General features: G+C 44.3%; 94 protein-coding genes. 32 read left to right on the top strand and 62 right to left on the bottom strand.

The window, feature by feature from the left end:
* A partial coding sequence (locus tag ACQEXR_RS06630; RefSeq protein WP_427019989.1) for a cadherin domain-containing protein occupies positions 1–1373 on the bottom strand: 1373 nt, incomplete at its 3' end.
* A 288-nt stretch (positions 1374–1661) separates the two neighbouring features.
* On the opposite strand from ACQEXR_RS06630, the gene ACQEXR_RS06625 reads away from it, so the two are divergent.
* Together ACQEXR_RS06625 and ACQEXR_RS06620 are read left to right on the top strand one after the other, a co-directional pair.
* Positions 1662–2975 (top strand): TolC family outer membrane protein, encoded by a 1314-nt coding sequence (locus ACQEXR_RS06625; RefSeq protein ID WP_426953226.1) that lies wholly within the window; start codon positions 1662–1664, stop codon positions 2973–2975.
* Positions 2976–2977: 2 nt separating this feature from the next.
* Positions 2978–3592, top strand: a complete 615-nt coding sequence (locus ACQEXR_RS06620) for an OmpA family protein (RefSeq protein ID WP_138971993.1) — start codon at positions 2978–2980, stop codon at positions 3590–3592.
* Between the two features lie 77 nt (positions 3593–3669).
* On the opposite strand, the gene nhaA is transcribed toward ACQEXR_RS06620, so the two are convergent.
* The 5 genes from nhaA to ACQEXR_RS06595 all read right to left on the bottom strand — a co-directional run bounded on the left by nhaA (position 3670) and on the right by ACQEXR_RS06595 (position 10846).
* Positions 3670–4854 (bottom strand): Na+/H+ antiporter NhaA, encoded by a 1185-nt coding sequence (nhaA, locus tag ACQEXR_RS06615; protein WP_426953225.1) that lies wholly within the window; start codon positions 4852–4854, stop codon positions 3670–3672.
* A 273-nt stretch (positions 4855–5127) separates the two neighbouring features.
* Entirely contained in the window at positions 5128–6246 is a 1119-nt protein-coding gene (locus ACQEXR_RS06610) for a lipocalin-like domain-containing protein (RefSeq protein WP_427019988.1), read from the bottom strand.
* Positions 6247–8700: an ABC transporter permease gene (locus ACQEXR_RS06605; RefSeq protein WP_427019987.1), complete on the bottom strand. Its 2454-nt coding sequence runs from the start codon at positions 8698–8700 to the stop codon at positions 6247–6249.
* Entirely contained in the window at positions 8681–9352 is a 672-nt protein-coding gene (locus ACQEXR_RS06600; protein WP_331417169.1) for an ABC transporter ATP-binding protein, read from the bottom strand. The genes ACQEXR_RS06605 and ACQEXR_RS06600 overlap by 20 nt, the downstream gene beginning before the upstream one ends.
* Before the next feature lie 123 nt (positions 9353–9475).
* Positions 9476–10846, bottom strand: a complete 1371-nt coding sequence (locus ACQEXR_RS06595; protein ID WP_138971998.1) for an MATE family efflux transporter — start codon at positions 10844–10846, stop codon at positions 9476–9478.
* Between the two features lie 108 nt (positions 10847–10954).
* Here ACQEXR_RS06595 and ACQEXR_RS06590 point away from each other — a divergent pair, with 108 nt between their 5' ends.
* A complete protein-coding gene (locus ACQEXR_RS06590; protein WP_427019986.1) occupies positions 10955–12394 on the top strand; it encodes a DUF2867 domain-containing protein in 1440 nt (479 codons plus the stop codon).
* Positions 12395–12421: 27 nt separating this feature from the next.
* Here the strand turns inward: ACQEXR_RS06590 and ACQEXR_RS06585 are convergent, their stop codons facing one another.
* The 3 genes from ACQEXR_RS06585 to rsuA form a co-directional block, all read right to left on the bottom strand.
* Positions 12422–13081: a DUF2913 family protein gene (locus ACQEXR_RS06585; RefSeq protein ID WP_138972000.1), complete on the bottom strand. Its 660-nt coding sequence runs from the start codon at positions 13079–13081 to the stop codon at positions 12422–12424.
* On the bottom strand, positions 13081–14286 hold the full coding sequence (locus tag ACQEXR_RS06580) for a Bcr/CflA family multidrug efflux MFS transporter (RefSeq protein WP_331427956.1): 1206 nt from the start codon (positions 14284–14286) through the stop codon (positions 13081–13083). Before ACQEXR_RS06580 ends, ACQEXR_RS06585 begins: the two co-directional genes overlap by 1 nt.
* Positions 14287–14443: 157 nt before the next feature.
* Positions 14444–15145 (bottom strand): 16S rRNA pseudouridine(516) synthase RsuA, encoded by a 702-nt coding sequence (rsuA, locus tag ACQEXR_RS06575; RefSeq protein ID WP_331417165.1) that lies wholly within the window; start codon positions 15143–15145, stop codon positions 14444–14446.
* Between the two features lie 73 nt (positions 15146–15218).
* Here rsuA and ACQEXR_RS06570 point away from each other — a divergent pair, with 73 nt between their 5' ends.
* The 4 genes from ACQEXR_RS06570 to ACQEXR_RS06555 all read left to right on the top strand — a co-directional run bounded on the left by ACQEXR_RS06570 (position 15219) and on the right by ACQEXR_RS06555 (position 19425).
* On the top strand, positions 15219–16958 hold the full coding sequence (locus ACQEXR_RS06570; protein ID WP_426970510.1) for a DEAD/DEAH box helicase: 1740 nt from the start codon (positions 15219–15221) through the stop codon (positions 16956–16958).
* A 69-nt stretch (positions 16959–17027) separates the two neighbouring features.
* Positions 17028–17426 carry a PepSY domain-containing protein gene (locus ACQEXR_RS06565; RefSeq protein WP_426953217.1) on the top strand — a complete coding sequence of 133 codons (399 nt, stop codon included), beginning with the start codon at positions 17028–17030 and terminating at the stop codon, positions 17424–17426.
* 12 nt (positions 17427–17438) lie between these two features.
* The gene (locus ACQEXR_RS06560) at positions 17439–18098 is read left to right on the top strand and encodes a response regulator transcription factor (RefSeq protein WP_138972005.1); all 660 of its coding nucleotides are present in this window, start codon (positions 17439–17441) and stop codon (positions 18096–18098) included.
* Positions 18088–19425, top strand: a complete 1338-nt coding sequence (locus ACQEXR_RS06555) for an ATP-binding protein (protein WP_427019985.1) — start codon at positions 18088–18090, stop codon at positions 19423–19425. Before ACQEXR_RS06560 ends, ACQEXR_RS06555 begins: the two co-directional genes overlap by 11 nt.
* A 7-nt stretch (positions 19426–19432) precedes the next feature.
* Here the strand turns inward: ACQEXR_RS06555 and ACQEXR_RS06550 are convergent, their stop codons facing one another.
* The 7 genes from ACQEXR_RS06550 to ACQEXR_RS06520 form a co-directional block, all read right to left on the bottom strand.
* On the bottom strand, positions 19433–20179 hold the full coding sequence (locus ACQEXR_RS06550) for a DUF2931 family protein (RefSeq protein WP_427019984.1): 747 nt from the start codon (positions 20177–20179) through the stop codon (positions 19433–19435).
* A gap of 42 nt (positions 20180–20221) precedes the next feature.
* Positions 20222–20971 (bottom strand): DUF2931 family protein, encoded by a 750-nt coding sequence (locus tag ACQEXR_RS06545; RefSeq protein WP_426953214.1) that lies wholly within the window; start codon positions 20969–20971, stop codon positions 20222–20224.
* 42 nt (positions 20972–21013) lie between these two features.
* Entirely contained in the window at positions 21014–21748 is a 735-nt protein-coding gene (locus ACQEXR_RS06540; RefSeq protein ID WP_426953213.1) for a DUF2931 family protein, read from the bottom strand.
* A 149-nt stretch (positions 21749–21897) separates the two neighbouring features.
* Entirely contained in the window at positions 21898–22632 is a 735-nt protein-coding gene (locus ACQEXR_RS06535) for a DUF2931 family protein (RefSeq protein WP_427019983.1), read from the bottom strand.
* A gap of 37 nt (positions 22633–22669) precedes the next feature.
* Positions 22670–23404, bottom strand: coding sequence for a DUF2931 family protein (locus ACQEXR_RS06530; RefSeq protein WP_427019982.1), 735 nt, complete (start codon positions 23402–23404; stop codon positions 22670–22672).
* A 1-nt stretch (position 23405) separates the two neighbouring features.
* The gene (locus ACQEXR_RS06525) at positions 23406–25487 is read right to left on the bottom strand and encodes a phospholipase effector Tle1 domain-containing protein (RefSeq protein WP_427019981.1); all 2082 of its coding nucleotides are present in this window, start codon (positions 25485–25487) and stop codon (positions 23406–23408) included.
* Positions 25484–26263: a DUF4123 domain-containing protein gene (locus ACQEXR_RS06520; RefSeq protein ID WP_427019980.1), complete on the bottom strand. Its 780-nt coding sequence runs from the start codon at positions 26261–26263 to the stop codon at positions 25484–25486. The genes ACQEXR_RS06525 and ACQEXR_RS06520 overlap by 4 nt, the downstream gene beginning before the upstream one ends.
* A gap of 612 nt (positions 26264–26875) precedes the next feature.
* Here ACQEXR_RS06520 and rplY point away from each other — a divergent pair.
* From rplY to ACQEXR_RS06505, 3 genes are all read left to right on the top strand, one after another.
* Positions 26876–27154, top strand: coding sequence for a 50S ribosomal protein L25 (rplY, locus tag ACQEXR_RS06515; RefSeq protein WP_138973354.1), 279 nt, complete (start codon positions 26876–26878; stop codon positions 27152–27154).
* A gap of 314 nt (positions 27155–27468) precedes the next feature.
* Entirely contained in the window at positions 27469–29355 is a 1887-nt protein-coding gene (locus ACQEXR_RS06510) for a HAMP domain-containing methyl-accepting chemotaxis protein (RefSeq protein ID WP_331428229.1), read from the top strand.
* Between the two features lie 285 nt (positions 29356–29640).
* On the top strand, positions 29641–30066 hold the full coding sequence (locus ACQEXR_RS06505; protein WP_331417156.1) for a VF530 family DNA-binding protein: 426 nt from the start codon (positions 29641–29643) through the stop codon (positions 30064–30066).
* Positions 30067–30163: 97 nt separating this feature from the next.
* Here ACQEXR_RS06505 and ACQEXR_RS06500 read toward each other — a convergent pair whose 3' ends face one another.
* Complete coding sequence (locus tag ACQEXR_RS06500) at positions 30164–31414, bottom strand: DEAD/DEAH box helicase (protein WP_331428228.1); 1251 nt, start codon at positions 31412–31414, stop codon at positions 30164–30166.
* Positions 31415–31824: 410 nt separating this feature from the next.
* On the opposite strand from ACQEXR_RS06500, the gene ACQEXR_RS06495 reads away from it, so the two are divergent.
* Positions 31825–32415, top strand: a complete 591-nt coding sequence (locus ACQEXR_RS06495; protein WP_331417154.1) for a response regulator transcription factor — start codon at positions 31825–31827, stop codon at positions 32413–32415.
* 141 nt (positions 32416–32556) lie between these two features.
* Here the strand turns inward: ACQEXR_RS06495 and ACQEXR_RS06490 are convergent, their stop codons facing one another.
* The 5 genes from ACQEXR_RS06490 to ACQEXR_RS06470 all read right to left on the bottom strand — a co-directional run bounded on the left by ACQEXR_RS06490 (position 32557) and on the right by ACQEXR_RS06470 (position 39836).
* Positions 32557–33708 (bottom strand): EAL domain-containing response regulator, encoded by a 1152-nt coding sequence (locus ACQEXR_RS06490; protein WP_138971349.1) that lies wholly within the window; start codon positions 33706–33708, stop codon positions 32557–32559.
* Positions 33705–37436: an ATP-binding protein gene (locus ACQEXR_RS06485; RefSeq protein WP_427019979.1), complete on the bottom strand. Its 3732-nt coding sequence runs from the start codon at positions 37434–37436 to the stop codon at positions 33705–33707. Before ACQEXR_RS06485 ends, ACQEXR_RS06490 begins: the two co-directional genes overlap by 4 nt.
* A 264-nt stretch (positions 37437–37700) precedes the next feature.
* Positions 37701–38069, bottom strand: coding sequence for a response regulator (locus tag ACQEXR_RS06480; protein WP_426952680.1), 369 nt, complete (start codon positions 38067–38069; stop codon positions 37701–37703).
* Between the two features lie 394 nt (positions 38070–38463).
* Positions 38464–39153, bottom strand: a complete 690-nt coding sequence (locus tag ACQEXR_RS06475) for a response regulator transcription factor (RefSeq protein WP_427019978.1) — start codon at positions 39151–39153, stop codon at positions 38464–38466.
* Positions 39154–39662: 509 nt separating this feature from the next.
* On the bottom strand, positions 39663–39836 hold the full coding sequence (locus tag ACQEXR_RS06470; RefSeq protein ID WP_427019977.1) for a hypothetical protein: 174 nt from the start codon (positions 39834–39836) through the stop codon (positions 39663–39665).
* A gap of 742 nt (positions 39837–40578) precedes the next feature.
* On the opposite strand from ACQEXR_RS06470, the gene ACQEXR_RS06465 reads away from it, so the two are divergent.
* The gene (locus tag ACQEXR_RS06465) at positions 40579–40785 is read left to right on the top strand and encodes a helix-turn-helix domain-containing protein (protein ID WP_138971344.1); all 207 of its coding nucleotides are present in this window, start codon (positions 40579–40581) and stop codon (positions 40783–40785) included.
* Positions 40786–40921: 136 nt separating this feature from the next.
* Here ACQEXR_RS06465 and ACQEXR_RS06460 read toward each other — a convergent pair whose 3' ends face one another.
* Positions 40922–41278 carry a PilZ domain-containing protein gene (locus ACQEXR_RS06460; RefSeq protein ID WP_331417148.1) on the bottom strand — a complete coding sequence of 119 codons (357 nt, stop codon included), beginning with the start codon at positions 41276–41278 and terminating at the stop codon, positions 40922–40924.
* A gap of 333 nt (positions 41279–41611) precedes the next feature.
* On the opposite strand from ACQEXR_RS06460, the gene rarD reads away from it, so the two are divergent.
* Positions 41612–42502, top strand: a complete 891-nt coding sequence (rarD, locus tag ACQEXR_RS06455) for an EamA family transporter RarD (RefSeq protein ID WP_427019976.1) — start codon at positions 41612–41614, stop codon at positions 42500–42502.
* A gap of 32 nt (positions 42503–42534) precedes the next feature.
* Here rarD and ACQEXR_RS06450 read toward each other — a convergent pair whose 3' ends face one another.
* The 10 genes from ACQEXR_RS06450 to ACQEXR_RS06405 form a co-directional block, all read right to left on the bottom strand.
* Positions 42535–43953 (bottom strand): basic amino acid/polyamine antiporter, encoded by a 1419-nt coding sequence (locus tag ACQEXR_RS06450; RefSeq protein ID WP_427019975.1) that lies wholly within the window; start codon positions 43951–43953, stop codon positions 42535–42537.
* Between the two features lie 471 nt (positions 43954–44424).
* Positions 44425–44649, bottom strand: a complete 225-nt coding sequence (locus tag ACQEXR_RS06445; RefSeq protein ID WP_331417146.1) for a hypothetical protein — start codon at positions 44647–44649, stop codon at positions 44425–44427.
* A 353-nt stretch (positions 44650–45002) separates the two neighbouring features.
* Complete coding sequence (locus ACQEXR_RS06440) at positions 45003–45605, bottom strand: 2OG-Fe(II) oxygenase (RefSeq protein ID WP_331428220.1); 603 nt, start codon at positions 45603–45605, stop codon at positions 45003–45005.
* A gap of 91 nt (positions 45606–45696) precedes the next feature.
* On the bottom strand, positions 45697–45891 hold the full coding sequence (locus ACQEXR_RS06435; RefSeq protein WP_331428219.1) for a DOPA 4,5-dioxygenase family protein: 195 nt from the start codon (positions 45889–45891) through the stop codon (positions 45697–45699).
* 53 nt (positions 45892–45944) lie between these two features.
* A complete protein-coding gene (locus tag ACQEXR_RS06430; RefSeq protein WP_138971338.1) occupies positions 45945–46583 on the bottom strand; it encodes a response regulator in 639 nt (212 codons plus the stop codon).
* Positions 46576–47937 (bottom strand): cache domain-containing protein, encoded by a 1362-nt coding sequence (locus ACQEXR_RS06425; protein ID WP_427019974.1) that lies wholly within the window; start codon positions 47935–47937, stop codon positions 46576–46578. The genes ACQEXR_RS06430 and ACQEXR_RS06425 overlap by 8 nt, the downstream gene beginning before the upstream one ends.
* Before the next feature lie 93 nt (positions 47938–48030).
* On the bottom strand, positions 48031–49314 hold the full coding sequence (locus ACQEXR_RS06420; protein WP_427019973.1) for a TRAP transporter large permease: 1284 nt from the start codon (positions 49312–49314) through the stop codon (positions 48031–48033).
* A 12-nt stretch (positions 49315–49326) separates the two neighbouring features.
* Complete coding sequence (locus ACQEXR_RS06415; protein ID WP_138971335.1) at positions 49327–49860, bottom strand: TRAP transporter small permease subunit; 534 nt, start codon at positions 49858–49860, stop codon at positions 49327–49329.
* Between the two features lie 115 nt (positions 49861–49975).
* Positions 49976–51064: a TRAP transporter substrate-binding protein gene (locus ACQEXR_RS06410; protein ID WP_138971334.1), complete on the bottom strand. Its 1089-nt coding sequence runs from the start codon at positions 51062–51064 to the stop codon at positions 49976–49978.
* Between the two features lie 396 nt (positions 51065–51460).
* Positions 51461–51838 carry a MarR family transcriptional regulator gene (locus tag ACQEXR_RS06405; protein ID WP_138971333.1) on the bottom strand — a complete coding sequence of 126 codons (378 nt, stop codon included), beginning with the start codon at positions 51836–51838 and terminating at the stop codon, positions 51461–51463.
* A 219-nt stretch (positions 51839–52057) separates the two neighbouring features.
* On the opposite strand from ACQEXR_RS06405, the gene ACQEXR_RS06400 reads away from it, so the two are divergent.
* Positions 52058–52726 (top strand): DUF2982 domain-containing protein, encoded by a 669-nt coding sequence (locus ACQEXR_RS06400; RefSeq protein ID WP_427019972.1) that lies wholly within the window; start codon positions 52058–52060, stop codon positions 52724–52726.
* 70 nt (positions 52727–52796) lie between these two features.
* Here ACQEXR_RS06400 and ACQEXR_RS06395 read toward each other — a convergent pair whose 3' ends face one another.
* From ACQEXR_RS06395 to ACQEXR_RS06315, 17 genes are all read right to left on the bottom strand, one after another.
* Entirely contained in the window at positions 52797–53453 is a 657-nt protein-coding gene (locus ACQEXR_RS06395; protein ID WP_426952698.1) for an MBL fold metallo-hydrolase, read from the bottom strand.
* Positions 53454–53542: 89 nt separating this feature from the next.
* Positions 53543–54085 (bottom strand): DUF882 domain-containing protein, encoded by a 543-nt coding sequence (locus tag ACQEXR_RS06390; RefSeq protein WP_138971330.1) that lies wholly within the window; start codon positions 54083–54085, stop codon positions 53543–53545.
* A gap of 184 nt (positions 54086–54269) precedes the next feature.
* Positions 54270–55823: a L,D-transpeptidase family protein gene (locus ACQEXR_RS06385; RefSeq protein WP_426952700.1), complete on the bottom strand. Its 1554-nt coding sequence runs from the start codon at positions 55821–55823 to the stop codon at positions 54270–54272.
* A gap of 102 nt (positions 55824–55925) precedes the next feature.
* Positions 55926–57005: a DUF1513 domain-containing protein gene (locus ACQEXR_RS06380; RefSeq protein ID WP_426952702.1), complete on the bottom strand. Its 1080-nt coding sequence runs from the start codon at positions 57003–57005 to the stop codon at positions 55926–55928.
* Positions 56995–58026, bottom strand: coding sequence for an imelysin family protein (locus tag ACQEXR_RS06375; RefSeq protein ID WP_426952704.1), 1032 nt, complete (start codon positions 58024–58026; stop codon positions 56995–56997). The genes ACQEXR_RS06380 and ACQEXR_RS06375 overlap by 11 nt, the downstream gene beginning before the upstream one ends.
* Before the next feature lie 9 nt (positions 58027–58035).
* Positions 58036–59430: a di-heme oxidoredictase family protein gene (locus ACQEXR_RS06370; RefSeq protein WP_426952706.1), complete on the bottom strand. Its 1395-nt coding sequence runs from the start codon at positions 59428–59430 to the stop codon at positions 58036–58038.
* Positions 59431–59553: 123 nt separating this feature from the next.
* The gene (locus ACQEXR_RS06365; protein ID WP_426952708.1) at positions 59554–60816 is read right to left on the bottom strand and encodes an imelysin family protein; all 1263 of its coding nucleotides are present in this window, start codon (positions 60814–60816) and stop codon (positions 59554–59556) included.
* Positions 60817–60984: 168 nt separating this feature from the next.
* Positions 60985–61632 carry a GTP cyclohydrolase II gene (locus ACQEXR_RS06360; protein ID WP_171052261.1) on the bottom strand — a complete coding sequence of 216 codons (648 nt, stop codon included), beginning with the start codon at positions 61630–61632 and terminating at the stop codon, positions 60985–60987.
* A gap of 170 nt (positions 61633–61802) precedes the next feature.
* Complete coding sequence (locus tag ACQEXR_RS06355; RefSeq protein ID WP_171052144.1) at positions 61803–61970, bottom strand: hypothetical protein; 168 nt, start codon at positions 61968–61970, stop codon at positions 61803–61805.
* A 278-nt stretch (positions 61971–62248) separates the two neighbouring features.
* Positions 62249–62722 carry a DUF2947 domain-containing protein gene (locus tag ACQEXR_RS06350; RefSeq protein WP_138971192.1) on the bottom strand — a complete coding sequence of 158 codons (474 nt, stop codon included), beginning with the start codon at positions 62720–62722 and terminating at the stop codon, positions 62249–62251.
* 19 nt (positions 62723–62741) lie between these two features.
* On the bottom strand, positions 62742–63335 hold the full coding sequence (locus ACQEXR_RS06345; protein WP_138971191.1) for an HD domain-containing protein: 594 nt from the start codon (positions 63333–63335) through the stop codon (positions 62742–62744).
* Entirely contained in the window at positions 63332–63910 is a 579-nt protein-coding gene (gene rimJ, locus ACQEXR_RS06340; protein WP_138971190.1) for a ribosomal protein S5-alanine N-acetyltransferase, read from the bottom strand. The genes ACQEXR_RS06345 and rimJ overlap by 4 nt, the downstream gene beginning before the upstream one ends.
* The gene (gene tyrR, locus ACQEXR_RS06335) at positions 63911–65455 is read right to left on the bottom strand and encodes a transcriptional regulator TyrR (RefSeq protein ID WP_331417828.1); all 1545 of its coding nucleotides are present in this window, start codon (positions 65453–65455) and stop codon (positions 63911–63913) included.
* Between the two features lie 100 nt (positions 65456–65555).
* The gene (locus ACQEXR_RS06330) at positions 65556–66605 is read right to left on the bottom strand and encodes a YcjF family protein (protein WP_427019971.1); all 1050 of its coding nucleotides are present in this window, start codon (positions 66603–66605) and stop codon (positions 65556–65558) included.
* Positions 66602–67978, bottom strand: a complete 1377-nt coding sequence (locus ACQEXR_RS06325; protein ID WP_427019970.1) for a YcjX family protein — start codon at positions 67976–67978, stop codon at positions 66602–66604. Before ACQEXR_RS06325 ends, ACQEXR_RS06330 begins: the two co-directional genes overlap by 4 nt.
* 119 nt (positions 67979–68097) lie before the next feature.
* A complete protein-coding gene (locus ACQEXR_RS06320) occupies positions 68098–68283 on the bottom strand; it encodes a hypothetical protein (RefSeq protein WP_138971186.1) in 186 nt (61 codons plus the stop codon).
* Between the two features lie 126 nt (positions 68284–68409).
* Positions 68410–69933 carry a fumarate hydratase gene (locus ACQEXR_RS06315; RefSeq protein ID WP_138971185.1) on the bottom strand — a complete coding sequence of 508 codons (1524 nt, stop codon included), beginning with the start codon at positions 69931–69933 and terminating at the stop codon, positions 68410–68412.
* Positions 69934–70101: 168 nt separating this feature from the next.
* On the opposite strand from ACQEXR_RS06315, the gene pabB reads away from it, so the two are divergent.
* Complete coding sequence (gene pabB, locus ACQEXR_RS06310) at positions 70102–71469, top strand: aminodeoxychorismate synthase component 1 (protein ID WP_427019969.1); 1368 nt, start codon at positions 70102–70104, stop codon at positions 71467–71469.
* Between the two features lie 11 nt (positions 71470–71480).
* Here the strand turns inward: pabB and ACQEXR_RS06305 are convergent, their stop codons facing one another.
* Both ACQEXR_RS06305 and ACQEXR_RS06300 read right to left on the bottom strand, forming a co-directional pair.
* On the bottom strand, positions 71481–73190 hold the full coding sequence (locus tag ACQEXR_RS06305; protein ID WP_427019968.1) for an ATP-binding protein: 1710 nt from the start codon (positions 73188–73190) through the stop codon (positions 71481–71483).
* On the bottom strand, positions 73177–73725 hold the full coding sequence (locus ACQEXR_RS06300; RefSeq protein ID WP_426952721.1) for a heme NO-binding domain-containing protein: 549 nt from the start codon (positions 73723–73725) through the stop codon (positions 73177–73179). The genes ACQEXR_RS06305 and ACQEXR_RS06300 overlap by 14 nt, the downstream gene beginning before the upstream one ends.
* 84 nt (positions 73726–73809) lie before the next feature.
* Between ACQEXR_RS06300 and ACQEXR_RS06295 the strand changes: the two genes are divergently transcribed.
* From ACQEXR_RS06295 to ACQEXR_RS06285, 3 genes are all read left to right on the top strand, one after another.
* Positions 73810–74418, top strand: coding sequence for a CoA pyrophosphatase (locus ACQEXR_RS06295; RefSeq protein ID WP_426952722.1), 609 nt, complete (start codon positions 73810–73812; stop codon positions 74416–74418).
* A gap of 289 nt (positions 74419–74707) precedes the next feature.
* Positions 74708–75961 carry an aromatic amino acid transport family protein gene (locus ACQEXR_RS06290; protein ID WP_426952724.1) on the top strand — a complete coding sequence of 418 codons (1254 nt, stop codon included), beginning with the start codon at positions 74708–74710 and terminating at the stop codon, positions 75959–75961.
* 95 nt (positions 75962–76056) lie between these two features.
* Positions 76057–77418 carry an L-serine ammonia-lyase gene (locus ACQEXR_RS06285; RefSeq protein WP_138971179.1) on the top strand — a complete coding sequence of 454 codons (1362 nt, stop codon included), beginning with the start codon at positions 76057–76059 and terminating at the stop codon, positions 77416–77418.
* A gap of 62 nt (positions 77419–77480) precedes the next feature.
* Here the strand turns inward: ACQEXR_RS06285 and queD are convergent, their stop codons facing one another.
* Positions 77481–77843 carry a 6-carboxytetrahydropterin synthase QueD gene (gene queD / locus ACQEXR_RS06280; RefSeq protein ID WP_171052143.1) on the bottom strand — a complete coding sequence of 121 codons (363 nt, stop codon included), beginning with the start codon at positions 77841–77843 and terminating at the stop codon, positions 77481–77483.
* Positions 77844–78132: 289 nt separating this feature from the next.
* Between queD and ACQEXR_RS06275 the strand changes: the two genes are divergently transcribed.
* The 3 genes from ACQEXR_RS06275 (at position 78133) to ACQEXR_RS06265 (ending at position 81737) form a co-directional block, all read left to right on the top strand.
* Positions 78133–79746, top strand: a complete 1614-nt coding sequence (locus ACQEXR_RS06275) for a methyl-accepting chemotaxis protein (protein WP_427019967.1) — start codon at positions 78133–78135, stop codon at positions 79744–79746.
* 180 nt (positions 79747–79926) lie between these two features.
* Positions 79927–81327: an asparagine--tRNA ligase gene (gene asnS / locus ACQEXR_RS06270; RefSeq protein WP_138971177.1), complete on the top strand. Its 1401-nt coding sequence runs from the start codon at positions 79927–79929 to the stop codon at positions 81325–81327.
* A gap of 170 nt (positions 81328–81497) precedes the next feature.
* Complete coding sequence (locus tag ACQEXR_RS06265) at positions 81498–81737, top strand: hypothetical protein (RefSeq protein ID WP_426952730.1); 240 nt, start codon at positions 81498–81500, stop codon at positions 81735–81737.
* Between the two features lie 56 nt (positions 81738–81793).
* On the opposite strand, the gene ACQEXR_RS06260 is transcribed toward ACQEXR_RS06265, so the two are convergent.
* Together ACQEXR_RS06260 and ACQEXR_RS06255 are read right to left on the bottom strand one after the other, a co-directional pair.
* On the bottom strand, positions 81794–81997 hold the full coding sequence (locus ACQEXR_RS06260) for a hypothetical protein (RefSeq protein WP_426952732.1): 204 nt from the start codon (positions 81995–81997) through the stop codon (positions 81794–81796).
* 85 nt (positions 81998–82082) lie between these two features.
* The gene (locus tag ACQEXR_RS06255; protein WP_426952734.1) at positions 82083–83483 is read right to left on the bottom strand and encodes a PLP-dependent aminotransferase family protein; all 1401 of its coding nucleotides are present in this window, start codon (positions 83481–83483) and stop codon (positions 82083–82085) included.
* 185 nt (positions 83484–83668) lie between these two features.
* Between ACQEXR_RS06255 and ACQEXR_RS06250 the strand changes: the two genes are divergently transcribed.
* The 3 genes from ACQEXR_RS06250 to ACQEXR_RS06240 all read left to right on the top strand — a co-directional run bounded on the left by ACQEXR_RS06250 (position 83669) and on the right by ACQEXR_RS06240 (position 87083).
* Positions 83669–83968 carry a hypothetical protein gene (locus ACQEXR_RS06250; protein WP_426952735.1) on the top strand — a complete coding sequence of 100 codons (300 nt, stop codon included), beginning with the start codon at positions 83669–83671 and terminating at the stop codon, positions 83966–83968.
* Between the two features lie 216 nt (positions 83969–84184).
* Positions 84185–85675: an HD-GYP domain-containing protein gene (locus ACQEXR_RS06245; RefSeq protein ID WP_426952737.1), complete on the top strand. Its 1491-nt coding sequence runs from the start codon at positions 84185–84187 to the stop codon at positions 85673–85675.
* 217 nt (positions 85676–85892) lie between these two features.
* On the top strand, positions 85893–87083 hold the full coding sequence (locus ACQEXR_RS06240) for an amino acid aminotransferase (RefSeq protein ID WP_427019966.1): 1191 nt from the start codon (positions 85893–85895) through the stop codon (positions 87081–87083).
* Positions 87084–87144: 61 nt separating this feature from the next.
* On the opposite strand, the gene ACQEXR_RS06235 is transcribed toward ACQEXR_RS06240, so the two are convergent.
* The 3 genes from ACQEXR_RS06235 to ACQEXR_RS06225 all read right to left on the bottom strand — a co-directional run bounded on the left by ACQEXR_RS06235 (position 87145) and on the right by ACQEXR_RS06225 (position 90991).
* Complete coding sequence (locus ACQEXR_RS06235) at positions 87145–87798, bottom strand: outer membrane beta-barrel protein (RefSeq protein WP_427019965.1); 654 nt, start codon at positions 87796–87798, stop codon at positions 87145–87147.
* Positions 87799–88052: 254 nt separating this feature from the next.
* Positions 88053–88430: a transporter gene (locus tag ACQEXR_RS06230; protein ID WP_426952743.1), complete on the bottom strand. Its 378-nt coding sequence runs from the start codon at positions 88428–88430 to the stop codon at positions 88053–88055.
* Positions 88431–88645: 215 nt separating this feature from the next.
* On the bottom strand, positions 88646–90991 hold the full coding sequence (locus ACQEXR_RS06225) for a helicase-related protein (protein ID WP_427019990.1): 2346 nt from the start codon (positions 90989–90991) through the stop codon (positions 88646–88648).
* A 158-nt stretch (positions 90992–91149) separates the two neighbouring features.
* On the opposite strand from ACQEXR_RS06225, the gene ACQEXR_RS06220 reads away from it, so the two are divergent.
* From ACQEXR_RS06220 to ACQEXR_RS06210, 3 genes are all read left to right on the top strand, one after another.
* Positions 91150–92838, top strand: a complete 1689-nt coding sequence (locus tag ACQEXR_RS06220) for an NAD-dependent malic enzyme (RefSeq protein ID WP_269376259.1) — start codon at positions 91150–91152, stop codon at positions 92836–92838.
* A gap of 134 nt (positions 92839–92972) precedes the next feature.
* Positions 92973–93293 carry a DUF3392 domain-containing protein gene (locus ACQEXR_RS06215; protein WP_331417842.1) on the top strand — a complete coding sequence of 107 codons (321 nt, stop codon included), beginning with the start codon at positions 92973–92975 and terminating at the stop codon, positions 93291–93293.
* Positions 93293–94048: a SanA/YdcF family protein gene (locus ACQEXR_RS06210; protein WP_138971171.1), complete on the top strand. Its 756-nt coding sequence runs from the start codon at positions 93293–93295 to the stop codon at positions 94046–94048. The genes ACQEXR_RS06215 and ACQEXR_RS06210 overlap by 1 nt, the downstream gene beginning before the upstream one ends.
* On the opposite strand, the gene ACQEXR_RS06205 is transcribed toward ACQEXR_RS06210, so the two are convergent.
* A complete protein-coding gene (locus ACQEXR_RS06205; protein ID WP_171052141.1) occupies positions 94038–95339 on the bottom strand; it encodes a GGDEF domain-containing protein in 1302 nt (433 codons plus the stop codon). The genes ACQEXR_RS06210 and ACQEXR_RS06205 overlap by 11 nt on opposite strands.
* Positions 95340–95601: 262 nt before the next feature.
* Here ACQEXR_RS06205 and ACQEXR_RS06200 point away from each other — a divergent pair, with 262 nt between their 5' ends.
* Positions 95602–96426 carry a DUF2797 domain-containing protein gene (locus ACQEXR_RS06200; protein WP_138971170.1) on the top strand — a complete coding sequence of 275 codons (825 nt, stop codon included), beginning with the start codon at positions 95602–95604 and terminating at the stop codon, positions 96424–96426.
* A gap of 43 nt (positions 96427–96469) precedes the next feature.
* Here ACQEXR_RS06200 and ACQEXR_RS06195 read toward each other — a convergent pair whose 3' ends face one another.
* Both ACQEXR_RS06195 and ACQEXR_RS06190 read right to left on the bottom strand, forming a co-directional pair.
* A complete protein-coding gene (locus ACQEXR_RS06195; protein WP_427019964.1) occupies positions 96470–97705 on the bottom strand; it encodes a cysteine desulfurase-like protein in 1236 nt (411 codons plus the stop codon).
* On the bottom strand, positions 97689–98348 hold the full coding sequence (locus ACQEXR_RS06190; protein ID WP_171052145.1) for a 2OG-Fe dioxygenase family protein: 660 nt from the start codon (positions 98346–98348) through the stop codon (positions 97689–97691). Before ACQEXR_RS06190 ends, ACQEXR_RS06195 begins: the two co-directional genes overlap by 17 nt.
* Positions 98349–98747: 399 nt before the next feature.
* Between ACQEXR_RS06190 and trxB the strand changes: the two genes are divergently transcribed.
* From trxB to ACQEXR_RS06170, 4 genes are all read left to right on the top strand, one after another.
* Complete coding sequence (gene trxB, locus ACQEXR_RS06185) at positions 98748–99710, top strand: thioredoxin-disulfide reductase (RefSeq protein ID WP_138971168.1); 963 nt, start codon at positions 98748–98750, stop codon at positions 99708–99710.
* A 112-nt stretch (positions 99711–99822) separates the two neighbouring features.
* Positions 99823–101610, top strand: coding sequence for a heme ABC transporter permease/ATP-binding protein CydD (gene cydD, locus ACQEXR_RS06180; RefSeq protein WP_427019963.1), 1788 nt, complete (start codon positions 99823–99825; stop codon positions 101608–101610).
* Positions 101603–103324: a heme ABC transporter ATP-binding protein/permease CydC gene (gene cydC, locus ACQEXR_RS06175; RefSeq protein WP_427019962.1), complete on the top strand. Its 1722-nt coding sequence runs from the start codon at positions 101603–101605 to the stop codon at positions 103322–103324. Before cydD ends, cydC begins: the two co-directional genes overlap by 8 nt.
* 251 nt (positions 103325–103575) lie before the next feature.
* Positions 103576–104610 carry a formylglycine-generating enzyme family protein gene (locus ACQEXR_RS06170; protein ID WP_427019961.1) on the top strand — a complete coding sequence of 345 codons (1035 nt, stop codon included), beginning with the start codon at positions 103576–103578 and terminating at the stop codon, positions 104608–104610.
* A gap of 417 nt (positions 104611–105027) precedes the next feature.
* On the opposite strand, the gene ACQEXR_RS06165 is transcribed toward ACQEXR_RS06170, so the two are convergent.
* Positions 105028–106353, bottom strand: coding sequence for a DUF3644 domain-containing protein (locus tag ACQEXR_RS06165; protein ID WP_301581346.1), 1326 nt, complete (start codon positions 106351–106353; stop codon positions 105028–105030).
* Between the last annotated feature and the right edge of the window lie 545 nt (positions 106354–106898).

Below are 106898 nucleotides of genomic sequence, written 5' to 3'. Positions count from 1 at the left end.
GGCAATTCATAATCGTTGGTGAAGGCGTCTACCCCTGCTGCGGTGAGAGAGATTTCGCCGGTAGCACTGTCGATTTCGAACAAGTCTTGACCATCAACCTGAACATTCGAACTGATGCTGTAGCTCACCACATCACCCGCATCTTCATCGGTGGCGGTCACGGTACCTATCACATAGGCGTCAGAGGAATTTTCGTTGTAGCTGAACGAATAACCACCTTCAGGTTGATCAAACTCAGGGGCTTCGTTGAGATCCAACTCGGACAAATCAACGTCCACTGATGTTTCAAGCTCACCATCCGATGCCACTACCGTGATGGTGTGCTGATTGTCTGGCAATTCATAATCGTTGGTGAAGGCGTCTACCCCTGCTGCGGTGAGAGAGATTTCGCCGGTAGCACTGTCGATTTCAAACAAGTCTTGACCATCAACCTGAACATTCGAACTGATGCTGTAGCTCACCACATCACCCGCATCTTTATCTGTGGCGGTCACGGTACCTATCACATAGGCGTCAGAGGAGTTTTCGTTGTAGCTGAATGCATAACCACCTTCAGGTTGATCAAACTCAGGGGCTTCATTGACATCCAACTCATTTAAAGTAACTAAAACTTGGGAGATGTTAGTACCATCGCTGGCCTGTACGACAATGTCGTGGCTATTTAAGCTACCTTCATCTTCAAAATCATTGCTGAAGGCGGCAGCCCCTGCTTCCGTCAGTGATATTTCCCCTGTATCCGAATCAATGGCAAAGTAATCGGCTAGTGGGTCACCATCTTCAAACACCAAAGAATATGTGACACTGTCACCCTCAAGATCCGTCGCAGAAACGGTTCCGATTACCGTACCTGGTTCTGAGTTTTCATCATAAGAGAAATCGTAACTCTCTGCGTCAAACACTGGCGCTTCAAGTTCAATAACAAGCTGTGCCGCAACAATATCCAACAAGGCAAGACTTTGCGTTTCAGACAAACCTTGAGACTCCAATCCTGAAGTATCAAATTGAGTCTCTGCTAATGTTTCGGTACCAGTACGGTCGATATCTCCCGAACCAGTGAGGCTTGAGCCATCCTGTCCTCCGGCGGCGGTCGCGAAATCGTCGTTCTGAGTTGGATCGACACCTTGCTCAATCTGCTCAATAATCGAAGCGATTTCATTATCTAGGTTGAGTTCGAGGTTTCCCCCTTCTCCGATTAACTGTGCCTCAATCCCAGTCGGTGAATCAGCATTGGCTGTAGCGTCTTGTCCCAAGACTACTATCACTTCACCGGGTGCCGGAACTTCGCCTGGCAACAACTCTCGGATATCACCATTTACGTCAATCACAACAGTTGTGCTGGCAAGTATAAACGGCGCTAAGCTCTTCGCATTCATAAGCAGGTTCCCCATACAAACGGTATGCGATCCCCCCCTCTCCACCATTGTGAAGATACAAATTACGCATACCTCTACACCTTAAAAACTAGCTCCGAAGCTACTGACATTCTAGTTAATAGCAACAAAGTACTAACGAAAGTTACTAAGTCATTAATATTAGGTCTCATTTTTATAACGCAAAAATTCTCAAATAAGAGATATATCAACTAAGCTTTTGATACTCGCCACAGGCTAAACACACGCTTAAAAAGTGCCGCAAACATAGCACTGATTAAGGAGGCTACCTTGAACTGGAAAAAGTCACTCATTGCAAGTGGTGTACTGCTAGCTTGCCTATCGGTACAAGCACAGACACTTGAGCAAGCGGTTGCAATTACTCTTGCAACCAACCCTGAAATAAAAAGCACCTTCAACGAGTTCCAAAGTGCAGTCAAGCAAGCAGATGCATCAACAGGTGCCTATCTGCCAAGCTTAGATTTGGACGCTGGCATTGGTTATGAAGGCATTAATCCCGCTGAGTCGACCGGACGATCGGACACCGATCTGACAAGAAAAGAAGCAAGTATTAGTCTGACCCAATTGCTATGGGACGGCAATGCAACTTTAAATGATATGGATAGAACCGCAGCAGACGCTGAATCTATCCGCTATCAACTTATTGCTGATGCTTCCGATATAGCACTTCGGGTGACACAAGTTTATCTGGATGCAGTAAAGGCAACAGAGGTGCTTGCCCTATCCGAAAGTAACCTTGCGGTCCATAAAGAGATTTATCGTGACATATCACGCCGCGCGAGTTCAGGGATCGGCTCAACAGCCGATGTTTCACAAGTAGAAGCTCGGCTCGCCAAAGCACACGGTAATCTATTGGCAGCACAAAACAACCTCATCGACACACACACTCAATTCCGTCGCATAGTTGGACAAGAGCCATTAGGTCTGATTTACCCGCGAGCTGACGAATCCAAGCTGCCATTGTCGTTAACGGACGCTCTTGTCGAAGCCTTTGATAAACATCCAGTTATCAAAGTGTCTCAAGTTGACGTCGATTCTGCTCGTTTCCAATACAAGCAGTCTAAAGGTAACTACTTCCCCACACTTTCGATTGAAGCAAGCCAAACATGGCGAGACGATGCCGGCGGTGATCGAGGCAGCAGTGATGAAACACTTGCGATGCTCCGCATGCGTTACAACCTTTATAACGGCGGATCTGACCGTGATTTGTCGGAACGAGCAGCATTCCAACTCAACCAAGCTAAAGATTTGCGCGATAATGCATATCGCCAAGTTGAGGAAAGCCTTCGCCTATCTTGGAGTGCACTAGATTTAACACTGCAACAGAAAAACTTCTTAGCCGACCACGTTGATTCTGCATCAGAGACTGTTATTGCCTATAAAAAGCAGTATCAGATTGGCCAACGAACCTTACTTGACCTACTCAACACAGAAAATGAACTGTTTGAAGCGCGTAAGGACTACCTTGATGCACACTATGCAGAACAATACGCCAAGTACCGCGTTATGAATGCAACTGGCAATCTGTTAGATGCGTTATTGGTCGATACCCCTGAGGCTTGGACTAAGCGAGTGGAGTACTAAGTATGATGAACAAACACCTAATCCCTCTCACTTTACTGTTTATCGTTCCATTCAGTGCAGCCAATGCAGAGGACGAATACGACTACATAGAAACGCCTATCGCCAATCAAATATCAGATCTGACTGACGATGATAAAGATGGTGTGGTGAATGCACGTGATATATGCCCTGGCACACCCGTTGGCGCCATGGTAGATAATGATGGCTGTGGCGCAGCGATTGTAGAACAAGAACAGCGACAACTCAGAATTTTGTTCGCCAACGACTCTTATGAAATCAACCCAATCTTCTCCGATCAGATCCAGACTATGGCGGAATTTCTTGATAGCTACCAATCTGCGTCAATTCAGATTCAAGGTTATGCCAGTAAAGTGGGTGATCCCAACTATAACCTTGAGCTATCAAAAAAACGGGCTCACGCCGTTGAAGACGAACTACTTTCGTATGAAGTGGATCCAAAGCGCGTCACCATCGTCGGTTACGGTGAGTCGCGTCTAGAAGCAGAAGGCGATGACGAAACCTCTCATGCTTTAAATCGTCGCGTAACCGCAACGGTGGTAGGCCTGAAAGAAGAAGTTGTTGAGGAGTGGACTATTTTCACCATCATTGAAAAGTAGCCCAAACAAAAATCCATAGGTAAAAAAACGCCCCGTCTCTACGGGGCGTTTCTAATACTAATGCTGTCTGTTTTGAATTAGTGCTGAGAGTTCACTTGCTCACTACCCTCAACACTAGCGGCCTTCTTTGGCAACGACACGTGTAGTAGGAAGTAACCCAATACAGCTGCTGTCGTTGAGCCCATTAGGATACCCAAGCGAGCGTAGGTATCAAACTCAGCGTTAACAGAGCCAAATGCCAGTGAAGAGATGAAGATCGACATGGTGAAACCGATACCACACAACACAGACACAGCGAAGATATGCACAAAGTTAATACCTTCAGGCAGTTTCGCAATACCTGATTTCACTGCTAACCAGCTGAACGAGAAGATACCTAGAGGTTTACCAATCAATAGACCAAGCGCGATACCCAGAGGAAGCATGGATGTCAGACCGTCTAACGACACACCTTCCAACGAGATGCCTGCGTTTGCAAAAGCAAACAGTGGCAGGATACCAAACGCAACGTATGGGTGAAGCGCATGTTCCATATGTATCAGTGGCGAGTGCTCTCCTTTCTTACCTTGTAGAGGGATCGCAAAACCGAGCACAACACCTGCAAGCGTAGCGTGGACACCTGACTTCAACACCGCAAACCACAAGATAGCACCCACAATCATATAAGGTGTTAGCTTAGTCACTTTCTTAGAGTTCAAGATAAACAGTGCCGCTGTCATTGCGAAGCCAACCGCCAGCGCTGAAGTAGAGAGATCACCCGTATAAAATAGCGCGATGATCACAACAACACCGAGGTCATCAATAATAGCCAGCGCAAGCAAGAAAACTTTCAGACTCACTGGTACACGCTTGCCGAGCAGCGCCATGATACCTAAAGCAAACGCAATATCCGTCGCGGCTGGAATCGCCCAGCCTTGAACAGCTTGTGCATCACCATAGTTAAACAGAATGTAAACCAAAGCTGGAGCCAGCATGCCGCCAACGGCTGCGATTGCTGGGAAGATAGCTGTTTCTTTTGATTTAAGAGCACCTTCAAGTAGCTCTCGTTTTACTTCCAAACCGATTAGCAAGAAAAAGACAGCCATCAAGCCATCGTTGATCCAATGCGACACAGACATACCAAATACGTAGGTATGAAGAAAACCTTGGTATGCATCATTCAACGATGTATTTGCGATTGTCATAGCAACTGCAGCCGCAATTACCAGCAGAATGCCCCCGGCAGACTCCATTTTGAAGAAATCGCGAATCATGTCATTCATTATATTGCCCTTATATTTATTATGTTAATAAGCGATTAACAAAGAATACAGTTGAGTTTATAGAGTTCGCCAACACAGTAAAAATCGCTTCTTTAGAGTAAATGATTCGGTTTTTCCGATGAAAACCGTTCGAATGCCATTTATTTTCCTTAGTTAATTATAGGCAAAATCAACGCTTTTCCATATAAAAACGCAAAAGCCACTTCATATTACAAGAGAAGTGGCTCTGGTATGATTGAAACACAACAGTTTGTACACCCATCAAAATCGAGGTTAGTAACCGGTAAGTTGCATAAACCCCTTGGCTTTGTGACTTCCCGTTGTGGTAATTGGCCCTTCCCAATATGGCAAAACAAAAGGAAGCCACAAGTTGGAGTTCAATACTTGGGTATTTAATCGGATTCCATAATCAGGGACATTGATTGCCCATTGCATAGGAATCGATCTTCCATTGTTGAAATCGGCGGACAGCACGGGCGTGATATCGATTTGATCATTGGTGAGCGTAACGACTTTGCCATCATTGCTTGATAGCGTGCCGAACAAATAAGGCAGCTGCTGATCATGACGATAGCGACTAACCGACAAGGTTGTCTCATCATCAAGCTGGAACACAAACCAATCCCAGCCTTGTTGCCCTTCGGCTAGCAAACCACTTCCCCACTCTTTGCTCATCCAGCCTTTGCCTTCGACTGGCACAACCTTGTTTCCGCCAAGATCCAACAGGCCTTTAACGTTCAAAAATGGGGCTGTTATATTGTGAGAAGCGATGGGCAACAAATCGTGTTTAACAACGTAACCACGTTCTCCGGGAATGACAAACGGCCCGCGCGTCGACGTGGTGAGGCGAAGACCAAAAGTATCCGTCTGAGCGTCCAATAGCCCAGGGAAAGGTGTCTGTCCCAAAGAGCGCCAGAACCAGTTATCAATCCATAGTTTGAATGGTTTGACCGTCATGCCGGCTTGTCCGATCCCACCCCGTGCGACTCGCTGCTCACGCCAGACACGGTGCTTATCAGAAATAACAACATGAGAAATATAGAGTTGAGGGCTTTGCCAACCTGATAAGTTACTGTCGCTGTTCGCGATACGGAAGTAACTCCATTGGACACCGTATTGGTTGCCTCTTTTATCAACGACATTGGCAAAGAAGTGCCACCATCCATGCTGATATTGGTTGTGAAACGCGAAGTCTTCAGGCAACACCACAGGAGTGTCAGGCAGCACTGGTTCAAACACTTTATCCGCTTGAGAGCGGAACATCGCGTTCATTCCATTGTGGTTGTCGACGCTATCGAGTTGGTTCGAGTGATGAAAATAAAGTGCTGAAAATATACCTGCCGCAATAGCGATAATTGCTATGATCACGAGCGTGAATTTCGAGCTCTTCATTTACAACGCATCCCTTAATGACTTCATCGGCGTATTTCTCACCATCCGTAGAACAGGCAACGCCCCAGCCAACATCAAAGAGAGCATAGCTAGCGACGCAGTCTGAAGATATTCGGTTGGTATGAATTGTAGTTCCAGAGTCCAACCAAATGACTGTTTAATGATGATATCTACCACAAGGCGTGCCAAAGCAAGCCCCAACGGCATAGCAATCAACATCGAGATAGCACCGAAAACAAACAGCTGCAAACTGCCCATTAAGATCAGCTCTCGTCCCGACATACCGACACAGCGAAGCAAAGCTATGTGTTTCTGACGAGAAACCTCCCCCGCGACTGTCGCGAAGAAAATACCAAACACCGCTATGACCAACGTAATATTGCCCAACGTATCCGCAATGGAGAAAGTACGGTCAAACACGCGCAGTGCATGTTTGTGAATATCACTATTGTCAAACACTCGCTCAGAATCAAGCCTAAACACCGCCTCGAGACGGCGTTTCAAACCAATCGGATTGACATCCTCCTTGAGCACAGTGCCCAAAGCAACCATGCCGCTTCCAGCAAAAGCGTAAAGCCAATTTCGATGGGACAAGAGCACTTGGTTATACGGGTTGCCATAGTCATAATAGACCCCAACAACTTGCCAACCTTGCCCTAGTTTCCCATCAAGATCGATGTAATCTCCGGGACGAATCCCGAGCTTAAGTGCCATCGATTCACTCACCATGACACCCTTAGAGTGGTGGAGATGATACCAATAGTCAGGAATACCAAGCTTGACCGTCAGAGCGCCTAACTCACCTTCAGACGGTCCGGTACTCACCACTTGCAGTGCACCATAGGAGGTAGAGACCTCTTTTTCCCATCGCCACCAAACCGACTCAACCTCTGGCTGTTTAGCTAACCAACCACTCATTCGAGCCGCGGTACTGGTATTCGGATAGATGTAGAGATCTGCCGCTAAACGCTGACTTAACCATTTATCCGTGGTATCCCTAAAACTGCCGACCATCGTTTCAATACCGATATTGGCCGCCATCGCGAGCATAAAGGCCATTGTAGCGACACCTCGATAGCTCATACTTGCAGCCGCATCGGCGAAGAACCAGCGCACTTTTACCCAGCGAAGTGAATATGAAAGGCTTTCGAACACTCGCCAAATAATATAAGGCGTGAACAGTGCGACACTTAACAGCATCAAAGCAATAATGGCAAAACCCGACTCTTGTGTCTGCGGAGCCTGATAAATCGCAATCGCGGCCATACAGAATGCACATGCCAGCAATGCTTGAATAGTGAACTCTGCACCAGTAAAGCGAGCCAGTGACAATCGCGTGGTAAGACGAACAGGCTGAGAACGCAGTAAGCGCACCAAAGGCCACGCACAGGCGACAATGGCACCTGCGGCCGAAAGATACAAACTGTAAAGACTCGCTTGCCAGTTCCAGCTAATCGCCAAACCAACGTTAGCATCGTAAAGATCGCTTAAACTTGCTGACACTGTTGGAATCAGTTGGTTTGCTAACAGCATGCCCAGCAAGTTGCCGCACAACCAACTCACCAAGACCAATGCAAGCAGCTCCAGCAACAAGGCCTGCGCAAGTTGCCAGCCTGATACGCCAGTCTGGCGCAAGATACCCACTAGCCGTTGACGCTGAGTGAGAGACAGCGACATCGCCTGATAGAAGATAAACAGACCGACTAAAAAAGCCAACATCCCCATCGCACTCAAATTCATGTGGAACGCTTGAGTCAGCGATTCTAGTTCTGCACGCGAACTGCGGTTCAACTCCATACCATTAGGTAGAATAGATTTTAGCTTCGCCAGTTTTTCAAGTGGCATATCACCACACGCTATCACGGAGATACCAGAGCTGCGCGCTAATGTTCTCAGTAGCGAGATATCGGCTAGAATACGAGTCCCATTTAGCTTCCCTTCTTGGTCGACCATAATCGGACCAAGCGTACTACCGTTATCTAACTGAATTACATCGTTGTCTTGCCACTTCATTCGAGCAGCCAGATCCGAACTGACAAGGATTGGATAAGGGGGATGCATCAAAGCGAGTGTTGACTGATCTTCGAGCAATACGCCAGGTTGAAAACGCAGCATTGCCACAGGGTCGATACCAATCAGCATCAAATCGACACCGCTCGCGGTATCAACTCTTAAACTTTCAAACGGTGCACATTGATGGAATCCATCACGACGCAGCTGGATGTAAAATCCTTGAGGGATCTTGCTTGTGGCATGCTTAGGACGAACACGATATGGAAGAGGGTTGGAAAATAGCTTTTCACCATGCTCATAACTTTGACGAGCATGGCTATTAATCGCGGTCACGCCAACTAAGAGTGATACACCAAGAGTAAGACCGAGCCAGACGAGAAGGATTTGAAAAGGATAGCGCCTGTAGTGGCCAAGTAGTGCTTTAACTACGGGCCATAACATGCAACTGCCCTCCTTGGAGCCTTATCCTGCCTTCCATATGTTCCGCAACGCGTTCACTGTGCGTAACCAACAATAAAGTACAGTCAAGCTGCCTGGTTAAGCTCGTTAACAAACGCATCACCGCTTCTGCATTTCGCTCATCAAGACTTCCCGTAGGTTCATCAGCAAGAAGAATCTTGGGTTCCATATATAACGCACGAGCAATCGCAACACGCTGTTGCTGACCACCTGATACCTCTTCAGGATAGCGACCTAATAGCGGCATTAAATCCAAAGCAGAGAGAATTTGACGCCATAGTCCCTGATCTTCAGGCAAGCCTTTTAGCTGGCGACAGAAACGGATGTTATCCGCGACATTCAGAGTCGGAAGAAGGTTAAATTGCTGAAAGATAAGGCCAATGTTATTACGACGATAAGCGGTGCGCTTGGTCTCTGCGACAGAGTTCATCGCAAAATTGGGGAAAAGAACTTCACCAGAATCAACGGTATCAAGGCCTGCTATCAGGTTGAGTAAAGTGCTCTTTCCAGAACCACTTTCGCCCATCAGAGCAACCTGCTCCCCTTGTTTCAATGACAACTCAGCACCTTGTAAAACAGGGTGAAATTCACCACCGTCTAAGTAGCCCTTACATAGGTCTGTCAGTTGTAACATCGATTCTCTCGTTAACCTTACAAATAGGAATGTGAATCTACACTAAATCGACCCATCTAGGAAGTAATTTGGATACTAGATCACAAGATATGCATCTATACACATCAAATAGACGCTCAATATCTAATTTTCGATCAAATTACGTATCCATTTGCGTGTACTCATCCTAAACAGCGAACCAAACCATTTAATCAGTTCTTCGGTCAAAAACAGCAAATAGATCCACTCTGGCGGCCAGCCTAAGACAATCGCCGCAAACGCAGCAAGAGGAATACCAATAAGCCATTGAGCAACCAGATCTTGGTAGAGACAGAACTTAACGTCACCCCCTGCACGCAACACGCCTACAATGGTCATCATCGGCACAGAGCGAAGTACGATACCAACACTCAATACAAGCATAAACTTTTCCGCCAAAGCGCGGGTTTCGGCAGACAACGCGCTAAAACCATCAAGCACAGAGCTTTGGACAAAGAACAGCAAAATCGCAACCACAACACCAACAAGTAAGCTGAGTAGCGTAACACCAATAGCTTGATAATAAACCGCATCATAATTCTTAGCGCCAATCTGATTACCCACCAACACCGCTGCGGCATTCGACATTCCTATTAGCAATGCTAAGGCGATAGATTCAACAGGCGTCATCACTGATAACGCAGCCAAACCTTGAACACCGGATTGTCCCATAATGGCGTGATAAGCAAACAAACCACCAGCCCATGCCAAGAAGTTAAAAGTGGTTGGCAGAGACAGTTTCAAGAACTTGATGACTCTATTCCACTCAATGACTCGTCGAATATCATCAACTCCAAACGCCAGCAAATGCTGCTTAACATGCAGGTAGCAAAATAGCGTGAGCACCTCTATCGCGCCGCTCATCACCGTTGCTATCGCCGCCCCTTTGATCCCCATTGCAGGCATACCAAATTTACCAAAAATCAGTACCCAGTTGAGAAAGATGTTGGACACAATACCAATGCCACTAAAAAAGGTGCTGATACCGGGCTTATGCATCGCTCGCAAGCCCACCGACATACTGGCAACACAAGCGACTGCGAACATGGTGACTGACGTGATGACCAGATAGTCGCTACCGAGTTGATTGACCTCTGGATCATTGGTTGCTAGCCCCATGATCTGGCTTGGGAAAAGAACAAATAGCAGAGCAGTCAGCGCAGCAAATAGGGTACAAACCAACCAAGTTAAAGCGGTGCTTTCACGCACCCCTTGTCGATCACCTGCCCCCCAATATTGTGCTGTCAGCAAGGCCCCACCTGTGGTCACACCGACTAACATAATGGTGGTAACAAACGTTGCCCTAGCAGCGACACCGACCGCCGCAATTTCTGCTTCGCCTAATTGGCCTAACATCAGAACATCGACCAAACTACGGCTTGAGAACATGATACTTTGCAGCGTGATAGGTAGAGCGATAGCAATCAGACGGCGGATAAAGTCACCACGGGTATGGTGCATGATTTGAGAAAGCATAGACAAACGCCCACCTTGAGCTGCAACAGCATGAAAATAGAGAAAAAAATACTTGGTTATTATATGATCGGCTTAAATATGAAACCATAAAAATATCAGGGAAAATAAATGAAGAAAGTGCTGGTATTGGGGGCGTCAGGATACGTGGGTTCTCAACTCCTAGAACAGCTCTGCCAACGTGGTTATCTCGTTACAGCTGCGGCTCGACAAATCGAGTATCTTCGTGCGCGCGTGGCACCTCATCCCAATCTAACCCTGCGCTATCTTGATCTTGTCGACCAAGCGGCGACCATGGAGCTTGTGCCTCACTTTGATCTTATCTATTTTCTAGTCCATGGTATGGCTCACGGCCATGATTTCCTTGATTACGAAATCTCGCTGGCGGAGAACTTTAAAGCCGCCCTAGCCCACAGTAAGGTTCAACACGTCATCTATCTGAGTGCGATTCAACCTCAGACTGGCAATTCAAAACATCTGCAAGCGCGGCGAATGACGGGGGACATCATCCGTTCCTCTGGCGTTCCTATCACTGAGTTACGCGCTGGAGTGATTATTGGCCCAGGTTCTGCTGCTTTTGAAATCATGCGCGATTTTGTCTACAACATGCCGTTGTTGATCACCCCTAAGTGGGTCGATTCACGCGCGAACCCAATTGCACTAGAAAATCTCAATCACTATCTGCTAGCCGTCGCGTTAGAGCCACCAACAGAACACCAGTTGTTCGAAGTAGGCGGGCCCGACACTCTCAGTTATCGCGAACAGTTTAAAGTCATTGCGCAGGCAATCCACAAACCAATATCGATATGGTCGACCTCTTTGTTGACCCCAAAGATGGCATCACATTGGCTTGGCATAATCACGTCTGTCCCTTCAAGTATCGGTGCAGCACTGCTATCTGGGTTAGAACATGATTTTATCGCTGACTCGACAGCCATTAGGCAGCGCTACCCTCAGCAACTAGTGCGTTTTTCTGACATGGTCAAAAACAGCATAGAGCGTGAAGGGACTTTCGTTCGTAGTAATGTTTGGGGATTTGACCCAGCAGCTCTCTCGCGCTGGCAACCCGGATTTGGTTATTACCCTAAACAGACCGGAGCCAGTATTGAGACCGAGTTAAGTTCCGAGCAACTGTGGCAACTGGTCAAACAGATTGGCAGCAGACAACAAGGATATTTCTTCGCCAACAGTTTGTGGCGCACGCGAGAATGGCTCGATATTTTTTTCGGTGGCGGTCGCCCTATCAGACGCTCCCCGTCGGGGCCACAGTTGCAAGTAGGCGATTTTATTGACTCATGGAAGGTCATCCGCTGTGAAGAACAGCAGTTCATCTCTTTACTGTTTGGTATGAAAGGGCCAGGGCTTGGTCGATTAGAATTTTCGATAGAGGATGTAGGCCAGTTTAGGCGCTTAACCGTAACGGCATGGTGGCACCCCCAAGGTTTCAAAGGGCTTCTTTACTGGTTTGCGATGATGCCAGCGCACATGTTTATTTTTAAAGGAATGGTCAAAGCCATTGTTCGAAAAGCAAAAGAGCTTCCACACTCGTAGAAGCTCTTTTCGATTACAGCTCGATGACTATACCGTCAAACTCAGAGGTATTTCTGCAAGCTGATTACCTCTATTGGCTGGGAAAATCAAATATTCACCGTGATATTTCACATTTGATTTATAGTCGGTGACTTTATGTACCATAAAGCCTGCTGCGGATGCTTTCTCAACAAAGTCCGCATGATGACCACGTACAAACCAACTCATTGGTTTCACTAGCTCTTCGCCATCAAAACAGTTATCACACTGATCTGCACAGAGCGCCAGTGAGTTTGGACCTTCAGTAAAAATCTGAACTTTACCGCAATTGACTAGTGGTTCTGAGGTTGAGATCTCCCACCCTTGCTGCTCCATTGCATCAAGAAAAGCATCAATCTCTTTGTCTTTAATCACACGTTCAGCTTCACCTTGTGGGAAAAACTGCGCATAGAACTTAGAGATTCGCTGGAAAGTCTGCATCAAACTAGCTTGATTACCTTTAGAACGACCGCTTTTTTGCCAACGAGTCAGGTCATCGACCACAATACGTGGATACTGCTGCGATTTTAGCGCTTTGGTCACCCAACGAACCAAATAAAGATTGTTTGCCACTGGCCCATTCACCAGCTTACCCGCTTTGTGCTCTCGAGCAATGTCATCCAATGCCGCATTCACTAGTTTTTGTATTTCTACCGTATATTCAGACATTACGCCTTTCTTCCAAATACCCAATAACAGGTAGCCGAGATCACCGAGCACAAGCTCATAACCGTTATCATCGGCCAGGTTACGCCGCCGGGCAAAAATGCCACAACAGCACCAATAATAGACCCAGTTCCAAAACGTAGAGTCCCTGCCAACGAAGAAGCAGTACCTGCCATCGTTGGATAACCACTCAATAATAGTCCCATGGTGTTACTGCCGATGGTCGACAATGTACCAATAAACATCACCACAAACACCACCGTGCCCCATAGACCTGCGTCGAGCAACCATGTAACAAATAGACCAATACCCGCGATAAGTTGAACCAGTAAACCAAAGCGCAACATGTTATGCGAGCCGACCTTTTTAACTAATCTGCCGTTAATGCTGGTCATAATAATCATTGCAACGATATTAAGCGCAAACAAATAACCAAACTGATCCGGCCTCACACCATAAATATCAATATAGACAAACGAACCTGCGGTCAAAAATGCAAACATGCCTGCAAAAGAAAACGCTCCCGAGAAGATAAGACCCATCGCCACAGGATTTTGAAACAAGCGTAAATAGTTGCGAAGTGTATTTCTGATCCGTAGCGGTTGCTTATTTTCTGCACTTAAAGTTTCAGGAATCTTCCACAATACTAGGGCGATAACAACCAAGGAAAATGCAGCAAGAATCCAGAAAATCGCTCTCCAACCGAACCAAACCGCTACATATCCGCCAATCATAGGCGCAATCAGCGGAGCAACCGTCATAACCAATGTGACAAATGACATCGCTCGGGTGAAATCCTCTCGGTCAAACATATCGCGAACAACCGCTTGGATAATCACGGCGGCCGCTGCACCAGCAAAACCTTGAGCGGTGCGAACCCAAGTCAACGCATCGATGCCATGGGTTGTTGCACTGACTACCGATGCTAAACCAAAAAACAGCACGCCCAGCAGCAAGACCGGTCTGCGTCCATAGCTGTCTGCTAATGGCCCATGAATTAACTGACCAATGGCGAAGCCTGCGGTATAGGCGGTCAAGGTAACTTGTACCGAACCCTCACTAACACCAAGATCGCGGGCGATGGCTGGCATTGCTGGCAAGTACATATCAATGGCTAAAGGGGTCAGAGCACCAATCGCACCCAGCACTAAAAATAGTAGAAAACTGATATGTGGAGTATTGGATTTCGCTAAGGATTTTTCAGACATAAGTCTCCTACTCGGCGGCGTATAAGATGCAGCCTCCATGCTGCAACCAAACAGTATGTATAAATATCAACGATGTCGTGATCCGATCTATCCTCAATCAAATCCGGATAAAAAACTAGTTCCCATTCGGAAACAAAGCATTTCCCCAAACTATCTATTAATTCCAGACAGATTCAATTTCTTCTTCAGTCAGATAACGATATTCGCCCGGTTCCAAGGTGTCACACAACTCGATTTCACCAATGCGTTCGCGGTGCAGATGTTCAACTTTATTTCCCAGAGCGGCAAACATACGCTTAACTTGGTGATACTTGCCTTCCGTGATCGTCAGTAATACTTCATTTTCTTCCGCATTCACCACTTCTAGGCTGGCAGGAAGCGTCAGCTCTTTCTCATTGCGCAACTGAATACCGGCCGCAAACTTGTCTGCGTAGTCCTCTTGCACAGGATCCGCCAACCATACACGATAGGTTTTCGCACACTTATGCTTGGGAGACGTAATTCGGTGCGACCACTGACCATCATCAGTAATCAACACTAGACCTGTAGTATCCACGTCGAGGCGACCAGCAAAGTGAAGATCTTCAATTTTCACTTCGTCCAGCAACACAAATGCTGTTTGATTGAATCCATCTTCATGCGAGCAAACAAAACCATCAGGCTTGAACAGCATGATATAACGTGGACCGGGTTTATGTATTTCTCTACCCTGCCACTCAACCGTACAATCTTCAGTGATCTTAACTGCACCACTTTTCTGCACGACGTCGTTAACTGTTACATCGCCACTTTTAATGATTTTTGTTGCTTCTTTACGTGTTGCACCTAATGCATCACATAGATATTTATCTAAACGCATGAATACCTCATCTCAGTCAGGTGGGGTATTATAGTGCGACTAAACTAAATAGTTGAGCTATTTCACACATTTTATGTATACACTCCGCCCTTACCAGTCTGATTCGGTAAAAGCCGTAATCCATCACTTTCGTCAACACTCAACACCGGCTGTTTTGGTACTGCCTACCGGTGCTGGAAAAAGCTTAGTTATCGCTGAATTAGCGAGGCTGGCAAAAGGCAGGGTTTTGGTCCTTGCCCATGTGAAAGAGTTGGTCGAACAAAACCACGAGAAGTACGAAGGATACGGACTCAAAGGCTCAATCTATTCAGCAGGTTTAGGGCGTAAAGAGACAGACCAACAAGTGGTCTTCGCATCGGTTCAATCTGTGGTGCGTAATCTCGATCAGTTTGAAAATCAATTTTCACTCTTGGTCATTGACGAGTGCCACCGAGTACCCGACGATAAGAACACCAGCTATCAAAAAGTCATTACCCATCTGCGAGACCTCAACCCAGGCATTAAGGTTCTGGGGTTAACCGCAACACCCTACCGACTTGGAATGGGCTGGATCTATCAGTATCACTCTCGTGGTTTGGTGCGAAGTGAAGAGCCACGTTTCTTCCGCGACTGCATTTTCGAACTGCCCATTCGTTACTTGCTTGATGAAAAGTTCCTCACTCCGGCGAGAATGATGGACGCACCAGTGCTGAGTTACGATTTCTCGCAGCTTAAACCTGCCAGTACAGGTCGTTACAAAGAGTCGGAAATGGATATGGTCATCGACAAAGCCAAGCGAGCCACCCCGCAAATTGTCGACCAAATCATTCACATGTCTAGCCAGAAACAAGGCATCATGATATTTGCCGCTACGGTTCGCCATGCTCAAGAAATATTTGGCTTACTTCCTCAAGGGGAAGCCGCCATCGTCATTGGCGATACCCCGACACCTGAACGTGACGCCATTATCAGCGCCTTCAAGCAGCGAAAAATTAAGTACTTGGTCAACGTATCAGTATTGACGACGGGCTTTGACGCACCGCATGTTGACCTTATTGCTATCTTACGCCCCACAGAATCGATCAGCCTCTATCAGCAAATCGTTGGTCGCGGATTACGCTTATCTGCGGGGAAAGATGAATGTCTGGTACTGGATTACGCCGGCAATAGTTACGACCTTTATCAGCCAGAAGTTGGCGATCCCAAGCCCGACTCAGACAGTGAAATCATTACCATACCTTGCCCTGCCTGTGGTTTTAATAATAACTTTTGGGGCAAACTCGACAACAATGGATTTTTGATCGAACACTTTGGCCGTAAGTGCCAAGGCTATTTTGAAGATGATGACACAGGCGAGCGTGAACACTGCAACTATCGTTTTCGCGCCAAATACTGTGGTGAATGCGGCGCAGACAATGATATCGCAGCCCGAATTTGCCATGAATGTGACGCCACTCTGGTTGACCCAGACAAGAAGCTAAAAGAAGCGTTAAACCTAAAAGATGCCTTGGTCTTCGAATGCCGTGAAATGACCCTCTCTGTCCACAAAGACGATAAAGGCAAAAACAGTCTCAAGGTCGCTTATATCGGGGACAACCAAGCGCAAGTTAGCGAGTTCTGGTCACTCTCTACCAAACCGCAAAAGCAGCGTTTTCTCGATCAATTTGTTCGCCCACATTTGGCAGATAAACATCGCCCCTTTGATGAGTCTTCACCGACCAAAGTAGTCAACAATCAACATAGATTCCGCCCTCCTCAGTTTGTTATTGCCAGAAAATCCGGACGCTTCTGGAAGATGCGCGATAAGATTTTTGCTGACGAGTTAACTAACTAAATGCCATTCACTTGGTGTTCATAAACAAGTCCGTATACTGAGCGATAGAAAATGCGAGAAGGTATGATTATGTTTAAAAGTCCGATAGTTACGACGTCTGCCATCGTTGCCTGTGTGCTATTCTCATTACCAACAATGGCTAAAAAACATGACCAGCAAGATGGTCATGCTTTAGTTCAGGACGTACACAAGCCCGGAACTCGAATTGAGTTCGATGAGGATCAGGATGAAGTCTATGAAGCGGTCAAAAATGGCAACATTCGCCCTTTTTCAGAACTCTACGCGGCCGTTGAACGTGACTTAAACGGACGAATCATTCACGTTGAACTCGAAGAAGACGACGATATCTGGGTCTACGAACTCAAATTAAACCACGACAACAATATAATTAAAGTCGAGTACAACGCCAAAACTTTGGAAATGCTGCAAATCAAAGGCAGAAACATTAAACAAGCACTAAAAAACTAAGAAGAACTGAATATGAAAATTCTTGTTGTTGAAGATGAACCACGCCTTGGTGAACAAATTGTAGAGTCATTAGAAAAAACCGGCTGGGTGCCAGAACTTTCACAAGATGGTATTGATGCCCTCTATCGCGCGACCTCCGAAGAGTGGGACGTCATCGTACTTGATCTTGGCTTACCTAAATTAGATGGGCTAACCGTTTTGAAAGGCATTCGAGACGAGAACATCAACACGCCTGTGGTAATCCTTAGTGCGCGAGACACCCTGACCCAACGCGTAGAAGGACTCAATGCCGGAGCCGACGACTACCTGACTAAACCCTTTGAAATGGTCGAACTGACCGCTCGCATACGTGCGCAGTTGCGCCGCGCTTCAGGCAACGCATCTCCTGTGATGCAAATCGGTAACCTCAGCCTCGATACGCGTACATCCAAAGTCATGTGGCAAGGTCAAGCGATTAGCCTCACTGCGCTGGAATATAAAGTCGTCGCCTACTTTATGCATAATCCCGAAAAGGTTATTTCGCGCACCGAACTGGTTGAACATATCTACAAACAAGACTTTGACCGTGATTCAAACACCATTGAAGTTTTCATTGGCCGTATCCGCAAAAAAATCGCACCAAAAGTGATTAAAACCGTTCGTGGCCTAGGGTATCAACTGAATGCCGAGTAACAAACGAACGCTGCTTAAACGACTGAGCCTTAAAAGCCGCCTCGTCCTTGCGGCCATAGTCTGGCTAACAGCGATGATTATTGCAGTTGGTGTCAGCGTACCCAATCAAGTATTCAACTACATGGTTGATGACACCAAATCACAGCTCACCATCTATATGGATGAGATCTCAGCATCGCTTGAAGCCGATAAAACCGGCAACCTTACCCTCACGAGCGCACTCTCAGATCCACGTTTCAATCGTCCCTATAGTGGACTTTACTGGTCAGCCAAAACAGACAAGGAACTGCTTCGTTCACGCTCTCTGTGGGATAAAAAAATCACATCGGAGAAGAAAGAAAAAGAGTATTTTGGCGCACGAAACGAGAAGCTCATTTACATAAAAACCACCCTTTACTACCCAGACTATGACGGCCCAATCGAAGTGATTATCGGCATCGATGAACAACCTATCGAAGATACCGTCGGCAGCCTTATGAGCCAATTGTGGATTATTCTTGCCCTGCTCTATTTTGGCGTTCTGGCGGTCATTTTCTTGCAGGTTCAATGGTCACTCAGTCCGTTGACGAAAATGCACAACGAACTCTCTCAGTTACGTTCTGGTGAAAAGACTCAGCTAGATCAAGACTACCCCAAAGAAGTCGCTCCGGTTGTGTCTGATCTCAATGCGCTGGTGTTCCACTACCAAGAGCTACTTGAACGCGCTCGACACCATGCTGGAAATCTATCTCATGCGTTAAAAACGCCTTTGTCGGTGTTAAAAAACGAAATCGCGGCGCTTGATCAAGAAACCCAGCGCTACCTACACCCCCCCGTCGAGCAGATTCAAAGCCAAATTGACTACCACCTTGGCCGTGCTCGTATGGCTGGCTCAAAGAATATTCTTTCGGTTCGAGCGAATCCTTCCCAAAGAGTTGATGCGATTTCGATGGCGTTCGATAAAGTCTATGCAGAGCGTGGCGTGACGCTTATCAACGAACTTGATTCCGATATTCAAGTGGCGGTTGATAAAACAGACTTAGATGAAATGGTCGGTAACTTGCTCGAAAATGCGTACAAATGGTCAGAAAGCATCATCCGTGTGCATTCCGAGACCTTAGCAGCTGATGACATCGCCATTATCATTGAAGACGATGGCCCTGGGATACCCGATGAAAAACTCAAACAGGCAATTGAACGTGGAGTACGCCTTGATGAGACAACGCCAGGTACCGGTTTAGGCTTAAATATCGTCAGTGAAATGGCACACAGCTACCGAGGGAAACTAACCCTGTCACGCAGTTCCATGGGGGGATTGAGAGCGGTGTTAACATTAAAGCTTTCATAATCAGTCATCATTCCAGTTGAGTAATCTCATCGTTGCAATAGACCTTGTTCACCTTATCCCACGGAATTGGATCGAGCGTCGCACCAAGCTGTTTGGCTCTTTCTGCCATCCGCTTGCCATAATTGATTCGATAGATTTCAGCATCGTTGCCAAAGGTGTCAGCGTCTAGCTCTTCAGCAGGCGCAAGTTCAGTAATGAAATTGTACTCACCACAACCATAGAGCCACACTTTTGTATTCCCGTTGGGTAGAAAACCAAAAACAATAGTTACCTTGTAGCAATCCAGTTCGACATTATCCCAAGTAATATATTTGCGCTTCGTAGACATTTGTTTTTTTAGATTATTTGGCAACTCCAGTAGAGTTACATATGATTTGGCATTACTTATTGATGCCCAATAAATAGTAATACTATCGGGTAAGTTATTAGTTCCACTGACTTGCCTTGAATAGCCGATAGGAGCTCCCAGTACCATGCCGTACCCATCATAATTTGGGTAAGACTTTTTTATATATTCGAATTTGCTTCTATATAAATACTGCTGATCATTATGTAAAAATGACGTCCAGCCAAGTTGCTCATTATTTCCATATGCTCGAAGCACTTTTGCAGGATATAAAGTCGACATAGCATAGCCAACACGCCATTTAGGCATATCTTCCGGTACATCAGGAACACGACTAAATGCATTAGCATTTGTAAAAACGATAAGCCCTAGCAGAGCAATAAACCACTTTATATCAAGACAACTCACAGCATCATGCCCTCTACTTATCTTGCAAAAGGTCAAAACACGTCATAGTTCGAGCTTAGTAATTTCTTCTTTGGAATAGACCTTGTTAACCTTTTCCCACGGAATTGGATCGAGCGTCGCACCAAGTTGTTTGGCTCTTTCTGCCATATCCTCGCTATAATTGTCTCGAATAATTTCCGCATCATTGCCAAAGGTATCCATCTCGAACTCCTCTACGGGTTCAAGCTCGGTAACAAACTTGTACTCGCCACAGCCATCTAGCCACACTTTTGTATTTCCGTTGGGTAGAAAGCCAAAAACAATATCACTTCGGTAACAGTGAGTTTTAAAGCCGTCAAAGCGGGTGAATGGCTCTTTGGTGCTCATCACCGTTTTCATCTTAGGCGTTAGATCAAATTTGGTCGCAAAAAACCTTTGATTGGTGATTGAAGACCAGTAAATATAAACACTATCAGGAAGTGTCTGAGTTCCGCCAATTTGACTACTGAATCCAACCGGAACTCCCAAAGCTATACCATATCCACTGTAATCTTTATGTGACCGCTTAGCATATTCATATTTAGTTCTATATAGATACTGTTGATCATTATGTATAAATGATGTCCAATCATGCTCCTCATTTACTCCATAAGCTTTGGTTACTTTAGCTGGGTATAACGTTGACATTGCATAACCAATACGCCATTTAGGCATATCTTTCGGTACACTAGGCACCCGACTAAATGCATTAGCATTTGTAAAAACGATAAGCCCTAGCAGGGCAATAAACCACTTTATATCAAGACAACTCACAGCATCATGCCCTCTACTTATCTTGGAAAAGGTCAAAACACGTCATAGTTCGAGCTTAGTAATTTCTTCTTTGGAATAGACCTTGTTAACCTTTTCCCACGGAATTGGATCGAGCGTCGCACCAAGTTGTTTGGCTCTTTCTGCCATATCCTCGCTATAATTGTCTCGAATAATTTCCGCATCATTGCCAAAGGTATCCATCTCGAACTCCTCTACGGGTTCAAGCTCGGTAACAAACTTGTACTCGCCACAGCCATCTAGCCACACTTTTGTATTTCCGTTGGGTAGAAAGCCAAAAACAATATCACTTCGGTAACAGTGAGTTTTAAAACCATCAAAACGAGTGAATGGCTCTTTAGTGCTCATCACCGTTTTCATCTTAGGCGTTAGATCAAATTTGGTCGCAAAGAACCTTTGATTAGTGATTGAAGCCCAGTAAAGATAAACACTATCAGGAAGAACATTCGTCGCCGCTACCTGGCTTTTTACCTCAACTGGTATACCTAATGCGATGCTGTAGCCATTGTAATTCGGGGCATACTTTCTCATCTCTTTAAGCTCAGTTCTGCCAAAAAACAGCACATCATTATGAATAAAGGAGGTCCAATTATAATCCTCATTGACACCGTAAGCTTTGGTTACTTTAGCAGGGTACAAGGTCGACATAGCATAACCTATACGCCATTTAGGCATATCTTCCGGTACGCTCGGCACTCGACTAAATGCACTGGCATTGGTAAAAGCTATAAGCCCCATTACTGCCATAAACCACTTCATATCAAGACTCCTTCAGGCACGGATAGATTTCACGCTGATAGCTCTCACCCACTTGGTTAGGCTCAATATGTGGTGAGCAGGCTTACCCGCAATATCAAGATAATTAACAACATCTTCCCCTTCACTTGTCTCAGAAAGATCAAAATACGTCATAGTTCGAGCTTAGTAATTTCTTTTTTGAAATAGACCTTGTTAACCTTATCCCACGGAATCGGGTCAAGCGTTGCGCCAAGTTGCTTGGCTCTTTCTGCCATATCCTCACTATAATCCGTTCGATAAGCTTCCGCGTCATTGCCAAAGGTATCCATCTCGAACTCCTTAACAGGTTCAAGCTCTGTAACAAACTTGTACTCGCCGCAGCCATCTAGCCACACTTTTGTATTTCCGTTGGGTAGAAAGCCAAAAACAATATCACTTCGGTAACAGTAAGTTTTAAAATCATCAAAGCGAGTGAATGGCTCTTTAGTGCTCATCACCTTCTTCATCTCAGGAGTGAGATCAAATTTGGTCGCAAAGAACCTTTGATTAGTGATTGAAGCCCAGTAAAGATAAACACTATCGGGAAGAACATTCGTCGCCGCTACTTGGCTTTTTACCTCAACTGGTATACCTAATGCGATGCTGTAGCCATCATAATTCGGGGCATACTTTCTCATCTCTTTAAGCTCAGTTCTGCCAAAAAAAAGCACATCATTATGAATAAAAGAGGTCCAATCTCGGCTGTCATTAACACCATAGGCTTTGGTCACTTCTGCAGGGTACAAGGTCGACATAGCATAACCTATACGCCATTTAGGCATATCTTCCGGTACGCTGGAACCACGGTTAAATGAACAGTATGTGGTTAACACTCCTGCCAGTAATATCAAGACAACTCGCAGCATCTTGCCCTCCACTTATCTTGGCAAAGGTCAAAACACGTCATAGTTCGAGCTTAGTAATTTTTTCAGTGGAATAGACCTTGTTAACCTTATCCCACGGAATCGGGTCGAGCGTCGCACCAAGTTGTTTGGCTCGTTCTATAACTCGTTCAACGTAAACATTCTTGAAACTACCATCTGTATTTTTAGGTATATCTAATTTTTGTTGTGCAATTGGCGCAAGCTCAGAGATGTAAATGTATTCGCCACACCCGCGCAACCAAACTTTGCTGTTTCCATTTGGTAAAAAGCCAAAAATAGTTTCGACTCGATAGCATTTTTTATTGAAACCATCTCGACGAGTGTACTGATCTTTTGTGCTCATTATCTTTTTAACTTTCTGGGTTAAGTCCCATTTTGTAGTATAAAAAGTCTGCGTAGAGATTGATGTCCAGAAAATATAAATACTATCGGGCAAGGTATTGGTACCGGATATTTGAGTGGAGTAGCCAATTGGGGCTCCTAATGGAACTCCAAACCCATCGTAATCTGGATACGATTGCTTAATATATGCGTAGTCAGTTCTAAACATATACTGTTGATCATTATGGACAAATGAGGTCCAGTTTTGCTGTTCATTAACGCCATACGCTTGCTTCACTTTTACTGGATATAGCGTCGGCATAGCATACCCCACACGCCATTTAGGCATATCTTCCGGTACGCTCGGTACTCGACTAAATGCATGAGTATTTGTAAAAGCGATAAGCCCTAGCAGTGCAATAAACCACTTCATTTCACGACTCCTTTAGGCACGGATAGATTTCACGCTGATAGCCCTCGCCCACTCTGTTAGGTTTATTGGCAATGGTGTTATCGGAAGAATGATGGATTAAATTCGCATCAAATAACTTGTTTATAATTGAGCTATCTTCAATCTCTGCGACGTTGCTTACATTTAGTTCTTCCAATAACTCACCGTTCTTCGCCGCCGCTAGTGCCTTGTCGCAAAAATCAGCAAAGCGATATTTTCCAATATTCGTTGGCACGGAGTAATAGCTGTCTCCTGATTCATACCAAACTTGACCGTCAGTATCATTCAATGGCACACCGTAATGTTGTGCTAGGCCAAACATAACTCGGAGGTAAAGCCTAGATAAATCACCACTTACCACTCTTTTTTGGTAGAGCGTCCCTTGTACGCGTGTTCGCTCTTTATTGCCGGTTCTAAGTATCTGATAGTCAATATGGTAGTCGTCCCTATTCCAACCTAACGCCACCTCTTGCTCAATAATTGGCTGAAGTTTGTCCGCTATTCTCCGTTTAACTTCATCACCGTTCCAATATCCGACTGGCTTAATAACCCGCTTGATTGGCTTGTTCTCTAATAAAGGTAACAAATAAGGTATGGTTAACCTGCGTTGACGCGATAATGTTGTGTAGGCGTTAAGGGAGTGGTAGCCACCACCGATATCCGAATGGGCACCAGGTACCACATACTCATGAAAGTGATCAGCTGCATTGATACGGTTTAGACTAAAGTTGCGGCGGTATTCAGTTTTTCGGTGGGCAGTAAGATGGACAACCCGTTTGACTCTATCTGGGTCAAGCCACAATCTTACACCTCCATTGTGATTGTTGTGCGGTGATATATCTCCCTTTGTAAGGTCAACCATCGCCGCGACCGTATCAAATAGGCCAACAAAATTGATTGATATTGCTTTGTCACTATTCCAATCAAAGTTCGCTTTTAATTCGATTTCATTTTTTTTACATGCGTTAATGATCTTCTGCGCAACTGCTCCCTGTTCTCCATCAATAACCAGGTTAGCAAAATGCCTCGCCACAGCAGCTCCTCTGCTGAAGCCAAATATGTCTAATTTGAAATTCAAAATCCCATCAATATTATATTCATCATATTTTCTATTTAATCGTAACTCTTTAAATATTGTACAGATTTGATCGATGCCTGTATCAGCTTTAGCTTCAACGCCATACTTACCCAACCCCATAGCTTGCCCAATTAGTACTGACTCTTCAGCTGGTTTTGTATAATCAGTACTATTACCAGTGCCTACACCTGTTACATATTGAGCCGTTAAGAAGACATTTCTATTTTCATCTAGTTTGTTAATGGGGTACAAACCATATAGTTTTTGAATATTGGTTAATTCATTCGCTGCACTGCTCTTAACCGCATGATCCTCTTGCCAGAAAAAGCGAAACTTATCCTGTTCGGGAAACTTAAACACTTCCTCTGGCCACTCAATCGGCGGCCTATCTTTGTATAGGTTATGCAATGGATGCCATTTGTGGTAGTAGCTATCAAGCTTACTCTTGCCCCACTGGGCGCTATAGGTGTTGTTGGCTGTTCCATCAAAGAACATCCCAACGCGTAACGTAATAAAGTTAAAACCTCTTACTTTCAGTACATAGCTTTTATCGGTGATTAACTTAAGCTTATCTGCCTGCCCTTTTTGGTGCCTAGATGGTAGAGATAGCCCTTCGCTCAATTCGGTAAGGTCACCGGCGGTTACTTCAAAATAGCGTGTTGCACTGCCTTTATGACCTAGATGACTGTCGGCAAACTCTTTCGTTGGATCACTGTCTTTTGCGCGGTTAGGAATACGCTCGTCACCTTGTGCCGCGGATATCCAAGCATCGCACTCTAACAGAATCGTTGCGGGGCCAGGCGCCATCCGATCAACAAAAATTGGACCATCATCAAGATAGATTGGAAATGCATTCCCTCCGTAGTCAAGGAGAGTTCCTCGCACTCCAGAGAAGGGACGGTTAAACTCATCGCGAATATAGATTTCTATCCAGTGAGTCATCCTGTCACAGGGTAAGCAATATGGGCTTGCGCCAGTAATACTCATACCCAACCCTCCTGAATCACTTTAAGTAGACTTAGTTCCTGCTCAGTGAGTCGCAATGGCTCTGACAACTGTAATAGATGAGAATTGCTTCGTTGCGCTAACTCAACAATCGCGCATGCCTCGAGCTCCGAAACGGGATATCCCAACTCAATTCCTCGCTCTAGTGCGCTTGATATCACTTGTAGTGGTTCATCAAGTTGTTCGAGAATGTCAGGGATCAGCTCCCAACAACGTTTTTCTATTGCAATGGCGTGATGCTTAGTGTTGTAGATCGGTGCAAGGTGGTGAGGTTGGAGTTTCCACCACGTCTCCTTCTTTAGCTCAAAGTGACTGTGAGAGTTGCGTGTGAAGCTAATTAACTTGTCATCAACTAACGCCAAGCTATCAATATTGCCGAGAAATTGTTGTATTTCTGATGGCATCATCGCCTTTAGCATCGGCCCTATCACAACCTTGTCATAGAAACGGAATAGTACTTCTTCACCATCAAGCGCAGACATCAGCATGCTGCGTAAATGTTGTATCGTGGTTACTGAGCAAGTTGTGGCAATGCCTAAACCCTGATTAAGCAGGCTTTCATCCAACGCCAGTACCTCATCAGATACTGGGATAAGCCATGGTGACAACGCCATGACATCTTTAAATGTATTCCCCCAAAACAGCGGTACTGCATCCTTAAACCCAAATCCATTCGACGTTAATGCTTGATTATGAGTCCGTGCACAAACCAGCCAGAAGCTGTTAGGTTGTTGTTCTTTGAGCCACGCCTTGAGCATTATTCACCTTCCGTTACAGAATTCGCACCTGACTGAATGGTAAAACGAGGTGCTTGAGTAAATGGTGGCTTCAACCCAAAAGAAAACGCACTTAACTGCCCAATGTCATTTGTCTACTATTGAGCAATAGACCAGCAAGCGGGAATACGCCACAGCCATTGAACTTAACAAAACGATCCTCCCGTTTAGTATCAATTGTGATTCAATTTGCCCGATATCCCGGGTAGATGACGTTAATGTGATTTCACTTCCACCAGCGAATATGACTACGTTTAAGTAAGCTGCCCCACACCAAGCAGTAGCCCGATGGCTGAGAAAAAAGTAAAGGGGCGCCATGTTTTACTCGCTCGCTGTTACATAGTCACAGTCTTCACACAAGACGATGTTTAAGTGAAGAGAACGTACCTAATGAATCAAACTTAACCAGTTGATTATCATTGACGCTTGAAATGGCCCAATTCAGTGATTATCAGTTGCTAGAAATCAGATAGAGTGATAGTATCCGCGCTCGCTTACAGAGTTACTACCAATTTCTCTTGAGCGGTTAGCACACATAACAAGGTCGCATTGTTAGTGTGATTATGAATATCTTAAATTTTTGAGAGTTATACTATGAAATTTGAAGCAGTAGTACGTACTGAACTAGGTAAAGGTGCGAGCCGCCGCCTACGTCACGCTGGTAAATTCCCTGCAGTTGTATACGGCGGTGAAGAAGCAGCTGTATCTATCGTTCTTAACCACGATGACATCGTTAACCAAATGGACAAGCCTGAGTTCTACGAAGGTATCGTTCTAGTAATCGACGGTGCTGAAGTTAAAGTTAAGCCACAAGACGTTCAACGTCACGCTTTCAAGCCAAAAGTTGAGCACATGGACTTCATCCGTATCTAATTCCCGACCAAGGAATTAGTTGGATTAAATCCAGCCTTTTGCATATAAGATAATCGGCCTTACCATCCGAGAAATCTAAAAATTCGAAACCCCGATGCTACCAACATCGGGGTTTCACCGTTTTTGAAGCCTCAAAAACGCTCTCAATTCTCTTCAAGTTAAACGGGCATAGATTCATGTGACTAATTAGCTTAAATGGTTAATTTAAGGAATAATCCTACACCCCCCATCTTGCAACCTTACATGTATTTTATTTAATATTATTTGATTATCTAAGACTTGGGTTACTACCAAGTGAGAGCATAGGGTATTTTATGATTGTTTTTTTAAGTAAGAGAAATATTATTCACTCACTGAGTATAAAAAATAAGTTACTTCTTATTAACTTTATTATTTATATTGGAGTTGGTGGATATTACCTATACAATGAATACAATCAAGATAAAATCGAATACCTCGAGTTTGTAGGAAGAGAGAATACAAATAGTGTCATTGATTTACTCACTCTCAGACGTAACGAAAAAGATTTTATTGAACGCAGAGACGAACAGTATATAACTCGCTTTGACCAGACCTTTGAGCAGTTAACCACTCGTATTGACAATCTTCAACAAGTGGCTAAATCACATAAAATAAACCTTGCAAATGATAGCAACCAGGTCCTAGTAAAGCTCGAACAGTATCAAAAGCAATTTCACAAGTTAGCTAATGCCATAATACAGTTAGATGGTGAAACTGAGGCCAGTAGCGTGCGTGTTCAACTTACTGCACAAAGAGAACAATTGAAGCAGGTTATTGCTAAGCAAAATGATATGTTGCTTGAGTTATCTGGGTTAGAATTAGGCGAGGCTGACTTAGGCTATCTAGCCAACCCAAACCAGGACACCATAAAGCGATTTCAACAGAGCCTCGATCGTTTTACTCAGCAAGCATTAACCGATGATGTACAGACTGCTTTCGACCAATATAGTCAAATAGCGAATAATCATATAGAGCTCGTACAGTCACTTGGTTTAACTGCTAATCATGGTATGAGAAAGGAGCTAAGAGCAAATGTTCATAATGTAGAGCGTTCGATCACGAGTTTACAAAATGATATTCATGAAATTATCGAAGAGGATAAGGTTGCTCTTAATAGGGATCTAAATACCTTTGGTATCATATTGGTATTATCAGTCTCGGGGCTACTTTTTTTGATTGGCAGTACTATTTTAAAACGCATCAATGTCATTAATCTTCGTATGCAGCAAATCGCCACAGGAAATGGTGACCTAACGATTAGAATGAATTCTCAAGGTAATGATGAGCTAACAGCTTTAGCAAACTCGTTTGATTTATTTATTAGTTCTCTACATGAACATATTAAGGAGCTAGCTTCGGTGATTACTATACTCAGTGATAATTCGGATAAATCTGAGCAGTCAGCACTGAAAAGCATTGATAATGTTGAACAACAAAAATTGGAATCTGAGTTAGTGGCAACCTCAGCCAATGAACTGGTTGTGAGTAATAAAGAAATTTCCTCCAACATTGAGTTTGCAGCCAATAATGCTCAACTGGTGACGGAAGAAACTAAAAGCGCACTGGATATGATTTACATTACTGGTAGTAATATTGAGTCATTAGCAGAAAATATTGAGCAATCACAAGCCACCATTGTGGATCTGGAAGAGCAAAGTAAAAATATTAATCAAGTGGTATATTCCATACAGCGTATTTCTGAACAGACCAACCTGCTCGCGTTGAATGCAGCGATCGAAGCTGCTCGGGCAGGTGAAAGCGGGCGTGGATTCTCAGTCGTTGCCGATGAGGTGCGCCAACTCTCCTATCAAACCAACGAATCGACCAAACAGATTGAGTCAACCATTAAAGAGCTGTCACAAAACATTGTTCAGGTTGCGAACAAAATGTATATGAATGCTGAGCAAGCGAGAGAATCTAACTGCCATACACAACAAGTGGTCAAAGCGATTGAAAAAATCAACGACCGCGTCAATGAAATGTCTGATATTAACAGTCAAATCGCGACTGCGTCAGAAGAACAAGCAAAAGTGTCGAGCGAAATCGATCATAATATTACTCAAATATCACATTTGGCTAGTGACACTTTTGAAGTTGTCACTACTTCAGTGAAATACAGTGATGAAATTGCAGGAGTCAGTGACAAACTAAAAAATATTGTCGCAAATTTTAAGTATTAAACCACTTTATATAAATCTTATCTCTGTTTGATTTTTGGTCATGACTCCAACATGGAGAACTTGTGTTAAAATGGTAACCTTTTCACCCTCAAACAAGAAATCATGGCCACCATTCACGCGGTAAAGGGTAAAGAGGACAGTCACCCCAAAGAATGAAATTACGGTGAGTGATTTACTGGTGCCTGTCCTTCTATTAGCTTCTATTGAAAATATTTTTCTATAGATATCTCTGCGGTAGATACTTTGTTAAACTCAGCCCTTTAAAGAATGAGACCCAAAAATTAAATGATGACTGACGAAGAAAGAATCGAACTGCAACAAAACAACCCACTGCACGGGCTAAAGCTAGAAACTATGTTGCAGGAGTTGGTGGATTTTTATGGATGGGACATTCTGGATGCAGCAATGCGCTTTAACTGCTTCAATACCAAACCTTCGATTGCAAGTAGCGTAAAGTATTTAAAGAAGACTGAATGGGCGAGAGAAAAGTTAGAGAACTTTTACTTATATCGTTTTAAGCGTATGCCAAGAGCGAGTGCAGAGGAATATGACCTACCACCAAGAGCTCGTACTTTTCCTCATGGGCTTGAGCCTAAAGAGCCAATGCAGCTAACGGTTGATTCTATTCTTAAATCACAGGCCAAAGCAGCCTCTGCATTTAAACAGCGCTCCCCTAGAGGACGTCCTTCACGCCGATCATACAACGCGTGAATTGGCAATAGAGTCCCATTTGACCTTTCAAATGAGGCTCTAAAAAATCGCAAGTGGATAGGTGAGCTGATTGCGCTCTTATCCACTTAGCTACTAGTTACTGCTTGCGCTTTTTGCTCTTTTTTCCTGTTCCGGCTGGCTTTGCACGCGGTTTCATCGGTTGAAAATACGCTTCACTCTGGTCGTCTTCCACCTCAAAACCTTCTACCTGTTCACGTTCAAGCTGGAACTTATTCTTCTTTTCGATCACTTTAAATTGGTGATAATCATCGTAATCAATCAGAGATAAGCCTAAACCGACTTCACCTGCACGACCACTACGTCCAATTCGATGCATATAGTCGGCAGGACTACGCGGAAGATCGAAGTTGATAACCACTGGTAGCTTTTCTATATCCAGACCACGCGCGGCAATATCGGTAGCGATAAGTACTTGAATCTCGCCTGACTTAAAGCCGTCAAGAACACGCGTGCGCGCTCCTTGTCCTTTGTCACCATGGAAAACCTCGGCGGTGATGCCACGTTTCGATAGTTTTTGAGCCAGATGGTTGCAAGCATTTTTAGCATTAACAAAAATCAATGTCTGTCGCCACTGATGCTGTTTAATGAGATGTGCAAGTACTGCTGTCTTTTGACCCTTGTTCACGCTAAATACACGCTGGACCAAAGTACTCGCTTCAGCGCTTTGAAGTTGAATTTCAATTGGGTCACTGAGCAAGTGCTGAGCCAAAGTCGTTACTTTTTCAGGAAAAGTCGCAGAGAAGAGCAAGGTCTGTTTGTTCTTTGGTAGTAGATCAAGAATCTTATTTAGCTCGTCGGTAAATCCAAGGCTCAGCATACGATCGGCTTCGTCGAGAACGAGCGTTTTTACTTGGTCTAGCTTGATAGCGTTACTCGAGATCAGATCAAGTAGTCGACCAGGAGTCGCAACGATAATGTCACTACCACCACGAAGTGCGAGCATTTGTGGGTTTACTGATACACCACCAAATACAGCGACTGTTTTGATCTTATCTCTAAGATGATATGAGTATGATTTTACATTATAGGCCACCTGAGACGCCAACTCACGGGTTGGAACTAGAATCAGGTGAGAAACAAAATTACCGCGACGAGTATTTGAGAAATCTTGCTCAAGAATCTTTTGCAGAATTGGCAACGAAAACGCGGCAGTTTTTCCAGATCCCGTGTTGGCACCACCAATGATATCTCTTCCATTAAGCACATGAGGAATGGCATGCGATTGGATTGGAGTTGGCTGGTGATATTCTAATTCATCTAGTCGCTCGACTAGGGTTGAAGTCAGGCCAAGGTCGGCAAAAGTCGTTTGCTGTGTTTTATCTATCATTACAATGAGTGGCTCAATACTGGCTAAAGGCCGTGTATCTTATGCTATTTGGCGCGAGGGTGTTAGCTATATTGATTCAACCACAATATTAGCGGCGCATAAACGAGCTTCCGAGCTCACTATTTTTATAAGGACAGTCACCTCAAAGAGTGCTTTTTATACAAAACACAAAAATGAAATGTAGCGAAATTGACAAAACGATATTAACGCTTATTCATATAAATCTTAATAAAAACACTATTGATTCACTATTGTTACAAAAGCCTATCACGTTCTTACTAGTATCTAAAAAGATATTCAGTTTGTGAAAGTACCCAATAGCTTTCACGTTTTAAGCTCGCTAAACGGCCTCCCTGCTAGGCGAGCTATTTTTTTAATAGCAATAATAGTGAATAAGGATTTTTTGCAAAATGAATTTCCTATTAATAGATGCTCAACCATTATTTCAAAAAGCGTTAGAAAGTTTAATTAGAACCATCTACCCAAACTGTATTGTATACAAAGAGAGCTGCGCAGCGAAATCGAGCCAGGTCATACGCAACAAACGTATCGAAACTGTGATTTTGGATACTGAAATCAGCAACGGTAGCGGCATCGACTATGCCAAAAGATTGCGCTCACTGGGATTTGAAGGTGCAATATTGTTCATATCTTCATGTAATTCAAAAATGTACTCGCAGATCGCTCGCACTAACCGAGCCAATGGATTGGTGTACAAAACGCAAGATATAGAGACAATTCGAGCTGCGATATTACTCGTCAGTCAGGGCAAGGACGCGTTCGAATCCAGTGTAGCAATACCTGCCCAAAAAACTTCGAACCTATCTGCCCGAGAGGCGTTGGTGTTGTCCTATTTGGCGAAAGGATACTCTAATAAAAAAATATCTGAACTTCTATCTTTGAGCAATAAAACGGTAAGTACTTACAAATCTAGAATATTAAATAAATACAATGCCAATTCCATTATCGAAATAATCTCCTTCCAAGGTTCCATCTCTTAATTACGCCCCTCCCCCTAATTAGCTCAGCCATTGGTTGAGTTATATACGCATGCATTTCAAATGACGGGATAACAACGCGATGGGTTGATTCTCGCCGCCAGCCATATAGAGCGACGAGAATCAAACTTACCTTAGATAGGCTTAGCTAAGAACTTTAAACGATTTGAGTTTTTCAATCGCTAATGGCCTGCCAATGTAAAAACCTTGGCAGACATCCACGCCTAGCATACGCAGTGCTTCAAATTCTTCTTTTGTTTCTACCCCTTCCGCGACAACTATTATTTCGGTTCTGCGGCACAGTTCTGTCGTTAAATCGACGATATGCCTCGACTTCAAGTCCGAAAAGTAACGCTTAGTAAATTGGCGATCGATCTTGAGTTCAGTAAACGGGATGTCCACGAGATTACCGAAGCTGGAGTAACCAGTGCCAAAGTCATCGATGGATATTTTTACACCGAGCATCCTCAGCCGAGCGATGTTACTTAGCATTGTTGTCGATGGCTGAAAAATTTGGCTTTCCGTGATTTCAAGGGTCAATAGAGATATGTCCATGCCGACTTCATCTACCATGCTAACCAATTTGTCGACGAGGTCGGGTTCCATAAAGTTGTCTGCGGTCAGATTTATGGATATTTTCATACCATCAGGAATATAGACAAAATCCACTTTGAGTCGATTCATGACGGCATCAAGAAGCAAGTCCGTGTGTTGGTTCGTTTCTAGTAGCGGGATAAAGTAGTTGGGGGTCAGTGTTCCTTTAAGGGGATGCTGCCAGCGCACCAATACTTCGAACCCAATAAGCTTGTTCGTCTTAAAACAAACTTGCGGCTGATAAACATTGTGAAATTGTTCGTTCTCTAAACCATATAAGACTTCATTTATAGAGAAATCGAGGTCCTTTTTCACTGGTGCGCAAGACAATAACTCACTTGTCATCTGTATAAGATTACACAGGCTATCTTCATAGACAGGTTTAACTAAGGTTCCGACCACATTAAGGCCAAGAGTTGTCGCCATCTTGCTCGCTAAAGCAATAATGCCTTCATCAACACAGCTAGAGATACACACAGCATTGTTATAATGGTTTTTCTTTAGCTCCGATAAAAACATCAGTCCGTCTTTATCAGGCAAGTCGAGGTCACTAATGATTAAGTCGAATTGGATCCTGCTTAGTAACGCCATAGCCTTCTCTACCGAAGTCGCAGAGTGGACATTCTTGCAGCCAATATTTTTCAGTTTGTAGCCAAGTAAGATAAGCTCTAGAGGACTATCGTCAAGGATAAGTATGTTCATTTCTTCGACCTTTGATAGTTCTCGATAAGCGCAATGTTTTTCTGCATTACATCGGCCAGAATCTCTAGCTGTGACTTAAGCTCGACTTTTCTCCCTCCTTTAATCGAGCGTTCTACCTTGTAAATAATCTTGGCAAGATCATCGATGCCCAAACTTAACGCACCACCTTTGATCTTGTGTACCGTTTTCTGGAGCGCGGGTATATCCTCTTGCTGCTCTTCTAATAACTTGAGATCGCTTGATAGGCACGCTACCGAAATCTTCCTTAATTGCTCAACCTCCTCTTCACTATATTTGTCTAACCAGTGCGTGATAGGGGCGATTTTAGTTCCATTATCTAACAAGCATGCCTCCAATAGATTCCTTAGTTTCTCTATTCCATAAGGTTTGAACAAGATATGATCGAACCCCGATTCATTAGACTTACTTCGAACAATGCTCGAATCCTCTGCTGTACAGCCAATAATGGTTAGGTGTTTATCTAGATTGGCTTCATTGCGCAGTTTGCTAGAGAGTTCGAACCCATCCATATTGGGCATATGGCAATCCGTAATAAGTAGATCAAAGCCATCAGGATGCTCCATGATCGCGTGGTAAGCGGCTTCACCATCGTCAACCATATTGACCGTCAGCCCCAACTGCTCTAGCTGCTTACGAATCACAAGTTGGTTGATAGGGTTATCTTCCGCAACGAGTACCGTTCCTTGCAATTGCTCGAATCTTAAGGGCGTTAATGTCGAGGCTTTTTCTGTATGCTGATACAAGCATTCAAATAGTAAGTCAGGAAATATCGGCGAATTAGACAAAACAATCTGTTGTTGCTCCACTTGCTTAAATCCCTCAACACCATCCTTGAAGACAATACGTCTTTCGAAAGGTATCTCACTGTCGACATTGCTGTAGTCAGAAGTGATCAGAATGCTGTGTCCCTTATCTGGAATTTCTAACTCTCGGTAACCGGTTAGCGTCGACCAGATAGCGACCCACTCTTTGATGTTGTCACTCACGTCACCGAACTGAATATCCAAGCTGCTGAGCTGTCCTTTGTAGGTGCTAACGAGCTGATGCGGGAGCGAAACCGACATCTTAGTGCCAAGATTTTCAATACTCTCAACATTAAGTTGCCCATTCATGAGTTCGACCAACTCAGAAACAATGGACAAACCTAACCCAGTGCCACCGTACTTCCGTGCAATTGAGCTATCCGCTTGAACAAATGGACTAAACACAGTGGCAAGAACTTTTGTCGACATACCACAGCCAGTATCTGTCACCAAAAAGTTGATTGATGTATCGCTAAGTTCAACTTCTAATGTCACCGTGCCTATGTCGGTAAATTTAATCGCATTGGACAGGAGGTTGTTAAGTATTTGCGAATACCTGAGACCATCAATAGAGACCAACCTGACATTGGTAGGTTTAAAGTCATAGTGTAGGCGGATGCCTTTCTTATCTGCGGCAATTTTGTGGACGCGCAGAACCTCACTGGTCTCTCGCAAGACATCACAATCAAAAGGGGAAAGCTTGAGTTGGTCAGCCTCGAGCTTCGAGAAATCCAGAATATCATTCACCAGAACATTCAGTTGTCTTGCTGATGACGAGATGTTGTTAATGAGCAAAGTTTCCTCTTCATCTTCGATTTTTGCCCCTAGCATTTCAATCAACCCGACCATGCCAGCGATTGGCGTTCTTAGCTCATGCGTCATCGAGGCGAGAAACTTATCGCGTGCCTGAATCGCCGATTCCGCCTTTTTCTTAGCATTCTTCAGATCGTTTTCTCGTTGGTTTTTCTCGGTAATATCATTAATGACCGTTAGGATGTATTCCTTGTCGTTGAGCGTGATTTTCTTACTGACATACTCCATCATTTCCATGTCTAGCGGACAGTTATATGTGCGGCAAACATCATTGATCGTCAGATCATTGTGGAACATGTCGTCAAATACTTTCTTATTTTTGTAGCCCATACCGCTTTCGGAAATGTGGCAAGCATTACACTGATTACTCAAATATTTGCTGCAGTTTGTGTAGCGGATATTGGATCTGCCGTCGTAGATAAAAACAATTGAAGGGATCTGACGAATCACAGAGTTTAAAAACTCATTTTCGATTCTCGTTGCAGCGGCATCTTTCTCCTTGATGATAACGTTGAGCTTCATATTCTTCTGCAACAAATAGAAAATCACGACGCTAAACAGAAAGACAAACACAAAACCAAACGTCACCTGATAGAGGTATTTTTCTTCATAGCCATAGACGACATTAAACGGGTCATAGGAATTCTTAATTTTGTTTAATTCGTTTTGATCCCAGGTTCTGAAAATGCTGTTCAGCACATTAATGAGTGAAAGCTTATCTGACGAAACGGCCATTGCCAGATTCACGACAATCGGTTTGGTACGATCGACAAAGTACTCGTCGTCAGCATGAGACGATATAATCATCTCAATGATATCTTCACGAATGTAAGCGATGTCAATCTCACCCGTTTCTAACGCCCTTAGGATTTTTTTAGAATCCCTAAACACTTTGGTGCTCTCGCCAAATAACTGATTTTTCACGTCAACATGCTTTTTGCTTTCAGATAACAGAACGCCTTTCGACTCTTTTTTGGGTTCAGCCGAATGTGCGAGGCTGACAGTGTAATAAGTAAACGACATGAAGGTGTCGGTAAACTCGACACTCTCGTTGGAGCCCATGGTTATCGATGAATAAGGAACGAGATCAATCTCATTTGACGCCAGCATATCGTAAGTTGACACAGACTGCCTTAAGGGAACATACTCAAATTCGAGCGTCGTCCTTGATGATATCAGGTCTAGAACATCCTTGAGATAGCCAGAAAGACTTCCATCTTGATTCCTAAAAAGTAGAGGAAACGTATCGTCGTCGAATGAGTACTTGATGATATTGCTGTAATTGCTATTACGAAATGCCCTATTAATCATGTCCGAAAAATAATAAGGACTGATGCTGTTTATGAGGTGGTCACTTTCAATCGAACGCTTGATAATCTTATTGATGATCTCGACTAGACGCTTGTTTTCGTCGAGTGAAACAATCTGCGCGTAAACAAATCCTCCCCAAGGAGGCGTTGAAATAGAGCTGGAGACATTATCTGTCGCGTTCAGATACTCGGCAAAGCTAATATAGCTATCAATAAATATCTTATCGTCACTCTTGAGAACACTTTCCGTACCCTGTCTAAAGTTAGCCACGCGAGTCACATTCTCTATTCCACGGCTATCCAAAATATTACAATACACCGTTCCAACAACGCACACCCATGGTCGCTTTTCTAAGTTTTCTTGGTCAACATAACTATTACTCCAATAGGCAACTGTGCTTTTAAATATAGGTGCTGAGTAGAACAATCCTTGCTTATCTTTAATCGCTTTATCGTTAAAATCGAGTATCAAGTCCGCTTCCTTTGCATGCAGAGCAGACATCACTTGCGAGGTATTTTCAAACTCGACAAATTCGATCTTCAGACCGAGTTCATTGGCAATTTTTTTCAGATAGGTCACGTTAAGGTTATAAAACTCACCGCGTCCAGATGTCGGATAAACTGGCCGCCCTTTTTCGGACAGTACAGCGATATTCACATCTCCTAGGTTATCTATGTACTGATAATCCTCCTGTGACATTGGGTCCATAGAGGCGGCATAAGCGGTATTAATCAATGATACGCTACCTAGTAGAAAAAATATATTTAACAATAGAGACATCTATAAAACCTTGAAACTGATGTAAGTGAGTAATTTCAATTTAAATAACCAGGCCAATAATTTAACGATATTCACATACCATTAACTAACCAAGGTATCATTCATGTAACAATAGGAATTAAAATTAGAGATGTGTATCATAATTGCAACATATCCATATTAAACACCAACTACCGTTCCATTCATTTAATAAAAACAGTTCATGTCGAACATTAAAAACATCCAAAATAGTTAAGTCCGAATTTAATACCTATCTATAAGCAATCAGCAAAACCTAACAATGACGTCAGCCAATTCTCCGATGGTATAAGGTTTCTTCAAGCAACCATTCATTTGACTATTATTGAGTTCATTTTTTATATCATCGTAACAATGTGCACTGCATGCGATGATAGGAATATCGACATCAAACTCTCTAATCAAATCGCTGGCTTCAAATCCATTTAGATAAGGCATTTCTAGATCCATAAAAATCAGATCGTAGTTACGGTTATTTCGATAGTGCAAAACGAGGCTTTCTCCATCCTCATAATGCATAAATTTCGCGCCAAGATGTGTCAACATCTTGATTAGCACAATAGCATTGAGAGGATAATCCTCCGCAATTAGGACGTTTATATCTTGAAAATTCATGATTGATTACATATGTACTTAGATGATCTCTCGGCGAAGATAGAAAATAAGCTCATCTAGATAATAAATTGAAAATCTCAACGAACTCATTATTATCAGATAGTTGTATTCATATTTTTCGTCGATAAAGACCATTTGTCTCAGATGATTGGAAAGTGAGTACAGTCCCAACAAACCTGAACTACCAACCAACTTATGTCTTCTGCGGCTCATGTCATCAATGAGAACAAACGATGAGTGGCCAAACGAGCAACATCGCCCCAACTTTAAAATCTCTTCTCTTAAACTTTGGATGAGTGTCATTGCGTCCGCTTTATTCCCAAAGCAGACGTTGTCAATTAAGTAGGTTAGCTCCTCGCATCGGTATTTCATTGGGCCTTTTCACTATCTATTTCTATCTATTGAAATTCACTTTGTATCCCTTGCCCCTGACTGACTGTAGCTCTACTTTGCCGCAGGTTTGTTGACTGATTTTCTTTCTCAGGCGACTAATCGCAAGATCGAGCGCCCGACTCCAACCATCATAGCCATGCCCTTTTGTTGAATAGCTTAATTCTTCCCGGTCAGCAAAGAAGTTATCCTGTGACAAAATAAAGAACAAAATATTGGCTTCATTTTTTGTCAACTCCAATACAGTACCGTTATATTCGAACGTACGCTGATCCTTATTAATTTCAAAACAAGGCGTATCTTCCTCTTCGTGATAAGCTTTAAAGTGCTCAGTATCTTCCATATTGACAAGTCGCTTAACTCGACTTATCAGGATATCCACTCCTCTCTGCTTTAATAAAAAATCAGATGCCCCCATCTCAAAGCTTTTTAATTCGATTCTGGTACTTTGTTTGGCGGTATAGACGATTACCGGGCAATCGAGTATTTTCGTTAACCGAGAAAATGAATCCAAACTTGACCCAGAAGGTAACTGAACATCAAAAATAGCAAGATCAAAATGATTCCCCACCGCAGCATGAAAAGCAGAGGAAACATCAAATGATTGTACAACTATAAATCCAACCTTTTCCAATGCTCCTTTTATTAGCCTAGAAGTAAAAAGGTCATCTTCTAATAATAGGATTCGCTTCAAGACTCTTCCCCTATTGAAATGCAACTAGCACCACTGTCTTAATTTTACTAAGAGGCCTTACGATTAATAAAATCGGAAGGAAGACGCCTTAAATCTGTCCAATCAAAAGTTATCTATAAACCATCAATCAGAACTATCGGCCATTGAATGTTTACAACTTTGACCAAACAAAGATTAAACCATTCAACATACACTCTTAGGCAACAATTTAGTTAAGTATTTTCTGACAAAATACCCGCTTACCTTTTAATGTCTTTATTGTAACAAAGTCATACAATTATGTATCAGTAACAGATAATTTTCAGACTTATCTTACCTAAGATATAGGTTGTTTCATTACACACGTTGCATATATTAAGGAGAAGAGTGACATTTAATTCGTTTGCTCCGAGATGTTATTAATCACTTCGATGACCTGGCTAATGTTTCAAGAGCTATTCTTTAGCTCCAAAACCAGTTCCGCCGCTTTGTCGATTGATAAAGAAATCATCTTAGTGATCTCTCTTGATCTATCCATACCAATCTGACCAAATGACGACTTGGCTTTTCGCATTACCAGCAATGTCAGTAAGATTTTTCAGACTACTCTCATACCATCGGTCTATTCTATCTGTATAGTCCGCTTCACGGCGTTTTTCAAGGTAGTTGTCATCAATATCTCTCGCAGAGGCTTTCAAGAACATCAATCTGATATTGTATGTTGCGATAACATCCTTCCCATATATTTTTTAATCGAATCAAGTGAATGCTGGCGATTAGCGTTGCTTTCTTCGAACTCACTACATACTGACAATACATGGAAAATAGTAGTGAAATGGTCAGAAATACTAGTGAAAACAGACTGATTAACTCTGTTTTAATGGATAGATTTCGTTTTAGTGGATAGATTTCGAAAGTTAAGTTTCATTGGGCCGCCTTATCATATTAGGCAATTTTGACACAATATTACCAAAAGCCTTTGTTATTTTGTATCAACATAGTAACAACAACTAGACAACCCTCTATTGCCATAAAGAATTCAAGTCAATATATTGAATTTAAAAACAATTTCATGCCGTTGACTGAGGTGCTATCAGTGATGAATACCCCATACATTGCGCAGAATCCCAGCCAAATTGACATTTAGAGCATTAAGTAAAATTCAATTGATTTATTAGAAAATTGTCGGAATATTCCAATCCACTCAGAAACATCGTAAAGTTCAGATTAGAAAACCAAGCATCTAAAATTGTTAGTTTGTTCAAGCTAAAATAATAAAATCAGATTTATCAAAAATAATTAATTGTGTTTCAAATAGGAATCAATAGTGACTAGTGGGCTAAGAATCTCAGTTTCCATTGTCTAGTTTGAGACTATTGTTGAGAAAGAAGACAAGATCACTCAGCATATCGACATTGAGCAACTCGACACATAGTTTGATAAATTATGAATGAACAAGAACTAATTAGTACTATAAGAAATAAGAGACAGCTCCTTGGAATGACTCAAGATGACTTGGCTCAACTGTGTAATACTTCCCCTTCTCATATTTGTAGAATTGAAAACGGGCAATCCAGTCCGAAGTTGAGCACCTTAATTAAAATATATGACACGCTATTGATCTCTATGACGATTCACTGCGAGAACAGATAATTCCATCTTGTTAACGCCTTGAACTATAGATGGTCGGTTTGAATAGGAGAACGTTTGTTGCAAGGTTCAGTATGGCTGGATTGATGATTAAACTGGGTGTGATCACTTAAAAGAGAGAAAAGTCATGCCGCTGATGTTACGCAACTCGTTCTCTTAAACGTGCGAAGAAGACTGGATATTTATTTTTAATATGACGCTGTTCATCAACCATAATTTTGAAGGTTGGGCCAACACGAAGTTGAATTATCACTTCGTCGTTGTCAAAACGCAGTACCGCTCCCTCAATGTCCACAGAGTTTTCATCATGGAGGTTCAGAACACCTTTGACGGCTAAGCCCTTGTACATAGAGGTGAAGTTGTTCATAACCATTCTTATCCCACCCTCGGACACCTCTGTGACTTGAAACATTTCATCTGCGAACTTTACAAACGGCCTTGCACGCTTTGGGTATTTTAAACGGTAATATTTCCGTTTCTGATCTAAGTCCTTCATGCTCTTGCTCCCTACAACTCAGCATCCAGCTATATACATTAATTATAGTACTTCCTATTTAGTCAGTACTTAAGGTGATAATAATCTAACATACAAGGACTTACATCTACAGACCTATTGCCGTTGTTCTCTCTCTACTGAGAGCGAATCCCCGTTTCTCAGTCGGCAGCTGAGTGTCTTGCTGACCACACCAATTTTTATTACTTATTATTCTACCAGCCTTGTATGACAACAGAGCAATGCTCCAAACATTACTCACTGAGTGACTAATTTCTTTACACTCTAGCTTAGAGGTAATAGATTTTTCTAACGATTCATTGACATGAGGTCATTATGTCTGACCATCGTCTAGGCAACGGAATGGCAGCCTTTTCTTTCGTAGTATGGGGGTTGTTGCCTTTGTACTATCAATACCTACCCAACGCTGCGAGCGATGAGTTACTGGCGATACGGTTGATCGCCTCTGTTCCTCTCGGCGTGCTCATCGTCCTCATGTCTACCAAACACTTACCTAATTTAACCGCTATCTGGTTAGATAAACGCTCTCTCGTATATACCTTTGCTGCCGCTATTGTTATGTCTTTTTCGTGGCTTGCGTTCACTTGGGCGTTAACTAATGAAAGAGTCATGGAATCAAGTATGGGCTTTTTCATCAGTCCGATTGTAACAATGGCGCTTGGGGTAATTTTGCTTGGCGAATGCCTGTCACTAGGCAAAAAAGTCGCGCTCCTGTTGGCATGCATTGGGCTTATTTATCAAATCATTCATTATGGTGAGATCCCCCTTGTTGCCATTTCGATCGCTGTGTTTTTCTCACTCTACGGCTGGCTGAAAAAGCAAATCGGTTTCGATTGGGCTACGAGTCTGTTTGTCGAAGCCTTGGTTTTACTGCCTATCGCAGCGATCTACATCCTGGTTAAAGAGATTACTTTTGGGGCCGTATCCCTTCACTCAGATACGACGACTCTTATGCTGTATCTTGGTTCAGCTCCAGCAACGCTACTCCCTTTGGTCTTCTATTCGATCGCTATACGACTGACCTCTTTAACAACAATTGGCTTGATGCAATATATCGAACCATCTATCCAGTTTCTTCTTGCCGTTTATCTATTTGGTGAACTCTTCGATGAAGTAAAACTCATCAGCTTTGGGCTTATTTGGGTGGGCTTAGCATTCACTTTGCTGGAAAGCGCACGATACCGCTATACAGCCAAGAGCCGATAAAAAAATCCCCCGCAATAACGCGGGGGAAAGTGTCAAAATCCGAGACTAAGGCTGCCTTGCCACAGAAGAGCCATCGAGAACAGCGCTGTTACTCCAAGCATGCTTGCTCCAAGCTTTTCCTTTCCTGCGAATGGATTCACGCCTTGTTCACTTTTGGCCTTGATGTAGAAATACAGTCCGGGCAGATAGAGTATTGCGGACAACAATAAATAGTTGAGACCAGACGCGTACAACAGCCATAGTCCGTAAACAGATGCACCGAGACCGATAAAAAGTAGGCTGCCTCGATTCTTCTCTTCAATGGCTATTTTTAGGACAAACGCTCCGACTAAGAAATACGGTACCAAAATCATCTCTGAAGCGATAATCAGCAAGGTGTCGTAAGTACTACCAGCGAACATGACAAAGATTAGGGAAATCTGAATCCAGATATTCGTTAAGGTCAGCGGCTTAACCGGACTCCCCGCTTCGTTCAGTCGCGCATAACTTTTAGGAAACATCTTCTCCTTAGCGCATAGATAAGGCGCTTCAGACGCAAGAACTGTCCAGCTTAGAAATGCACCACACACGGAGATCAGTAACCCAATACTGATGATGTATTGTCCCCATGGACCTAAAATGACCGTCAATACTCGCGCCATAGATGGGTTTTGATATTGAGCCAGTTCAACCGGCTTTACCACACCCATTGAAAGTAAGGTGACGAATACATAGATTGCTAACGCGGTAAGCAGCCCTAGAATCGTCGCTCGCCCGATATCCTTTCTGTTTCGAGCTCTACCTGAGACGACAACAGCGCCTTCAATGCCGATAAACACCCACACCGTCACTAGCATCGTACTCTTCACTTGCGACCACAGACTGTGCTCCTCACCAAAATGAACGCCGGTAAAATCAAGAGTGAAAGTGTTCCAACTAAAGGCAAGCATCGCACAGACAATAAACGCCATCAGCGGGACCAGTTTTGCGTACGTTGTCACCATATTAATCAATGCGGCAGTTTGGACGCCGCGCAACACCAGCGCATGCACCATCCACAGCAAGCAAGATGCACCAATAATCGAAATTACCGTGTTGCCTTGACCAAAAATAACGTTATCCGGAGTATCAAATAGCATCCCCAGAGTGCTGAATACGATAACCAGATAAGAGACGTTGGCCAACATTGCGCTTAGCCAGTAGCCCCATGCTGAGCAAAAACCAACAAAATCCCCAAATCCCGCTTTTGCGTAGCCAAAAACACCGCTGTCGACATTTGGTCGATGTGAGGCAAGCGTTTGGAAAGAGAGCGCAAGAAAGATCATACCCACGCCAGTGATTGTCCAGCCAATCATTACAGCAGCAGGGCTAGCTACCGAAGCCATATTTTGTGGCAAGCTAAACACACCAGCTCCAATCATCGAACCGATGACGATGGCGGTCAGGGAGCTCAAGCCAAGTTTGTTATCCATGTTGTTTCCACGGGACGCAATCAGAAGGAAGGGATTTTACGACGATTAACTTTGAATAGGCAGACCTGATGTGAGGCATATCGCATACATAGCAAACAAATCTCACCTTTCATTGTCATCGATCAATGGTTGGAATCAATAGTAGTGAATTAGTCCAAATAAATGCAACTTAACAACAATAATCGTCGGATTCATAACTACACTGCAGATATATAGCCTGAAAAACATAGTAAATACAGTATTGAAATCATTGAAATTCAGAAGAAAAATCAATGCCCCAATCAGAAATTGACGCAATTTATAGAACGACAACTCGCCAAACTAAGATCATGGACTAGACTCAATAAAGGTATCAATGGCTGAATGCGCATTGCTTACCTATTATATCCATTACTTCCTGTTTGTGCGGTCGCTGTAAAGCGGCCATTTTTTTGCGCAAAAAGCAGCCAGTTAGACTGCTTCGGCGTTTAGTTAGTGTGTCGAGCTATCAGAGCGCTGACCAAACTCAGTTTGATGATAGATCTCAGCGAGACTCTTGTCTCTTCTCACTTTAGATTTGAGTTTTTTCGCAGCACTATTCTGCTGCTCTTGAGCTTTGAGCGCCTTTTCATGTGCTTTGGCTGATTGAATGAATTTTGGATCACACAAAGCCTGTTGACGTAGGCGGTTAACGCGTTCGATGGTTTCTGACAACATACTAGCCTCCTATACAACTGTATTTATAAACAGTATAGGTACTCAATTCACTACGTCAAGAAAATACTGTATAAAAAAACAGGCAAAACTTAAAGTCGCATAATGTATTGCTACACCTTGATAGATTGAAGCTATCACAACGATATAGACCATCCATTATCCTCCCGCGTTACAGCTGGTTAGACTCCGGTTATCGATCGTTTTGAGTTGAGGACATTATGAGAGTACTTGTTGTTGAAGGTGGCGCGATGAGGGGTATACGATGGGACGGAAACAAGGCGAAGAACACCTCGCGAGTCGACAAGGTGTTCATGGGTTAACAGCAGACAATTGTCACTTCTGTTTTTAGAGGATTAACGGGCAATATCGAGCAAGTTGTCTTTCACCCCGTTAACGCGGAACCATCCAGCAATACTGTAACGATCCGCGTTTGTAGGCAACACTTCATGCGGAAACTGTTCAGAGAAAAAGACCAGCAAGCGTCCTGACTTTGGTGATATCTGAGCGAGCTTATTATCATCCAGATCGTACACCACCAACTCACCTGCGTCTTGTTCGCTCCAAGATTCATTCATATAAAAAACCGTCGTTAGTCGACGGTTTTCATTACCATTAAAACTGTCTAAGTGCTTTTGATAAAAATCGCCTTTTTCGTATTTCGCGAAATGTGCTTCATATTCGAAAAGACCTAAGAAGAAGTAGCGATTGGCTTCAAGCCGAATCTGCTCCATTTTCGCTAGGTAACATTCGACTGGAAATCCCATTGTAGGCTGTAACCACTGAATTTTGTCGCTACGAATCTTACGTTCTAGTGCCCTTTCTTCGTTACGTCCAATTCGAGCGTTTTTCCAATCTGCTGGAATACATTCCCTTAACTGTGCAACTTCATCTTCATTTAAAAAATCGTCCCATACATAATAACCGTGCGTAAACAACGCATCGATGAGTTGCTCCATTGCCAATTCTGCCCAATGATGAAATAAGTCAACGCTTTTACACAAGCGGCGCCATTGGAACAACTCAGGTTATTTACCGAATGGACAAGCCCTATTTGTCGAGAGCAAAAATCGTAAGATTCAGATCAATCGCATCGCTTAGCCAGTCGGCATAATCGGTGTGATCTTTTAAGTCATCGCCCGTCACACCATGTATTAAGATTGAGTGACCGTTGCGTTGTTGATCTAGCCAAGGAATGAGGTTGTTGAAGTCTTTATCGGTAAAACTTACCGAAAAAATCGACATTTACCTTAACACTGCACTTCGCCACAGTCGCGCATACTTACGTTCATTACAAATCAGGCAACAATACCCTTCTCAAAAGCGTACTTAGCCAGCTCTGCCGTACTATGCAGGTCAAGCTTATGCTTTATATTCTGACGATGGGTTTCCACTGTTCGATAACTAATGTTCAACAAAGAGGCAATTTCCTTACTACTCTTGCCTTCCGCCACCAACTTCAAAATCGCCTCTTCACGTCGGCTAAGTGGATTGGGTTTCTTACTACTCGGGATGACTTGTTGAGAAAACAAGGTCTGAGTTACTGATTCACAAAAGTAGGTCGATCCTTGATAGACTGTTTTAATCGCTTGAACCATACGACGTGCACAGATTTCCTTGAGCATATAACCGACAGCTCCCACCTGCATCACTTTCATTATGTACTCACGATTGTCATGCATTGTGAGCATTAACACCTTTACATCAGGCATCTCTTCTTTGATTAGAGCTGTCGCATCAATCCCATTCATCAATGGCATACTCACGTCCATCAATACAACGTCGGGCATTAAAGCTTTGACCACTGTTATTGCTTCCACACCGTTGCTGGCAGAACCAACCACCTCAATATCATCTTCAGTTTCTAAACGAGCGATAAATCCATCTAAAACAACTTGGTGATCATCGACAATCACCACTTTTATCGGTTTATCCATAAACTAATCCGTCCAATTCCAGTAACACAGTTATTTCCGTTCCGAACCCCGGCTCACTTTCTACTTCGAAGTCTCCGCCAATAAATTCAACCCTTTCGCGCATATTTCTCAGCCCGATACCGCTTTTCCTAAGGGCGCTTCCGACATCAAAGCCAACGCCATCATCACGGATAATCAGTTGCAACATATTGCCCATTTGCTGCAGTATCACACTGACATTATTGGCATGTGAATGTTTTTCTATATTAGTCAGTGATTCCTGAGCCACACGGTATAACGTCGTTGCAGCATCGGATTGTAACTTACCAGGTTGAGTCGATAGTGACGCTTCGATTTCGACGCCAGAGTGTGATTTAAAATCGAGCAACAAACTATTAAGTGCGGCTTCCAAACCAATATCATCAAGGGCGCTAGGACGCAAGTTATGAGAAATATGGCGAACTTCATTAATTGCTGTGGTCAGCGACTGCTGAGACTTTTGAAGGTGTTGCTGCAATGCGGCATCGTCAATTTTGCTCGCCAGCAACTCCAAATGGCATTTGCTCGATACCAGAAGCTGATTGATGCCATCATGCAACTCCCGTGCTAAATGTTTCTTCTCATCCTCTTGGAACATCACTGTTTGGTGCGCTAGCTGTTTTAAGCTTCTATCAGCCAGTTTGTGTTCATGCAGATTAACCGCCAAGGTAATCACCACAATGACACCCACGGTAACCACCACAATCACAATTACTGAGAAAAAGGTCGTCTCTATATTGCGGTTAACTTCAGATTTCAGATTGGCGACTTCATAGGTGATATCTTCGATATAAAGCCCAGTGCCGACCATCCAATTCCATTTATCTAACCATGCGGCATAGCTTAACTTGGTGACATTTTCCCCTGTTGAAGGTTTTTGCCACAAATATTGATGAAAGCCGCCACCATTCTGTGCTTCAGCCAACAGCGCTTTAATCAGGTAGTCGCCATTCTTATCTCGAATATACAATAGATTTTGTCCAACGAGGTCTGGCATAACAGGATGAACAAGATTGGTACCGCTTTCGTCGTAGGCAAAGAAATAACCGTCTTTATCTTTACCGTAGCGAAGCTTAGTCAAGACTTCTTTAACCTGTTGTTTCGCTGCTTCTTCTGGCAACTCTTCATCATTGTAGATGTGCGAAATCGCGTCAAACGCCAAGTCCACTTTGTCTTTAAGTGCCGTTTCTTTTGAACGAATCAGTCCATCTTCAAATATTTGGATCTCTTTCTCACCCAATGTTTTTGCTTGATGAATGGAGATCCAACTGGTCAAAGCCGTAACTAGGAGTAGTGGCAATAAGCTGAGTACAATCAGCTTGGCTTGTAGAGGCATTCCCTTCCCCCTTTAAAACAACATAGGTTGCTTACCCTAGTGGGCAAGCAACCTAACTTTAACAGGAGTTGTAGACTAACTGTAATTAAATGATCACATTCCGTAAAATTGTGGGAAGACAAGCAGGGTTATCAATACCGCGATTTGTATGCCGATGAATGGCATTACACCGCGATAGATATCTCTTGTCGTCACTCCTTTTGGCGCGACGCCTTTGAGATAAAACAGACTGAAACCAAAGGGTGGCGTCAAGAAGGATGCCTGTAAGTTCATCGCAATCAGAATCGCAAACCAAGTCATATTGATGCCAAGGATTTCTGCAACAGGCGCAAGAATCGGTACGATAATGAAACAGATTTCTACGAAGTCGATAAAGAAGCCGAGGATCAGAATAACCAGCATGGTAATGATGAGGAAGCCCCACTTCTCTCCAGGTAATTGCAGCATCCACTCTTCGACTAAATAGTCACCGCCAGTGTAAGTAAATGCCATAGAGAATGCAGTCGCACCCAACAAGATCGCAAATACCATCGCCGTCACTTTCACCGTCTCTTTTGACGCTTCGTAGACCATAGACCAACTGAACTGGCGGTATAGTAGAGCCAGTACGATAGCACCCGCACCACCTAGCGCCGCAGACTCTGTTGGTGTCGCGATGCCAGCAAAAATTGAACCTAACACGACAACGATTAGAGCGAGCGGCGGAACAACCGCTTTCAACGCTTTAATGACTTCCTCTTTGCGGCTGATATCACCATCACTCGGAATCGGTTGAGCCGCTTCTGGATTTAACTTGGCGTAAATCAAGATATAGACCACGTACGCACCTACGAGGGCGAGACCAGGCCAAACCGCTGCTTGAAACAAGTCGCCTACAGGGACACCGAGCACATCACCCAATAGAATCAATACGATAGATGGCGGAATGATTTGTCCTAAAGTACCAGACGCACAGATGGTGCCGCATGCTAACCCTTTGTCGTAATTGTACTTGAGCATAACAGGGAGAGAGATTAAGCCCATTGCCACCACGGAAGCACCCACCACACCAGTAGACGCAGCAAGTAAGGCACCAACCAAAACGGTAGAAATCGCAATACCACCACGTACCCCACCGAACAGTTTGCCCATGGACTCAAGTAACTGTTCTGCTAGACGTGTTTTTTGCAGAACCAAGCCCATAAAAACAAACAGCGGAACGGCCATCAGAACCGTATTTTCCATTATCGACTGAACGCGGTAAGGCATAAAGGCAAACATATCCCAACCTTCAGCCCAAACACCAAAGATAAGAGCGATACCACCAAAGGTAAACGCGACAGGGAAGCCAAGTAGCAGAGCAAACAAGGCAACAAAAAACATTACAATACCAACCATTTTCCTGTCTCCTTACTTCTGTTTTTCTGCGTAGATTAGATGCGGGTTAACGATCTTGTTTAATGAATGAAGAAATAGACCAATACCGCTAATTGCCATGAACAAGAAAGACAATGGAATCATAGCCTTGATAATCCAGCGGTAAGGTAAGCCACCCGGATCGCCCGATGTTTCTCCCAGTGCGTAACTCTCTTTGGCGAAGTCGATACCGTAGTAAGTCACAAGGATACAAAATGGTAGTAAGAAAAAGAGTGTTCCAAGCATATCGATGATTGACTGAGCTTTATGAGACAAGCGCTCATAGAACAGGTCTACTCGAACATGGCCACCCGCTTTAATGGCATAAGGAATGCCGAGTAGGAAAACCGCTGAGAATAGATGCCATTCCATTTCCTGAAAGGCAATTGAAACATCATTAAAGGCATAGCGCATTACTACGTCATACACGACGTTAGCCAATAACAAAATGAACAATATACTTGATAACCATCCGAGGAAGTCACCAAAGCGATTAAATACTCGCTCGATATAAATTAGGCTTCTCATTCCCTACTCCATGGAATTTTGAATGTACGCCATGCTGATTGGCATGGCGTTTATTAGAGGTTTTTCTTGGGCTTAGCACCATACGTGACGCCGTCACGCATGGCGATTCTAATTATTATTGTGCTTGGCTGTTCAGGTAAGCACGGTGTGATATATCTGTCCATGAACGAACTTGTTTTAGGTAATCTGCTTGAGATTTCTGAATCTCTTTCGCAAGGTCGTCAGACTCAGCATGCTTAGCCAGTAGACGGTCATTCGCTTCATGCAGTGCATTCATTACCTCAGGTGGGAAGTCTTTAACCTGAACATCAGGATATTCAGACTTGATAGAAACCCAGTTTTTGCCACTTTCGTGCGTTGCTTGCGTGTACATATCGTAAGCCGCTGTACGCATAGCCACACGTAGGATTTCTTGTAGATCTTCTGGCAATCCCTCCCATACACGTTTGTTCACTAGGAATTGAAGTTCTGAACCTGGCTCATGCCAACCCGTGTAGTAGTAAGGTGCAATTTTGTGGAAGCCCATACGTAGGTCTAGTGAAGGTCCAACCCATTCCAACGCATCAATCGTACGACGTTCAAGCGACGTGTACAGTTCACCAGGTGCGATGTTGGTTGGTTTTGCGCCCAATTCAGCTAAGATTTCACCAGCAAAACCTGGGATACGCATTTTAAGACCTTGCAAATCTTCGACTGAATTGATCTCTTTCTGGAACCAGCCGCCCATCTGAATATCAGTGTTACCACCAGGGAACGAGAGTAAGTTGTGAGGGGAATAGACTTTATCCATCAGTTCCATACCACCACCATGGTAGAACCACGCGTACTGCTCTGCTGGTGTCATACCGAAAGGCATAGAAGTGAAGTAAAGAGTGTTAGGTACTTTGCCTTTCCAGTAGTAAGAGCCTGAGTGACCCATGTCATATTGACCAGACTTAACCATATCGAAAATACCTAACGGCGCTTTGTGTTTGTTCGCTGAGTCGATACGAATTTGCAAACGGCCATTAGACATTTTCTCAGCCATTGCCGCCATATTCTTTGTTGCGTCACCAAACACTGGGAAATTTGGTCCCCAAGTTTCAGCAAGCTTTAAGCGATAAACTTTTTCAGCTGCGGATACTGAAGTCGACATAACCGCGAGAGCTGCTGCCATCGCCGTCACTTTTAATACTCTTTTTAGAGATTGTTTAATAAGACTCATGTTCACGTCCTTTGTTTAACGGTCATACCCATCTAGGTACCTTTTGTTTCACTTATAGATTGAGTCATCTATTAACAAGATAAAATCAGCGAGAACACTGATAAAATTTAACAGCGACACGTAAAATTCGACTAAAGAATTACGTATTAATACGTAGCCAAAAGTCCATAAACAAATAAATGCCTTTAAAAACATAGTATTAAATTAAGGCATCGACTCAGCACTGTGAGGATATACTTAGTAAGTCGTACGCGATAGAAAATAAATATATTGATAAAAAGTGTGACTTGGACAGATAAAATTACCACTAGATATGAAAAAGCCCCGACATAAGTCGAGGCTAATACACATTAATCAGCAAAGCACTTAGGCTTGCAGTGATTTTTCCAGCGGCAATTAAACTGCTTTATAAATAACTTTGTTGCCCGCTAGTTGCTCTTTGACTACTAGATTTTCTTCTAATAGTTTCTTCAGCGCACCCGTTGCCCAAGATGCTGCTTTAGCATCGTCTTGACCTGCTGCCAGACCGATACCTTTAGGGTTGATGCCTTCTGCGTTGCTAACAACGATTTCTAGAACTTGTTGCTGCTTTGGAGTAAGCGCAACGTCAGTTGTTGCTGTTGCAGCAACGACTACTTTCTCCGCTGCTGGTTTTACAGCTACTTTCTTCTCAACTGCAGGCTTAGCTTTCTTTGTTGCTTGTACATTTGCAACTGTCGCTTTGATGCGTTTTTGCAGTTTTGCCTGCACTTTGCGCTTGTGAGCAAGTCTCATCGAGTATCTCTCCATTTCACTGCATACGGAGCAGTGGTGAAAATTTGAAGCGCGATTTATACCAAAATTTTGCACCCATTTACAGAGCATGGGTGGTTTTATGCCACAAAAATGCGCGATATACTTGGATCAGACTACAATTTAATCAGTCTCTCCAGTGATCAAATTTGTCACTACTGAGTATATAAACAGAGGTATTACACTTACGGGTTGTGGAATATGCAAACGGTACACTTAACCAATCACCCTTTCCTCATTTCACCGATTACGAGTCGCTGGTTAGTCGGACTTTTTGTCATCGGCTGCCTGTTTCTTATGCTCTATGCGCCAGGATGGCAACAAGCCGTTTTAACCGTGATTGCGATTCTTTGTCTGCTCGGATTCGGCTACTTGTTAGTGCTAAAAAGTACCGTTCAATTTACCCTGACAGCCAGTCACTTTCAGCAACACCTGTTTAAAGGTGGCTGGGTACTCAAGTGGAACAACATTCAAAAGATAGGTATCTGCCATTATGATCAGGAGGGATGGCAACAGCCTCTTCCTTGGATTGGAATTAAGATTAAAAACTACTCCCCTTACTTAGAGAGCATATGCCCGCGAATAGCGACTGAAATTCTGCTCAGTCAACGCGCCCTGCTCTATCTGGGCGCTCGCCAGCATCATCAAAGTGAACGTTTTGAAGAGATCGTTTTAGACTCACAATCTTATCGAAACTCAAGTGGTAAGGAATTTAAGGGATTGCAAGCGATGTTAGCTAATCGAATGAGATATCAGCGTGAGTATTTCGATTACGATATTTTTATCTCAGCAAATGACCTCGATAGAGATGCCAAAGACTTTGTCGGCCTTGCTCGACGTTATTTAGCCGCTGCCGAGCCTGAGGAGTGATGGAATGGCTAGTCGGCAATCTCCTGCCCAAAAAAAAAGGTCGCATAAGCGACCTTTTCTGTGTATTCCGTTAGTAAAGAGGCATTTCATCCGCAACGAATGGATTCGAAGCGCGTTCACGACCAAACGTTGACTCTGGCCCATGACCAGGGACAAAGCGCACATCGTTACCTAGTGGCCATAGCTTGCTCTTAATCGAGTTAATTAGGGTATCAAAATCCCCTTTCGGGAAATCGGTACGCCCCACTGAGCCATTGAACAGAACATCGCCAACAAAAGCCAGTTTCGCCTCTTCGCTGTAAAGCACAACATGGCCCGGAGTGTGTCCCGGAGTGTGAATGACATTCATAACCTGTTGACCAAACACAATTTTATCGCCGTCATTAAGCCATTGATTTGGCTCAAACGCTTGAGTCAAAGGGAAACCAAACATTTGGCTCTGGCCTTCAAGACCTTGTAGCCAAAAGTTATCATCTTTATGCGGACCAACGATTTCTACACCGCCTAGCTCATCAGCCAACGGTTCTGTACCGCCAACATGATCTAAGTGACCGTGGGTCAAAACAAGGTTAACCACTTTGACACCAAGTTCTTTGATTAGCATCGCGAGCTGTTTCACGTCGCCGCCTGGATCAACAACGATACCTTCCATTGTTTGGTCACACCAAACAATAGAGCAGTTTTGAGAAAACGAAGTGACAGGAACGACTTGATACTTAAGTGACATAAATAAACCTTGATAAACGTCTTAACTCGCTGAACTATGACATTTGCCAAGCGCTTTGACAACACTCGACCCGCGCCCTAGTGATAAAGCTATGACCAATAGCGAACTGGACCAGTGTCAATATGAACAAAATTACTACTTGGATAGTAACCTACGCCACCAAGTTGTAGCTCTCTAGAAACGTCTCGCACGCGCTTCAGACTGACACCGTCAAGACGAAAATCTATCGCTTGACCCAGCATATGATAGCTCTTCTTTGCCACACCCTTTGACTTACCGCGCAATGATTCATTCGTCGCTGGAGAGCGGTAGCCTGAGATAATCTGAACTTCTGCTTCGACACTTAGCGCTTTCTGAATCAAGCTAATGTGATCGAACAGTTTCTTATCCATTGGATAGACTTCGTCACGTCTAAAATCGCGGCAAAGGTGATTCAGTCGGTTAAGTTCTCGTGAAACGTAACGGGTACCATCAAAATAACATGTTTCAAGCGCTTCTCGTGTATGGAGGTTTGTCAGTGCAAGAGTTCGAGGTTGATCTGGGTATTTCGCCAAAGCGATACTAGGAATACAACTCGCTACTACCAAACCACTTCCGGCCAGTTTAATAAAATCTCGTCGGGATAATGCCACTTTCAAATACCTTCACAATAATTGTTGCTCTAACGTGTCGACTGGTGACACTACCTAACTCTGTTGTGAAGTGCAAATGCATAAAACGTGCTCAAGGTGGCACTTGAGCACGATCTTTTTGCTTAATTGTTGAACCTATTGATAAAAATAGTTTCGAATTGCCTCGGTAAAGGTTTGGTCAAGTTTATCCCTTTGTGTAACTAAATCTGTCGAGGCGGTAAATGTCTTCCCTGTAGTGGACATTGCCTTCCTCATACCATGCCGTTTGGTAAATGATATGGACTGGTATACGATTTTTGAGAGGGATCGACTGATTGGGTCTCGGTGTCTGTTGAGCTTGTTCATCCATCACTAAACCCTGTGTTTGCAGTAAGGTATCCGCAAACACATCAGCGTTCTCAACTCGAATACATCCTGAGCTAAACGCTCGTTGTGTTTCAGCAAACAGGTTTTTACTTGGTGTATCGTGCAGATATATCGCTCGTCGATTAGGCGTATTAAATTTATAAAGGCCTAACGCGTTAGCGCTCCCTGAAAGCTGCGTCATACGATAAGGAAACGTCTCTGGCTTGAGGTTCTCCCAGTCAATATCGTTTGGGTCTATCACTTCTTGTGAGCCCCATTTGGGAATAATCTGGATATTATGATTGACGAGATAATCCCTGTCCTGCTGCACTTTCGGGATAATATCTTCCACCATGATTTTCCAAGGGACATTCCAGGTAGGATTGAGAATCAAGGAATCTAACTTCGTCATCATTAGGGGTGTTGGACGAGCCTTTTTACCCACCACTACTTTTGATTCGAATACCGTTTGTCCCGAATTCCAGTATTTCATTTGGAAGCTCGGCACATTGACCACGATAATCGTGTCTCGTTCTGCTGGCCAGTAACGAATACGCTCAGCGTTAATCGCTAAAATGGCTAGCCGCTTCTCGATCGGTAAGTTAATCCACTTAATGGTTTCTGGGCCAATTATGCCGTCTGCCTTTAAGCCATGTAGTCGCTGAAACTCTTTCACCGCATTTTCTAGTGAACGGTCATACCAACTGACGTCCTTGCGTACATCCAAGAGGTTAACGTCGACTATTTCTAGCCTTTGAAGCAGTACATCCCGATTGTCCAGCTTATCTCCAACCTTAACCAAACCTGACTGTCGATACACTGGCGTATCGATTTTTTGGTATTTGACCATATGCAGGTAAGTGTCAACGAGATCCTGATAACCTGAAGAGTCAGGAGTATACGCTTCGATCAACTCACCCAGTTGCTGCTGCCCAATCGCTCTGTGGGTAGCAATTAGTGCACTGTTGGGAGGAAGAGGCAGAGGTTGCGTCATTTTGCGTTCAAAGAACCAGTCTTGCCCACGAGTCTTCGCCACTTCGGCATAACTCATGTAAAGCAGTAAGGTATCGGTCGCAAGTAAGTCATACTCGTACCAGCGATTGCTCTTGCGGTAAAACTGCAAATAGCTTAGCTGACGGGAAAACAACGCGCTAAAGCCAGCGAGATCGATGACTTCTAGCTGAAACTCTAACTTGCTACTTTGTTGCAGATCGAACCAGATCATCTGATCGTTGTTATTGCGGTAAATATCTTCAACCACAGCAGGGTATTGCAACAATCGGTGCAGTTGACTGTCCGACTTCAACCATCCTATCTGATTAAAATAAGGGGCAGATAGCACCGCTGAAGGAGTCAGACACAATAATATCAACCAATAAGCCCATCTTCGCATTGTCACATCCCTGCCATACGTTTAGGTAAAGTATGGCAGAGATGAAAGCGCTCGGTATGACTTGTTTTTAAGACTGACGGGAGTGTCTAAGTTTTTCAGAAATTAGCCGCTCAGTTTCGCCCAATGGTTGTCCCACTGCACGCCAGATTGAACGATCTCCTTAGCGCCTGGCGCTGACTGGCTAATCACACCACCGCTACCTGAGCTCACTTTAAACTGATCACTTTCAACGACGACTCCAGAGGCATCAGGCAGTGGAGCCAACTCAACCAGCTGGTGCGTCTCTTTCGACCAGATGCCGTAGCAGTTGCCGCGAGGAGAAGTCGCTAAAATCCACTCTTGCGTTGCCGCGATACTCGCAATGTAATGATCAAAGCGAGCCCACTGCTCAGGCTCTGCTTGTAACGGCACAAGCTCTCCTCCCACTTTATGCATAGCCAACAGCGAAGGATATTCATCCGCCTCACCTCGGTACTGCTGCCCACAAAGTACCGTGTCTGAACCATCGTGGGCCAAATGTCGGATACTGAGTTTGTGGTCGCTCAGTCCCACTTGCTCAATAAGCTCGCCATTGTGATTTAAGTAACTCAGACTCGGCATCATTGTAGCCAAGTTGAGCGGCTCACGCCCATTAGTGTGCACCCCGCCGACACCGATAACCAAGATATCATTTGGCATCACGATCACTTCATGAGGGCCGACGCCAAACCCGCTAAACTCAGCGACTTTTTTGTAACCGGCAGCAACATCATAAATACCAATAATGCCTCGGCTGGTACCACGCTCACCTTCAGTGGCATATAACCACTGCCCGTCATTTGAGTAGACACCATGTCCGTAATAATGACGGTTGCTGTCCGCAGCTCTCAGTTTGATCACATCACCGGTCTGAAAGTCAAACACCTGAAAGAAGGTCCCTGGCCGACGTCCAAAGGCCACGGCGTGATTCAGTTGCGCTAAAGTGGCGACACCGTGCCCTCTTTGCGGAAGAGATACTGAGTGGATTGGCATACCATATGAATCTGCAACCACTGCACTGTAACGATCTCGACCTACAATTGCGCACCCAACCAGAGAGGGTTGCTTCATTTTCGGTTTGGTAGAAACACATCCAACAAGCGGATAAGCCGCTGCAAATAGAGCCGCCTTTAGCAATTTACGACGAGTACTATCAGTCACCATCAGTTGCGTTGAATCCTATAATTACGCCTAGTTCAATCGCGACTTCTTCATGAATCAGATATTGCAATTGCTCTAGTTTATTGTATTGAGAGTAGGCGTTTTGGTAGCCTTGCTTGGTTTGCAACATATCGAACAAGCTCATGTCCGTTGGCCAAGTCTCAATGGTCATTGCAAACTGATTAGCCACTCGATCGGCAAGATCCGATTTGTCTTGCTGACGCAGTATGGCATCCAGTCCATTGCCCTCGGAAAAATAGAGTTTTTCTATCGCTACTATATTGGCACGAAGGTTTTGCATCGATGTTTTAGAGCGCCAAGACTCTGAAAAATATGGGCGAGGTTGACCAAAATTCGCCAGCGGGCGGCTCATTTTTTTCATGCTGTATTCGAGCTGGTTAGACAGCAGCGCAATATACTCTGATTGCCATTGCTGCTCGTTAAGCTCAACCCATGGGTTCAACGTCCATGCGTCAGCAATTTTATTGGCATTACTTTGAAGATTTTCTGCAATCGACGTCGCGGTCTGACAAGTTCGAGGATTCCCCGTCAAATCAGAGGCTTGATCAAACAATAACCATTCGACTGAACCTAGTCCCTGAACGGTAACACTCTGAAGCGCAATCGCTTGCGCTGACCAAGCATTGGGCTGCTTAATCAATGCACTCATTTTAAGCCCAGTGGTATTTTTTTTGTCGGGCCAAAACTGTACGTTCCAGCTTTGGGCCAAAGCCGCTTCTGGGCCACGCTCTTGTCCTTGGAGCGCCATCCAACTCAGCATAGTCTGATGCCATTGAGATTTGACTGCTTCAATACCTGTGGTCGAAGCACAATAGCTTGATATCGAGTCAGTGAGCTTATCGGCCTCTGTTCTAAACTTCTGCGCAGACATAAACTCGACTTGATAAACGGCCTGACTATAGTGATCAGTCAGTTGAGGCTGATTTGCATCATTTCCAATACTTTGGCACCCCAAGAGTGACAACGAAAATGATGAGGCTAAAACAAGCTTGGTATAGTTCATCGGTAATTCCTATAGCGAGTTAAGAAATGCAATCAGTGCATCTCGTTCTGTCTGATTAAACTGCAACACCTTCTGTTTTGCGGCTTCAGCTTCTCCGCCATGCCACAGTACTGCTTCCATCAGGTTACGTGCACGTCCGTCATGCAGAAAATAAGTGTGGCCATTGACTTCTTTGGTATAACCAATACCCCATAGAGGTTGTGTTCTCCACTCCTGCCCATTCGCCAGATATTCAGGGCGATTGTCAGCAAGCCCTGGCCCCATATCATGCAGTAACATGTCAGTGTATGGGTGAATGGTTTGGTTAGACAACGATGGCAGTTCTTCGCGTGTTGCCGTCTTTACATTGGTTTTATGACAGCTTTCACAACCCACTTTTGCAAACAATTGTTGCCCTAATTTAACTTCCGGCTTGTTGATATTACGTCTTGCTGGGACCGCTAAGTGCTGTGAATAGAACTCTACGAAATCAAGAATGTTATCACTGACCTCAGGTGAACCACCGTTAGGTAACTCGCGACAAAGTGTCTGCTTAGCAGTACAGTTCTCATTTGGAAATAGCGAGCTAGTTAGACCCACGTCGCCGTTAAAAGCCGCAGCATTCTGCTGCATTAAGTTCGGCTGTCCCGCTTTCCAGCCAAATCGACCGATAGCAAAATCATTGCCACGAACGTCCCAGACGATATTCAGTTTTCCTGAGATACCATCTCCGTCCTTGTCTTGCTCATCTGCCCATGCTTTTAGTGTTGCAGCAGGAATACTTTCTAGCAATCCAAGACCTATCATTGGCGGCGCAACACGAGCAGACATTTGCGTTTGTGGGTGCATCTCTCCGTAACCCAACTCAACAATCGATAAATTCGGTTTGCGCAATGACACGCGTGTTCCGTCAGCAAAAGTCACCGGAACCTCTTGGTATGTAATTCTTACTTGGCCTTCCACCGTTTGATCTTGCAGAGCAAAGTCTTGTAGTTGACCACCATAAGTTGGCTCAGGAATAGTGCCATCTTTGATATACGCCTTTTTCTGCTCAGCAGTCATTGGCGGAATACTTAATCGCACCAACATCGAGACCGCGTGAAGATCATTGGCCTCTGGCGGATGGCCTCGCCCATCTTTAATGTGACAGTTTTGGCACCCATTTGTATTAAACAGCGGCCCTAACCCATCACGTGCATCGGTAGACGCTGGAGCCTGAACCCAAGGGTTACGGAAAAAACTGTTTCCGACACTAAAGTCCAGACGTTTTGACATAGGCAAATTGCCCGCTGGCAGCGAGAACGCATTGGGGCCTTCTTTCTCGACCGTTGTTTTGCCTCCCGACGTTACATCATAAGCAAAGGATGACATGGAGGTGCTAAGCATTAGCAAACAGGTTAAAACTGGTTTCAAGTACAACTTCATTCTGATAGCTCTCATAAGGCGCTATAACCGCACAGATTAAATGGGAATAATTCTCAAAAACACATTAGATAAAAAAACGGCAAAAGGGCTCTAATGAGCCCTTCGGTTTAAGTCATCGAGCGATTAAAACTCGTGATCTGCGGTGTCTGGATTCAAACTCGTGATACCGACAATTTTTGCCGCTCGTTCAATTTGAGCTGTCTGCGTCACTAGCGACATGATGGTTTCATTGACCAATGCGTTACCTTGCGTGTTACCAGCAGCAATCAACTGGTCAAAGAACTGGTTGTTCTTTTCAGCAGAAGTCACTAACTGACCCACTTGTGCACGAGTGACATCAAATTGCTTTTGAATCTCTTTGGCTGCCTGTTTGTCTTTCTGAGCAACAAGTTCGTGAATACTAGGACCAGCTAACAATGTACCGTCTTGACGCTGGTATGTGCCAGTGTAGACGTTGTAGATGCCTTGCTCATTGTAGTAGTGTGAATTGTGCGTATTGTCCGAGAAACAGTCGTGCTCATCTTCCGTTGAGTTGGCTTCTAGAGCTACTTTCATACGCTCACCAGCCAATTCGCCAAGAGAAAGTGACCCCATACCAAACAACATTTTACGTAACCCTTTATCTGCGGAATCGTTGATCAACTCTTCACGGTAGTTGCCTTTAACATCCGCTGACCACTGATTTTCCATCCACTCTAAGTCCTGAACGAGTAACTCAGCGGCGGCTTTTAGATAGTCACCACGACGGTCACAGTTGCCGTTGGTACAGTTTTCACCGACCACAAAATCTGTGTATGCACGCGCACCTGCTCCTGCATTAGTTCCGTTTAAATCTTGCCCCCAAAGAAGGAACTCAATCGCATGGTAACCAGATGCGACGTTCGCTTCCGAACCACCGACTTCGTTTAGATCAGCAATCAGCTCTGGTGTAATTTTCGCTACATCTAACCTTGTTGCACCGATCGTTAGCTGCTTATTAGCAACGATGTTGGCATTTGCGCCTTCATTACCCAGTTCGTATTGGTATTCAGATGATACGTAGTCAATGAGGCCCTCATCCAGCGGCCACGCATTTAGCTGACCTTCCCAATCATCGACAACAGCGTTACCAAAACGGAAAACTTCAGACTGTTGGTATGGAACGCGAGACTCAAGCCAAGCTTGTTTTACTTGCTGGAATTTTTCGGCCGTTGGGTTAGCCAGAAAGACTTCGATCGACTTCTCTAGCGATTGCGCTGTAGTCAATGAATCGGCAAACACAGCATGAGCAACGTCAGCATAGTGCTCAACAACTTGTTCTTTGGTTACATTTGCTGCGAATACTGAGCCACTTGCCATCAGTAACGACGCTGCGACTGATTGAGCCAATAGAGATTTTACATTCATTTGAAAAGCATCCTTGTTGAGCTTAATAATTATTCTTTATTGCTAGTGCTAATTATTATCATTTGCACTACTAGATGCGAATAATACAAAGTTACAATTTTTTTGCAAGTAGCAAACAAAAAAGCCTCACAGAAGTGAGGCTTTTATCAACATACGTGATTCGTGGGATTACAAGTCTAGGTTATGCTTACCGTGAGACATTTTCGCTTTCAGGTAACCTTGGTTACCGTCTTTAACGTGAGCAGAAGTGTTGACAACCTGTTCGATCTCAATGCCGAATTGCTTAAGATCGTTTACTTTCTTAGGGTTATTAGTCACTAAGCGAATTTTATCAATGCCGAGTGCCTTTAGCATCTGTGCGGCTTCGGTAAAATCACGCAAATCATCACCAAAACCAAGGTGATTGTTCGCTTCGTAGGTGTTCATGCCTTCGCTTTGCAGCTTGTATGCGTCTATCTTGTTGTATAGACCAATACCGCGACCTTCTTGTCTCAAGTAAAGGATAATACCGCCAGATTCCGCCATGCGATTAATCGTCTCATCAAGTTGCTCGCCGCAATCGCAGCGGGATGAATGGAATACATCGCCTGTAAGACATTCAGAATGCATGCGAACCAGCGGGGTTTGCTGAGTTTGATCGGCATGTTTAAAAATGACCGCAACATGCTCTTTTTCGGTTTTCAATCCATGGAAAGAAAGAAGTTCTGCATCGATACTGCTGTTAGCACCGACTTTGAATTCGACTCTGGCTCTTACTTCCGCCATATTTTTACTCACTTGGGTTTCTTGATATTTTAATTCTGTCGCTGCATTCATTGATAATGCTCCACTTGATGATAACTATGGGGACTCTTACTCTAGAATTCAACGATTAGATCACAATTGTTATAATATAACACTTGATATTTATGGCAATAAAAAACCTCGACGATCAGAAATCGCGAGGTTATCAATATTCAATGATATGACTACAGGGGCAGAGGTGTTTAATCTTGTTGGTTCTTCCACACAGAAAGTTCAATCCAACATGCTTCTAACTCTCGCACCTCTTCATCTGTCAGCAGCGATAAGGTCGGCTTGGATTGCGGAAGCGCGTAAGCTTGAATTGCACTTATATGAGCATAAAAATCTTCGCGTAATTTAGATATGTTCATGGCCACTGCTTTTCCCTAAGACTCTATGGTTTGTAGAAACTACACATTGAATTAATTTGTCTAAAAAATGATACCAAAATACCAAATCCACGCAAAATATAGGTTCATTTTTGGGATTAAAATCACATCATTTCATTGATCAAACTCTTTACTTTTCCGGCACTTATTGGATCCAGCAATGATCTTTTAAAACAGTTCCCCATCGGGACGAGTATAGACCCGACTTTGAGACAGTGACACATATAGCACATAAAAAGAGCAGCCATTGGCTGCTCTTTTTATTTTCGAAATCCCATTTTGACATTGCCTTGGGTATCAAACCAAAGCGCTTCGCCACGGCGGCGGCCAATTAAAATTGGGCCATCATCGTAAAAAAGAAAATTCTTCCAATGCTTCTTAAACACCGACCATTTGGTCTCAATGATATTGTACTTCTCATAGCAAAAGTACACCGTAACGTCGTCTTGCCAGTCAATAAAAGCGTCAACTGCCGCAGGCAACGCTTCATCATCGGACTCCCAAGCAGACATCCAGTCCACCGTCTCTTTCCAGTTAGATTCTTTCATCGGCCAGTCACTAGAGCTAAAACGCTCTGAGTCAGGACTTTGAGCACTGATGTTTTCTTTCCATAACTGAGACGCTCGGGCTTGCGACATCGGTTTGATTGATTCTAAGTCAGCCTCGGGTACTGGCATAGATTGGTGAGTAAAAATCCATTTTCTTTGGTATTGGTCCAAAGTTTGGTATGACATTAATATTCCTCTTAAAGCGTTATGCTTTTAGCCAGCCATTGAGAGTCGCATCATTAATAATTTGCTGCGCTTTTTCCCATAGAGCCTCAGAGCCGTACTCTATTTTTTGATTCACTGTTAGCGCTTGTTGTCGTGTAACACCATGCTCTTGCCAGCTTTGCCCCTGGTTATGGTAGTTCAAAAGCATTGGAATAATCCTGTCCAATGCTTTGGCAAATTTAGCATCTGCTGACGTCGCAGATTCAAATTCTAGCCACAGTTCTAGCAAAGACTGACCTTGGTCACTTGGCAGCATACCGAACAAACGTTGGGCTGCTTCAAGCTCTTTCTGCTCTTGCTGTGCCGACGCGGCAACATCATAGACAAAGGTATCACCTGCATCAATTTCTACCACATCGTGAAGAAGCAACATTTTCACCACGCGAGAAATATCTACCGGTTGATTGGCATGTTCTTCCATTAAGATCGCCATCAAAGCGACATGCCAACTGTGTTCAGCACTATTTTCTAGCCTTCCTTCCGCGCTTTTGACTCGGGTGCGTCTCAGTACGGATTTAAGCTGGTCAAGCTCCATGAGCAGAGCCAACTGTTGTTCTAATCTTGAAGCGCTCATACTTGTGTCCAATTCGGATTAACTAATGACGTTAAACAATGATCTTCCCATTGCCCATCAATGAGCAAGTAGTCTTTCGCAAAGCCTTCTTTTTGAAATCCTACCCTTTCCAATACCGCTTCACTGCGAACATTGCGCGGCATATAACTCGCCATAATGCGATGCATGTTCTGAATGTTGAACATGTAATTGACCGCTAATTTTAATCCTCGTGTCATCGCGCCTCTTCCCTGTGCACAGTGCGCTAGGGAGTAACCGACATTGCACGCATGGAATGGGAACCGAGCGATATTGCTAAACGAGATTGTGCCTAACATTTCATTTGTCGAACGGTCAAGGATCAGCAAATAGTAGCCCAGCCCCATTCGATGAAGCTCAGCGAGTTTGATGAGTCGCTGAGTCCATCCGGATTCATCAAAAAAGGCTTCGTCTCGCTTGGGTTCCCACGGTTTTAAATGCTCTCTGTTTGCAATAAAGTAATCTGAGATCAGTTTTCCATCCATAGGCTCTGCACTACGAACGACGATGTCCTCATCCCACTCAAAGACTTGGGTAGGGGTACTCACTCTTTCCATTTAATTTTTTCTTATTCCATATTCACGTAACTTGTTTGCCACCGAGGTGTGAGAAACATTGAGTCTCTTGGCGAGTTTACGACTAGACGGGAATGAGTGATATAAGCGTTCTAGCACCTGAGATTCGTACTCTTTCATGATCTCATCAAGTGAACCATCCAAACTCAATATCGGCCCATTTGATGTCGGAGTTTCGAGCTGAGGAAGATGGAAAAGATCCGCCGTCAAGTCGTCCGTTTCAAGCTCGGTCAAAGCGCGAAGCACCATGTTTTCAAGCTGGCGCATGTTACCTGGCCATTGATACGTCACTAACTGGTCAGCCAGATCCTCTGCGATGATCGGCTTCGATATGCCTAGTTGTTTTACGTACTTAGCAACAAACAATTCAAGCAGCGGTGCAATATCGTTTGAGCGTTCCCTTAACGGTGGAATAAGTAATGTAAGCACGTTGAGACGATAAAAAAGATCTTCACGGAACACGCCTGACTCGGCTAAATCAGCCAGTTGATGTCTGGTTGAAGCAATCACCCTAACATCGACATGAACTTCATGCTCTTCTCCGACACGTCTAAACGTGCCATCTTGTAGCAATCGCAGTAATTTGATTTGCAGATGCGGGCTCATCTCCCCAATTTCATCAAGGAAAACCGTGCCGCCATTCGCTTGCTCAAATATACCTTTATGGCCTTGCTCATGGTTGAATGAACCCGGTGCGTGACCAAATAATTCAGTTTCAGCAACATCGTCAGGCATCGAAGCACAGCTCAAAACCAAGAACGGCTTAGAAGCGCGATTTGAACGGTTATGACATGCACGAGCTAGCATCTCTTTACCGGTTCCCGTTTCACCTTGAATGAGTAGCGGTTGGTCTAGCATTGACAGCTTCTTAGCTTGGCTAATCAGCGCCTTATGTCTATTTGACACCCCGACAAAATGCTCAAACCCAAGATTATTGTGTAGTGGTAAAGAGTCATCAAATATCGCTTTTTCCTGTACGGAACGGATGATCATCACCGTACTCGCCAGCACAGACTCATTTGACTCATCACTGATATAGACAGGCATGATTTCCATCATGTAATCCAAACCACCGATGACAATATTTTCTCTCAATCGAGTTATCTTACCTTCAACCCACTTAGCGAAATTGAAGTTAGGCAACAACGAGGTGATCTGATGACCAATGATTTCCGCTTCTTCACGACTAAATAGGGTCAACGCGGCGTGGTTTGCCATATCCACATTGCCTTTTAAATCGATAGCTAATACCGGTTCTGGCAGGTTGTTAAGCAGAGAAATCAGCTCATTATTGTGGCGTTCAATTGGCATGAATTGGATTTTTCGAACGTCATTAACACCTGAGATACGGCGAATTTCAGCCATAAGCTCACTAAAGGTATCAAAGTCGATATCCGGACAGTTGAGGTAGATAATACCGCTCACATCGATTTCGATACCGCGAAGATCAATGTTTTTCGAAGCAAGAATATCGAGCAATTCACGAGTCAAACCAAGTCTGTCTTCACAAAAAACTTCTAGACGCACGTATGAGTTCCTAACTAAGGTGTCACGAAAAGTTGACAGTAGTTTCTACTAAGCCTAGATCCTCGTCAAGCAAACTGATATTACTTGCTTCACATTCGCACTATTTGATTGTAATAGCGGCGACTTTTTCAACGATTTGCTTGCGGATCGCCCCTAACCTAACTTGGCGCTCTTTGTTCCACGGTAAAGGTCTAAGTAAAGCCATCGCTTTGAGCCCCAACCTTGCGGTCAGAATGCCAACACCCAATCCTTGACCCGCTCTGGCAGAGACTCTTCCAGCGAGATCCATCGACATCAGATCCATACCTGCATCAACCGCCAGTTCACTCGCTCCAGCAGCGGCCATGTTGACCAGAGTCGCTTTGAACAATTTGAGTCTAGACCAGTAACCCAGCTCTACTCCATAAACGTCTGCGAGGTTGTCGATCATTTTGAAGTTTCGCCACGCGACAAGTAACATATCAGCAATGGCAAGTGGGCTAATCGCCACCAAAGCCGCTGATTCTGTTGCATGCTGTGAGACTATCTTAGTGGCTATTTTATCTTGCTCTGCCACCACCATGGCGTCATACATTTCAAGCACTTCACTATCACTATGTGAACCATTGATGCTATTGATCCAACGGTCATAACTTGGTGACTCAGTACCAATACCTGACTGTTTCGCCACTGACTGACAAAATGCTTTCCCTTGGCCAACACTATTGGCAGCAAGCAACGCCTCACTTTGCTCTTGTACACTAAAGTGATTGCGTAGCTTACGCAGCTTATATAGTTCGCGTCCAATGGAACCAATTCCAAACATAGCGATGGTCGCGATAAACCCTGACCACCCCAATGAGAGCCAATCTGCGCTTTGAATAGCAGTGACAACGCTATCTATCGCTTGCCACCCGACCAAGCCTGAAAATGCAGTTAACAAGCCTATCGAAAACCACTTTGAACCCTTTTGGGGTCGAATAATTTGCTCTAGATTTTGCTCTGTCCGGTCAGCTTGATGTTCGACTTCAATTTCAACGGGCACAAATTTTTCTTGCGGCTCAAAGTGCTTCTGTGAGGTCAGTTCTTGTTGAATGGGGGACGACTCATCGCCAAACGTCTGGTCGAAGACGTGTTTCTGTTTTAGTTGCGTTTTATCTGACGTACTCATCTCAGCTTATCCCCAATCAAATACTCTAGTGCCTTGTCCATTCGGATATGCGGTAACGGGTCATCTCCACCCCACTCTCTCGGTCTGAATGATGTAAACTCAAACCCTTGCTTCTGCCAATAATCCGCTGCAGGAAGCTTTCTCGGCACCTCACCTGGAAATACCGTCATGGTCTCTCCATCAAGCGTCGTTCCACGAATGGCAGGGCAAGACTGCTCACCCTGACTGATATAACCCGTCTCCGTCGCCTGTATTGACGCCATCGTCATGCAATTCATCTCTATGTTTTCATAAGAGGCGGTTTGCCATGCAGGATGCACCATTTGTTGTAATAGAGAAACGAGATGCGGATGCTGTTCTGGTGTCACATGATCTGCTTTGGTTGCGGCAAACAATACTTTATCGATACGCGGAGCAAACAGACGCTTGAGCATGCTGCTACGACCATAACGGAAGCTATGCATGATTTGCTCTAACGCTTGGCGCATATCGTGAAAGGACTCATAACCCGCGTTAAGTGGTTGCAAACAGTCCACCAGCACAATTTGACGATCGAACGTTGAAAAGTGGTGCTTATAAAACGCCTTAACCACTTTTTGCTGATACTCCTGATAGCGAGCCTTCAACATGGCCAAGTTTGAGCCTTTCGCTACCTTGGCATTGTCATCAAAGGAACAAGGGAAAAACTGCAACACAGGCGCCCCTTCCAGTTCGCCGGGTAACACAAATCGCCCCGGTTGTACCCAGTGCAATCCTTGTTCTTTGCATGAGAAAAGAAACTCCGTATAGCTCTGAGAGATGAGAGCGAGTTCTTTTTCGTTCAGTGGCGCTGAAAGATCCAGCTTATCTAATTGCGCTAACCAAACCTCGGCCAACTCTTTACGTCCCCCCTTTAACGCCTCAAATTGCTTTTGAGACCATTGATGAAAATTCATGTCCAACAGGGGTAAATCCAGCAGCCATTCGCCCGGATAATCGATAATGTCGATATGTAACTTTGCTGTATTGCCAAACAGCTTCTTGGTTTTCTTGGTTGGCTTATACTTGAGCGCTAAACGTATTTCACTGACGTCTCGCGTTGGCTCAGGCCATTGCGGTGGCAAAGCAAGGACATGTTCCATCGCCTCATCATAACCAAAACGAGGAACGAGCATATTGGTTTGCGGTTCACGTTTTGCGCCAACCAAACGCTTGTCACGCGCAGCACTTAACAGAGGTAAGTTATCGTGAGTGGAAGTATGAAGAAGCTGGTTGACTAGCGAACTGATAAACGCCGTTTTACCTGCTCGAGATAAACCCGTTACGGCAATACGAACATGGGAATCGACGCTTCTGCTGATTAAATCATTCACTTCTTGAGTAATATGCTTCATTCACTATCTCTTTTATACACACTGACCACTAGCTTACTGATTGTAACCTTAATCCTAGATGAACAAAAAAGCCTCTGATAAAAATCAGAGGCTTAAAGTTGTAAAACTACGGTTGAGCACTAATCGTCTTCAATCAACTTGTAAACAACAAACAGTGCGATTTCAAGCAACACAAACAAAGCACAAGTGATAGTCACATATTTTTCATCAAAGATACTGATGCCATGAAGAATGAGGTCATATCCGACGAATGCGCCGATAACCACAGCAATGATTATCTGAAGAATTTGAATAAAGCGAGGCATGTGCTCTCCTGACGTTTAGAATAAGAATAAATTAGAGTATATAGACAAAAGGTGCAGCTTTTGCTCCACCTTTGTCAAATATCTGCCAATTAAATCTGTGATTTCTCACAAACTTAACAAACGTGATTAAGATTGAGATTCCATTTCCTGAATCTTCACCTTCCACGTATCAGGGCCGATTTGGTGAGCATTTGCACCGTTAGAGTCAACCGCGACGGTGACAGGCATATCTTCCACTTCAAACTCGTAGATCGCTTCCATACCTAAGTCTTCAAACGCGACAACACGTGCTTTCTTAATCGCTTTAGCAACCAAGTAAGCCGCACCACCAACCGCCATCAAGTAAACCGCTTTGTGTTTCTTGATTGACTCAACCGTTGCTGGACCACGCTCAGCTTTACCAATCATACCCATGATACCCGTTTCTTCCAGCATCATGTCTGTGAACTTATCCATACGTGTCGACGTTGTCGGACCTGCTGGACCTACGGCTTCGTCACCGACCGCGTCAACTGGGCCTACGTAGTAGATAAACTTGCCTTTGAAGTCGACACCTTCTGGTAGACCTTCTCCGTTTGCAAGCATCGTTTGAATACGTTTATGCGCAGCATCACGACCAGTGAGTATCTTGCCTGAAAGCAGTACCGTTTCACCCGTTTTCCACTGTTCAACATCAGCCTGTGTCACTTCGTCGAGATTAACACGACGCGTGTTCGCTCCCGCTTCCCAAGTAATATCTGGCCACTCTTCCAATTTCGGTGGCGTCAGATCAGCAGGACCAGAACCATCTAGAGTGAAATGCACGTGACGAGTCGCCGCACAGTTAGGGATCAAACATACCGGTTTGGATGCTGCATGAGTGGGTGCTGTTTTGATTTTCACATCAACAACTGTGGTTAAGCCGCCAAGACCTTGCGCACCAATACCCAACTTGTTCACGCGGTTGAAGATATCAAGACGGAGCTCTTCTTCTGCATTTTGTGGTCCACGGTCGATAAGCTCTTGGATATCGATGTGCTCCATCAGTGATTCTTTTGCCAGCACCGCCGCTTTTTCAGCGGTACCGCCGATACCGATACCAAGCATGCCCGGTGGACACCAGCCTGCACCCATGGTTGGCAACGTTTTTTCAACCCATTCAGCAATGTCATCTGATGGGTTCAGCATAACCATCTTGGTTTTGTTTTCACTACCGCCGCCTTTTGCCGCGATTTGAATCTCAACTTTATCGCCCGGAACCATGTTGATATGAACAACCGCAGGTGTATTGTCTTTGGTGTTAATACGTTTACCCGCAGGATCCATGAGAACCGATGCACGAAGTGGGTTATCAGGGTTAGTGTAAGCCTGACGAACACCTTCATCGACCATCTGTTGTACCGTTAGATCCGTAGAGTCCCACTGCACAGCCATACCGATATTGACGAAACAAGTGACGATACCAGTATCTTGGCAGATTGGGCGATGCCCTTCCGCAGACATACGAGAGTTAATCAGAATCTGAGCAATTGCGTCTTTCGCCGCTTGGCTCTCTTCACGTTGATAGGCTTTTTCTAGGGCTTGGACAAAGTCTAATGGGTGGTAATAAGAAATGTACTGGAGCGCATCAGCTACACTGCTGATCACATCCTGTTGACGAATTACGGTCATTGCATGCCTCGTTATTTTTGTGCTTCCTTTTCTAGCCGAACACAAGCGTTTGCTTATTGATTTTATATTTGCGAAACACTGGTGTAGCGACCTTTGATGCCATTATGATACTCTTGCTTTTCTCAACACGCCACGTAATCAACGATCTCTTTGTCACAAATTAAACAAATGAATAACATCAAGCCAAATCGCTTAGAAATCAAACCGATCCCTTATAAAAATGACCTAGCGGTTTCGCTGTTTAATCACATCGAATCTTTGCCTTGGGCAATGTTGCTTCGCTCACCTTCAACCACTCATGTTGATAGCCGTTTTGACATATTGGTCGCACAGCCCATCGCTACAATCATCACTACGGGCGAGAGAAGTACCATAAAAATGGCCGATAAGATCGAAATCTCCGACACCAACCCGTTTGAGCTAATCAAACACGTTCAGGCACGCGTGTTGCCCGATATTGAGTACGATGGTGAGCTTCCTTTTATTGGTGGGGCTCTGGGTTATTTTGCGTATGACTTGGGTCGTCGCGTCGAGCGCATGCCCGTGTTGGCGGAGCATGACCTGAAAACACCCGATATGGCGGTTGGATTATATGACTGGGCGCTGATCGTCGATCATCAACTTCAGAACGCAAGTATTGTCGGACAAAACGTTGACAAGCACTGGCAATGGTTGAACCAACACGCACCAGAAAAAAGTAACCCGTTCGCACTTGTTGGTCCTTGGTGCTCTAACATGACCAAAGCGGACTACCGTGGCAAATTTGAACAAGTTCAGGAGTACCTTCGTTCAGGAGATTGCTATCAGATCAATTTGGCACAGCGATTTACAGCACCTTATCAAGGGAGTGAGTGGCAGGCTTATCAAAAGCTTGAGCAGGTCAATCAAGGGCCTTTCTCGGCATTTATTCGTACCGAGCAAGGCGCAATAATAAGTGTTTCTCCTGAGCGTTTCCTCCAAGTCAAAGCGCGTCTTATCGAGACCAAACCGATCAAAGGGACTCGCCCACGTAGCGATGACCCTAGCATTGATCAGCAAGCTGCAAACGACTTAGCCAATGCTGAAAAAGATCAAGCTGAGAATCTCATGATTGTTGACTTGCTGCGCAATGATGTCGGGCGAGTTGCCAAACCCGGCACTGTACATGTCCCTAAATTGTTCGACATTGAGAGTTTTCCCGCCGTTCACCACTTAGTGAGCACTATTCGCGCTCAACTTGATGACCAATATAGCGCCGCTGATTTACTGCGCGCGTCCTTTCCGGGAGGCTCTATCACCGGCGCACCTAAAGTCCGAGCAATGGAAATCATCGAAGAGCTGGAACCTCATCGTCGTAACGCCTACTGTGGCAGCATTGGTTACATCAGTCGTCATGGACAAATGGATACCAGCATCACAATACGAACACTGGTCGCTGAACAAGGGCAATTGCATGTCTGGGCCGGTGGTGGCCTAGTTGCTGACAGTCAGTGTGATAGCGAATATCAAGAAACGCTCGACAAACTGAGCCGGATACTTCCAGTCCTTACTGAATAAGTGGACAGATCTCAAGTCCACTTTTCGAGCATCAGTTTCAAGTCTTTGGCGGTATAGGGTTTGGTTAAGATGTCATCCATCCCACATTGGATGCATTTTTCGCGCTCTTCTAACGTCGTCCCTGCCGTTAACGCAATAATAGGCAAGGTACACTCCTGCTGACGAAGATAGGTCGTTGCTTCAAAGCCATCCATCTCAGGCATTCGGCAATCCATGAAGACGATATCGTAGTGACCGATAGCGACCGCTTTGATCGCTTCAATACCATTGGTGGCAATATCTGGGGTAATAGACAGTTTTTTCAACATCTGATTGATGATGACTTGGTTCATACGAATATCGTCGACAACCAATATCGCTAAATTGTCGAACGATTTATTACTTAGTCCCGCCTCCTTTATCGCCTCTTTATGAGGCTCGGCTTGTGTCACTTTAAGCGGGAGCTTGACTTCAAAACAACTTCCCTGCCCCAGTTCGCTAGTCAGAGAGATCTCACCCGCCATCAGATCAACAAGGTTTTTGCAAATCGCCAGTCCAAGGCCTGTCCCTTCAAAATTTCGTTTTGCCGACCTATCAACCTGAACAAAAGGGGTAAACAGCTTGTTGTGTAATTCCTTACTGATACCAACACCGCTGTCAATAATGGCGACACACAAGCTACCCGCTTGCCATTTGGCAACTAACTTGACCTCTCCCTGCGCGGTAAACTTAATCGCATTGCCGACAAGGTTCACCAAAATCTGTCCTATTCGTTCGAAGTCACCGATAAACGCCGCAGGCATCTCCGTTGCTCGTTCAATTTCAAATCCGACACCCTTCTCCTGAGCTTTTGGCTGGAAAATCCCATTAATCATGTTGTGCAGATCTTGCCACATAAACTGTGAAGGGATGAGCTCCATCATTCCGGCATTCATTTTACTGAAATCGAGAATATCGTTGATAATGTGGCGCAGCAGATCGCCTGAGTGACTGAGATTAGAAAGCAGGGTTTGCTGCTCTTCATCGAGAGGAGTGCTGGCAAGCAGTTCAGCACTGCCAAGTAAGCCATTTAGAGGGGTTCGTAGCTCATGATTTATCATCGCGACGAACTCTTTAGTTGAACGCTCAGATTCCTCTGCCCGAGCACGTGCATCTTGATGGCGGGTTACAATAATCTGGCGACTAATCGCACTACAAAGCAGTTCGCCAATGAGCGTAATCTGGCTAGTGATAAAATCCCGGTCAATCTGAGTGCCGCTGACACGCACAGATAGCTCGCCAGCAGTTTTATGATCAATTTCGATCGGCAAACACAATACATCGCCTTGCCAAACTGAGTAGGGTTTTACCGCACTAATCTCACGCGCAGACACCGGACCAAACTCAGTTCCCTCGATGGTCGAAATTAAATTGGATTCAATAAAAAGTGCAGCACGTTCAATGGCTTTCGTTGAGGATAATCGCTCTAATAGGCTAGCAATCATACCATCATCTAAGGTACGTCTAAGGAAGGCTCGCCCGTAGTGAATTAGCGCTTCATTGATCTGTTGCTCAAACTCTAATTTATCGAGGTCACTGCGCGTCTGGTGTTTAAGCTGCGTCAACACTAACTCTAATTGTTGGTTGGCTTGGTATAGCTCCAAACTCTTACTTTCGAGCAACTGTTCGGCTTGCTTACGCGCCTCTATCGCACGCTGCAGCTTACGCTCCAATGGCGAGCCGCTTTGATTATGCTTGTCCAATCAGCTCCACCTTAAATCTAACTTGGCTGCCATCACTTGTAACCTTATCCATAGAGATTGCCAATTCTTCATTGTAAAACTGAGCGCATCCTTCAATAAGACCAAAGCAGACATGAGACATGCAACGAACACTCACATAGTCAAAAACCAATTCCGTGTTGGATTGGCTAATAAAGTCAAATCTTGGCGGGTTAGCCTCTGGGTAGAGTTTTTTGACCTCAATATGAATGTAGTCCTCGACTAACTTAATGAATTGAAAAGACGATTTGCAATCTTCTAGGCTAAAATTATTAGGTAGAGTGTTATACAGGTTCTTAAAAACGGATTGTCCGAATAAACGCTGCAGTTCTTCTGGTGATATTCCTGTGCGTTTACTGAGGTGTACAATGAGTCGAACAAGTTTGCGATGATCATAGCTACCGACTGTGGTGTACACACCGCTATCTTCCGCAGCTAAAAGTAAGCTATCCAACTCATCTAAACCAAACTTTTGCTCCACAAGATCCATAAACTCAGTGAAGATAATCCCTTTCATATTTAGCGCTATCCTTGCTTGTTTGAGTATAGTAGAAAGCATGAGTCATATTTACGCCTTTTTCAAATACATGAAGGAGCTAACGTGTTGTCAGAACTAAATAAAAACCACATTATTCAACGCTTTCAGTTGCTGCAGACTGTCGATTATAACCAAGAGGCATTAAAACGAGTCGCGCACCTAAAACAGAGTCATCTTCGTAAAGCATCCGTTCTGATTGGGTTCGTTGAACGCGAGCACGGATTAAACATCATTTTTACTCGCCGAGCACGACACCTCAAACACCACCCTGGTCAAATCAGTTTTCCTGGCGGTAAATACGAGGCTTCCGATTCGAACTTAGCAGAGACAGCGTTAAGAGAAACCTTTGAAGAGGTCGGTATAGATAGGAATAAAATAGAGATCTTTGGTCAAATGCCGGAACTGGTGACCATTAGTAAGTTTACGGTCACGCCTTTTTTAGCGTTTATCTCGCCCGACTACGAAATCCAGATCGATGCGAATGAGGTCGACGAGCTGTTTGAAGTCCCTGCTTCGATCATTCTGGATAAAAATCACCTCCATAGTCAGAAATTTAAGGTTAACAATTTTTCACATCGTGTCTTTGGTTTGTCATATCAACACCACTTTATATGGGGAATGACCGCGCAAATCATTCACGCCATGCAGAATCATATAATGCATCAATACTAATTTACTCATACAACAACATATTCTGTTCACATTAGTTAAATTAACTATCAATAAGGCAACCGTTTTCTTGCGACAAAGATAAAACAAAATAATAACAACATTAGATTTTCTAATGTCACACATTAGCATAAATCACTAGTAGCACATCATTTTCGTGAGCAAAAACCTGTTTTTGACATATCATTACATAGCTCGTATCAATTCATGATTTAGATCTAGTTTTCCTGCAAGATTTTTATGCAAAATTGCCCCCGACTTATTTCCTGTTCCCAAAAATGAGTATCACAAAATGAATACTACAACTTCTGCGGCTTCAACCGCACAATCGTCTAGTAAGTTTACTTACAAAGACTTCACTTGGTGTCTGTCGCTTTTCGGTACTGCGGTAGGTGCTGGCGTGCTTTTCCTTCCTATTAAAGCGGGTGCTGGTGGTTTTTGGCCATTAGTTATCCTTGCTCTAATCGCGGCACCAATGACTTGGTTCGCTCATAAATCTCTAGCACGTTTTGTACTATCAGCGAAAAACCCTGAAGCTGACATTACAGACACTGTTGAAGAACATTTTGGTAAGACTGGCGCAAACCTTATTACTTTTGCTTACTTCTTCGCTATCTACCCAATCGTTCTAATTTACGGTGTTGGTATTACAAACACGGTCGATTCATTCCTAGTAAACCAAATGGGTATGGAATCCATTCCTCGTTGGTTACTATCAGGCGCACTTATCGCAGCAATGACTGCGGGTGTGGTATTTGGTAAAGAATTGATGCTAAAAGCGACTTCAGCAATGGTTTACCCACTTGTTGCAATCCTTCTTGCTCTTTCTTTCTACCTTATCCCTGATTGGAACACGTCGATGATTGAAGTAGCACCAGACTGGAGCTCAATGCCAACAGTTGTATGGCTAGCAATTCCTATCATCGTGTTCTCTTTCAACCACAGTCCTATCATTTCTCAGTTCTCTAAAGAACAACGCCTACAGTACGGTGAAGATGCAGTTAAAAAAACTGACTCTATCACTGGTGGTGCTGCGATGATGCTTATGGGCTTCGTAATGTTCTTCGTGTTCTCTGTAGTACTTTCTCTATCTCCAGAGCAGCTATCGCTGGCTAAAGAGCAAAACATCTCTGTTCTTTCTTACCTAGCGAACGTGCATGAATCTCCACTGATTTCTTACATGGGTCCTCTAGTTGCATTTGCAGCGATTACTTCTAGCTACTTCGGTCACTTCCTAGGTGCACATGAAGGTCTAGTTGGTCTAATCAAGTCTCGCGCTAAATCGCCTGTAAGCAAGATCGAAAAAGGTTCTCTGCTGTTCATCGTTATCACTACTTGGATCGTTGCTATCGTTAACCCGAGCATCCTAGGCATGATTGAGACAATGGGCGCTCCAATGATTGCAGCTATCTTGTTCCTAATGCCTGTATTCGCGATGCAGAAAGTTCCTGCAATGGCTAAGTACAAAACTTCTGCTCCAGTACAGATTTTCACAACAATCTGTGGTCTTGCGGCAATTAGTTCTGTAATCTACGGCGCTCTTTAATCTAAAGACTAAATTTAGTCTGATTAATCCAAGAATATAACGATAATAAAAAGCCTCCCTCTCCCCCTGGGAGGCTTACTTTTGAGGTAATCGATATGATTAGTGTTTTTGACATCTATAAGATCGGCGTTGGTCCTTCAAGCTCACATACAGTGGGACCAATGAAAGCGGGTAAAGAGTTTATTGATGACTTACGCTCAATGGGAAAATTGCGCGACATCACTAAAATCACCGTGGACGTTTATGGATCACTATCACTGACAGGGAAAGGTCACCATACAGATATCGCCATCATCATGGGTCTTGCAGGCAACACCCCTGAGAAAGTGGATATTGATTCTATTCCGGGCTTTATTGCACGCGTAGAAGAAACTGAGCGCCTTCCTGTTGGCATGCACTGTCATACAGTATCGTTCCCGAAAGAAGGTGGTATGAACTTCCATACCACCAACCTAGAGCTACATGAAAACGGCATGCAGATCCACGCTTGGATCGGTGACGAAAAAGTGTACTCAAAGACTTACTACTCTATCGGTGGTGGCTTCATTGTTGATGAAGAAAACTTCGGCAAAGAAGAAGAGAACCCGATTAAAACACCTTACGAATTCACAACCGCTGAAGAGCTTGTGAATCAGTGTAAAGAACACGGTTTATCTATCAGTACACTAGTGATGAAAAACCAAGCGGTTCTGCACTCAGATGAAGAGTCACGTACTTACTTCGCCAATATTTGGAAGACAATGCGTGACTGTATGGATCGCGGTATGAATACAGAAGGTATTCTGCCTGGACCACTACGCGTACCACGTCGTGCTGCAGCACTACGTCAACAGTTGCTGACTTCTGAAAAAACCACTAACGACCCAATGTCTGTTGTTGACTGGGTAAACATGTTTGCGTTTGCCGTTAACGAAGAAAACGCAGCAGGTGGCCGTGTTGTAACAGCACCAACTAACGGTGCTTGTGGCATCATTCCTGCGGTACTGGCTTACTACGATAAGTTCATTCAGACTGTGACTGAAAAAGACTACATCCGTTACTTCGCGGCTTCTGGCGCAATCGGCGGTCTTTATAAGCGTAACGCTTCAATCTCAGGTGCTGAAGTAGGTTGTCAAGGCGAAGTCGGTGTTGCATGTTCAATGGCAGCAGCTGGTCTAGCCGAACTGATGGGTGGTAGCCCAGAGCAAGTTTGTATGGCAGCTGAAATCGCGATGGAACACAACCTAGGTCTAACATGTGACCCAGTAGCGGGTCAGGTTCAGGTACCATGTATTGAACGTAACGGCATCGCAGCGGTTAAAGCAATTAACTCTACGCGTATGGCGCTACGTCGCTCGTCAGCTCCAACAGTTTCTCTAGATAAAGTTATCGAAACAATGCTAGAGACAGGTAAAGACATGAATGCTAAGTACCGTGAAACATCTCAAGGTGGCCTAGCAATTAAAGTTATTTGCTAAACTTTACTGATGAACCCAAAAAAAGCGAAGTATGCTTCGCTTTTTTACTCTACATCAGGAGATTATTCACCCTTGTAAATACATCCCGCGGTGCAAGTTTCTTTTATTTCTACTTTGCTGAGAAGCGGCAGACTCGGCTTAAGCTCGTTCCAAATCCATTTTGCCAGCACCTCACTGGTCGGGTTCTCTAACCCCTCAATATCATTTAGATAGTAGTGGTCTAGCCGATCATAAATAGGCTTAAACGCAGCTTTGATTTCAGCGAAGTCGACAACCCAGCCTGTATGTGGGTCAACTTCACCTTCAACATAGAGGCGAACTAAGAAAGAGTGGCCGTGCAAGCGCCCACACTTATGCCCTTCAGGAACGTGTGGAAGGTGGTGTGCCGCTTCAAACATAAACTCTTTGTATAATTCAGTTTTCATTTTGATTCTCAGGCTTTTCGAAAGAGGCGCAATACTAAGGAATAAGTATAGTAGTGACAAGCTTTGCAGGTCAGATTGCAATAAGGAAATCGCTTGCCCGCAGAAAAACACCTCTAGAACGTCGAAATAATGTCGCACGTCAATTACTTGTTTACAGTCCCCTTACATCACATTTACAAAAGCCTCACAGAGAGTAAGGTCACAGTATAAAATTTACCGTCTTCCCTTCCGTCGATAGATAAGCGAGACTTTTTGAAGTCTATTCCAATTATTAATACTATTTCTGATAATGCGCATATCCATAACAAATAAATTGCTCATCACACTGGTTACGGTCTTCGGCTTAGTACTTGTTGCATCTACCACCTACCAATATTTACAGCAGCGAGAGTTAATAAACTCGGTGCTGAGTGAACAACTACACGACAAAGCAAGCAACTATTTCGACAGCCTGAACATGATGATGTTAACGGGCACAATGGCGCAAAAAGAGACTTTACGACAAAAAGCATTAGCGCAAGACGGTATTGAACAAGTTAGGGTTTTGCGCGGTGAAGCCGTCAGTAAGTTATACGGCGCTGGTCAAGAGAACCAGAAACCTGTCGATGATATCGACCAGCGTGCACTTAACGGTGAGTTGGTTATAGAACCTTTCTCTGCCGATTGGGGCAAAGGCATCGTTGTTGCCTTACCAATGAAAGCAAGCGAAAACTATCGCGGCACCAACTGTGTTGCCTGTCATATAGCGCCAGAAGGCGAAGTCCTAGGTGCAATTCGTCTCGAATACAACCTCTCTCATGTTAACGACCTCATTAAGGACCGAGCGCTGATCGCTCTAGCCATCATGTCTGCATTCGGTTTTGTTGGCTTTCTGATCACTCTGGGTCTCATCCGTAAAATCATCGTTAGACCGATTCAGAAAACCTCCGGCTTTATGCAAAGCCTTAGCGAAACCAAAGATCTCTCTCAGCGTCTTGATAGTAAGCAAAATGACGAGATCGGCCAGCTATCTGGTGCGATTAACTCTTTTATGGACACCGTCAACGATAGCCTAGTTCAGGTTCAATCCACGTCGCATAAAGTCGCAAGTAGCGCATCTGAACTGACCCAAGTTGCTCAAGTGACAGACAGTGCAGCGACCAATCAGCAAACTGAAACCGCTGAGGTGCAATACAACATTGAACAGATGCAGTCTCAGCAGGTTCAGGTTGAACAAGCGACCGAAAACGCCTCATCGTTGATCAAGCACACCACGCATATCGCGGAGCAAAGTGCTGAGAAAGCACATAGTGCCAGCCATGAGATCAAGGGACTAGTGACCGATATCGAGCAAGTCAAAGATAGCATTGTCGAACTCAACAACCAGACTGCTGAGGTATCTAGCATTCTCGAAGTCATTAAAGGTGTCGCGGAACAAACCAATTTGTTGGCACTTAATGCCGCTATCGAAGCCGCTCGAGCGGGCGAACAAGGTCGTGGTTTTGCAGTGGTTGCTGAGGAAGTTCGTAATCTAGCAAGTCGCACCGCTGAAGCGACCAGCAGTATCGAAGCAATCATTTCTCAGTTCCAGCAAGACAGTGAGGCCTCGCTGGCTTCCGTCGACACGGTCTGTGGAACCGCTCACGAACGTTCAACAGAAATTGAAGCATTGTCCCATGCTATGTCTGAAGTCGTTCAAGAGATGAAACAAGCTCTCGCTCATGCCAATAGCATCCAACAACAATCCAGCAATACGGCAGAACTGAGCCACCAAGTCCAAAACAAAGTACAAGTCATTACCCGACATGCCAATCAAACATCAGAGTCTGCGGCTAAGACCCACGATATCAGTATGAATCTTGAGCAACTTTCTGAACATCTTGAGACTCTACTCGATCAATTCACACTTTCTGGCAAGAAATAGGCGAATAATGGGATTTTTTGTTCGACTAAGTGACAATAAAGGTTGAAGCATAATATTTGAAAGGTAATATGTTCCATTGAATCTATAGAATTCTATCCAACCCAATGTTTGCTCATTATTTATTCTATTGAGTATCACGCATTGGGTTGAATTTTTACCTCAATGGAGAATATTTCAAACATGACTTACGCGCCTGTATCAGACGTTTTGAAAGGTCAGCTAGCAGTAGACAGTGAAGTGACTGTTCGTGGCTGGATCCGTTCACGTCGTGATTCCAAAGCTGGAATCTCTTTCCTTGCCATTTATGACGGCTCTTGTTTCGACCCGATTCAGGCCGTGGTCCCTAATAATCTTAATAATTACAACGACGAAGTACTAAAGCTTACAACAGGCTGCTCTGTCGAAGTAACAGGTAAGATTGTTGAATCTCCAGCAAGTGGTCAAGACTTTGAGCTTGCCGCGACTGACGTTAAAGTTGTTGGTTGGGTTGAAGATGCTGAAACTTACCCAATGGCAAAAACTCGTCACTCTATCGAATACTTACGTGAAGTAGCGCATCTACGCCCTCGCACTAACGTCATCGGTGCAGTTGCACGTGTTCGTAACTGTCTTTCTCAAGCGATCCACCGTTTCTACCACGAACAAGGTTACTTCTGGGTATCAGCACCACTGATCACGGCTTCAGATGCGGAAGGTGCAGGTGAAATGTTCCGCGTATCTACGCTAGACATGGAAAACCTACCTCGTACTGACGCAGGTAAAGTTGACTACAACGAAGACTTTTTCGGTAAAGAGACTTTCCTAACTGTATCCGGTCAGCTAAACGCAGAAGCTTACGCTTGTGCACTAAGCAAAGTTTACACTTTCGGCCCAACGTTCCGCGCTGAAAACTCTAACACCAGTCGCCACCTAGCGGAGTTCTGGATGGTAGAGCCTGAAGTGGCATTTGCAGAACTAGACGACGTAGCGAAGCTTGCCGAAGACATGCTGAAGTACGTATTCAAAGCGGTACTAGAAGAGCGTCGTGATGACCTAGAGTTCTTTGCCCAACGTATCGACAAACAAGCGATTACTCGCCTTGAACAGTTTGTATCTTCAGACTTCGCACAGGTAGACTACACCGACGCAATTCAAATCCTTCTGGATTCTGGTCGTGAGTTTGAGTTCCCTGTTGAATGGGGTATCGACATGTCTTCTGAGCATGAGCGTTACCTAGCAGAAGAACACTTCAAAGCGCCAGTAATCGTTAAGAACTACCCGAAAGACATTAAAGCGTTCTACATGCGTCTTAACAACGATGGCAAAACAGTTGCAGCGATGGATGTTCTAGCTCCGGGTATCGGTGAAATCATTGGTGGCTCTCAACGTGAAGAGCGTCTAGATGTTCTTGATGCACGTATGCGTGAAATGGGAATCGACCCTGAGCACATGAGCTGGTACCGTGACCTGCGTCGTTACGGCACTGTGCCACACGCTGGTTTCGGTCTAGGTTTTGAGCGTCTTGTGTCTTACGTAACAGGCATGGGCAACGTTCGTGACGTGATCCCATTCCCACGTACACCACGCTCTGCAAACTTCTAATCATCGAAGTTAACTCAATCTATAAAAACCTCCGCCAACGCGGAGGTTTTTTTATGCCAGTTGCAATTCAAGTATAGAAATTTGAACACTTACTTATCATAGCTGGTATTAGAAAAGCACCACCAAAAGAGCTAATGTAAAAGTATCTTCAACGCAGTAGAGTGATGATTATGAAACTATTTAAAATTGAAGACCTCTCTTACAATGGCGTAAAAGAAGGCGTTCATAGCTGGGACCATCCTCAGGGTGAGCAACCCTACTATTGGCATCCAGATTGGTTACACGTTGCTGAAGACATTACTGGGTTGCACGGTAGACAGCCGTTAGATTTGAAAGACGGGGAAACGGCGAACGAGCAACATGCCAAACAAGCAATTGTCGATCACCTCAATAACAAGAATAATAGCTAAGTTAAGTTAGGCCTCCCATTTTGTGGGCGGCCCAAGATGTCTCGTTGACGGTATGCTCAGTCGCTAGCTTTAGCAGCGTAGTAGATGCCAAACAGACATAACCCCAGCATAACAAACGGAATCGCCGCCGCGGTGTACTCCGTCCACGCCAGCTGCGCAAAAGATTTGGCCAGAATAACATGCCCAAATACTAGCAGCGCCGCGCATACTACAGCCACGATAAGTAGCCGAGACTCATGCCGATAGTGTTGTTTTTCCATAACTTATCCCTTGTTTGACTATTGGGACAATTGCAACACATCTTCACTTTTTGGCAGCACTACAGTTTAAAACAAAAACACCCTATCAGTTGTTACTCTGTTCCATTAACAGTATGCCAAGCTGCCTTATCGCCTGCGACAACGTCTCGCTGTGCTCAAATGAAATGTTTAGGCGCATACAGTTTTGATACTGCTGTTTTGAACTGAACAGCTGACCGTAACCGATAGAGATACCTAACTCACATAACTGTTGGTAAATTTTATGGGTATCAATATGTTGAGAAAACTGCAACCACACAAAATACCCACCTTTAGGTTCATAAATCACAGTATCCGCTGGGAATTCTTGCTGAATTGACGTGATGAAAGCCGCCAGTCGATGACTGAGCTGCTTGCGCAGTTTACGTAAATGGTTGTCGTAGCTTTCATATTGGAGATAGTGAGCAACGCCCTGCTGAATCGGTGCACTACCCGCTAGTGTGGAAATCATCTGTTGCTTTTGCAGCTTTTCATTGAGCGCCCTATTCACGACCCAACCTATACGATATCCGGGACAGAGAGACTTAGAAAATGACCCACATAGCAAGACGTTATCATTGCGATCCCACAGTTTAATCGGTGAAGGTTTGTCGTCACCAAAGTAAAGCTCTGAATAGACATCGTCTTCCACGATATAGACGTCGTGCTGGTCTGCCAACTCTATGACTTTGCGCTTTTTCTCGTCACAAAGAGAGACTCCGGTTGGATTGTGAAAGTTTGCCATCAGCCAGCAAGCCTTGACATCATTCTCTGCTAACGCTGTTGCCAGAGAGTCAATACAAAGCCCAGTCTCGGGATCGACGACCACTTCGATCGCCTTCAGTTTTAGACGCTCTATAGCTTGGAGTGCACCATAAAAAGCCGGCGACTCAATGATTACCGTATCACCAGGCTCACACACCGCTTCGAGGCTCAAGTTCAAAGCTTCCATCGCTCCGGACGTCAACACTATGTCTTGGTGCGATACATTGATCCCTTCGGTAATGTACCGCTGGGCAATCAATCGGCGCAGAGCTTCATTGCCAGGAGGCATATTGTGAATAATGGCTTCGGCAGGCAACTTACGACCCGCAGCGGCTAAATGACGATTGAGATCTGCAATAGGAAACAGATTCGGTGAGGGAAACGCAGAACCTAAAGCCGTTTCTGCCTGTGTATTACTTTTTAAAAACGCATACAACTCATCGTGGTATTCAGGGCGAATCGATGCCTCTTCACGTTGGGGAGTCTCTATACCAAGGCGTGAAGTAACATAATAACCAGATTGGGGACGCGCCTTAATCCATCCTTCAGATTCGAGGATTTGATAAGCCTGAAGAACCGTTGCAGAACTGACCGAAAAACTTCTACTGGTCGCTCTTAATGATGGGATTTTCTCGCCCGAACGCCATGTATTCGCTTCAATTTGTTGCTTGAGTTGACTTGCTAATTGTTGATAGCGATGCATATTACCCTCTTATGTGAGCGGCAAAGATACCACAACAGCTCTATCGATGAGCTTCGCCACATCTCACTAACAAAGATTCGCTTTAGCGCATTCTGTTTATAGAGATTCATCACATTAAATATCAGTAAGTCTGTTACATTTATCAGGTTAAAGTGATCCAAATAACCTTACAAGGGATGATAATAATGACAAAGTACAATTCGTCACACATTGAATACAAAGGCGAAAGCAATGGCGTTCATAGCTGGATAACACCAAGTGGTCAACCATATTACTGGCACCCAGATTGGCTCCACATTGCTGAAGATGCGACTGGCTCACATCCTAAACAAGACCTTGAGTTACCAAAAGGAGAAGAAGCCACGCAGCAGCATGCCGTTAAAGCAATTCTATCCCATCTCAATCAATGGGCAGCTGACAAACTCAGCAAAAGTCCAGACATCGAGGCTAACGCGGTTGAATCGCAGCTAAACCTTAAAAAGTAACTCTCTCCTTTTAACGCACCTATCTGGGTGCGTTTTACTTTCCCGCCGCTTTAAGCCTTTCACTCAATCTAATGCTAAAGTTGTAAAACTGTATCAATAATCGAAACAAATCGATAATATGCTCGGTCTTTTATTGACTAAGCAAATACATACTTTAGTCAACTTGCTGTTGTTCGACTAGTTTTAGTCACATTGATAACGTAATTAAGGCTTAACATGGTTAACTCACATTACAACGCCCCCTTAACCCTAAAGCTCTACGTGCTTGCTGCTGTCGTCTTCGGACTTTATGGTGGACGAGTCTGCCCAATGTTGGAAACACTGACCTTTGGTGAACTGTTCTTACATATCTCTATCACTTTTGGTAGCGTCTATTTAGTGCGACATTTTCTGCTGCAAAATCACCCTATGGTTAAAGAGCATCGATTCGCGCAACTCGATAGCACTTTAATGCTAGTTGGCAGCATTATTCTCGCTACCTTCTATAACACTTACTACGACTTCACTATCGACAGTAACTTGAAAGTTCTGTTTGGGATGACCTTGTTCGGCTTTTTCACCGGGTTGTTGCTGCAACTCGATGCGAAAATCACCAGCTTAGACATGTTAAACCGGTCTGAACGATTCGATTTTGAATTGAGCGGTAAGAGACAATCGATCGTCAAACAAATGATCGGCCTTATCAGCTTACTCATCTTCACTTTGACAACCATGCTTGCCATGGTCGCTGTTAAAGATATTTTCTGGCTTGAACATAACCCACAACGTGTGTTGGATGGCACAGGCAAGGTCAGCGTAATTAAGGAATTTGTCTATATCTCAGTGGTATTGGGTGCCTACACCATTGCCATCATGGTGCAGTGGAGTAAGCTCATGCGTCGTGTACTCAGTGCTCAGGAATGCTCATTACTGGCGGTGACTGAAGGCAACACTTCTGCCCGCGTTCCTATCTTTGAACATGATGAGCTTGGTTCTATGGCCTCACTGACCAACCAAATGCTTGATAGTTTGGAATCCTCTCAAGATGAAGTGAAAACAACTCGTGATGTCGCGATTGTCAGTTTGTCAGCTTTGGCAGAATCGCGTGACAACGAAACAGGCGCACATATTCTAAGAACTCAGGAATATGTGCGAGCGCTGGCTAAGCATTTGGCACAGTTTGAACACCATCAAGCGCTGTTGACCGATAACTATATTGAATTGCTTTATAAATCCGCACCGCTCCATGATGTGGGTAAAGTGGGTATCCCAGATAACATCCTGCTCAAGCCCGGAAAACTGACCGATGAAGAGTTCGAGGTCATGAAGGACCACCCAGAGATTGGCGCTAAAGCGTTATCAATGGCAGAAAAGCAACTCGGTAGTAATTCGTTTCTAAAACTGGCTAAAGAAATTTCGCTCACTCATCACGAAAAGTGGAACGGTAGCGGCTATCCCAATGGACTTAAAGAGCAAGAAATCCCTATTTCAGGTCGATTAATGGCACTAGCGGACGTTTATGACGCACTTATCTCTGAACGTGTATACAAAAAAGCCTTCAGCCATGAAAAAGCAAAATCGATTATCCTTGAAGGGAATGGCTCTCATTTTGATCCCGAGATTGTTGAGGCTTTTCTTGCGATTGAAGACGAATTCGTTGCGATAGCAGATAAGTATCGCAGTATGGAAGCAAAGGAAAACGAACTCGAAAAACTGATGCACGCCTAATCCCCTGATAGTGGTTCTATTTTCGCTAGACTAATGTCCCTTTTATCGTTTGATTAAAGGGACTTTTTATATAGAAATATATATTTGATTTGCCAATGCAACAAAATCGCATTGTTTTTGAAATTTTATTTACATTGGTTGTTGTCTCACTCCGTTTTGACAGGTATAAATAACCGAGTTACTTATATCCTCCCTTCGATAAACATGGACGATGATTATGTTTGAAAAAGTAGTTGCTGCTCCCGCAGACCCTATTCTTGGCCTTACTGAAGAATTTAAAAAAGATCCCCGTGCTGAAAAGATTAACCTTGGCGTTGGTATCTACAAAACTGAACAAGGTGAAACCCCTGTTCTTGCAACTGTTAAGAAAGCGGAAAAAGCGCTTGTCGAAACAGAGAAAACCAAATCATACTTAACTATCGAAGGCACGGCTGAGTACGCACTGGCAGTTCAAAAACTGCTTTTCGGTGCTGATTCTGCGATTGTTGCCAACAAATTGGCAAAAACTGCACAAGCACCAGGTGGTACAGGTGCACTTCGCGTTGCAGGTGAGTTTATCAAACGCCAACTAGGCGGCGCTAAAATCTGGATCAGTAACCCTACTTGGGCAAACCACAACGGTGTATTCACTGCTGCTGGTCTTGAAACAGCTCAATACACTTACTACAACGCAGAAACGAAAGACAAAGACTTTGCTGCAATGATAGCCGACCTAGAAAAAGCGGCTGAAGGCGATGTTGTTCTACTGCACGGCTGCTGTCACAATCCAACGGGTATCGACCCAACAGAAGCAGAGTGGCAAGAGCTGGCGAAATTGGTTGCGGATAAAAAGCTTCTACCTCTGTTCGACTTCGCATACCAAGGTTTTGCAAAAGGCGTTGAGGAAGACGCTCAAGGCCTACGTATTTTTGCTCAGTATAACCAAGAGATTCTGGTTGCTAGCTCGTTCTCTAAAAACTTTGGCCTGTACAACGAGCGTGTCGGTGCATTCACAATCGTAGCAGCATCTGAAGAAGTCGCAACTACAGCATTCTCACAAGTTAAAGCGATTATCCGCTCTATCTACTCAAACCCACCAGCACACGGCAGTGCGGTTGTTACTCACATTCTGAACAACCCAGAACTTCGTGCAGAATGGGAGCAAGAAGTGAAAGAGATGCGTGACCGTATTCAACAAATGCGTGAACTATTCGTAGTGACACTAAAAGAGCAAGGTGTTGATGCAGACTTTAGCTTTATCGAACGTCAAAACGGCATGTTCTCCTTCTCTGGATTGAGCAAAGAGCAAGTTGAACGCCTAAAAGATGAGTTCGCTATCTACATCGTAGGTTCTGGCCGCATCAGTGTTGCAGGTATGACTCGTTCAAACATGTTACCTCTTTGTAAAGGTATCGCTGCGGTTCTTTAATCGCGGTCAAACAACTTAAAAAGCCAGCGTATCGCTGGCTTTTTTATTGATGGTTAAACCGTTAGAACAAGAAACGCAAAGAGATTCCGCCTTCGTTCGTCGTCGCACTACCGGCGATCTTAACGGTTTCGAAATCACCACTGCGGTGAGTATAAAATCCACCTAAGGTAATTCGCGGTGAAATACGGTAATCCGCTCGCAGTTGGTAAATCTCTTCTTCAAGGAAGTCGGTGTAATTGAACTCAGCCCCTGCGGCCAGTTCCCAATCATCAGTCAATGCATACTTCAACTCAACGCCAGCACCTAATACCAAATCACTATCGCTAAATAACTTAGCATTGGTGGAATCTTGCGATTGCTTTGCCCACAAGTAACCGATTTTAGCTTTAGCAACCAAGTCTAACTTGTCGAGAACTGGGTAGCGATAAGCGACTCCCGGTAATAGAGTGTATAACTCCGTAGTAAAATCTTCTGGGTGAATAAAACGTGCCGTGTAGTCTAGAGTGAACAGAATGTTCTCCGTCCATAAATAATTCCCGCCTACGGCTAAAGCAGTGACGTTATTGTTTACGCCTAGATTTTCATTCAACGATCCGGCACTAACATCAGCATACGCATAGCCATAGTTAATCTGATTCGTGCTGTCATTTGCTGATACATGTGCCGATGTGGCAAGCAGCAAAGGAGCGAGTATCCAACTGTACTTTACTTCCATTACGACCTCTTTAAGTCCATTTACAACTCACATTCAATCGTTCAGGGAAACCGAATCGCTAAGTCTAAGGTCTGCACTGACTGAACAAAAATGGAGATATTGGGCGATTGCCTTACAGTAGTTGTTGGCAAATATTGTAAGTAAAATATAGAACAGTTCACTGGCAAGTTACTGAATGAATTGTGAGAATTATGATCCGTCACGCGCATTATTGAGCAGATAGTAAAAAAGATCTCATGCGAGATCTTTTTTGTTTAAAACTTAACCATTAATTCATCTTGTGACAAACTGACGATTTCAGCGTGAGACTTAGCGCGTAGCCGTTCGATTTGTTCATTATCGAGCTCATATGGCATAACGAGCTTGAGTTCTTCGACCCCCTCAAGTTTAGCCAGTTTGAGCAAAGTGATAATATTTGACTCGTCGCTGCGGTTAGCAGACAGCGACTTCATGGCTTGATCCCACAAGCGATCTTCTACCGATAGCGTCTCTTTAATCGTATCCTTCCACGCTAGGCTGAATATCGGAGCAAACGTGCTCATCGCTTCGAGAAAGGTCCATTTTTTACTGCACGAAGCACCGAGAAAAGAGGTATAGTCGAATACAACACTTGTCTTGCCCAGATGTTCCATATCATCCCCCGTAATATCGGCAACACAGTGTACTAAATATCCTAGATCGCTCCTTATATAGCAATAGGATATAAAACAATAGTCTTTTATGCCCTAAATTTGTTTGAAAAAGCTATATAAAAACCAATACGGTAACAAAATGTGTACAATCCAGAGATATAAGAGACCGGTTGCTTAATATTTTGGATACCAAATAATATCCTGTGGTTTCAGCACTATTTGATGTCCACTATCTTGCTCGCCTTTTTGTACTGGATTCTCCAGCCCTTCCATTTCGGCAGTTCCCAACGCTTTGGATACCCTTTGCGTAGTCCATCGCGGTAAATCACATAAACCAACTTTTTGTCGACAAGATATTCAACATCTAAGTTTAAATCACCCAACGACAACTCAAACGGATAGGCATCCGCGAAATCCTGATATTCCCAGTAAGGAATGCCTTTAAATACAAAATCCTCTGCGGAAAATAATTCCAACTCAGAAATGTCGGACAGCTCTAGTAGGGTCAGTTGCTCAGTAAACCAGTGGTCGAAGTCCAGCTCACTTATATCAACCTTTTGCTCCGATAAGCCAAGCGAAACATACAATTTCCAATGTTCTATCTCTTTGTGCCGCTGTTTTGCCAAACCTAGCAAATATTGGTCATTTTTCACTGCTTGCAACATTGGCTTAATGGCAAACTCTCCCGTTGCAGGTTCATAGCGGGTTGCGATTACTCGCCCTGCATAGACAAGTTGCATCTCAATCATTGGTGTGTCGCTTAGCTCGGTGACTTCTCCTTGCTGCCAATCTCCTAAATCCATCGATTGCAGAGTCTTTAACGCTATCGGCATAGTAAAGGTCGCTAAATTGAGCGTCTGTTTTACCCCTCTTCCCGGTAAGCTGTGGGTATCCAGTACCAAAGCGGCTTGGTGTTTATCTTGGAAACGGCTTTCTCGTCCAAGAATCACTTCCATTGATCCATTGCCTAGCGCTTCTGTTCTTTTCATTCGACGCACAAACACCAACTCGGGGTGCAATCGCGCAATCGCTTCGACCAAATCCTGATGCGAATAACGTGATGCGACGTCAAGTTGCGGTAACTCAAATGCTGCTCGCATCTGCTCTGACAACATAACCGCCTCTTTCATTACATCTTGATCAACCTTAATGGCGGGGTAGCGATTTCCTCTCAGCAAGCCAATCGCCAACTGAGCATCACACCCTAGAGGTTCTTGTTGAAGAAGTTGCTCAAGTTGTTCTTCATCGTTTGATAAACGGTATAACGTTGCAGGGGTAGCGACGACTGAAGTCAAATCAACCATCGCTTCTTGCAAGGCTCTACTCGGCATGCGGGTAACAAGATCTGCGTACAAAGCATCAATAGGAAGAGGATAGATACGTTGGCCATGCTCAGTCACCAGACCTTGGCTGTCTATCGCCCCCATTTGTTCTAGGGTTGAGTGTGCCTGCGCAACAGACTTCTCCGGTAGAGGTTCAATAAATGTCAGTGCCGTTAATGCTCGACCACAACTTGCGGAGGCCAGCATCGCTTCGGTCAAAGATTCTCGATGCATTTCTGGTGGCGTCACTTCCGCTAATGCGGCATGTTCACCATATAAGCGGATACAGAGACCATCCATAACGCGACCCGCTCGACCGCTACGCTGTTTGGCACTCGCTTTAGAAATGTGTTTTAAGCTTAATGCGGTACGACCATTGCGTTGTTCGGTTCGTCTTTCCAGACCCGAGTCTATCACCGCAGCAATGTTTGCAATGGTCAGAGACGTTTCGGCCACATTGGTCGCCAGTACGACCTTTTTGTAAGACTGAGGATTGAGTGCGAGATCTCTTTGCTGGTCAGTAACCGAAGCGTGCAAAGGTAGCGCAACAACCCCTTCAATGGAGGATAACTTACTTTGACACTGAATAATCTCTTTACGCCCAGGTAAAAAAACCAGAATGTCCCCATCCACATCCAGAAGTGCCATCACTTCTTGTTTGACCCTTTCATCCAATTGACGAGCATCAGGCAACTGGCGAGAGTCGCCAGCACGATGACCGATGGCGACATCAAAGTTGCGGCCTTTCGCTTGCAGTCGCTTTGCTCCGACATAACGCGCCAGTTTTTCACCTTCAATAGTCGCTGACGTGATCACTAAGCGATGACGTTGTGCCTCTCTGAGCAGAGCAACCAGTAAGTCGGTATCCCAACGCCGCTCATGAAATTCATCGACAATAATAGTGCTAAAGCCTGCCAGTTGATTCTCACTATACCAACGCAGTGCGACACCTGGAGTAACAAATACGATTTGAGTCTCATCGTCGCAACGCGTCTCCAACTTAATCGCATACCCAACAGACTGACCAATCGGCTGTTGCTTTTGTTCAGCAAGAAACTGAGCTAACGAGGTACAAGCAATTCTACGTGGTTCAATCACCAATACTCGTCCATTTTCAGCCGCCCACAAGGGCAAACGAGTCGATTTTCCTGAGCCAGTTTCAGCCTCTACAATCAGATGATGTGCCGATATCTCTTTTAAGAATTCGGATTTAAGGGTATCTATCGGTAAGCTGAACATACTTCGCTGAACATTTGACATTAAAACGCCAAATTATATACGCAAACTTTACCAGAATGCAGGAATATTCAGTTTACAATAAGACAACGAATCCCTATCATTTTTAGGTTCCGAGTTCCAAAGGTCTAGAGACCACTCCACCCTACTTAAGGCAAGTGATGAATAACGATAAACGCCCTTTATACATTCCTTATGCTGGCCCTGCTCTGCTTAGTACGCCGTTGCTAAACAAAGGCAGTGCTTTTAGCGCACAGGAAAGAAGATCTTTTAACCTTGAAGGTTTATTGCCTGAAAATACTGAAACGATTCAAGAGCAAGTAGAGCGTGCGTATCAACAATATTGCAGCTTTGAAAGCGATATGGATAAGCACATCTACCTGCGTAACATTCAAGACACGAACGAAACGCTTTTCTACCGACTGGTTCAAAATCACATTACAGAGATGATGCCTATCATCTACACACCAACCGTTGGTGCTGCGTGTGAAAACTTCTCGAATATCTATCGCCGTGGACGTGGTCTGTTTGTGTCTTACGCAAACCGCGATCGCATTGACGACATCCTTAACAACGCTTCTAACCACAATGTCAAGGTTATCGTTGTGACTGATGGTGAACGTATTCTTGGTCTCGGTGACCAAGGTATCGGTGGTATGGGGATTCCAATTGGTAAGCTGGCTCTATATACCGCGTGTGGTGGTATCAGCCCTGCTTACACGCTTCCAATCGTACTCGATGTGGGCACTAACAACCCGCAAAGACTTGCCGATCCAATGTACATGGGCTGGCGTCATCCTCGTATTACTGGGGCTGAATATGATGCATTTGTTGAAGAGTTCATGCAGGCCGTTCAACGCCGTTGGCCAGAAGCACTAATCCAGTTTGAAGACTTCGCACAAAAAAATGCCATGCCGCTTTTGGAGCGCTACAAAAATCGCGTTTGCTGCTTCAACGACGATATTCAAGGTACCGCAGCGGTTACTGTCGGTTCGCTACTGGCAGCTTGTAAAGCGGCGGGAAGTCAGCTTTCAGAACAGCGCATTACCTTCTTAGGTGCGGGTTCGGCAGGTTGTGGTATCGCTGAAGCTATCATCGCGCAAATGGTCTCTGAAGGGATCAGCGACGAGCAAGCTCGTTCACAAGTATTTATGGTCGACCGTTGGGGTCTGCTACAAGAAGGCATGCCTAATCTACTCGACTTCCAGCAACGTCTTGTTCAAAAGCATGTCAACACGGCTGATTGGCAAACTGACAGCAACGGATATTCTTTGTTGGATGTTATGCGTAATGCTAAACCAACCGTTCTTGTCGGTGTTTCAGGTGCGCCTGGCCTATTTAGTGAAGAAGTGATTAAAGAGATGCACAAACACTGTGCTCGTCCTATCGTCTTCCCACTTTCGAACCCGACAAGTCGCGTGGAAGCCACTCCTAGCGACATTATTCGCTGGACTAACGGTGAAGCGCTAGTCGCAACAGGTAGCCCATTTGATCCTGTGGTTCATGAAGGTAAAACTTACCCGATTGCTCAGTGTAACAATAGCTACATCTTCCCTGGTATCGGTTTAGGTGTATTAGCGGTACAAGCGAAACGTGTCACTGATGAGATGCTTATGGAATCAAGCCGTGCGCTCGCGACCTGTTCACCACTCGCGATTAACGGCCAAGGTGCACTTTTACCCCCTCTTGAAGCGATTCACTCGGTATCGAAGAAGATTGCTTTTGCCGTGGCGAAGAAAGCCATCGAGCAAGGCGTTGCATTAGAGATCCCAGACGAAGCACTAGAAGAAGCAATCGACGCCTCTTTCTGGCAGCCAGTTTACCGTCGCTACAAACGCACTGCATTCTAAACAAATTTAAAAGCCCAGCTACGCTGGGTTTTTTTATTCCTGCCACAAAAGTGAACTCTCAGCTCAACCATGCTGGACATCCTCACATTACTTCGTGCTATTCTCGCTAAATCACCATTATCTAACGTACTTAAATGGAATACTTGAATATGTTTGGGGGTTACCTTAGCCCCTACCTCAGCGAAATTTCGACGGCGCTTATCGCCTGTACTTTGGTTATGGCCGGTGGCGAGATTAATGCACTGTTGAGACGTCTATTAAGAAACTACAACTTCGCGCTGAGAACGATCGCTTTTGTCTTGATTAACGCATTTGGTTACGGCTTAATCATTGTTAAGGCAACCCCTTACCTGTCTCGGACATTACGTGGGCTCGATGCTGGCATCATGTTTACCATCGTTTTGTTTTGCTTCACAATTATTGGTCTATGGGCGCAAAGGAACCGACAAATTTAGTGCGTAAACTCTTCCATCGTGACAAGCCAGCTAAAACTTGGTTAAGTCGCATGCTCAAACTCATCGCTTGGCTTCCGGCTGTTTTTGTCGCCGTGTCTGCGGCGCTGTTTGTGGTTGATCGATGGGTGTCATATCAGGCGAGACACCAAGTCTTTACTCAACCACAGCAAATCGAACAATTTGATGTTGCGGTGGTTTTAGGCACCAGCAAGTATTTGGGCAAGGTGCTCAATGAGTATTACACCAACCGCATCAATGCGGCGATTGAGTTGTATCAACAAGGAAAAGTTAGCCACTTTTTATTAAGTGGTGATAATGCGCATCGCTCATACAATGAACCATGGACGATGAAACGCGATTTGCTCAGAGCTGGCATCCCTGAAGAACGGATCTTTTTAGATTATGCTGGATTTCGAACACTAGACTCAGTTGTGCGCGCTAAAGAGATTTTTGACACGGATAATTTTCTGATTATCTCGCAGAAGTTCCACTGTGAACGAGCCTTGTTTATCGCCAACTCTCACGATATCAATGCGAAATGTTTTGCTGTCGCTGGACCGTCTCGACATTCGGGATTACAGGTGCGAGTGCGTGAAGTCTTTGCCCGTACAAAAGCGTTTTTGGACATCTACATCATTCACGCTCAGCCTAAATTTTTAGGTCCGAAAGAGCCGATTATAAAATCGACTCAAGCAGACCTCGATGAGAACGAAATGATCGATGGGCAGGATACAAACCAACAGCTTACGGATTAAAAACGACCTTATTTCGACCTTGTCGTTTCGCCATAAAAAGGGCTTCATCGGCTCGCATTAACATTTCATTTGGTCGTTCGTCACCAAGCGAAGCGACGCCAATACTGGCGGTCAAGGGATCGCCATGCACCCATAGATGCGACTCGACTCTATGGCGTATCTTCTCAGCCAGTTCAGTGGCCTCTTTTGAGCAAAGCCCCGGGCAAAAGACCACAAACTCTTCCCCGCCCCAACGCACTAACCTTTCACTTGCGCTCAATGCGCTAAGAACGACCATGGTGAACTCTCTTAATATATCGTCACCCATTGCGTGTCCGTACTTATCATTCACCGCTTTGAAGTGGTCTATATCCAAATAAAGCGCTGAAAGACGTTTTCCATCGACGCGATTCTTTACGTAGTTGCTTTCTAACCAGTCACGAATCGAATGTCTATTCATGGCTCCAGTCAGGGCATCACGGTTAGCTAACTCAGCAAAGTGGACATTTTGCTCCTTTAGGTGGCGGTTTAACTTGCGAAGGTGCTCTTGGCGATACTGGGATTGTTGGATGATCTGGCGGCCACGTTTGATTTCAAGCATGCTATAAACCAATGCCAGTGCAACCCAAAAGACCAGCAAACCAAGCAACAAATCTTCGCCATCAATGTAGTTACCGACAAACTCAATACTATTAACCTGTAGCCTGTAATCGCCTTGAGAGTGTCCAGAGCCAGTAGCAAACTCGACTTTGACCACATTTGAGAATTCAGGAGCTGAATGCGCGATTGGAATTTGATTGTCACTCAGCCACCAAGTTAAAACCTGTAAATTGGCAATCGGAATCTCTATCGCGCCCCCCTTGATTCCTGGAGTATATTCCAGCCCGTTGTATTTGAATGAATACTCATTGTCTGCTGTCGAATAAGCGGGATTGTAGTTTCTGAGGTAGATCCGTAGCGATGGGGACTTGTCAGCATTAAGTTGCTCGAAATCAACATCAAGTTTTATGGTATGAAAGCCCTCTAAGTCCATACCACTGGCTATGGAGTCACCAACGGTAATCGATATGCCACAATAGGGCCAAGGATATAAATCGCCTTTCGCCAAATGGCACTCTAGCAAGGCTTTCTCATTCTCTATGTTGAGTGACGACGTCGATACCCCACCCTGTAACTGATCGTTGGTTGCAGCGAAGGTAAACTGTGCGGGGGTTATCTTAACGACGCGCTCATCACCATGCATCCAAAATAATTGAACGACAAGTAAGGTTATAGCAACCAAGGTGAAGATAGCTTTATGTATAACTTTCAATAGAACAATCCGTTTGGGCAGTTAACTCGACCCATTAAATGACACAGCACTCAATTAATAATAAGATCTTGCTTCCATTTTACCCCATTTTAAATGTCACTTAGCGGCAAAATATTAGATATGCCTCTTAAAGTGGGCGCGTCACAGCCCCAATGTCTAAACACCGTCCAACGTTTGAACCGAAGTCATTTGGCTAAAAAAGTGTTACACTCAAACGCTAAAAACAACGAGGATTCAACCTCGAATAAAGAAGAGCACTGTCATGTCTTTAATCGCCAAAGGTACGCTGAGTAAAATGCGTGCCTCTCTAGAAAATACCGTTAGTTATCGACTGCCTGTCGGCGAAGAGCTCGTCGACTTAACGCCTTTTATCGGCCAAACGCTGACCCTGACGCACACAGGAAACATCTTCTGCTGTTCTTGCGGTAAGAAGACCAAGAAGAGCTACTCACAAGGTCACTGCTTTGTATGTATGAAGAAACTCGCAAGCTGCGATATGTGCATAATGAAGCCAGAAACCTGCCACTACGACCAAGGCACATGTCGTGAACCTCAGTGGGGTGAAGAGAACTGTATGGTCGACCACTATGTTTACTTGTCAAACACATCAAGTCTGAAAGTCGGCATTACGCGCCATACTCAAATTCCAACTCGTTGGATTGACCAAGGCGCCACTCAAGGTCTACCTATTTTTAAAGTGAAAACACGCCATATTTCGGGACTGATCGAGGTAGAGTTGGCGAAGCACATCGCCGATAAAACCAACTGGCGAACTCTGCTAAAGGGTGATGGCGAACCTATGGCTCTGGAGCAACGTTTTTTAGAGCTGTTGCCTCTGGTCGAGGATAAGATTACTGAGATAAAACAACAGTTTGGTGACGACGCTATTGAAGTGCTTAGCCGTGATATCACCACCATTAGCTATCCAGTGGAGAAACACCCCACAAAGATAACTTCGCATAACTTTGATAAAAACCCCGAAGTCAGCGGCGTTTTACAAGGGATCAAAGGCCAATATATGATTTTCGATACTGGCGTGATTAACATTCGTAAATTCACCTCATACGAAGTTGAAGTTACGGCTTAAACAGAAAAGACCTCCAATCGGAGGTCTTTTTAATTTGGGTCGATTAATGGGTAAGAATTGCTTTCAGTTCATCAAACAGAATGTCCACTTCTTCTAATGTGTTGTAGTGCATAAAGCCAATTCGTACTACCCCACCTGTCGACTCGAGACCTAACTGCCTGACTAATCCGAGTGCGTAGAAATGCCCATTCCAGACACAAATGTTACGCTCACCAAGCTTCTTCGCTACCTCTTCAGGCGTATGTTGATCGAAGGTCAAGGCGAAAGTCGGTGTTCTCTTTTGGCTATCTGCCTCATTGCGCCCTAGCAAGGTGACGCCATCTAATTCTGACAACCTAACCAGAACCCTTTCGTTGATCGCAGACTCGTGTTGATTGTACTGCTTGTAGGAGTCAATCAAGCGATTTCTCAACGAGTCGTCGTCCTTACCCCATTGAGCTAGGTATCTCACCGCCGCAACCACTCCGGCTAGACCTTCAAAACTTTGCGTACCTGTCTCAAAACGACCAGGCCCCACATTCGTTGCTGGTTCAACTTTGTATGGTTTCAACGTATCTAGCCATTTAGGCGCGACATAGGCAATCCCAACGTGCGGTCCAAAAAACTTGTACGCTGAGCAAGCAAGAAAATCACAACCAAGTTGTTGGACATCAACCAAATGATGGGGTGCATAATGTACCGCATCAATATAGACCATCGCATCCACAGCATGTGCCGCTTCAATGACACGCTGCATATCGACGATTGAACCCGTCGTGTTTGACGCGAAAGTTAATGCTACCAAGGTCGTCTTATCATTAATAAGAGAGATAAGATGATCGATATCTAGGCTACAGTCCGACTCCTCAACACGAGCTTGTCGAACAACAACCCCTTTGTCTTCTGCTGCTTGCTGCCAGCTTGATACATTCGAGTAATGATCTAATGCGGTAACAACCACTTCATCCCCGGCCTTCCAATCGCGGCTTATAGCACGACTCAATTGGAACGTGAGTGACGTCATATTGGCACCGAAGACAATATTATCGCTCGATTCAGCATTGACCAAAGCCTGAGCATGCTCGCGAGCTTGCTTCATTAAGTCGGTAGTATTGCGGCTAGAGAAATAGTGTCCACCCAAGTTAGAATTGAAGAATCCAAGATAAGCGGTCATCGCATCCAATACGGATTGAGGTACTTGAGAGCCTCCTGGGCCATCAAGAAATAGTACTGGTAAGTCATTATGAGTCTGATTAAGAGCGCTAAACTGCGCTCTTACTAAATTAGGAGTGAAGCTCATTCACTGCATCCTTCGCGGTTAGAACAAATACATCCATATAGCCTTCTTGGCCTTCGATTACAGAGCGGATTGGCTGAGCGTTATGCCATAGCTTGTCGTCAGCGAGCATTGCGACCTCACCACTTTGTAAAACCTTGCGGAAAAATGGCGCTTCATTGAAGCTGTTGTAAAGCATGATATCGCCACCTTCGATATTGTGACGCCCCATGCCAACAAGCGCGATATGCTCAAATCCGTCTTGGTGAACACCTTCAGGAGCGACTTGTGTCTCATCGTAAATAGCTGCAATACGGATCTGATGAATTTCAATCTCATGCTCATTAGTCAGATTGTTTGAAGAAACAAAGAGCTGACACATCTCGCGCATACCATCACTGTTTAGAGTGCTCTCTTCAATAGGTTCAAACTGTCTGACAACGTTGCCTTGAAAACGGTTAATGTCGTCCGTTTGCATAAATTCATTTTTGCCCAAATCGACTACTTCGCCATCTCGAAAAGAGACAACGGAATAACGTCTTAAGCGGAATTTACCATCGGCATGTTCTGTGTGCGGAAGCTGAGTAAACGATGGTGCAAGCTGAGCAATCGCCGTATCGCTAAGTTTGGTGAGTTGAAGGGTAGTTTCACGCTGATGTAACATCATCATCTCCTTAATGAATGTACATACCTATAATATGATTAACATCTTGTTCACATTTATTATTTGCGCACTTGTATTGTAAGATCAACTTTTTTTAGCATTTCAATCCAACATAAATAGATATAAAGAACTTTTATCCATTAAGGTAATTAAAATCAGACAATTCAACCAGATTTAAAAAGCAAGGATTGAAAATATTAGACGACTTCACTATCACACTAGGAATACCTTTTAAACTTCAACAGGTTATATCAACCACTCGCCACACAAAATGTAACGATTGCGTTCTAACCTATAACCAATTATTCCTGTTTTCACGCTTGCTAACTCTTTCAAAGCCCCCATATATTCCATACAATCGAGACAAACTACATAGAAAGCGTCACCGCTAATGGAGCACAAATGAGCGACGTCAAACATAGCAATCTTCTTATTCTTGGCTCTGGTCCTGCTGGCTACACTGCAGCCGTTTATGCTGCGCGTGCAAACCTAAAACCAGTTTTGATTACCGGCATGCAGCAAGGTGGTCAATTAACCACGACCACTGAGGTAGAAAACTGGCCTGGTGATCCTGAGGGTCTGACTGGACCAAACCTTATGGAACGCATGAAAGAACACGCAGAGCGTTTTGAAACCGAGATTTTGTTTGACCACATTAATCAGGTTGATCTCAGCCAACGCCCTTTCCGTCTTATTGGCGACAACGGTGAATACACTTGTGACGCTCTGATCATTTCCACTGGTGCTTCGGCTAAATATCTTGGCCTAGAGTCAGAAGAAGCATTTAAAGGGCGTGGAGTTTCCGCTTGTGCGACCTGTGATGGGTTCTTCTATCGCAACCAGAAAGTCGCAGTGGTTGGTGGTGGTAACACCGCTGTTGAAGAAGCGCTCTATCTATCAAATATCGCTTCAGAGGTTCACCTGATTCATCGCCGTGATACTTTCAGAGCAGAGAAGATTCTGATCAATCGTCTGATGGATAAAGTCGCAAACGGCAACATCGTTTTACACACTGATCGAACTCTAGAGGAAGTGGTGGGTGATGATATGGGCGTGACGGGTGTGCGTATCAAAGATACTCAGTCAGAGTCTGTTGAGCAGATTGACGTGATGGGTGCCTTCATTGCGATTGGCCACCAGCCAAACACAGCCATTTTCGAAGGCCAACTTGAGATGAAAGACGGCTATATTGTTGTTCAGTCTGGTTTGGAAGGCAATGCAACACAAACCAGCATTGCCGGCGTTTTTGCCGCTGGAGATGTGATGGATCACAACTATCGTCAAGCCATCACCTCTGCGGGTACCGGTTGTATGGCCGCTCTTGATGCAGAACGCTATTTGGATGCGTTGGCAGATAGTAAATAATATTTTTCACTTTTGGCTCAAATCCTTAAAGCCCTGCGGTGTTACCGCGGGGCTTTCTTTTGTATAATGCGCAGTTCTAATTGCTAATAATAATTCTCATTAAGCCTTCACAATGGATAAAAAGAAACAACGCAGCTTGAATCAATGGCTCAAGCAGCAAAGTAAGCTCGCCAAACGCTGGCTTATGGTCGCTGTCGGTCTTGGCGTTCTTTCAAGCATTTTTCTATTGGCTCAAGCCGCCCTGCTTGCAACCATACTGCATCAGTTGATTATCGAGCATGTCGATAAGTACACGTTAGTGCCTCACTTTTTTGGTCTCGCCGCTATCGTAGCCATACGTGCCCTCTGCTCATGGGGACGTGAAATTGCGGGGTACCGTTGTGGTGAACAAATTCGTATCTATATTCGCCAACTCATCTTAGACAAATTACGCGAACTGGGGCCCGCTTATATCAAAGGTAAACCAGCGGGTGCATGGGCAACGCTACTCTTAGAACAAGTAGAAGATATGCATGACTTCTTTGCGCGCTATTTGCCGCAGATGTCGTTGTCAGTCTTGATTCCGTTCGTCATTTTGATCGTCGTCTTCCCCGTTAACTGGGCTGCTGGACTCATTTTTCTAATTACTGCACCGCTAGTGCCATTATTTATGGCTTTGGTCGGTATGAAAGCGGCTGACGCAAACCGTAAAAACTTTAAAGCATTGCAACGTTTATCCGGGCACTTTTACGACCGTCTTCAATCAATGACGACCATCCGTTTGTTTGATAGAACTAAGGCAGAAACAGAAGTGATGCGCGGTGCGTCAGAAGTGTTTCGTACCCGAACCATGGACGTACTTAGAATTGCCTTCCTGTCATCTGCTGTGCTTGAGTTTTTCACCTCAATCTCAATCGCACTGACAGCCGTTTACTTTGGCTTCGCCTTTATCGGTGAGTTGAACTTTGGCGATTACGGCACGGGGGTCACTCTGTTTGCTGGGCTGTTTATTCTGATCCTCGCCCCTGAGTTTTATCAGCCTCTTCGTGATCTAGGCACTTTCTACCACGCTAAACAGCAAGCAGTGGGCGCTGCAGAGAGCATTGTTGAATTTATTGAAATTGACGTAGAGACTGTCCGTTCTGGTAGTCAGACGCTCGCTGATAATGACGCTATCACTATTCGCGCAACGGATCTTGAAGTCTTCTCTCCTGAAGGGACGAAACTATTAGGCCCTGTCAGCTTTGAACTCACGGCGTGTCAAACTACGGCGTTAGTCGGGCCTAGCGGTGCAGGTAAAACGTCGCTAATCAACGCTATTTTAGGCTTCTTGCCTTACAGTGGTTCGTTGACCATCAATAATATTGAACGTACTGAGATTGATCTCGCTAACTGGCGTCAAAACATCAGTTGGGTCGGACAAAACCCACTTTTATTGCACGGCACCATTCGTGACAACATCACGCTGGGCAAATCCAACGTCAGTGAAGAAAGCGTTCAGCGTGCACTGGAAGAGTCCTTCTCGGCTGAATTTGTTAACCAACACGGTTTAGATTATGCGGTTTCCGATCGTTCGGGTGGTTTGTCCGTCGGTCAGGCTCAGCGCCTGGCGCTTGCACGTGCCATGATTCAAAACGGTCAGTTTTGGTTACTCGATGAGCCTACAGCGAGCTTAGATGCAAGAAGTGAACGCTTAGTCATGCAAGGTTTACAAAACCAAATAGAAAACAAAACAGCGCTAATGGTGACACATCAACTGACGCCACTTCAGAATGTAGAACAAATCCTTGTGATGCGTGATGGTTTAATTGTTCAAAGCGGTAGCTTTGCTCAGTTGGCTCAACAACAAGGGCTTTTCCAAGAAATGCTCAGTGCCAATCAGGCACTTAACCAAGCGAATAAGGGGAATCTTGATGCGTGAACTCCTTCCCTACCTCAAACTGTATAAGAAGCATTGGTTCGGCCTATCGCTCGGGATGTTGCTTGCGTTCCTGACTCTTGCTGCTTCTATCGGCTTATTGACCTTGTCTGGTTGGTTTTTATCCGCCGCCGCAATCGCGGGATTGACGATTGCACGCGAGACCTTCAACTACATGTTGCCGGGCGCCTTTGTTCGTGGTTTTGCTATGGGCAGAACCGCAGGACGCTGGGGGGAACGCGTAGTGAGTCACAACGCGACCTTTAAGCTCCTAACCGACTTACGTATTTTCTTCTTTTCCAAGCTTGCTCCACTCATTCCGGGCCGCGTATCAAACCTACGTGACGCTGACTTACTTAACCGTTTGGTTGCCGACATCGACGCCATGGATCATGTCTACCTAAGACTTGTTAGTCCAATGATCGTCGGTACGCTAGGTATATTAGGCCTTACAGCGCTAGTAAGTTGGTTTGACGCCGAACTTGGTATGACATTAGGGGCGATTCTTTTTGCCCTGCTAGTTACTTGGCCGATACTTTTTTATAAGTTGGGCAAACGAAATGGTAGCGAGCTAACGCAAAATAAAGCCGAGCTTCGTATTTCGACCTTAGACTGGCTTCAAGGTTACAGTGAGCTAACCCTATTCGGTGCAGAGCAACGTTACCGTGAGGCGATCTTGAGCACTCAAGAAAAGCTGCTAAAGAACCAGTTCTTTAACGCCCATTTCTCTGGCCTTGCACAAGCTCTACTGCTACTTGCTAATGGCTGGACAATTATATTGATGCTTTGGCTCGCTGCTGATGGCGTCGGCGGAAATACGCCAGATCCAATGATCGCCTTAGTTGCCTTCGCAACGATGGCGAGTGTCGAGCTACTCATGCCTATCGCAGGCGCATTCCAGCATTTAGGTCAGACTCTTACCTCTGCTCGCAGATTGAACGACATTATTCTCTCTGAACCAGATGTCCAATTCCCAGAGCATAGCGATAGTCATAATCAAGCATTTTCGATTGAGTATCAGAGTGTCTCTTTCAGCTACCCAGATACAGAAAGCGAAGTGCTTAAAAAGATTAGCCTTAACATACCGGCCAAACACCGTATTGCTGTCGTTGGTCAGACGGGATCGGGCAAGTCTACTCTGCTCCAATTACTAAACCGTTATTGGGATGTAAAGCAGGGTGAGATTAAAATCGCTGGAATGCCAATTCAAAAGTGGAGCGAAAGCGACCTTCGCAAGGCAATCAGTGTGGTCAGCCAGCGGGTCGATATCCTAAACGGCTCTTTGCGAGACAACCTGATCATGGCTAAACCACAAGCAAATGACGATGAACTGGCACAGGTATTAACTCAGGTCGGATTAGCCAAGCTGCTCAATGATACCGGGTTAGATACTTGGCTTGGCGATGGCGGTCGTCAGTTATCGGGTGGAGAAAAACGTCGAGTGGGTATTGCTCGTGCATTACTTCATAACGCCCCCATTTTACTGCTTGACGAACCAACTGAAGGGTTGGATAAGCAAACCGAACAGCAGATCATGCAGCTCTTTGAGCAACACTTCGTTGATAAAACCGTTGTCTTTATTACTCACCGCTTAGTTGATTTAGACAAGATGGACAGTATTTGTCTAATTGAACAAGGTGAAATTGTTGAACATGGTAGCCACAGGGAACTCCTCGCACAACAAGGTCGCTATTATCAACTCAGTCAAACTCTGTAGTCACATATCCTATACCGTCAAACATCAATGCTTGACGGTATTTTCCATCAACCGCCAATTGGCGCCACTTTTCATCGCAAGGCCAGCCGAGATAAGTTCATCGATTATTGACATAATACTCATAGCCGGAAAGTCCGCCCGTAGCCCAAGGGTCACAGAGAAGGAAGGAAAATCACATTATTTTCCGGTCATTAACTTCATGTCACCTGCTTAGCCGCTTAAAATAAACAGCTAAATAATGAGGATTGATAATGAATTATAAATGGCTAGGTCTTCTCGGGGCGATTCCTTTATTGGCGGCATGCAATAGCGATATCGACATTTCCAGCAACGTGCTTTCTCAACAGCAGCTCAACACCATTATTAGTAATGTCAACAAACACTATCCAGATGCAGACAGCGAACTAAAACAAAAGATCGCCGAGGTCGCGGTAAAGTCGATTGAAAATATGGTGTTTGTCGAAGGTGGCCGTTTTATTATGGGCGACTTTCGTATGCCCTGCATGAACGACGATCTTAATCGTCCAGTCTGGACGCCGGAAGCAAGCTGTTACAGTGGTGTCGAAATGGTCAGCAGTGGTGCAGATATTCAACATGAGGTCACCCTAAGCAGTTATTCGTTGTCAAAGTATGAGGCTGAGTTGCTGGATTACGATGTTTATTTACAAACATTAGGTAGACCGTTTGAGCAGTTTGATTATGAAGAAAAATACCTTGAACGAGGGTCAAGCGATTATAAGATTTTTTTATCGAGCTTTATTAAAAAACCAGCAAGACTTGTAAATTGGCAAGATGCAAAAAACTATTGTCAATGGCTGGGGCAATTGACCGCTTTACCAGTGGATCTGCCTACCGAAGCACAGTGGGAATATGCGGCACGCAGCCGTGGCCAAAAACTCTACTACGCAACCAACAATGGCTTTATTCAGTTTAGGGGAAGAGGTTTTTATAACCCAGAATTAGGTGGCTATGAAGAGTTTACCGAAAAAACCGTTAATGTTGATACGGACTTAAACCCTGTTGGTATGTTTGCGCCCAATCCCCTCGGTATTTACGATATGACTCGAAATGCCACAGAGTGGGTTAATGATTGGTACGCTAAAGATTATTATAAAGTGTCGCCGAAACTTGACCCACAAGGGCCAGTAACGGGCGAATACAAAGTCAAACGAGGTGGGGTTGGTATGGTTAATGTAGCCCGCGCCTATGATACGGTGAAGGGTGATAGCCTATCATACACTTCGGGTTTTCGCTGCTCCGTCCAAAGCGCAGAAAAAGCTTATTAGCATCAAAAACGACCGCCTTACGGCGGTCACTGTGGTTAGATATAATAGCCGTTATTTTTATTTAAACGCGCGATTTGCCGTTCAACTCTCTCCCTCTTCTGCCTCCAACTCCAACCAGAGCGTGGCGCAAACGGGTGCATTTGAGCAAAGTTGCTCTCGTTGATTTCATTCACTCGATTCTTAACGGGACACACGTTTTAACTATGATAATTCGATATGTTCTAATGTAATAAAATCAGCCAGCGCCAATCACGGCAAACACACCTTTGCCCCGTTCGTTGTTAGCACTAACGCCATTGTTAAATTTCGTGACACTTAGTCGGGTTACTTTTTCTAATGCAAGTCGTCGGCCTAGAAATTAGAGGGAGATTAATAACTGGCTCCTAGCCAATATCAAAAAGAGCCATATCGGAAATATTAAGCAAGAGCAGCCTGTTTATTTCTTTTCTTCTTAGCTTGAGATTTTGCTTGCTTGATAAAATTATCCTTCGTCGTAATTTGCCTAACGAGCTCATCAACCGCATCTTGGGAATAAATATGTGTATTAGATATCTTTTGATAGTGGTGGTGTTTGTTACAAGTTGCTTTCCAGTTCAGCTTTGAGACTGCCGCTTGGAAGCAATGACTATTTATTGTTGGCTTTCCCTTTTTGTCTCGAGCTACTAAGCACTTTTCTAGTTTTGCCATATCGTGGTTAGCATGAAGGGTCTTATTAATAGCATCAATAGCAGTCTTTTGAGTGAAAGTATGAGTTTTCTCTGGATCTACTTGCTTCTCAACTACAAGAGCCTTTTTCAACTGCTCCAAGTCCTGAGCTTTACCGTTAGCCGCAGCAAGTATTATCTGACTGTCTTTCTCATCACGAGCATACACAAGTGATACGTTAATCGGTATAGCGAACTCAATATCATCTTCTTTCTCGATTTCATCTTGCACCGTTTTAGCTAGTTCGAGCATATCTTCCGCTGCCTTACCATACAATGATCGCAACACTGGCTCTGGTGGCATCTTAAAATCACCAACTAGTGATATCATTCCAGCATGCTGAGAGCGCATAAATGGTACCTCTGCAAACTCCTGAAACTTAGATGAATAATTCAGCACACCAGATTGGAATATGCGAGAAGCCAACCCTTGAAGCTCAGGCATAAGTAGATGAACAGCACCATCACGCCAATCAGCTATACGAGAGATATTCTTTCTTACATTGTCATTTTCTTTGAACAATTTATCCAAGCATTGCCTCAAAGATATTGTTTTCTTTACGCCTTGCTTATTCGTTTTCTCGAATACCGCTTTTTCACCATCTCGCTCAATGATTATTGCTTTCAGAAGCTGCTCCCAAGCAGTTGAGTACATCATTACAAATCCATCTAACTTGTTTTCAAGTGACGGTCTGTTGTAAAGCTCTAATGCAAGCATCATGTTATCTTTGGACTTTTTGAGCAGGGCTTTAGCTAAGTTAGATTTACATTTATGACCTAGCTCTTGATAGTGCTTACTCTGAGATAAACGCTTTTTGAACTCGATAAAACTTACATCTAGTACATTGATTGCTTCGTATGTATTAACTCCAATCTCTGCTAAGAATTGAGTTATCTGACCCTTCCCGTAGTAAGATTTGAATGTACTTGGCTTCCAGCCTACATGCGCGATAAGCTCTTCTTTGGTGAAAGTTGAACTCTCTGTTTGATGCTTCTGCAAGAATTGGTACAGCAATAACTGCATTTCGACTTTAGCCATCTGATTTCCAATAATTTATTCACCTTGTTGTGCTGCATTTTATTGTATAACACCAAGATAATCAGAGAGTGGCATCAAATAATTGAATACCCCTAAACAATTTGAATTGACCAGTCTTCTGTGCAAAGTTTTTGTGCTTCAGTTTGGAGAGCATTCTAAAAATGCCACTTGAGCTATACCTCTCCTCATCCGATCCTACCAATTTAGCAAAAGCGCTAGTCGAAAAATGTCTAGAGCACTGCTGGCTCTGGCATGGTTTTGCCCCAAAATCACTTAGACTAAATATTCAATATAATTCAGAGGGCGTGCGTTTACTCTACTAAAACTTATTCGATTGAGTTGATAACTCACCATTCCCGTTACTAGGCGACATATTGCAATCTAACTTCCCTTCATGTGTCATAACTTATTGATTTTCAGTTGAGTTAATATGAAAATGACTGCAACGTCGAAATATGAAAGACGACAATTTGTCGTCTAATAAGCGTTATGAGCAACATGGAGCGTTTGGTAGAAAAGGATTATCTCAATGATTGGTAGTATGT

Origin of the sequence: Vibrio sp. TRT 2004 (genome assembly GCF_050113735.1) — a bacterium.
In the GTDB taxonomy this organism is placed as follows: Bacteria; Pseudomonadota; Gammaproteobacteria; order Enterobacterales; family Vibrionaceae; genus Vibrio.
The sequence above is the reverse complement of the archived record's forward strand: the minus strand, read 5'-3'. Positions and strand labels throughout refer to the sequence as shown.

Excerpts from the sequence above, each read along its gene's own strand:
- ACQEXR_RS06445 (WP_331417146.1), bottom strand. The coding sequence starts at position 44,649 with ATGTTGTCAGAAACCATCGAACGCGTTAACCGCCTACGTCAACAGGCT.
- ACQEXR_RS06585 (WP_138972000.1), bottom strand. The coding sequence starts at position 13,081 with ATGTCTGAATATACGGTAGAAATACAAAAACTAGTGAATGCGGCATTG.
- ACQEXR_RS06355 (WP_171052144.1), bottom strand. The coding sequence starts at position 61,970 with ATGAACATATCTAAATTACGCGAAGATTTTTATGCTCATATAAGTGCA.
- ACQEXR_RS06255 (WP_426952734.1), bottom strand. The coding sequence starts at position 83,483 with ATGCATCGCTATCAACAATTAGCAAGTCAACTCAAGCAACAAATTGAA.
- ACQEXR_RS06490 (WP_138971349.1), bottom strand. The coding sequence starts at position 33,708 with ATGAACATACTTATCCTTGACGATAGTCCTCTAGAGCTTATCTTACTT.
- ACQEXR_RS06215 (WP_331417842.1), top strand. The coding sequence starts at position 92,973 with ATGGAATACTTGAATATGTTTGGGGGTTACCTTAGCCCCTACCTCAGC.
- ACQEXR_RS06165 (WP_301581346.1), bottom strand. The coding sequence starts at position 106,353 with ATGGCTAAAGTCGAAATGCAGTTATTGCTGTACCAATTCTTGCAGAAG.
- ACQEXR_RS06170 (WP_427019961.1), top strand. The coding sequence starts at position 103,576 with ATGAATTATAAATGGCTAGGTCTTCTCGGGGCGATTCCTTTATTGGCG.
- nhaA (WP_426953225.1), bottom strand. The coding sequence starts at position 4,854 with ATGAATGACATGATTCGCGATTTCTTCAAAATGGAGTCTGCCGGGGGC.
- ACQEXR_RS06225 (WP_427019990.1), bottom strand. The coding sequence starts at position 90,991 with ATGTTCAGCTTACCGATAGATACCCTTAAATCCGAATTCTTAAAAGAG.
- rarD (WP_427019976.1), top strand. The coding sequence starts at position 41,612 with ATGTCTGACCATCGTCTAGGCAACGGAATGGCAGCCTTTTCTTTCGTA.
- ACQEXR_RS06260 (WP_426952732.1), bottom strand. The coding sequence starts at position 81,997 with ATGGAAAAACAACACTATCGGCATGAGTCTCGGCTACTTATCGTGGCT.
- ACQEXR_RS06495 (WP_331417154.1), top strand. The coding sequence starts at position 31,825 with ATGAATTTCCTATTAATAGATGCTCAACCATTATTTCAAAAAGCGTTA.
- ACQEXR_RS06590 (WP_427019986.1), top strand. The coding sequence starts at position 10,955 with ATGAAGAAAGTGCTGGTATTGGGGGCGTCAGGATACGTGGGTTCTCAA.
- ACQEXR_RS06220 (WP_269376259.1), top strand. The coding sequence starts at position 91,150 with ATGAATAACGATAAACGCCCTTTATACATTCCTTATGCTGGCCCTGCT.
- ACQEXR_RS06415 (WP_138971335.1), bottom strand. The coding sequence starts at position 49,860 with ATGAGAAGCCTAATTTATATCGAGCGAGTATTTAATCGCTTTGGTGAC.
- ACQEXR_RS06610 (WP_427019988.1), bottom strand. The coding sequence starts at position 6,246 with ATGAAGAGCTCGAAATTCACGCTCGTGATCATAGCAATTATCGCTATT.
- ACQEXR_RS06595 (WP_138971998.1), bottom strand. The coding sequence starts at position 10,846 with ATGCTTTCTCAAATCATGCACCATACCCGTGGTGACTTTATCCGCCGT.
- ACQEXR_RS06285 (WP_138971179.1), top strand. The coding sequence starts at position 76,057 with ATGATTAGTGTTTTTGACATCTATAAGATCGGCGTTGGTCCTTCAAGC.
- ACQEXR_RS06440 (WP_331428220.1), bottom strand. The coding sequence starts at position 45,605 with ATGGAGCAACTCATCGATGCGTTGTTTACGCACGGTTATTATGTATGG.
- ACQEXR_RS06265 (WP_426952730.1), top strand. The coding sequence starts at position 81,498 with ATGAAACTATTTAAAATTGAAGACCTCTCTTACAATGGCGTAAAAGAA.
- ACQEXR_RS06480 (WP_426952680.1), bottom strand. The coding sequence starts at position 38,069 with ATGAATTTTCAAGATATAAACGTCCTAATTGCGGAGGATTATCCTCTC.
- ACQEXR_RS06450 (WP_427019975.1), bottom strand. The coding sequence starts at position 43,953 with ATGGATAACAAACTTGGCTTGAGCTCCCTGACCGCCATCGTCATCGGT.
- ACQEXR_RS06485 (WP_427019979.1), bottom strand. The coding sequence starts at position 37,436 with ATGTCTCTATTGTTAAATATATTTTTTCTACTAGGTAGCGTATCATTG.
- ACQEXR_RS06375 (WP_426952704.1), bottom strand. The coding sequence starts at position 58,026 with ATGAACTATACCAAGCTTGTTTTAGCCTCATCATTTTCGTTGTCACTC.
- trxB (WP_138971168.1), top strand. The coding sequence starts at position 98,748 with ATGAGCGACGTCAAACATAGCAATCTTCTTATTCTTGGCTCTGGTCCT.
- ACQEXR_RS06325 (WP_427019970.1), bottom strand. The coding sequence starts at position 67,978 with ATGAAGCATATTACTCAAGAAGTGAATGATTTAATCAGCAGAAGCGTC.
- rimJ (WP_138971190.1), bottom strand. The coding sequence starts at position 63,910 with ATGGAAAGAGTGAGTACCCCTACCCAAGTCTTTGAGTGGGATGAGGAC.
- rsuA (WP_331417165.1), bottom strand. The coding sequence starts at position 15,145 with ATGCGTTTAGATAAATATCTATGTGATGCATTAGGTGCAACACGTAAA.
- ACQEXR_RS06565 (WP_426953217.1), top strand. The coding sequence starts at position 17,028 with ATGTTTAAAAGTCCGATAGTTACGACGTCTGCCATCGTTGCCTGTGTG.
- ACQEXR_RS06500 (WP_331428228.1), bottom strand. The coding sequence starts at position 31,414 with ATGATAGATAAAACACAGCAAACGACTTTTGCCGACCTTGGCCTGACT.
- ACQEXR_RS06365 (WP_426952708.1), bottom strand. The coding sequence starts at position 60,816 with ATGAATGTAAAATCTCTATTGGCTCAATCAGTCGCAGCGTCGTTACTG.
- ACQEXR_RS06360 (WP_171052261.1), bottom strand. The coding sequence starts at position 61,632 with ATGAATGCAGCGACAGAATTAAAATATCAAGAAACCCAAGTGAGTAAA.
- ACQEXR_RS06345 (WP_138971191.1), bottom strand. The coding sequence starts at position 63,335 with ATGAGCGCTTCAAGATTAGAACAACAGTTGGCTCTGCTCATGGAGCTT.
- ACQEXR_RS06540 (WP_426953213.1), bottom strand. The coding sequence starts at position 21,748 with ATGAAGTGGTTTATGGCAGTAATGGGGCTTATAGCTTTTACCAATGCC.
- ACQEXR_RS06525 (WP_427019981.1), bottom strand. The coding sequence starts at position 25,487 with ATGAGTATTACTGGCGCAAGCCCATATTGCTTACCCTGTGACAGGATG.
- ACQEXR_RS06235 (WP_427019965.1), bottom strand. The coding sequence starts at position 87,798 with ATGGAAGTAAAGTACAGTTGGATACTCGCTCCTTTGCTGCTTGCCACA.
- ACQEXR_RS06535 (WP_427019983.1), bottom strand. The coding sequence starts at position 22,632 with ATGCTGCGAGTTGTCTTGATATTACTGGCAGGAGTGTTAACCACATAC.
- ACQEXR_RS06410 (WP_138971334.1), bottom strand. The coding sequence starts at position 51,064 with ATGAGTCTTATTAAACAATCTCTAAAAAGAGTATTAAAAGTGACGGCG.
- ACQEXR_RS06370 (WP_426952706.1), bottom strand. The coding sequence starts at position 59,430 with ATGAAGTTGTACTTGAAACCAGTTTTAACCTGTTTGCTAATGCTTAGC.
- ACQEXR_RS06435 (WP_331428219.1), bottom strand. The coding sequence starts at position 45,891 with ATGTCGATTTTTTCGGTAAGTTTTACCGATAAAGACTTCAACAACCTC.
- ACQEXR_RS06460 (WP_331417148.1), bottom strand. The coding sequence starts at position 41,278 with ATGAAGGACTTAGATCAGAAACGGAAATATTACCGTTTAAAATACCCA.
- ACQEXR_RS06620 (WP_138971993.1), top strand. The coding sequence starts at position 2,978 with ATGATGAACAAACACCTAATCCCTCTCACTTTACTGTTTATCGTTCCA.
- ACQEXR_RS06240 (WP_427019966.1), top strand. The coding sequence starts at position 85,893 with ATGTTTGAAAAAGTAGTTGCTGCTCCCGCAGACCCTATTCTTGGCCTT.
- ACQEXR_RS06520 (WP_427019980.1), bottom strand. The coding sequence starts at position 26,263 with ATGCTCAAGGCGTGGCTCAAAGAACAACAACCTAACAGCTTCTGGCTG.
- ACQEXR_RS06605 (WP_427019987.1), bottom strand. The coding sequence starts at position 8,700 with ATGTTATGGCCCGTAGTTAAAGCACTACTTGGCCACTACAGGCGCTAT.
- ACQEXR_RS06425 (WP_427019974.1), bottom strand. The coding sequence starts at position 47,937 with ATGCCTCTACAAGCCAAGCTGATTGTACTCAGCTTATTGCCACTACTC.
- ACQEXR_RS06465 (WP_138971344.1), top strand. The coding sequence starts at position 40,579 with ATGAATGAACAAGAACTAATTAGTACTATAAGAAATAAGAGACAGCTC.
- ACQEXR_RS06560 (WP_138972005.1), top strand. The coding sequence starts at position 17,439 with ATGAAAATTCTTGTTGTTGAAGATGAACCACGCCTTGGTGAACAAATT.
- ACQEXR_RS06505 (WP_331417156.1), top strand. The coding sequence starts at position 29,641 with ATGATGACTGACGAAGAAAGAATCGAACTGCAACAAAACAACCCACTG.
- ACQEXR_RS06190 (WP_171052145.1), bottom strand. The coding sequence starts at position 98,348 with ATGATGTTACATCAGCGTGAAACTACCCTTCAACTCACCAAACTTAGC.
- ACQEXR_RS06530 (WP_427019982.1), bottom strand. The coding sequence starts at position 23,404 with ATGAAGTGGTTTATTGCACTGCTAGGGCTTATCGCTTTTACAAATACT.
- ACQEXR_RS06330 (WP_427019971.1), bottom strand. The coding sequence starts at position 66,605 with ATGAGTACGTCAGATAAAACGCAACTAAAACAGAAACACGTCTTCGAC.
- ACQEXR_RS06420 (WP_427019973.1), bottom strand. The coding sequence starts at position 49,314 with ATGGTTGGTATTGTAATGTTTTTTGTTGCCTTGTTTGCTCTGCTACTT.
- ACQEXR_RS06580 (WP_331427956.1), bottom strand. The coding sequence starts at position 14,286 with ATGTCTGAAAAATCCTTAGCGAAATCCAATACTCCACATATCAGTTTT.
- queD (WP_171052143.1), bottom strand. The coding sequence starts at position 77,843 with ATGAAAACTGAATTATACAAAGAGTTTATGTTTGAAGCGGCACACCAC.
- ACQEXR_RS06275 (WP_427019967.1), top strand. The coding sequence starts at position 78,133 with ATGCGCATATCCATAACAAATAAATTGCTCATCACACTGGTTACGGTC.
- ACQEXR_RS06510 (WP_331428229.1), top strand. The coding sequence starts at position 27,469 with ATGATTGTTTTTTTAAGTAAGAGAAATATTATTCACTCACTGAGTATA.
- ACQEXR_RS06395 (WP_426952698.1), bottom strand. The coding sequence starts at position 53,453 with ATGTCACTTAAGTATCAAGTCGTTCCTGTCACTTCGTTTTCTCAAAAC.
- rplY (WP_138973354.1), top strand. The coding sequence starts at position 26,876 with ATGAAATTTGAAGCAGTAGTACGTACTGAACTAGGTAAAGGTGCGAGC.
- ACQEXR_RS06315 (WP_138971185.1), bottom strand. The coding sequence starts at position 69,933 with ATGACCGTAATTCGTCAACAGGATGTGATCAGCAGTGTAGCTGATGCG.
- ACQEXR_RS06290 (WP_426952724.1), top strand. The coding sequence starts at position 74,708 with ATGAATACTACAACTTCTGCGGCTTCAACCGCACAATCGTCTAGTAAG.
- ACQEXR_RS06600 (WP_331417169.1), bottom strand. The coding sequence starts at position 9,352 with ATGTTACAACTGACAGACCTATGTAAGGGCTACTTAGACGGTGGTGAA.
- ACQEXR_RS06245 (WP_426952737.1), top strand. The coding sequence starts at position 84,185 with ATGGTTAACTCACATTACAACGCCCCCTTAACCCTAAAGCTCTACGTG.
- ACQEXR_RS06385 (WP_426952700.1), bottom strand. The coding sequence starts at position 55,823 with ATGCGAAGATGGGCTTATTGGTTGATATTATTGTGTCTGACTCCTTCA.
- ACQEXR_RS06400 (WP_427019972.1), top strand. The coding sequence starts at position 52,058 with ATGCAAACGGTACACTTAACCAATCACCCTTTCCTCATTTCACCGATT.
- asnS (WP_138971177.1), top strand. The coding sequence starts at position 79,927 with ATGACTTACGCGCCTGTATCAGACGTTTTGAAAGGTCAGCTAGCAGTA.
- ACQEXR_RS06300 (WP_426952721.1), bottom strand. The coding sequence starts at position 73,725 with ATGAAAGGGATTATCTTCACTGAGTTTATGGATCTTGTGGAGCAAAAG.
- ACQEXR_RS06570 (WP_426970510.1), top strand. The coding sequence starts at position 15,219 with ATGTATACACTCCGCCCTTACCAGTCTGATTCGGTAAAAGCCGTAATC.
- ACQEXR_RS06195 (WP_427019964.1), bottom strand. The coding sequence starts at position 97,705 with ATGAGCTTCACTCCTAATTTAGTAAGAGCGCAGTTTAGCGCTCTTAAT.
- ACQEXR_RS06555 (WP_427019985.1), top strand. The coding sequence starts at position 18,088 with ATGCCGAGTAACAAACGAACGCTGCTTAAACGACTGAGCCTTAAAAGC.
- ACQEXR_RS06320 (WP_138971186.1), bottom strand. The coding sequence starts at position 68,283 with ATGCCTCGCTTTATTCAAATTCTTCAGATAATCATTGCTGTGGTTATC.
- cydC (WP_427019962.1), top strand. The coding sequence starts at position 101,603 with ATGCGTGAACTCCTTCCCTACCTCAAACTGTATAAGAAGCATTGGTTC.
- cydD (WP_427019963.1), top strand. The coding sequence starts at position 99,823 with ATGGATAAAAAGAAACAACGCAGCTTGAATCAATGGCTCAAGCAGCAA.
- ACQEXR_RS06230 (WP_426952743.1), bottom strand. The coding sequence starts at position 88,430 with ATGGAACATCTGGGCAAGACAAGTGTTGTATTCGACTATACCTCTTTT.
- ACQEXR_RS06470 (WP_427019977.1), bottom strand. The coding sequence starts at position 39,836 with ATGTTCTTGAAAGCCTCTGCGAGAGATATTGATGACAACTACCTTGAA.
- pabB (WP_427019969.1), top strand. The coding sequence starts at position 70,102 with ATGAATAACATCAAGCCAAATCGCTTAGAAATCAAACCGATCCCTTAT.
- ACQEXR_RS06430 (WP_138971338.1), bottom strand. The coding sequence starts at position 46,583 with ATGGATAAACCGATAAAAGTGGTGATTGTCGATGATCACCAAGTTGTT.
- ACQEXR_RS06380 (WP_426952702.1), bottom strand. The coding sequence starts at position 57,005 with ATGGTGACTGATAGTACTCGTCGTAAATTGCTAAAGGCGGCTCTATTT.
- ACQEXR_RS06350 (WP_138971192.1), bottom strand. The coding sequence starts at position 62,722 with ATGTCATACCAAACTTTGGACCAATACCAAAGAAAATGGATTTTTACT.
- ACQEXR_RS06250 (WP_426952735.1), top strand. The coding sequence starts at position 83,669 with ATGACAAAGTACAATTCGTCACACATTGAATACAAAGGCGAAAGCAAT.
- ACQEXR_RS06405 (WP_138971333.1), bottom strand. The coding sequence starts at position 51,838 with ATGAGACTTGCTCACAAGCGCAAAGTGCAGGCAAAACTGCAAAAACGC.
- ACQEXR_RS06200 (WP_138971170.1), top strand. The coding sequence starts at position 95,602 with ATGTCTTTAATCGCCAAAGGTACGCTGAGTAAAATGCGTGCCTCTCTA.